Annotated in this window: 102 protein-coding genes and 2 tRNA genes (1 of these 104 running past the window's edge); 52 read left to right on the plus strand and 52 right to left on the minus strand. The window is 45.5% G+C overall.

Annotation, left to right across the window (positions count from 1 at the left end; translation table 11 throughout):
• Positions 1-157: 157 nt before the first annotated feature.
• From J0M30_02235 to J0M30_02255, 5 genes are all read left to right on the plus strand, one after another.
• On the plus strand, positions 158-511 hold the full coding sequence (locus J0M30_02235; GenBank protein ID MBN8666292.1) for a nuclear transport factor 2 family protein: 354 nt from the start codon (positions 158-160) through the stop codon (positions 509-511).
• Positions 512-577: 66 nt separating this feature from the next.
• Positions 578-1,039 (plus strand): MarR family transcriptional regulator, encoded by a 462-nt coding sequence (locus tag J0M30_02240; protein MBN8666293.1) that lies wholly within the window; start codon positions 578-580, stop codon positions 1,037-1,039.
• A 36-nt stretch (positions 1,040-1,075) separates the two neighbouring features.
• Positions 1,076-2,287, plus strand: coding sequence for a family 10 glycosylhydrolase (locus J0M30_02245; GenBank protein MBN8666294.1), 1,212 nt, complete (start codon positions 1,076-1,078; stop codon positions 2,285-2,287).
• A gap of 355 nt (positions 2,288-2,642) precedes the next feature.
• The gene (gene rpoN, locus J0M30_02250) at positions 2,643-4,127 is read left to right on the plus strand and encodes an RNA polymerase factor sigma-54 (GenBank protein ID MBN8666295.1); all 1,485 of its coding nucleotides are present in this window, start codon (positions 2,643-2,645) and stop codon (positions 4,125-4,127) included.
• Between the two features lies 1 nt (position 4,128).
• Entirely contained in the window at positions 4,129-4,809 is a 681-nt protein-coding gene (locus tag J0M30_02255; GenBank protein ID MBN8666296.1) for a phosphatase PAP2 family protein, read from the plus strand.
• Between the two features lie 66 nt (positions 4,810-4,875).
• Here J0M30_02255 and J0M30_02260 read toward each other — a convergent pair whose 3' ends face one another.
• The 7 genes from J0M30_02260 to J0M30_02290 form a co-directional block, all read right to left on the minus strand.
• A complete protein-coding gene (locus J0M30_02260) occupies positions 4,876-5,610 on the minus strand; it encodes a murein L,D-transpeptidase catalytic domain family protein (protein ID MBN8666297.1) in 735 nt (244 codons plus the stop codon).
• Between the two features lie 198 nt (positions 5,611-5,808).
• Positions 5,809-6,837 carry an AI-2E family transporter gene (locus J0M30_02265; protein ID MBN8666298.1) on the minus strand — a complete coding sequence of 343 codons (1,029 nt, stop codon included), beginning with the start codon at positions 6,835-6,837 and terminating at the stop codon, positions 5,809-5,811.
• A 26-nt stretch (positions 6,838-6,863) separates the two neighbouring features.
• Positions 6,864-8,288: an MATE family efflux transporter gene (locus J0M30_02270; protein MBN8666299.1), complete on the minus strand. Its 1,425-nt coding sequence runs from the start codon at positions 8,286-8,288 to the stop codon at positions 6,864-6,866.
• Between the two features lie 449 nt (positions 8,289-8,737).
• The gene (locus J0M30_02275) at positions 8,738-11,296 is read right to left on the minus strand and encodes a response regulator (protein MBN8666300.1); all 2,559 of its coding nucleotides are present in this window, start codon (positions 11,294-11,296) and stop codon (positions 8,738-8,740) included.
• 129 nt (positions 11,297-11,425) lie between these two features.
• Entirely contained in the window at positions 11,426-14,428 is a 3,003-nt protein-coding gene (locus J0M30_02280) for a PAS domain S-box protein (GenBank protein ID MBN8666301.1), read from the minus strand.
• On the minus strand, positions 14,415-15,557 hold the full coding sequence (locus tag J0M30_02285; GenBank protein MBN8666302.1) for an FIST C-terminal domain-containing protein: 1,143 nt from the start codon (positions 15,555-15,557) through the stop codon (positions 14,415-14,417). Before J0M30_02285 ends, J0M30_02280 begins: the two co-directional genes overlap by 14 nt.
• Positions 15,554-16,903 (minus strand): sigma-54-dependent Fis family transcriptional regulator, encoded by a 1,350-nt coding sequence (locus J0M30_02290; protein MBN8666303.1) that lies wholly within the window; start codon positions 16,901-16,903, stop codon positions 15,554-15,556. Before J0M30_02290 ends, J0M30_02285 begins: the two co-directional genes overlap by 4 nt.
• A 178-nt stretch (positions 16,904-17,081) precedes the next feature.
• On the opposite strand from J0M30_02290, the gene J0M30_02295 reads away from it, so the two are divergent.
• From J0M30_02295 to J0M30_02325, 7 genes are all read left to right on the plus strand, one after another.
• A complete protein-coding gene (locus J0M30_02295; GenBank protein ID MBN8666304.1) occupies positions 17,082-17,462 on the plus strand; it encodes a DoxX-like family protein in 381 nt (126 codons plus the stop codon).
• Entirely contained in the window at positions 17,459-18,193 is a 735-nt protein-coding gene (locus J0M30_02300) for a DUF2071 domain-containing protein (protein MBN8666305.1), read from the plus strand. Before J0M30_02295 ends, J0M30_02300 begins: the two co-directional genes overlap by 4 nt.
• Complete coding sequence (locus J0M30_02305; GenBank protein MBN8666306.1) at positions 18,184-18,939, plus strand: methyltransferase domain-containing protein; 756 nt, start codon at positions 18,184-18,186, stop codon at positions 18,937-18,939. Before J0M30_02300 ends, J0M30_02305 begins: the two co-directional genes overlap by 10 nt.
• Before the next feature lie 511 nt (positions 18,940-19,450).
• Positions 19,451-20,107, plus strand: coding sequence for a hypothetical protein (locus J0M30_02310; protein MBN8666307.1), 657 nt, complete (start codon positions 19,451-19,453; stop codon positions 20,105-20,107).
• Between the two features lie 106 nt (positions 20,108-20,213).
• Positions 20,214-20,444, plus strand: coding sequence for a hypothetical protein (locus J0M30_02315; GenBank protein MBN8666308.1), 231 nt, complete (start codon positions 20,214-20,216; stop codon positions 20,442-20,444).
• A gap of 27 nt (positions 20,445-20,471) precedes the next feature.
• Complete coding sequence (locus J0M30_02320) at positions 20,472-21,251, plus strand: carbon-nitrogen hydrolase family protein (protein ID MBN8666309.1); 780 nt, start codon at positions 20,472-20,474, stop codon at positions 21,249-21,251.
• Between the two features lie 27 nt (positions 21,252-21,278).
• Positions 21,279-22,931, plus strand: coding sequence for a Na/Pi cotransporter family protein (locus J0M30_02325; GenBank protein MBN8666310.1), 1,653 nt, complete (start codon positions 21,279-21,281; stop codon positions 22,929-22,931).
• A 187-nt stretch (positions 22,932-23,118) separates the two neighbouring features.
• Here the strand turns inward: J0M30_02325 and J0M30_02330 are convergent, their stop codons facing one another.
• The 3 genes from J0M30_02330 to J0M30_02340 all read right to left on the minus strand — a co-directional run bounded on the left by J0M30_02330 (position 23,119) and on the right by J0M30_02340 (position 24,421).
• Positions 23,119-23,322, minus strand: a complete 204-nt coding sequence (locus J0M30_02330; GenBank protein MBN8666311.1) for a DUF2892 domain-containing protein — start codon at positions 23,320-23,322, stop codon at positions 23,119-23,121.
• A 105-nt stretch (positions 23,323-23,427) separates the two neighbouring features.
• The gene (locus J0M30_02335; protein MBN8666312.1) at positions 23,428-24,081 is read right to left on the minus strand and encodes a Crp/Fnr family transcriptional regulator; all 654 of its coding nucleotides are present in this window, start codon (positions 24,079-24,081) and stop codon (positions 23,428-23,430) included.
• The gene (locus J0M30_02340) at positions 24,071-24,421 is read right to left on the minus strand and encodes a hypothetical protein (GenBank protein MBN8666313.1); all 351 of its coding nucleotides are present in this window, start codon (positions 24,419-24,421) and stop codon (positions 24,071-24,073) included. Before J0M30_02340 ends, J0M30_02335 begins: the two co-directional genes overlap by 11 nt.
• A 327-nt stretch (positions 24,422-24,748) precedes the next feature.
• On the opposite strand from J0M30_02340, the gene J0M30_02345 reads away from it, so the two are divergent.
• Positions 24,749-26,956 (plus strand): penicillin acylase family protein, encoded by a 2,208-nt coding sequence (locus J0M30_02345; GenBank protein ID MBN8666314.1) that lies wholly within the window; start codon positions 24,749-24,751, stop codon positions 26,954-26,956.
• 80 nt (positions 26,957-27,036) lie between these two features.
• Here the strand turns inward: J0M30_02345 and J0M30_02350 are convergent, their stop codons facing one another.
• From J0M30_02350 to J0M30_02370, 5 genes are all read right to left on the minus strand, one after another.
• Positions 27,037-29,022 carry a dehydrogenase E1 component subunit alpha/beta gene (locus J0M30_02350; protein ID MBN8666315.1) on the minus strand — a complete coding sequence of 662 codons (1,986 nt, stop codon included), beginning with the start codon at positions 29,020-29,022 and terminating at the stop codon, positions 27,037-27,039.
• A gap of 33 nt (positions 29,023-29,055) precedes the next feature.
• Complete coding sequence (locus J0M30_02355) at positions 29,056-29,409, minus strand: phage holin family protein (GenBank protein ID MBN8666316.1); 354 nt, start codon at positions 29,407-29,409, stop codon at positions 29,056-29,058.
• Between the two features lie 26 nt (positions 29,410-29,435).
• Positions 29,436-30,725: an insulinase family protein gene (locus tag J0M30_02360; protein MBN8666317.1), complete on the minus strand. Its 1,290-nt coding sequence runs from the start codon at positions 30,723-30,725 to the stop codon at positions 29,436-29,438.
• A 12-nt stretch (positions 30,726-30,737) separates the two neighbouring features.
• Complete coding sequence (locus tag J0M30_02365; protein ID MBN8666318.1) at positions 30,738-31,976, minus strand: insulinase family protein; 1,239 nt, start codon at positions 31,974-31,976, stop codon at positions 30,738-30,740.
• A gap of 103 nt (positions 31,977-32,079) precedes the next feature.
• Positions 32,080-33,270 (minus strand): aspartyl protease family protein, encoded by a 1,191-nt coding sequence (locus J0M30_02370; GenBank protein MBN8666319.1) that lies wholly within the window; start codon positions 33,268-33,270, stop codon positions 32,080-32,082.
• 113 nt (positions 33,271-33,383) lie between these two features.
• Here J0M30_02370 and mqnC point away from each other — a divergent pair, with 113 nt between their 5' ends.
• From mqnC to J0M30_02385, 3 genes are all read left to right on the plus strand, one after another.
• Positions 33,384-34,508: a dehypoxanthine futalosine cyclase gene (mqnC, locus tag J0M30_02375; GenBank protein ID MBN8666320.1), complete on the plus strand. Its 1,125-nt coding sequence runs from the start codon at positions 33,384-33,386 to the stop codon at positions 34,506-34,508.
• A 62-nt stretch (positions 34,509-34,570) separates the two neighbouring features.
• Entirely contained in the window at positions 34,571-34,867 is a 297-nt protein-coding gene (locus tag J0M30_02380) for a DUF3817 domain-containing protein (GenBank protein MBN8666321.1), read from the plus strand.
• 85 nt (positions 34,868-34,952) lie between these two features.
• Positions 34,953-35,234: a hypothetical protein gene (locus tag J0M30_02385; protein MBN8666322.1), complete on the plus strand. Its 282-nt coding sequence runs from the start codon at positions 34,953-34,955 to the stop codon at positions 35,232-35,234.
• A gap of 23 nt (positions 35,235-35,257) precedes the next feature.
• Here the strand turns inward: J0M30_02385 and J0M30_02390 are convergent, their stop codons facing one another.
• From J0M30_02390 to J0M30_02410, 5 genes are all read right to left on the minus strand, one after another.
• A complete protein-coding gene (locus J0M30_02390) occupies positions 35,258-35,659 on the minus strand; it encodes an arsenate reductase ArsC (protein ID MBN8666323.1) in 402 nt (133 codons plus the stop codon).
• Between the two features lie 209 nt (positions 35,660-35,868).
• A complete protein-coding gene (gene arsM / locus J0M30_02395; protein MBN8666324.1) occupies positions 35,869-36,708 on the minus strand; it encodes an arsenite methyltransferase in 840 nt (279 codons plus the stop codon).
• A gap of 22 nt (positions 36,709-36,730) precedes the next feature.
• Entirely contained in the window at positions 36,731-37,063 is a 333-nt protein-coding gene (locus tag J0M30_02400; GenBank protein MBN8666325.1) for a winged helix-turn-helix transcriptional regulator, read from the minus strand.
• 362 nt (positions 37,064-37,425) lie between these two features.
• A complete protein-coding gene (locus tag J0M30_02405) occupies positions 37,426-38,316 on the minus strand; it encodes a DMT family transporter (GenBank protein MBN8666326.1) in 891 nt (296 codons plus the stop codon).
• Positions 38,317-38,361: 45 nt separating this feature from the next.
• A complete protein-coding gene (locus tag J0M30_02410) occupies positions 38,362-39,507 on the minus strand; it encodes a methionine aminotransferase (protein MBN8666327.1) in 1,146 nt (381 codons plus the stop codon).
• A 72-nt stretch (positions 39,508-39,579) separates the two neighbouring features.
• Here J0M30_02410 and J0M30_02415 point away from each other — a divergent pair, with 72 nt between their 5' ends.
• On the plus strand, positions 39,580-40,182 hold the full coding sequence (locus J0M30_02415) for a hypothetical protein (GenBank protein ID MBN8666328.1): 603 nt from the start codon (positions 39,580-39,582) through the stop codon (positions 40,180-40,182).
• A gap of 70 nt (positions 40,183-40,252) precedes the next feature.
• Here the strand turns inward: J0M30_02415 and J0M30_02420 are convergent, their stop codons facing one another.
• Positions 40,253-40,942 carry a response regulator transcription factor gene (locus J0M30_02420; GenBank protein MBN8666329.1) on the minus strand — a complete coding sequence of 230 codons (690 nt, stop codon included), beginning with the start codon at positions 40,940-40,942 and terminating at the stop codon, positions 40,253-40,255.
• Complete coding sequence (locus J0M30_02425) at positions 40,935-42,491, minus strand: HAMP domain-containing histidine kinase (protein MBN8666330.1); 1,557 nt, start codon at positions 42,489-42,491, stop codon at positions 40,935-40,937. Before J0M30_02425 ends, J0M30_02420 begins: the two co-directional genes overlap by 8 nt.
• 126 nt (positions 42,492-42,617) lie before the next feature.
• On the opposite strand from J0M30_02425, the gene J0M30_02430 reads away from it, so the two are divergent.
• Complete coding sequence (locus J0M30_02430) at positions 42,618-43,409, plus strand: GLPGLI family protein (protein ID MBN8666331.1); 792 nt, start codon at positions 42,618-42,620, stop codon at positions 43,407-43,409.
• A 218-nt stretch (positions 43,410-43,627) separates the two neighbouring features.
• Positions 43,628-44,161: a hypothetical protein gene (locus J0M30_02435; protein ID MBN8666332.1), complete on the plus strand. Its 534-nt coding sequence runs from the start codon at positions 43,628-43,630 to the stop codon at positions 44,159-44,161.
• A 7-nt stretch (positions 44,162-44,168) separates the two neighbouring features.
• Here J0M30_02435 and J0M30_02440 read toward each other — a convergent pair whose 3' ends face one another.
• From J0M30_02440 to J0M30_02455, 4 genes are all read right to left on the minus strand, one after another.
• Positions 44,169-45,086, minus strand: coding sequence for a hypothetical protein (locus J0M30_02440; GenBank protein ID MBN8666333.1), 918 nt, complete (start codon positions 45,084-45,086; stop codon positions 44,169-44,171).
• A 2-nt stretch (positions 45,087-45,088) separates the two neighbouring features.
• Entirely contained in the window at positions 45,089-46,039 is a 951-nt protein-coding gene (locus tag J0M30_02445; GenBank protein ID MBN8666334.1) for a hypothetical protein, read from the minus strand.
• Positions 46,040-46,131: 92 nt separating this feature from the next.
• On the minus strand, positions 46,132-48,948 hold the full coding sequence (locus J0M30_02450) for an outer membrane beta-barrel protein (protein ID MBN8666335.1): 2,817 nt from the start codon (positions 48,946-48,948) through the stop codon (positions 46,132-46,134).
• A gap of 84 nt (positions 48,949-49,032) precedes the next feature.
• Positions 49,033-49,602, minus strand: coding sequence for a hypothetical protein (locus tag J0M30_02455; protein MBN8666336.1), 570 nt, complete (start codon positions 49,600-49,602; stop codon positions 49,033-49,035).
• 110 nt (positions 49,603-49,712) lie between these two features.
• Here J0M30_02455 and J0M30_02460 point away from each other — a divergent pair, with 110 nt between their 5' ends.
• Positions 49,713-49,877: a hypothetical protein gene (locus J0M30_02460; GenBank protein ID MBN8666337.1), complete on the plus strand. Its 165-nt coding sequence runs from the start codon at positions 49,713-49,715 to the stop codon at positions 49,875-49,877.
• Between the two features lie 89 nt (positions 49,878-49,966).
• On the opposite strand, the gene J0M30_02465 is transcribed toward J0M30_02460, so the two are convergent.
• The 8 genes from J0M30_02465 to J0M30_02500 all read right to left on the minus strand — a co-directional run bounded on the left by J0M30_02465 (position 49,967) and on the right by J0M30_02500 (position 60,539).
• Positions 49,967-50,302 (minus strand): DMT family protein, encoded by a 336-nt coding sequence (locus tag J0M30_02465; protein ID MBN8666338.1) that lies wholly within the window; start codon positions 50,300-50,302, stop codon positions 49,967-49,969.
• Between the two features lie 86 nt (positions 50,303-50,388).
• The gene (locus J0M30_02470) at positions 50,389-54,150 is read right to left on the minus strand and encodes a DEAD/DEAH box helicase family protein (protein ID MBN8666339.1); all 3,762 of its coding nucleotides are present in this window, start codon (positions 54,148-54,150) and stop codon (positions 50,389-50,391) included.
• A gap of 279 nt (positions 54,151-54,429) precedes the next feature.
• Positions 54,430-55,161: a 2-phosphosulfolactate phosphatase gene (locus tag J0M30_02475; GenBank protein MBN8666340.1), complete on the minus strand. Its 732-nt coding sequence runs from the start codon at positions 55,159-55,161 to the stop codon at positions 54,430-54,432.
• A 14-nt stretch (positions 55,162-55,175) separates the two neighbouring features.
• Positions 55,176-55,466 (minus strand): hypothetical protein, encoded by a 291-nt coding sequence (locus J0M30_02480; protein ID MBN8666341.1) that lies wholly within the window; start codon positions 55,464-55,466, stop codon positions 55,176-55,178.
• A 56-nt stretch (positions 55,467-55,522) separates the two neighbouring features.
• A complete protein-coding gene (gene gcvT / locus J0M30_02485) occupies positions 55,523-56,608 on the minus strand; it encodes a glycine cleavage system aminomethyltransferase GcvT (protein ID MBN8666342.1) in 1,086 nt (361 codons plus the stop codon).
• 126 nt (positions 56,609-56,734) lie between these two features.
• Positions 56,735-58,948: a PspC domain-containing protein gene (locus J0M30_02490; protein ID MBN8666343.1), complete on the minus strand. Its 2,214-nt coding sequence runs from the start codon at positions 58,946-58,948 to the stop codon at positions 56,735-56,737.
• Positions 58,932-59,312: a PadR family transcriptional regulator gene (locus J0M30_02495; protein ID MBN8666344.1), complete on the minus strand. Its 381-nt coding sequence runs from the start codon at positions 59,310-59,312 to the stop codon at positions 58,932-58,934. The genes J0M30_02490 and J0M30_02495 overlap by 17 nt, the downstream gene beginning before the upstream one ends.
• Positions 59,313-59,594: 282 nt before the next feature.
• Positions 59,595-60,539, minus strand: coding sequence for an isopenicillin N synthase family oxygenase (locus tag J0M30_02500; protein ID MBN8666345.1), 945 nt, complete (start codon positions 60,537-60,539; stop codon positions 59,595-59,597).
• Between the two features lie 144 nt (positions 60,540-60,683).
• Between J0M30_02500 and J0M30_02505 the strand changes: the two genes are divergently transcribed.
• The 3 genes from J0M30_02505 (at position 60,684) to J0M30_02515 (ending at position 63,841) form a co-directional block, all read left to right on the plus strand.
• Positions 60,684-62,309 carry a hypothetical protein gene (locus J0M30_02505; GenBank protein MBN8666346.1) on the plus strand — a complete coding sequence of 542 codons (1,626 nt, stop codon included), beginning with the start codon at positions 60,684-60,686 and terminating at the stop codon, positions 62,307-62,309.
• 180 nt (positions 62,310-62,489) lie between these two features.
• Positions 62,490-62,831, plus strand: coding sequence for a hypothetical protein (locus J0M30_02510; protein ID MBN8666347.1), 342 nt, complete (start codon positions 62,490-62,492; stop codon positions 62,829-62,831).
• 5 nt (positions 62,832-62,836) lie between these two features.
• On the plus strand, positions 62,837-63,841 hold the full coding sequence (locus tag J0M30_02515) for a DUF4065 domain-containing protein (GenBank protein ID MBN8666348.1): 1,005 nt from the start codon (positions 62,837-62,839) through the stop codon (positions 63,839-63,841).
• 126 nt (positions 63,842-63,967) lie between these two features.
• On the opposite strand, the gene J0M30_02520 is transcribed toward J0M30_02515, so the two are convergent.
• From J0M30_02520 to J0M30_02545, 6 genes are all read right to left on the minus strand, one after another.
• Positions 63,968-64,522, minus strand: coding sequence for a biopolymer transporter ExbD (locus tag J0M30_02520; GenBank protein MBN8666349.1), 555 nt, complete (start codon positions 64,520-64,522; stop codon positions 63,968-63,970).
• Positions 64,523-64,925: 403 nt separating this feature from the next.
• Complete coding sequence (locus J0M30_02525) at positions 64,926-66,524, minus strand: TlpA family protein disulfide reductase (protein ID MBN8666350.1); 1,599 nt, start codon at positions 66,522-66,524, stop codon at positions 64,926-64,928.
• A 151-nt stretch (positions 66,525-66,675) separates the two neighbouring features.
• Positions 66,676-68,046 carry a RagB/SusD family nutrient uptake outer membrane protein gene (locus J0M30_02530; GenBank protein ID MBN8666351.1) on the minus strand — a complete coding sequence of 457 codons (1,371 nt, stop codon included), beginning with the start codon at positions 68,044-68,046 and terminating at the stop codon, positions 66,676-66,678.
• A 43-nt stretch (positions 68,047-68,089) separates the two neighbouring features.
• A complete protein-coding gene (locus tag J0M30_02535; GenBank protein MBN8666352.1) occupies positions 68,090-71,614 on the minus strand; it encodes a SusC/RagA family TonB-linked outer membrane protein in 3,525 nt (1,174 codons plus the stop codon).
• Positions 71,615-71,662: 48 nt separating this feature from the next.
• A complete protein-coding gene (locus tag J0M30_02540; GenBank protein MBN8666353.1) occupies positions 71,663-72,910 on the minus strand; it encodes a DUF4974 domain-containing protein in 1,248 nt (415 codons plus the stop codon).
• Positions 72,911-73,030: 120 nt separating this feature from the next.
• Positions 73,031-73,636: an RNA polymerase sigma-70 factor gene (locus J0M30_02545; protein MBN8666354.1), complete on the minus strand. Its 606-nt coding sequence runs from the start codon at positions 73,634-73,636 to the stop codon at positions 73,031-73,033.
• Between the two features lie 283 nt (positions 73,637-73,919).
• Between J0M30_02545 and J0M30_02550 the strand changes: the two genes are divergently transcribed.
• The gene (locus J0M30_02550) at positions 73,920-74,747 is read left to right on the plus strand and encodes a universal stress protein (protein MBN8666355.1); all 828 of its coding nucleotides are present in this window, start codon (positions 73,920-73,922) and stop codon (positions 74,745-74,747) included.
• Between the two features lie 147 nt (positions 74,748-74,894).
• Here the strand turns inward: J0M30_02550 and asnS are convergent, their stop codons facing one another.
• Positions 74,895-76,337: an asparagine--tRNA ligase gene (asnS, locus tag J0M30_02555; protein ID MBN8666356.1), complete on the minus strand. Its 1,443-nt coding sequence runs from the start codon at positions 76,335-76,337 to the stop codon at positions 74,895-74,897.
• A gap of 242 nt (positions 76,338-76,579) precedes the next feature.
• Here asnS and rho point away from each other — a divergent pair, with 242 nt between their 5' ends.
• The 4 genes from rho (at position 76,580) to selD (ending at position 81,830) form a co-directional block, all read left to right on the plus strand.
• Entirely contained in the window at positions 76,580-78,238 is a 1,659-nt protein-coding gene (gene rho / locus J0M30_02560; GenBank protein ID MBN8666357.1) for a transcription termination factor Rho, read from the plus strand.
• Positions 78,239-78,309: 71 nt separating this feature from the next.
• Positions 78,310-79,377, plus strand: coding sequence for a tRNA 2-selenouridine(34) synthase MnmH (gene mnmH, locus J0M30_02565; GenBank protein ID MBN8666358.1), 1,068 nt, complete (start codon positions 78,310-78,312; stop codon positions 79,375-79,377).
• Positions 79,378-79,497: 120 nt separating this feature from the next.
• Positions 79,498-80,598: a hypothetical protein gene (locus J0M30_02570; GenBank protein ID MBN8666359.1), complete on the plus strand. Its 1,101-nt coding sequence runs from the start codon at positions 79,498-79,500 to the stop codon at positions 80,596-80,598.
• 176 nt (positions 80,599-80,774) lie between these two features.
• Positions 80,775-81,830, plus strand: a complete 1,056-nt coding sequence (selD, locus tag J0M30_02575; GenBank protein ID MBN8666360.1) for a selenide, water dikinase SelD — start codon at positions 80,775-80,777, stop codon at positions 81,828-81,830.
• A gap of 121 nt (positions 81,831-81,951) precedes the next feature.
• On the opposite strand, the gene J0M30_02580 is transcribed toward selD, so the two are convergent.
• The 4 genes from J0M30_02580 to J0M30_02595 all read right to left on the minus strand — a co-directional run bounded on the left by J0M30_02580 (position 81,952) and on the right by J0M30_02595 (position 85,204).
• Entirely contained in the window at positions 81,952-82,644 is a 693-nt protein-coding gene (locus J0M30_02580; protein ID MBN8666361.1) for a PorT family protein, read from the minus strand.
• Positions 82,645-82,757: 113 nt separating this feature from the next.
• Positions 82,758-82,994: a 4a-hydroxytetrahydrobiopterin dehydratase gene (locus tag J0M30_02585; GenBank protein ID MBN8666362.1), complete on the minus strand. Its 237-nt coding sequence runs from the start codon at positions 82,992-82,994 to the stop codon at positions 82,758-82,760.
• A gap of 119 nt (positions 82,995-83,113) precedes the next feature.
• On the minus strand, positions 83,114-83,548 hold the full coding sequence (locus tag J0M30_02590; protein MBN8666363.1) for an IPExxxVDY family protein: 435 nt from the start codon (positions 83,546-83,548) through the stop codon (positions 83,114-83,116).
• 9 nt (positions 83,549-83,557) lie between these two features.
• Complete coding sequence (locus tag J0M30_02595) at positions 83,558-85,204, minus strand: M20/M25/M40 family metallo-hydrolase (protein ID MBN8666364.1); 1,647 nt, start codon at positions 85,202-85,204, stop codon at positions 83,558-83,560.
• Positions 85,205-85,457: 253 nt separating this feature from the next.
• On the opposite strand from J0M30_02595, the gene feoB reads away from it, so the two are divergent.
• Positions 85,458-87,572, plus strand: coding sequence for a ferrous iron transport protein B (feoB, locus tag J0M30_02600; protein MBN8666365.1), 2,115 nt, complete (start codon positions 85,458-85,460; stop codon positions 87,570-87,572).
• Between the two features lie 120 nt (positions 87,573-87,692).
• On the opposite strand, the gene J0M30_02605 is transcribed toward feoB, so the two are convergent.
• The gene (locus tag J0M30_02605) at positions 87,693-89,519 is read right to left on the minus strand and encodes a beta-galactosidase (protein MBN8666366.1); all 1,827 of its coding nucleotides are present in this window, start codon (positions 89,517-89,519) and stop codon (positions 87,693-87,695) included.
• A gap of 181 nt (positions 89,520-89,700) precedes the next feature.
• Between J0M30_02605 and J0M30_02610 the strand changes: the two genes are divergently transcribed.
• The 13 genes from J0M30_02610 to J0M30_02670 all read left to right on the plus strand — a co-directional run bounded on the left by J0M30_02610 (position 89,701) and on the right by J0M30_02670 (position 101,552).
• Positions 89,701-90,081 (plus strand): nuclear transport factor 2 family protein, encoded by a 381-nt coding sequence (locus tag J0M30_02610; protein ID MBN8666367.1) that lies wholly within the window; start codon positions 89,701-89,703, stop codon positions 90,079-90,081.
• 317 nt (positions 90,082-90,398) lie between these two features.
• The gene (locus J0M30_02615; GenBank protein MBN8666368.1) at positions 90,399-91,214 is read left to right on the plus strand and encodes a trypsin-like peptidase domain-containing protein; all 816 of its coding nucleotides are present in this window, start codon (positions 90,399-90,401) and stop codon (positions 91,212-91,214) included.
• A gap of 449 nt (positions 91,215-91,663) precedes the next feature.
• Complete coding sequence (locus J0M30_02620) at positions 91,664-92,530, plus strand: nucleoside triphosphate pyrophosphohydrolase family protein (protein MBN8666369.1); 867 nt, start codon at positions 91,664-91,666, stop codon at positions 92,528-92,530.
• Positions 92,530-93,246, plus strand: a complete 717-nt coding sequence (locus J0M30_02625; GenBank protein MBN8666370.1) for a hypothetical protein — start codon at positions 92,530-92,532, stop codon at positions 93,244-93,246. The genes J0M30_02620 and J0M30_02625 overlap by 1 nt, the downstream gene beginning before the upstream one ends.
• Before the next feature lie 6 nt (positions 93,247-93,252).
• Positions 93,253-94,338 (plus strand): DUF4065 domain-containing protein, encoded by a 1,086-nt coding sequence (locus tag J0M30_02630; GenBank protein MBN8666371.1) that lies wholly within the window; start codon positions 93,253-93,255, stop codon positions 94,336-94,338.
• A 391-nt stretch (positions 94,339-94,729) separates the two neighbouring features.
• Positions 94,730-95,131, plus strand: a complete 402-nt coding sequence (locus J0M30_02635) for a hypothetical protein (GenBank protein MBN8666372.1) — start codon at positions 94,730-94,732, stop codon at positions 95,129-95,131.
• Between the two features lie 104 nt (positions 95,132-95,235).
• A complete protein-coding gene (locus J0M30_02640) occupies positions 95,236-95,742 on the plus strand; it encodes a DNA-deoxyinosine glycosylase (protein ID MBN8666373.1) in 507 nt (168 codons plus the stop codon).
• 102 nt (positions 95,743-95,844) lie between these two features.
• Positions 95,845-96,480: a hypothetical protein gene (locus J0M30_02645; GenBank protein MBN8666374.1), complete on the plus strand. Its 636-nt coding sequence runs from the start codon at positions 95,845-95,847 to the stop codon at positions 96,478-96,480.
• Positions 96,481-96,639: 159 nt separating this feature from the next.
• Positions 96,640-97,416 (plus strand): isocitrate lyase/phosphoenolpyruvate mutase family protein, encoded by a 777-nt coding sequence (locus tag J0M30_02650; protein MBN8666375.1) that lies wholly within the window; start codon positions 96,640-96,642, stop codon positions 97,414-97,416.
• Positions 97,413-98,456: a bifunctional transcriptional activator/DNA repair protein Ada gene (locus J0M30_02655; GenBank protein ID MBN8666376.1), complete on the plus strand. Its 1,044-nt coding sequence runs from the start codon at positions 97,413-97,415 to the stop codon at positions 98,454-98,456. The genes J0M30_02650 and J0M30_02655 overlap by 4 nt, the downstream gene beginning before the upstream one ends.
• 287 nt (positions 98,457-98,743) lie before the next feature.
• Positions 98,744-99,163, plus strand: a complete 420-nt coding sequence (locus tag J0M30_02660) for a clan AA aspartic protease (protein ID MBN8666377.1) — start codon at positions 98,744-98,746, stop codon at positions 99,161-99,163.
• A 113-nt stretch (positions 99,164-99,276) separates the two neighbouring features.
• Entirely contained in the window at positions 99,277-100,161 is an 885-nt protein-coding gene (locus tag J0M30_02665; GenBank protein ID MBN8666378.1) for a hypothetical protein, read from the plus strand.
• Positions 100,162-100,355: 194 nt separating this feature from the next.
• Positions 100,356-101,552 carry a beta-lactamase family protein gene (locus J0M30_02670; GenBank protein ID MBN8666379.1) on the plus strand — a complete coding sequence of 399 codons (1,197 nt, stop codon included), beginning with the start codon at positions 100,356-100,358 and terminating at the stop codon, positions 101,550-101,552.
• Between the two features lie 63 nt (positions 101,553-101,615).
• Here the strand turns inward: J0M30_02670 and J0M30_02675 are convergent, their stop codons facing one another.
• Entirely contained in the window at positions 101,616-102,587 is a 972-nt protein-coding gene (locus J0M30_02675) for a serine hydrolase (protein MBN8666380.1), read from the minus strand.
• A 45-nt stretch (positions 102,588-102,632) separates the two neighbouring features.
• Positions 102,633-103,922, minus strand: a complete 1,290-nt coding sequence (locus tag J0M30_02680; GenBank protein MBN8666381.1) for an amidohydrolase — start codon at positions 103,920-103,922, stop codon at positions 102,633-102,635.
• A gap of 95 nt (positions 103,923-104,017) precedes the next feature.
• Here J0M30_02680 and J0M30_02685 point away from each other — a divergent pair, with 95 nt between their 5' ends.
• Entirely contained in the window at positions 104,018-105,274 is a 1,257-nt protein-coding gene (locus J0M30_02685; GenBank protein MBN8666382.1) for a chromate transporter, read from the plus strand.
• Positions 105,275-105,380: 106 nt separating this feature from the next.
• On the opposite strand, the gene J0M30_02690 is transcribed toward J0M30_02685, so the two are convergent.
• Both J0M30_02690 and J0M30_02695 read right to left on the minus strand, forming a co-directional pair.
• Positions 105,381-105,953 (minus strand): nicotinate-nucleotide adenylyltransferase, encoded by a 573-nt coding sequence (locus J0M30_02690; GenBank protein MBN8666383.1) that lies wholly within the window; start codon positions 105,951-105,953, stop codon positions 105,381-105,383.
• Between the two features lie 11 nt (positions 105,954-105,964).
• The gene (locus tag J0M30_02695) at positions 105,965-106,189 is read right to left on the minus strand and encodes a ferrous iron transport protein A (GenBank protein MBN8666384.1); all 225 of its coding nucleotides are present in this window, start codon (positions 106,187-106,189) and stop codon (positions 105,965-105,967) included.
• Positions 106,190-106,372: 183 nt separating this feature from the next.
• Between J0M30_02695 and ybeY the strand changes: the two genes are divergently transcribed.
• The 6 genes from ybeY (at position 106,373) to J0M30_02725 (ending at position 109,616) form a co-directional block, all read left to right on the plus strand.
• Positions 106,373-106,798: an rRNA maturation RNase YbeY gene (gene ybeY / locus J0M30_02700; protein ID MBN8666385.1), complete on the plus strand. Its 426-nt coding sequence runs from the start codon at positions 106,373-106,375 to the stop codon at positions 106,796-106,798.
• 231 nt (positions 106,799-107,029) lie between these two features.
• Complete coding sequence (gene mnmG, locus J0M30_02705) at positions 107,030-108,892, plus strand: tRNA uridine-5-carboxymethylaminomethyl(34) synthesis enzyme MnmG (GenBank protein MBN8666386.1); 1,863 nt, start codon at positions 107,030-107,032, stop codon at positions 108,890-108,892.
• Between the two features lie 55 nt (positions 108,893-108,947).
• Positions 108,948-109,073 carry a DUF2256 domain-containing protein gene (locus tag J0M30_02710; GenBank protein MBN8666387.1) on the plus strand — a complete coding sequence of 42 codons (126 nt, stop codon included), beginning with the start codon at positions 108,948-108,950 and terminating at the stop codon, positions 109,071-109,073.
• A 100-nt stretch (positions 109,074-109,173) separates the two neighbouring features.
• Positions 109,174-109,246 (plus strand) — tRNA-Phe (locus J0M30_02715).
• Between the two features lie 38 nt (positions 109,247-109,284).
• Positions 109,285-109,578 carry a GIY-YIG nuclease family protein gene (locus J0M30_02720; protein ID MBN8666388.1) on the plus strand — a complete coding sequence of 98 codons (294 nt, stop codon included), beginning with the start codon at positions 109,285-109,287 and terminating at the stop codon, positions 109,576-109,578.
• Positions 109,545-109,616: transfer RNA gene (locus tag J0M30_02725), tRNA-Phe, on the plus strand. The genes J0M30_02720 and J0M30_02725 overlap by 34 nt, the downstream gene beginning before the upstream one ends.
• Positions 109,617-109,724: 108 nt before the next feature.
• Here J0M30_02725 and recQ read toward each other — a convergent pair.
• On the minus strand, positions 109,725-112,004 hold the full coding sequence (recQ, locus tag J0M30_02730) for a DNA helicase RecQ (protein ID MBN8666389.1): 2,280 nt from the start codon (positions 112,002-112,004) through the stop codon (positions 109,725-109,727).
• A 237-nt stretch (positions 112,005-112,241) separates the two neighbouring features.
• Between recQ and J0M30_02735 the strand changes: the two genes are divergently transcribed.
• Genes J0M30_02735 through J0M30_02745 form a run of 3 tightly spaced genes read left to right on the plus strand, consistent with a single transcriptional unit; the run spans position 112,242 to position 114,480 of the window.
• On the plus strand, positions 112,242-113,327 hold the full coding sequence (locus J0M30_02735; GenBank protein ID MBN8666390.1) for a mannose-1-phosphate guanylyltransferase: 1,086 nt from the start codon (positions 112,242-112,244) through the stop codon (positions 113,325-113,327).
• A gap of 53 nt (positions 113,328-113,380) precedes the next feature.
• The gene (locus tag J0M30_02740; GenBank protein ID MBN8666391.1) at positions 113,381-114,103 is read left to right on the plus strand and encodes a 3'-5' exonuclease; all 723 of its coding nucleotides are present in this window, start codon (positions 113,381-113,383) and stop codon (positions 114,101-114,103) included.
• Between the two features lie 29 nt (positions 114,104-114,132).
• A complete protein-coding gene (locus J0M30_02745; protein MBN8666392.1) occupies positions 114,133-114,480 on the plus strand; it encodes an MmcQ/YjbR family DNA-binding protein in 348 nt (115 codons plus the stop codon).
• A 26-nt stretch (positions 114,481-114,506) separates the two neighbouring features.
• Here J0M30_02745 and nadA read toward each other — a convergent pair whose 3' ends face one another.
• A protein-coding gene (gene nadA, locus J0M30_02750; protein ID MBN8666393.1) for a quinolinate synthase NadA crosses the window boundary here: on the minus strand, positions 114,507-115,343 show its 3' portion. The gene runs 174 nt beyond the window's last position; 837 of the gene's 1,011 nt are visible here — the last part of the coding sequence; the start codon falls outside the window, past its right edge — the gene reads right to left on this strand; the stop codon is at positions 114,507-114,509.

Raw genomic sequence — 115,343 nt, forward strand, 5'->3', positions numbered from 1 at the left:
CCTGTTATTTCCTAAAATTCATTCTTTCCCAGCGACTTAACAATACCCAACCCATGGTAATTTATCAACAAGTGTTAATTTCTTACCCTAAATTTTATAATTCAATGTTTAAACATTATTTTTGTGGTCTTGTTATACTCAATTAAATAAAAAACATATGACAGACCTCAGAACCCAAGTAGACCAATTGAACCAGATGATCCTCGAAGGAAAGATCCTGGACGCATTTGAGAAATTTTATGATGATAATGTTGTGATGCAGGACAACGATTACCCTGCCCGTGTAGGTAAGGATATCAACCGTCAGTATGAGGAGGCGTTTGTAAATGGCCTCACTGAATTCCGTGGTGCCAAGATCCTCAATACCCTGATCAGCGATGGCCTGGCGGTGGTAGAGTGGTGGTTTGATTATACCCATAAGGACTATGGCACCCGTACCTATGTACAGTTGGCCGTACAGCGCTGGAAGAACGGGAAGATCGTAGAAGAGAAATTTTATTACAACAGTTGATCTTAATCACTAAATGCAGGTTTCATGCGGGGTTTATTACCTTCGCATGAAACTTTTTCATTCTATATGGGCATTGAACAGGATGTACAGCAGGTGAATTTCCGCAATGAATACCAGAAGGCGGTCATCAACCTGATCTATACCTATAACTGGATGCGAGAGAAAACATCCAGTATTTTGGATGCGGAAGATATCACTTCGCAGCAGTTCAACATTCTCCGTATTCTGCGTGGAAGTTTTCCCAAACCTCTTTCCACTTTGCAGATTCGCGAGCGGATGTTGGATAAAATGAGTGATACCAGCCGGATCGTTGACCGTTTGCTTTCTAAAGAACTTGTTAAAAAAGTTACCTGTAAAGCCGATCGCCGACTGGTAGATATTACAATTACAGATAAAGGTTTGGCCCTGCTTGAACGCCTCGATCATAAGCAGGATGAGATGGATGGCGTATTAAAAAAACTCACCAAAAAAGAAGCCGTCACACTAAGCAATCTCCTCGATAAAGTACGCACGCTTGATCAGCCTTGAGTTGGTTGGGCTATCTTTGTGTTTCTAAGTTCAATCATGAGAAGAATACTACCTGGTCTGCTGACCCTGCTCGTTTGCATTTTATCTGGTTCAGAATCGATCGCACAAGCTAAACCCGAATTCAGGGGCGTATGGATCGCATCGGTGGATAATATAGATTGGCCGATACGGGGAGATTATAGTCCTGCTTCGCAAAAAGCCGAGTTCATCCGCCAACTGGATATGCACAAACGCAATGGCATGAATGCCGTGGTGGTACAGATTCGCCCTTCGGGTGATGCCTTTTACCCGTCTGAATTCGAACCCTGGAGCGAATGGCTTACCGGAAAACAAGGCAAAGCACCCGTCCCCTTTTATGATCCGCTCCAATTCATGATCGAAGAAACGCATAAGCGCAACATGGTCTTTCATGCCTGGCTCAATCCCTATCGGGCTGTTTTCAATATCAAAACTTCCTCGATCGCCAAGAACCATATCATTCGCAAACACCCGGAATGGTTCCTGACCTATGGCGATAAAAAATACTTTGACCCTTCGAATAAACAGGCGCAGGACTTTGTGGTGAAAGTGGTAAAGGATATCGTGAAAAGATATAAGATCGATGCCATCCACATGGATGATTATTTCTATCCCTACCGCATTGCCGGAAAAGAATTTCCCGATGCGGCCGCCTACCAGAAATCAGGAAGTAAATTATCAAAAGATGATTGGCGCCGGAGCAATGTGGACTCTATCATTCGCAAACTGAGTACGGTGATCAAACAGACCAATCCTCAGTGCCAGTTTGGGATCTCCCCATTTAGTGTATGGCGTAATCTGGACCAGGACCCACGGGGAAGTGACAGCAAAGCCTCACAAACCAACTACGACGATCTTTATGCCGATATCCTTCTTTGGATGGAGAAGGACTGGATTGATTACGTGGCACCTCAATTATACCTCGAGATCGGTCATGACAAGATCGATTATGCCAAATTGCTTGACTGGTGGAGCAAAAACAGTTATGGCAAACACATATATATAGGATTGGGTATCTACCGCGCCGGGTCCAATCCCGCCTGGAAAAATCCCAATGAGTTGCCCAACCAGATCAAACTCCTGCGTCAATACCCGCAGGTGCAGGGCAGTATATTCTTTAGCAGTAAAACGTTTAAGAACAATCCCAATGGCTGGAGCGACAGTCTCCGGAACAACTATTTCCGCGAACCGGTGAAAGTGCCTGAAATGGATTGGCTCAAAAAGAAGTAAGTCCCCTTTCCCTCCATCTTATCAGTATACTCTACCGAGCCCAATCTGAACCGGATCGGGATGGAGGTGAGTTTTTGCAATTGCCATTCCTTTTGGCAAATAATACCCTGATTTTTTGAGATAAAGTCGGGCCTGACCTGAAATACCGGTTTTAGGGAAAACGAAGGGTTCACCCGCACAAATTCAACCGTCTTTAGTTGGGCTTGCCCCGGTAAAAAAAACTTTAACAGGAACACAACAAGAAGAATTGATATTCGTTGCCCCATGGTTGTACCTTTTGTTTGTAAATTTACGGCCTGATTTTTGATGCAGCGGCGCTTTTTTTCTATAATCCAGGACATTAACTGAGCATGATATGGCTTTAAGTCAGGGTTTACACCAAAAGTTACTACAAAAACTTTCCCCACAGCAAATTCAATTAATGAAATTGCTGCAGGTCCCTACGGCCAACCTGGAAGAACGCATCAAAGAAGAGCTGGAGGAGAACCCCGCCCTGGAACTGGAAGAAGAAGGAGCCGAAAGCAGCGATGACCTGGTAGATGAATTTGCGGATAACAGTCCAGAGGAAGCAGAAGAAGCGGATGGAAGCGAAGAGGACTACGACAATATTGATATAAGTGAATATGTACAGGATGGCGATGATGATATCGCCGATTACCGCCTGCGGGATGATAATTATCCCGATGAGGAGACCCGGACCTCCCCGGTTAAGACGGAAACCAGTTTTTACGAGACCCTCCTGTTGCAACTGGGTATGCTGAACCTCGAAGAGCGTGAGCAGCGAATAGCCGAACACATTATTGGGAGTATTGATGAAGACGGCTACCTGCGCCGCGAAACCTCCGCCATTGTGGATGACCTCGCTTTTCGCCAAAACATCATGGCCAGTCCTCAGGAAGTGGAAAAGATCATTGATATGATCCAGCAGTTCGATCCTCCGGGTGTAGGCGCACGTGATCTGCAGGAATGTTTGCTGCTACAGCTTCATCGCCTGAAACTCGAGGGACATGATGTAGATACCGCCATGCAAGCCATAAGCCGGTATTTTGACGAATTCACCAAGAAGCACTACGAACGTATACAACGTGGGCTCGACCTGACCGAAGAGGAACTGAAAGATGTAATGAAGCAGGTAGTAAGGCTCAATCCCAAACCCGGTGGCAACCTGACCACTATGAACAAGGCAGAAAGCTATGTGGTGCCCGACTTCTTTATCTTCAATAACAATGGTAAACTGGAACTGACCCTCAACTCCCGCAATGCACCCGATCTCCGGATCAGTGGAGGCTACCGCGATATGCTCAAAGAATATGAGACCGGGTCAAAAAAAGATAAACGCCAGAAAGAGGCCGTTCTTTTTATCAAACAAAAAATTGATGCCGCTAAATGGTTCATTGACGCCATCAAACAAAGACAGCATACCCTGCTGAGCACAATGACCGCCATCATGAGCCATCAGGAAGATTTCTTTCTCACCGGAGATGAGACCAGCATGCGGCCCATGATCCTGAAAGACATAGCCGAAATTACCAATCTGGATATTTCCACAGTAAGCCGGGTAGCCAACAGCAAATTCGTACAAACCGAGTTTGGTACCTATCGGCTTAAATTCTTCTTCTCCGAATCACTCAGTACCGATAGCGGCGAAGAGGTTTCCACCCGTGAAGTAAAAAAGATACTGAGCGACTTCATCGAAAGCGAGAACAAACGCAAACCGCATAGCGACGAAAAATTGACCGATCTACTTCAGGAAAAAGGGTATAATATTGCACGTCGAACCGTAGCCAAATACAGGGAACAATTGAACATCCCCGTGGCCAGGCTCCGGAAAGAACTGTAATATGAGCACCATCCTTGCCATCGACGAACAGAACCAGATCACCGAAACATACGAAAAGCTCCCCCAGCCAAAATGGCTTCGCTGGGTCGCAACTTTTTTCTCTTATCTTTTTCACCCCCTTTTCATTCCGGTTTATGTCACGCTCTTTCTGGTGATCGAACATCCCTATTTATTTCCCGGGTTCAACCCCTGGCGAAAACTGACCACCGTATTACAGGTTTTTGTCAACTGTACTTTTCTTCCGTTGGTAAGTATCCTGCTATTGCTTGCCTTAAAATTCATCAAGTCCATACACCTGCGCACCCGCCAGGACCGGATCATTCCCTATGCCATCAGCATGATCTTTTATTTCTGGAACTGGTATGCTTTCAAGAATAATTTTGCCCCGGAGCCGCTGGTCGCATTTATGCTGGCCACCTTTATCACCTCTATCGCGGGTTTTATTGCCAATATTTATATCAAGATCAGTATGCATACCATGGCAGCAGGTGCTCTTGTGGCCTTTATTGCGGGTATGGCCCTCACCGAATCGGTCAATTATACAGTATTTCTCTCCATCGCCCTACTCATAGCGGGTATTGTAGGCACAGCCCGGCTCATCGTACATGGTCATAGCCCCACCGAGATCTATGCAGGTTTTCTGGTAGGTGTATTGGCCCAGGTGGTCGCATTTTTTATTTAAAAAAACAAAAGCCCAATCTTACGATCAGGCTGTTTGTTTCATCCATCCTTATGTACTATGTCCAATCTAGCCGTTTAATATTTTTGATGTCTTCAGATAAGTATTGCTGGGATGATAAATAAAAAGGCAGGAGCCATCCTTAATGGTTTCAATGATATCCTTTGTTTCTTCAGCAGGTATCGCAGGGCAGCCAAAACTCCGGCCCAGGAAAGGACTGCGGTCAAGAAATTTATCGCCGACATAATTGGACCCATGGATCACAATATGCCGCAACATGGCCTTATCATTGATTCCTTTTTCTACCCCTTGTAAACGAAGCGAAAGACCATGTCCTCCTTTATAGGTAGAGCTGGTGATATAAAAACCAAGACTGCTTTTATGCGAACGGGGACTATTGGAGAAGCTTTTGGCAAACTCACCACCTGAATTACGGCCATGGGCCACATAGGTGTTCTTTAATACCTGGAAATTCTCCATATCCACGAGGTAAAGCCTCTTATTGCGGGAAGACTGACTAAAATCGCAAATGGTCAACAGGCCATTCTTACGTATCAAGCCTTTTTCTACTAATTCTGTGTACCCTTTATAGGCATATTGAAATGCTTCTTCGCTCAGGCCTAATTGATCGAGGTCAAGACTATCAAACAGAAACTGGGCTTTCTCGGCCAGGGTAGTAGTCCTGGCAATCGGGGCTTCAACAGAATAACTGTGAAGGGGGCGGCTTCCTGCCCTCAGTTGAGGTACCACAGTTGTGATAGCGGACAAGCCGGTGAGAATAAAGAGGTGGATCAGTTTACTCATTGGATACGGACGGTTTTTCAATTCTACCAAACGAAAGCGAAAGTGAAAATATTATTGAGAATCAGTAAATACAAACAAAACAGCTTTCTTTTTTTATTGCGCGAATTATTACCCGGAATATCCGGTAAATCGTTTAGAAATAATACACTACCTGACTATAGTAGTTTCCCATTTTCTACGTGTAAACAATTAGCGCTTTTAATGAATCGTACGTTGCTTTGTAATGAACTCATTAGAGTATATCCTCAGCAGCAGTATAAACATTGAGATGAGGAGTGGACCAAAAATCAGACCAATAAACCCAAAAAGGTTCAATCCGACAATAACTCCAAAAACAGTGATGAGGGGATGTATATTTCCTATCCTGCTTTGCAGGGTAAACCGAAAGAGATTATCCACTGTTCCTATTAAACCAAAACCCCATATGAGCATGAATATACCTTGCCAGTTTTGCCCATTGGCAAAAAGTATAATGGATAACGGGACATAAGCCAATGCAGCCCCCACAATGGGGATCATGGCCGTGATACAGGTAACCACAAACCAGAACCAGGGTTCATTTACACCTACTATGAAATACCCGATCAGGGCAACAATGCCTTGCAGAATGGCGATCACCGGGATTCCAATGGCGTTGGACACTACCATATTATTGATCTCTGATCCGATACGGGCTACATTCTCGTCCTTCAGGGGCACATGCTCATACAAGGCATCTTCCATTTTACGGCCATTCACCAGCATGAAATAGAGCATAAAGTACATGAAGAAGATCGTGGTCAGTGTATTAAACGTGGCATTTAACACTTTTGGCACCAGGTCGGTAATGGCTTTTTGTAATTGCTTGATATTATCCGCACTTAACAACTTGATGTCAAACCGCTGGTCAATATCACTCACGATTTTTTGCAGCGCAGCGCTTAATTCAGAAGAATGATCGACCACATAGGTCACCTTGGATGAAAGCATGTTTACCAGCAGTCCGATGGGTACCAGGATCACAATCAAAGAAAGGAACATGATAAAGAATGCCGCCAATCCCGGTTTCCATTTACGCTTCTCTACCAACCGGAAATACCTTTTATGCAACAATACATAGAGCGTCACTGCTCCAAGCAAGGCCGGAAGGAAGGTATATAACTCCAAAAAAAGCAATAGCCCGAGCAATACTATAATGACCAGAAAGAATATCTGGCGAATGCGGTTCTGGTCAATGGCAGTACTCATGTAGTTAAAATTAAGATTTCCTTATGCTAGACCTTTGTTTCTTTCCATTTTCCCCGTTTAAATAATACAAAGGCGGCTATCGCGATGGCTGTTTCCGCCACGGGTACGGCAATAAACGCGCCAGTAGGCCCAAGGTTGAACCCATTGGCCAATGTATAGGCCAGGGGTATCTGGAACATCCAGAACCCGATGAAGTTGATCCAGGTGGGCGCCTTGGTGTCTCCTGCCCCGTTCAGCGCCTGTATCATTACCATTCCTATACCATAAAAGATATACCCCGAGCCTATGATCTGCAGGGCAAGGGCCCCATATCTATGTACCTCGGGCTCCTGGGTGAATATGCTGATGATAGGCGATGCGAAAAACACAAACAGGATCATTACACCTGACATGAAAATTGCATTGTACTTCATGGTGAGCAGGGCGCTCTTCTCCGCCCGGTCGGGATGACCGGCCCCAAGGTTTTGTCCCACCAGTGTTGCAGCCGCATTGCTCAATCCCCAGGCGGGCAGGATAAAGAAGACAATATTCCGGATGGCGACCTGATATCCGGCTACGGCATCCGTGCTTCCCGATACGGCTACCAGACGACCCAAAACGATCCAGCTACCCGACTGAATGATGAACTGCAGGGTGGCGGGCCAACCTACCTCTACCAGGGTCTTGATCACAGGCAGGTCCCACCTGAAATGAGGACGCTTGAACTTGATAACCCCTCTTTTGGAGAAGAAAAGGTGGTAACACTGATACAACACCCCCGTTCCTCGACCAATTGTAGTAGCAATGGCAGCGCCTTTCAAACCCAGTTCAGGGAAAGGCCCATACCCATAGATCAGCATGGGACAAAGGATGATGTTCAGTAAACTCGCGAGTGCCAGGCTCCACATGGCCTTGGAAGCATCGCCTGCGCCACGAAATATCCCATTGATCAGAAAGAGAAGGATGATGACCATACTACCCCCAAACATGATCCGGGTGAAAATGGCCCCTTCTTTAATCACCTCATCCTCGGCACCCATGATACGCAGGATATCTTCAGCAAAAAAGATTCCCAGTACACCAAAAACCACCGCCGCGATCATGGCGATATAGATCGACATGACCCCGGCATGCGCGGCCGCATCCGGGTTTTTCTCCCCTACCCGACGGGCTACCACCGCTGTGGCAGCCGTACTCAATCCAATAGCGAGAGAGTAAACTATGGTAATGGAAAACTCAGTCAACCCCACCGTAGCAATGGCATACTTGCTATTGGGTAAATGGCTGACGAAATAAATATCTACAACCGCAAACACACTTTCCAATCCCAACTCAAGGATCATAGGAATGGCCAATAAGAATATGGCCTTGCGCATACTTCCCTGTGTATAATCCCTTTCAACCCCCTTGATGGCTTCAAGGGATAGATTGAGGGCATAACTTATTCTTTCGAAAAATTGCTTTATTGACATGGATGATAAAAAATTGAAAATAATAGAAGCCCGATCCCGAAGGGACAGGTAATTTGATCATGGAGGAGGTCCGATCGGACCAATTAAAGCTTCATATGCTGAAATTGAAGAAGGGCAAAACTATGGTTATTTTTTACAAAAAACCCACCACCCCCACCAAAAATGGATGAGCAGCTCTTTTTTAATATGGCCGGAAAAGATTTTTGAAGGAAATGCAACCCGAAAAGGTCAACCACGGTCTAACAATCGGTTTTTCATAGGAAATTGGATAGAAAACGGGGCTGGATGTCTATCTGGCCCTTCTTTTTTTACAGCAGGCAGGAATAAAGGCTGTTAGCTATTAAAAAAATAGCAATAAGTTTTTATAAATCAATTACTTATTTCAATATTGACAGAGCTGACCAAAAGCTAAAAGCCAATAGCTAATAGCTTTTCTCAAATAGCTTCTCTCAAGCCAGATTCTTCTGTATCACTCCCACCAACTCTTCCTCATTAAATGGCTTGGTTACATAATCATTCATCCCTACCTGGAAGCACCGTTCATTATCCCGGCGCATAGCACTGGCGGTAAGCGCGATCACGGGAATGGTGAGTTTGAGCTCATTTCTGATCTGGAATGTAGCGTTTAACCCGTCCATAACCGGCATTTGCAGGTCCATCAGCACCAGGTCAAACGGTTGTTCCCGAAGTAATCTGATGGCATCGGCGCCGTTTTCGGCTTCTGTAATATTCACTCCATAATCCGATAATACCGCGGAGGCGACCATACGGTTCATCTCCACATCATCAACCAACAGGATCCGGCAATTACGCAATTTGCTGCTGTCATATGCCATAGGGGTAGCATTTGTTTCCGGTTTTTGTTCGGCGCGACGGAATGGTAACTGTAATACGATCGTGGTTCCCTCGTTCTTCAGGCTATGAACTTCAATATAGCCGCCCATTAATTCCACCAGGTGTTTGGTGATCGACATGCCCAGACCGGTTCCTCCGTAGCGACGGGTAACGGATTTATCCTCCTGCGAGAATTTATCAAACAAATTAGCCATGAATTCTTTCTCCATCCCCACGCCGGTATCGGTTACTTTTAATTTGATCTCCTGATGGGCGGGTGTATCACTGTGTAAACTGGCTTCGATACCGATCCATCCCTTTTCGGTAAACTTGATCGCATTTCCCAACATGTTAAGCAGGATCTGTTTCAACCGGTGCGGGTCACCTTTCAAATAGGATTGTATTTCCGGATCGATCTTCACTTTGAGTGGCAATCCTTTCTCCTCTGCTCGCTGCGACATCACCGCGGCAGTTTCACTGATCACGGCATGGAAATCAAAATCAATTTCTTCAATGGTCATCTTGCCTTGCTCTATTTTAGAAATATCCAGGATATCATTGATCAGCACCAACAGGTGTTGCGAAGCGGAATTAATATTTTGCACAAAACCCTTGTGTTTCTCGGGCAGGTCGGTCTTCATCAATTGACTGCCAAATCCAATGATCGCATTCAACGGCGTGCGTATCTCATGGCTCATATTTGCCAGGAAGTTCTCTTTAAGTTTCTCGGCATGTTCCGCCTTCTTCAGGGCTTCAATAAGTCGTTTCTGGTTGTTTACATTCTCAGTAATATCTGTTCCAATACCGGAAATACCCAGCACTTTTCCAGCCGGATCAAATAATGGAAAGAGTACGAAAGAGTATTTTCTGGCAAATCCTTTTTCCATGATATCCTGTCTTACCTCCACCGATTTCTGTGACTCCAGTATCCTTCGTTCAAATTTCAGGAACTTCTGTGCGATCTCTTCTCCAAAAATTTCCTGATCCAATTTCCCGATGATGTTTGGCGTCTGCAAGTCGAGTACCTGGGCAAATTGGCGGTTGACCTGGATATAGCGGCCTTCATTGTCTTTGATAAAGATGATCTGCGGACAGTTATCCAGAATGGATTGCAACAATAAATGTGATTCCCTTCTTTCCTGGTTACGCTTGGCTCTTTCCTCATCCAGCAGGTACATCTCGGTCACATCCTTGGTGATACACTGAAAACCATAAGGCAGGTCACTGGCATAGAGCAAAACCGCTTGTTGTTCCATCCATTTCTGTTCCCCTTCCCGGGTGATGATAGGAAATTTAATGGTTGATTCTGTCAGGTGATTGTTCAGCATGTGCTGGTAAAAATTGATCACCGTTTCCTGCCAGTCAGGGTCCACCAGTTTTAAAAAACTGTTTCCAACCAATTCACTCACCTCAAAACCGGTAACTCGGGTGGCATAGGAACTGACAAAGGTGAATGTCCCTTTAAGGTCTGTGGTAAAAAGGACAACGCCTGACTGATCGATCAATTCCCGGTATTTCTTCTCATTCACATGCGCATTGAATTCCGCCTTTTTTCTTCTTTTGATCTGGTCACTGATGCGTATCAGCATGAAATAAACAACCAGGAATGTCGCGAGACTGATGATCAGTGTGGTGATATAATAATTCTTGGAGGCTTTGTCAAACCTTGCCATGTTTCCGTCAAACACACCTTCATTGAAACGCCTGACTTTTGATACTTGTTGATTGATCTTATTATTGATCCTCTTTTTCTCGGTAAAAAACTGGAGATAGGAACCGGAGAGGGTATCATGCCTGGCCTGGATCTGATGTGCAGATAGCTGAACTTTCTGGTCCATCAATTCTTTTAATTGCTGCATATTGGCCACCTGTTCAGGATAGGCTTCATAGGATTCGATCATCCGGGTAGCGATCGTTGTAACCGTTCCGGTATCATCCCTGAACTTATCCAGATAGTAAGGGTCGCCCGAAAGCGAATAGCTGACGGAAGAAGCGTCCGCTGAAGCAAGCGCCTCATTCAGATCGTTCAGGTTCTGTAATTGGCTGTTCAGTTCCTGAAAAGCCTGATTGCCCACCGCATTGTTGGAAATATTCCTTTTTGTCTGCCAGAGAAAGAAGGCCAGTACAAAAAAGGAAAACACAATGACAAAGAGGACGTTTTGATAGGTTTTCATCTATTGGATGGTATGATTTTTATTTTACTTGTGAAATGCTGATCGTCAGTCGTGAGTCGTGAATCGTGAATCGTGAGTTTTCACCACTGACGTTTCACGTCTCACGTCTCACATCTCACGTCTCACGCCTCACCCCTCACGCAACTTCCCCACAACCTCCACCAGCACCGTCTCCAATTGCTCGATCAATCCGGGCAGCTCCTGTTCCTGATCACCTGATAGGGCCAGGGTCTCGATCTGTCTGATCTCTTTGGTGAGCGAGTGGATACCCATATTGTCAATGGAAGGTTTAAGCCGGTGTGCCACGGCCTTTACCTTTTCCAGGTCCTTTTGCCCGTAGGCTTCTTTGATCTCCTGAACACTGAGCGGCGCCTGCTCGGAGAAGAGCCTGATCATTTTGTCAATAAAGGCCTGATTGCCTTTGCCGATCTCCCTGAGTTTTCCCAGGTCGAACAATGCTTGATTGGATTCCATGCTACTTGTATTGGATATTAAACCGGTTTCTCCTCCCAGCCATTTTGCCATCAGGGCAACAAGGTCTTCTTCCTTGAATGGTTTGGTGAGATAATCATTCATACCGGCTGCAAAGCATATTTCATTTTCGCCTTTGATGGCGTTTGCGGTTAAAGCAATGATCGGAATATAATGCTGAAGATCTTGGCGGATACGACGCGTGGCTTCGAGTCCATCCATGATAGGCATCTGCACATCCATTAATATCAGGTCATAATCCCCCGTACGGATGGCCTCTACGGCTTCTTGTCCGTTGATCACTTCCTCAATGATCGTCCCATAAGGTTGTAATACGGTGGTGGCAACCAAACGGTTCATCTCATTATCTTCAGCCAGGAGTATCTTCTTCCCGTTTAGTATCCGGTTATCCGTGGGAGCCTGCACCTTGGGGGCGATTTCCATTTCTGATCCCTTGCGGAAGGGCAACCAGAAATATACTTTTGTACCTTCTCCTTTTTCACTCTCCACCTTAATGTCTCCATTCATCAGGGTAACCAGTTGCTTACTAATGGCCATGCCAAGTCCGGTACCACCAAAGCGGCGTGCGACAGACCTGTCTTCCTGCGAGAAATTCTCAAAAATCCGTTGGGTAAATTCCTTATCCATACCTATACCCGTATCCTTGACGGTAAAGCTGATTCGTTGCCCACTGTTAGAATCTTCCTCCACTTTACAGATCACTTCCACCGTCCCCTTCTCCGTAAACTTGATACCGTTGCTGATCAGGTTAAGTAATACCTGGTTCAACCGGTAAGGGTCACCGATAAGGACAGGATGTACCCGGGCATCGGTGGTGCAAACCAGCGAAATGCCTTTTTCTTCTGCCCGATGACTCATTACCTGCATCACACGGTCGCCAATTTCACGTAACCTGAAACCAATATTCTCAATATGTAGTTTACCCGCCTGTATCTTGGAAATATCCAGGATATCATTGATCACCACCAGGAGCTGTTCTCCCGCAGAGTTCACTGCTTCGAGATAGGATTTTTGTTGCTGGTTCAGCGAGGTCTTTTGCAATTCACGGCTCATCCCCATGATGGCATTGAGCGGGGTGCGGATCTCATGGCTCATATTCGCGAGGAACATTTCCTGCGAACGCGCCGATTGTTCAGCCTGTTCCCGGGCTTCGATCAGTTCATACTCCAGGTTTTTCTGCTGGGTAATATCCAGATGGATCCCGATCGAACCGATCAGTTGCCCTTTATCATCAAAGCGGGGTGCCCCGCTGATCAACCACCATTTCAGTTCGCCGCGTTTATTCTTGACGGCGATCTCATAGGCATCCGACATGCCCTTTTTGCGCAGATCATTTTTGCTTTCCATGATCTCCGCGTTCTCACTGCGAACAAATAGCTCAGAAGCCTTCCTGCCTATCAACTCATCGGCCATATAGCCGCTCATCTCACAAAAACTATTATTGATGAACTGGATCCGTTCATCGGTATCAACCTCCAGCAGACCCAGGTTCATATTCGTAATGATGCTCCGGTATTTTTCCTCATTTGCCCGCAACCCTTGTTCAGTCAATTTGCGCTCTGTAATGTCTCTGATAAAAGAACAGAAGAAGAGCGAATCACCATTTGCAATGGGAACGATAGATAACTCAATGGGCAGCTCCTCTCCCTTCCGGTTGATGGCAGTAAGTTCCAATTGTTTATTCAACACTGTACTCTCTCCGGTAGCCAGGAAATGATGCATTCCATGCTTATGCGCTTCCCGGAAAGAAGGGGGAATAATGGTATCAGAGAGCATTCGCCCAAGAACCTCTTCCTCCTTCCAACCAAAGATGGTTTCTGCCCGCGGGTTCCAAAAGGTAATATGACCATAAACATCAATCGTAATGATCGCATCCAGGGCAGAATTCATGATCAACCGGTTCTTTAATTCGCTTTGCCCGATCTCGTGTTGCGCCTTCCGGATATCGGTGATGTCGGTGTAATTCCAAAGATGGCCCCTGTATTCATTGTCCAGAAAAATGGGAATATAATCCCGGAGATATACCTTTCCGTCTTCCAGATTTAATACTTCCCCTTTTACGACTTTCCTGTTTATGAGTATTTCCTGTATCCGTTTGACAAAGACTTCCGGTTCCTGAAAAAGATACTTGGATTCCTCTGCACTGTTGCTGCAATCCATTCCGGTTAATTGTTCGCAGAGAACCGGAATTTGAAACATATCGCAAAACAACTGGTTGGCATATACAATATGCCGTGTTTCATCCTCCAGGAGAATGCCGTTTTGCATATTCGTGATCAGCGTGGTAAAAATATTCTCCGCATTCTTCTTTTCCCGTACCTGTTGATGAAGATAGCGAGCGATCAGGAGGAGGTCATCCGACCCGTTCTGGGTATCATCACCGGAGATCACACCCAGGGTATCTTTTAATTTCAGTACAGAACGCCGTTTTACTTCGATCTCCTCTTTCAACTGATCATTGATCTCAGAATATTCTTCCTCGGTGATCCTGAAGGCCCTTTCAGCCAGTTCCTTATCCCGGTCAAAGGCGGCATAAGAACTGTTCACTGCATCAAGCAGGTCCTGTATGGCAGGATCAAGCTGCAAGTGCTCCGGAAGAAACTTCTGGACCTGTTTATGTAATAGTTTATGGTAACTCATGAAAGGTCGTAATGGTCATTGTTTGATTGTGCAATTGACAGGAGCCTCCTTCATTGAATGGAGAGATCTCACCATAGGAATAAAATCCTGCCAATAAGGTATCGGGACCCAGGGCTTCCCGAACAGCTTCCACTTCTTCTTCTATACGCGGACCAAGGATCAGTTTACGTCCCACGCAACTGATCAGCAAGGCAAAATCAGGTGATTGTATATACCCGCCCAGGGTTTGCTGGGCCGCGATATTGGCAGCGGCAGTGATCTTGTCAAAATTGGCCTTCATGAACCGCACCTTAGATCCTTCGGGCAGATCGCCGGCAAAAGTCATGGTCTGTTCTTCTTCATCTATAGACAGGATGGTTCGAACTACAGGTGTCTGACTGTCCGGCGCTATGATCGAAAGAGGAAACAACAGCGCACTACCGGGTAATTGAGCAGCCTCGGAACCCAAATACTTTTTATATAAAGCCAGTGCATTCTTCCCATCAATTTCATATAACACATTATGGGTGGAACGGGTCACCCTTCGCTCGGGGCCAAAAATATCCCATCCACCTTGTGACCCATGATTGACAACGATCTTGTCTCCATAAAAACCAATGGCGGATATAATGCCTTCGGCTGGGTTTGCATTCAATCCCGTAAGGGTGGATACAAAATTGGCCCCATCACCTGCCAGGCCGCCGGTCACCAATACACCGGGACTCGTAGCGTCCTTCAGGCCACGCACCAATTCACTACCATTGACCAGGCTTCCATCGGAAATGACCAGGATGTATTTTAAACCATCAGAGGATAGTTGTTTTACCAATGCACGCGCCGCATCATAGCAACTCGAAAAATCGCGGCGGTTCACAGAACCTGAATGAATGCGGGTCTGTTCAAATTCAATGGCCACCAGAAATACCGCATCATCCAATACCTGTTCACCCATGATCTCCCCTGCAGTACTGCCAAACAGAACCTGTGCCCGGGGGAATAGCCTGTGTACTCCTTCATAGAGGCCCGTCTTTCGCAACTCTTCTTTAGCACCAAAACAAATAACCAGTTGCACTTTCGCCACATCAACTTCCTGTCGGGTGATTTGTGCCTGCCAGTTGCCTTCCACTAAGGTGTAAAGTGCTGTTTTCATACCAGTATTTCTTTTTGCTGGATCATTTTGTAGATCGTGCTCTTACCGATATCCAGGCGTTCGGCCACTTTCAGCACATCGTTGTCATATTTTTTCAGAAAATAAGTAATGATATCACAGTTATATTGGCGCAGGGACTTTTCCTCTACCATAAAATTCTCCCCGCCTTTGGTATGTGTATAATTGATATCCGAAGCCGTGATCTCTCCCCCATTGCTCATGACGGCGGCCAATTCGATCATGGCTTTTAATTCGCGCACATTACCCGGATAACTATAGCGCATCAATTTCTCCCGCGCATCCTCGGTAAGCGTGAGGGTATCCAGTTTATTTTCCCGGACAAACTCATCAATAAAGAATTTTGCGAGGATCAACACATCATTACCCCGTTCACGAAGTGGCGGGAGTTCAATGGGTAATCCAATGACACGGTAATAGAGATCTTCCCGGAAATTCCCGGCACTTACTTCCTCTGCGAGGTTCTTATGGGTGGCGACGATCAGCCGTACATCCAGTTTTACTTTTTCATTTCCTCCCACACGGATCACTTCTCTTTCCTGCAATACCCGCAACAGTTTACTCTGCAGGCTCAGGTCCAGTTCCGCGATCTCATCCAGGAAGATCGTACCGCCATTGGCTTCTTCAAATTTTCCTGCCTTGCGGGCCACCGCACCTGTGAAAGCACCCTTTTCATGACCAAAGAGTTCACTCTCGATCAGTTCCTTGGGGATAGCGGCCATGTTCACCGCCACAAAATTTTTCTTCTTTCGTTCACTGTTATAGTGAATAGCTTTTGCCACAACCTCTTTACCCGTACCGGTTTCGCCGGTAACAGATACATTGATATTTGTCTTGGTCGCTTTCTCCATTAAGGCAAAAACCTTTTTGAGCGAAGCGCTTTGTCCAATGATGGTCTTTTCAAAGGCAAATTTTTGCCCCAACTCTTCTTTCAGTTTCTCCACTTCCTTTTTCAGCGTACCCGTTTCGCGTACCTTGATCACGGCATTCCAAAGAAGGTCTTTGGTGTTATCATCCTTGACCAGGTAATCGCGTACCCCCTTTTTCAGGAGGTCTACGGCAACGGTGATCTCTTCCTGTCCGCTGATCACTATGACGGGGAGCTGGTTGTCCGCCGCATGGATCTTTTCAAACAGTTTATCACCGGTTATATCCGGCAGGGAAAAATCGATCGTGACCAGATCGGGTTTACGATGGAGGTTATCCAGGCAGTCTTTGCCTGATGTAAAGCGGGTAATGGTGTAATCGGGGTTGAGCGAAAGATGGTATTCGAGAATTTCTCCATACCATGGATCGTCTTCCACGATAAAAATAGAGTATGGTTCCACTGGATATTGGATATTGATTTACAGAACGTGAGGAATAGTTCCAAATTGTGGAAATGTCCAAAAATAATACAGTGAATAGGGGTTTTCCATTAGTTGGAATAGGGGTTTAAAATATGACGCTTCAGGATGCACCATTCTAAAGGATATAAATCCATGGTTATACAGACTAAATTTGTTCATGACCCAAGAAAAATTGCTTACCCTTTTTTTTGCAATAGTTTGGTTTACTAACGGGTTTGTGTGTAAAGTATTAAATCTTGTACCCAGGCATGAAGCCATTGTTGCAAGGATACTCGGTCCAACAAATTCAGAAACTTTTACGTTGTTGATCGGCCTGGCTGAAATCGGAATTGCGATCTGGATCTTAACTGGCTTCAAATCAAGGATTAATGCGATTCTTCAAATGGCCGTCGTAACAATAATGAACACCTTGGAATTTCTTCTTGCTCCCGACCTATTGCTTTGGGGAAAATTCAATGCTGTCTTTGCCTTTCTATTTATCCTCCTGATCTATTATCATGAGTTTATAATGAACCGACCTCAAAAAAATTCTCTATGAGCTTTTTCCAAAACCATCCATTTGCAGTGGAGGCCTATTTTAAAAGTTCAGTGGTGCTCACCTTTGCCGTACCTAAAGAACAGCTTCAAAGCATGTTGCCTGAACGACTTGAGCTCGATCTTTTTCAGGATAAATGGGGATTTTTAGCCGTAGCCATGGTTGATACTTGCGGATTAAGACCCAAGGGATTCCCCACTATCCTGGGAAACAATTTTTTTCTGATCGGTTATCGCCTCTTTGTCAGATATACGAATAAAGCGGGAAAAAGATTGAGAGGTTTGTATATTCTCCGGTCGGAAACGAATAAAAAGAAAATGGAATTTCTGGGAAACATTTTTACCCAATATAAATATACCACAACGGATATCGAACAATTCGGTGATAAAACCAGTCGAATCATACAATCAAAAAACTCAAATTTCCGTGTGGAGCTAAGGGAAAGCAATGAAACAATACCCCTCCCTGCTGGTTCACCTTTTTCCAATTGGAAGGAGGCGAGAATGTTTGCAGGGCCGCTCCCCTTTACTTTTTCCTGTTCAAAGAAAAATGATTCCGTTTTGATCATTGAAGGTGTGCGAGAAAATTGGACCCCAATACCCCTTCAGGTGAAAGATTACTATTTTAATTTTTTGGAAACGCTGCCCATTCAGGATCCAATTTTAGCAAATGCATTTGAAATAAAGAATATTCCTTATTTCTGGAAAAAAGGAAAGATCGAAAAATGGACTTAAAACGCGGCCCCTTTCAGGGAGTGGTGAATATCATTCGTTTCAACTGGCACTTTTATCTGCTGGCGGTACTTGTAATCCTGGTCCTGATTGTCGTTTGCCCGCTTTTGCCCGACCAGCTCAAATCTATTTGTACATTAACCTATATCCTTTCCCTCATCGCAATTCTCATCTCTCTTTTTGTTTCCTATTTCGTATATGACAGGTCAAATCTTTACCACCTTGATTGGCTACCCGATTTAAACGACCAACAAGTGTTATCTGTCAATGCAGGATTTGATGAAGTTAGCGAGATACTAAAACTACAGTCTCCTGCCATACATCTATCCGTTTGTGATTTCTACAACCCACAGAAGCACACAGAAATATCGATCCGGCGGGCAAGAAAAGCCTATCCTCCACATCCCGGCACCTTTTCGGTATCAACAGAAAGCCTCCCGTTTTCCAATCACAGTTTTAAGTATATACTCGCCATACTATCCGTTCACGAAATTAGAGACCCGAAAGAACGAGTCCTGTTTTTTAAGGAGCTTGAACGTGTGCTTCATCCCGGTGGGGCTATTTATATAACTGAACACCTTCGCGACCTACCAAATTTTATTGCCTATACAATCGGGGCTTTTCATTTTCATAGCAGATCCAACTGGATGCATACTTTTGCAAAAACGGGATTCATCCTCGAAAGGGAAATAAAAACTACTCCATTCATTCGAACTTTTATCCTTATAAAAAATGGAAATACACTTTAAGATTGTCGGCCTGCTACTAATATTATTGGCCATGATCCACGTAATATTCCCAAAATATTTTAACTGGAAGGCCGAGCTTACCCATTTGAGTTTAATAAACAGGCAAATGATGACAACGCATACATTCTTTATCGCGTTGACCGTATTTCTTATGGGCGTTTTATGTTTTACTTCAAGCACTGAATTAGTGGCCACCGATCTTGGGAAAAAGATCAGCTTAGGTTTAGGCATGTTTTGGGGAATCCGGCTTTTCTTCCAACTATTTATTTATTCGTCCAGGTTATGGAGGGGAAGAAAGTTTGAGACAGTAGTGCATATTATTTTTACCGGGTTATGGTCCTATTTAACCATTGTCTTCATTCTGGTCTGGGCGCAGTGAGTTCTTTCAGTTGCGCTCCTATGCCGCGCAATGCATGTACCATTTCAATTCACATCCTTCGCTGCACCCTGTAAGGGTGCTACTTAATTGACCCTATTATCAACTGAATTTGTAATTTGCAAAAAAAACAAGATGTCCGAATCCATAGAGATCCCTGACTTTTCTGGTGACGATTTTGCAAATGATAAGCAAATTAAGAAAATGCGAGCTGATGCAGACGCTTTTAATTCAATGATGATAGAATCTATTCGAATTATAAAGGAATCGTTCGCAATTAAGAATGTCTCACATAAAAACCTAAAAGGATTCGGGATGTTTAAGGCTCTTCAACCCACCATTAAAGAAACACTGGGCTCCTCTGAAATATATCCAAACTTGACAATAATTTTAGCTACTTACCTTAGTGCATATCCTATTCCAAGAAACTCAAACTCGGGTGTTGATTACTATCTTTTTGGACACATACAGTTAACAAAAACTTTTCCTGATACGTATATCTGCAAAGAAACAATAAGAGAAAAAATTGCAAATCTTGTTCTCAAAACTGATCTGGACTTTAAACACGCGCGGAAATTTTCCTCGCGATTTCACGTGATCACGGAAGATAAAAATCAATTATCAGACCGTTTACAAACAAAAGATCTTGATTGCCTTTCAGAATATCCTGATTTAGAAATTGAAATTTATAAGCAGGCATGCCTGTTCCGTAGTTCAAAAAAATCAGTTTCACCACCAGAAGCTGATAGTTTTTGCAACCTGACTAAAAGTATGATAAAAATATTTGATTGATATTGTATCAGAATTACATATTTCTTCCTTCCTTATGTAACATTTTGAAGTACGCATAACTTCAATCACAAACTGCGTACTTTTGCCACCATACTAAGAATAAATTATGGAAGGTTTTGGTCTATTAGTCTGGTTTTTCTATCTGGTACTATTCCTGATCGTTGGAGGAATAACCTTCTCTCTTGTCTATCTGGGAATGATGTTCTTTGTGCTGGGCAGGCAGAAAAAAGCAGATACCAGCAGACAGGCAAAAGCAGCTATTCTACTAAAAGTTTTGTTGATTTCGCTGCCAATAACTGCATTGATATTGTTCCTCATATTTAAATTGAGCGCCTAACCGTTCCTCAATACACAAACACTTAAAATGAAAATAGCCCTCGCATCCCCACCCATTCCTTCCTCGCTGAAAGAAGGCCTTGCTTCGTTGGAAAAATATACACGCGAAGCGGCAGAACATGGCGCGAGGATCCTTTGCTTCCCCGAATCATTTCTGCCGGGTTATCCGGGTATGGGTTATTTGGCCCATGACCAGCATCCGGATCGATTGCAGGAAGCCCGGGACCTTGCCTGCCGGATCGCCAAAGAAAATAATATCAACCTGATCGTTCCGATGGATTGGCACGAAGACGGAAAATTCCTGAACCTGGCCTTTGTGATCTCCTCCACGGGCGAGATCCTGGGTGCGCAAACCAAGAACCAACTCGATCCCTCGGAAGACAATATCTGGTCACCCGGCACCAACCGGCATGTTTTTGAGGTAGAGGGCCTGCGCTTTGGCATCGTCATCTGTCATGAAGGTTTCCGGTATCCTGAATTGGTGCGCTGGGCCGCCCGACAAGGCGCACAATTGGTCTTTCACCCCCATTTTGCCGGCAGCGACACCGAAGGACGCGAAATTAAAACCTGGGGCGATCCTGCAAGTCCCTATTACGAAAAGGCCATGATGATGCGGGCGCTGGAAAACACGATCTATTTTGCCAGTGCCAATTTCGCGTCGCGGTTTACCGAGTCAGCCAGCTCGATTATCGCCCCCGATGGGCGATGTATAGTACATGGTGAGTATGGTAAAGCCGGGATCACCATGGCAGAAATCGATCTTTCGTTGGCAACGGGTTTGCTGGCTAAGCGGTGGAAGGGCGTGTAGGAGGAATTCACCCCCTACCTTTGTCCCATGTTCCTCCTGCTTGCCGGTATCGCCATTTTTCTCCTGGGCATGCGAATGCTCGAGGAATCCCTGCACCAGCTTACTGGCCGGTCATTCAAACTCTTTTTACGAAAACATACCGCCTCTCCGCTTAAAGCCATTGGAAGCGGAGCCTTGGTCACCACGGTGATGCAAAGCAGCAGTATCGTCAACATGCTGGTGCTTGCCTTTGTTGGGGCCGGTGTACTTCAACTCTCCAACGCCCTGGCCATTTCCATTGGGGCTAACCTGGGATCCACGGCTGCCAACTGGGTGATCGTCACCATTGGTTTTAAAATGAACCTTGAAACCATCGCCTATCCCCTGGCTGGTGTGGCAGGTATCCTGTATGCGCTGGCCCCTGCCGAATCAAAAACAGCTCGCTGGAGCCGGATGGTCTTTGGTTTTGGTTTCCTTTTTATTGGATTGGGAATGATCCGTTCGGGAATGGAAAACTCCATGCAAAAGATCGACTGGGCCCTTTTTGATCAATATCCCTCGATCGTGTACTTACTGGTTGGTTTTCTCATCACCGTCATTCTGCAATCCAGTTCAGCCACGATGGCCATCGTGCTGAGCGCTCTGGCTGCGGGAGCTTTTGGGTTTGAAATTGCCATGGCAGTGGTGTTAGGTGGTGAGATCGGAACAACCATCAAACTCCTGATCGCTTCGATCGGTGGCAGTGCGGTGAAAAAACGACTGGCCCTCGGAAATTTCCTGTACAATACCTCTCTTTCTTTCCTCTTTCTCCTGGTGCTCACTCCTTCTGCCCATTTGATCACAGATACGCTCGGGGTAAAAGACTCGTTGATCGGACTCGTTATCTTTCAAACAGGTGTCAATTTCTTTGGGATCATTCTCTTTTTACCCTTGCTCTCCGCTTTTGGCCGTTTTCTGGAAAAAAGGTTTACGCATACCAAAGAAGAAACCCTGTTCATTCAAAAATCCGGACTTTCCGATCCCGATATTGCCATCGAGGCGCTGACAAAAGAACTTCATCATTTCCTACTCGAGGCAATTGCCTTCACCCGTTCCATGGCCGAATTGCCCCGCGATCCCCGGATCGATCAATGGTTTCCCCCAGGCCATGACCGCAAGGCTGCCGTACAACACTATGATGAATTGAAACACCTGCATGGAGAAATTCAGTCCTTTCAGGTACAATTGCAAAAAGTAGTTACTGTAAAAAATGGAAATGCCGAAAAGCTGGAGCGGTACATCATTGTCAACCGCAATACCATGTATGCCACTAAAAGCATTAAGGATGCGGCCTTGGATATGGAACAATTACGTAATTCCTCCAATGATATCAAATTTGAATTCTACCAGCGCACCATTGGCCAGGCCGATGCCTATTGCCGGGAAATGACCGACCTGCTATTGGGTGAGAAAAAAGAACCTGCCTTTGATTCCCTGGTCGCCCTGTATAAGAGTATCACCAAGGGTTACTCGGTCATTCTTCAAAGTTTGTACAAGGATCATTTGTTTGAGCACCTCAATGAGATCGAGATCTCTACCCTGATCAATTTTCACCGGGAAATGTACACGGGGTATAAGTCCTTTATCTATGCATTGAAAGACCTGTTACTGGAAGAAAAAGAATCCCGGTACTTTGAGGAGTTACCGGGGTTTATTCGGTGAAGGTGGGCGGAGGACAGATGACAGATGACAGATGACGGAGGACAGATGTTGGATGTTGGATGATGGATGTTGGATGACAGATGGCGGAGGTTTGTTGTGCGAGACCAGAGGTCTCGCACGATTATCTTGTCGCCTCTGCCTTCCAACATCCAACATCCAACATCCAACATCATCTCTCCCCCCAAACCTATTTCTTCGGACAAGTATTCAATCCCACCAAAGTATATAAAGGGCAGAAACTAACGAGGCTGGTCAATACAAAAACACCACCCAGGATCACGAGAACCAGTCCCAGTGTACCTGTAACAATCCCACCAAAATAGAGATATGCAAATACAGCAGCAATGATGATACGTAATATGCGGTCGATATTACCCATGTTCTTTTTCATAATAATTTGATTTAGCCGTTGAGATAATTTGATTTACAGGGTAAAAGTAGTTCGGGTGAGACCCTTAAACAGGTGACCGCCGTCACCCGCATCAAAAACAGCGGCTTATAATCCGGAAATTCGTTGATTCTCAGGCCAAAGTATCTCGATTCCGCCTTCTACTTGTTTGACCTTGCCTTCCTGTTCCAGCCTTTTGATCACCCGTGTTACGACCTCCCGGGCGGTTCCCAGTTCAGCAGCAATCTGTTTGTGCTTCAAGGCCAGGACCTTTTCCCCGCGTAACCGGGACTTTTCTACTAAATAATTGAAAAGGCGGGTATCCAACCGTCCAAAGAGGAGGTGATTGATGGTATCCAGCAATTCGGCATAACGGAGATTGTATTGCTGGTAAAATAATTGATTGATCCCCGGAAATTGCTTGACCCATTGGCCCACCTTATCCACCGGAAGCAACAACACAACACTGTCTTCCTCTGTAATGGCCACGATCCTGCTCGGCTCATTCTTTAAAGAAGCTGAAAAGGACATGATACAGCTCTCACCAGGTTGTATATAATAAAGCAAGAGCTCCTTCTCCTCAAAACTCACAAACACTTTGATCAGCCCCTTCAACACAATGGGAATAACCTTTACATACTGCCCATCTCGCAATAAAACAGTATTTGCCGGAACTTCCCGGATATCGGCATGCTCTTCCAGTGCTGATAGAAGGTCAGCACCCAGGAATTTTATCTTTTCGTGGAAGTCATTAATTTGCATTTCTCAAATTCTTAATTCCATATCCTCCACTAAATCCAGCAATAAAGGCAAGCAAAATTCGTACGATTTCAAGAAAAGTATCTGCAGAGGATTTTGCCAAAAATAGAGTTAAAAAGACAAATAATCCAATACCTAGAAATATGTTCAAGACAAGAATAAGACGCCCTTGTACCCATTTCTTGTACTTAAAGTGATCAATCCGATTTGCTCTTTCCAAAATCATCTCAACATGCTTTTCGGTTAGATTTCCTGGAAAAGCAAGAGACGCTTCCTCTAAGAGATTAGCTACAAAGCTTAGATCGCCATCTCCAAGACTCCTATCTTCGCTTTCCTTACGCATTTCTCATTGTTTTGATTGCATCATACATAAATGAAAGCATTATTTCCTGAAACTGGCCCTTTACCCATATAGCTAAACACGCTTTCGACAATTTCTTATACTCAGATTCGGTGATTCGGTTTTCATTTCGAAGCTGGGATAGCCTTTTCATGCTGTGAAAAATCTTTTGCTCAGTCATCGAGCTTGAGCTTAATGAATTTGTTATGCTGTTCTTCATGGCACAAACATAGATTCAACAATAAAAACAAACAACCCTGTTTCCACGGTAAAAATGGAAATTTTACACGAAATTCATTTATTGAAATAACCACTCCTCAACCATTTCATATGAAACTGCTTGTTTTTCTGCTCCTTCCTTTTTCCCTGATCGCACAATCCCATTTCACCGATCCCGAAATCGGCCGTTGGGAGAAACAAGCCCAAAAGGTAACCATCTTTCGCGATCATTTTGGCATTCCCCATATCTATGGGCAAACCGATGCCGACGCGGTCTTTGGTTTGCTATATGCCCAGTGTGAAGATGACTTTGCCCGGGTGGAAATGAACTATATTGAAAAACTGGGGCGTATGGCCGAAGTAACCGGAGAAAATGACCTGTATAATGACCTCCTGATCCGGATGATCATTGATTCGGCAGAGGCCGTCCGTGATTTTCAAAAAGCGCCCACCTGGATGAAAAAACTCTGCCAGTCCTTTGCCGATGGCATTAATTTCTATCTCTATACACACCCACAGGTAAAACCCGCCCTGCTATATCGCTTTGAACCCTGGTTCCCTTTCCTGTGGACCGATGGAAGTATCGGCGCCATCAATACCGCGGATATTAACGTCAACGAACTCAAATCTCTTTACGGTGGTGGCCCCATGGCCATTGCCCCTCCCGAACCAACAGAAGAAATATTGTCGGGCTCCAACGGATTTGCCTTCGCCCCTTCTGTTACAGCCTCGGGAAATTCCATCCTGTATATCAACCCCCATGTCACCTTCTATTTTCGTCCGGAGGTACATATGGTCTCCCAGGAAGGACTGAACGCCTATGGCGCCGTTACCTGGGGCCAGTTCTTTATCTACCAGGGTTTCAATGAACATTGTGGTTGGATGCATACAAGCAGTTATGTGGATGCGGCAGATACCTATATTGAAAAGATCTCCAGCGAAGGCATTGGTTTTTCCTATTCCTATAATGGTAAAAACCGGCCCGTTTCCCAAAAACTAATCCGGCTTAACTACAAAAGCGCCTCCGGTATTCAGACAAAAAAGATCAATGCCCTGTACACCCACCATGGCCCGATAATGGCAAAACGCAAGGATCAATTCCTTAGCCTGCGCGCTGATAACCGGATCACCAATGGGTTGATCCAATGCTGGCAACGGACCAAAGCCACGGGATTGGAAAGCTTTAAACGTACCCTCGACCTGAAAGGAAATATCTCCAACAATACGGTGTATGCCGATGCTGCAGGAAATATCGCTTACTGGCATGGTAACCGGATACCAAAACGCAACCCCAATCTGGATTGGACCCAACCTGTAGATGGATCTACCTCCGAAACAGAATGGATCGGGCTGCATCCGATCAATGAAACAGTGCATTCGATCAATCCCCCCAATGGGTGGTTACAGAACTGTAACTCCACCCCTTTTACCGTAGCTGGCGCGAATAGTCCAAAAAAAGAAAACTTCCCGGCCTATATGGCCCCGGATGGAGAGAATTTCAGAGGCATCAATGCCGTAAGAGTGCTGGGAGAAAAATCAGGCTACACACTCGAAGATGTCATCAAAGCCGGATACGATACCCGCCTCGCCGCTTTTGAAGTGCTCGTACCCGCCCTGATCAAAGCATTTGAAAAAAACATTAATCCAAACGATACGCTATTTGCTCATTTAGCCGGACCGATACAAGTGCTCAAACATTGGGACTTTCGCAGTGGAGAAAATTCCATTGCCACTACCCTGGCCGTGGAATGGGGACAACGGTTATTGCCAGCTATTTTCCGTACCAATTTGATTGCCGATGATGAGGAGAACCAGGTGACACGGTTTCGTCGATTCGCGGAAACCGCATCCGCAGACGCGCTTCTGCGGCCCTTGCTTGAAACCCTGCGTGACCTGGAAAAAAGGTTTGGCCAATGGCAAATGCCCTGGGGCTCGATCAACCGTTTTCAACGCATTTCGCCAAATATCAATAGTGTATTTGATGATAAACAACCCAGCATACCCGTCGGTTTTGCCTCGTCAACCTGGGGGCAACTACCTTCCTATTCGAGTCGTACCTATCCGGGGACAGAAAAAAGGTATGGCGTACATGGAAACAGTTTCATTTGCGCGGTAGAGTTTATCCGAAATGCCGCACCAGGAGAAAAAAAGATCCGGGCTAAATCATTGCTGGCGGGTGGAGAAAGCGGAGATCCTAACTCTCCTCACTTCTTTGATCAGGCAGGCATGTATGCAAAGGGGACGTTTAAAGAAGTATTGTTTTATAAGGAGGATGTGGAGAAAGCGGCGAAGCGGAAGTATCATCCGGGGGAAAATTGAATTGTTTGCTTTACCGCCAAAGCGCGGAGGAGCGCGATGAGTTTCACCGTTGAGAACATGAGGACGCGGAGGTAAAACCCCTAATACCCCATCAATCGCTCCACCACCTCCTCCAACCGATTCTTCGCTAAAAATTGCTTTTCCAATTCAATATTAAAAGGCACCGGCGTATCCAATGAAGCACAACGCATCACGGGTGCATCTAATTTGTCAAAACAATGCTCCCCTATCCAGGCCGCGATCTCGCCCCCGATTCCACCGGTAAGGGTGTCCTCATGAAGGATCAATACACGCCCGGTCCTGTTCACGGCTTCACGAATAGCGAGGTAATCCAGAGGCTGCAAGCTCCGCAGGTCAAGGATATCAATGGAAATTTCAGGATGCTCCGCTGCAAAATCCTCAGCCCAGTGTACCCCGGCTCCATACGTAATGATGGATAACTCATCGCCGGAACGAACATGACGGGCCTTACCAATTTCAACTTCATAATACTCGGGTGATACCTCTCCGCTCACACTTCGATATAATGCCTTGTGCTCAAAAAATAATATCGGATTGGGATCGTTGATCGCTGCGATCAATAATCCCTTTGCATCCGCAGGTGTAGCGGGATATACGACTTTCAATCCGGGTACATGGGTGAACCAGGCCTCATTGCTTTGTGAATGGAAGGGACCTGCCCCTACACCCGCACCTGTCGGCATGCGTATCACCACATCCGCTTGTTGCCCCCAACGATAGTGGATCTTGGCGAGGTTATTCACGATCTGGTTAAACCCTACACTCACAAAGTCCGCAAACTGCATTTCCACCATGCTCTTAAACCCTTCAAGGCTTAAGCCAAGTGCGGTCCCAATGATCGCGCTTTCGCAAAGGGGTGTATTTCTTACCCTGTCTTTTCCGAATTCCTTAACGAATCCTTCGGTGATCTTAAACGCTCCACCGTATTCGGCAATGTCCTGACCCATCAGGATCAGGTTGGGATGCTCCTGCATCGAAAGCCTTAACCCTTCAGAAATCGCATCGATCATCCGTATTTCGGTTTCGGTTCGGGATGACCGCACAGGACTCAATGTTTCCATCTCCACCGGTGCAAATACATCACCGATCTCTTCTTCTTCGTCGGGTCGTATCGCCGGACTTTCAAATCCAATGGCCAATTCACTCTCAATTTTCTCTTTATACTCCTGGCGGATCGAATCGAAAAGCTCCGGACTTCCGACTCCGGACATTTCCAGATATCTCTCAAAATTCTCAATCGGGTCCTTAAGTTTCCAGATCTCAAATAATTCCGGCGGCACATATTTCGTTCCACTTGCTTCCTCATGTCCCCGCATACGAAAGGTCTGACACTCGATGAGATAGGGTTTTTGATGTTTGATGCAATACTCTCTTACGCCTTTGATGGTATCGTATACGGACAATACATTATTGCCATCAATGGAAACACCTTCCATACCATAACCCTTGGCCTTATCCACCAAACTGATACACCGGTATTGTTCCTCTACAGGTGTACTCAATCCATAGCCATTATTTTCTATGATAAAAATAACCGGCAGGTCCCATACCGCTGCAACATTCAGGGCTTCGTGAAAATCGCCTTCGCTGGTTCCTCCATCTCCGGTAAAGGCGAGGGAGACCTTTTGCTCGGCACGCAGCTTATACGCGAGAGCTACCCCATCGGCAATCGCTAATTGCGGACCGAGATGGGAGATCATGCCGCAAATATGATGTTCGGAATTGCCAAAATGAAAACTACGCTCTCTTGCTTTGCTGTATCCATCTGTCTGTCCCTGCCATTGTTTGAAGAGTTTGTGCAAGGGCATATCACGTGTAGTGAAAACACCCAGGTTTCGGTGCAGGGGCATGATCCACTCATCGGGTTCAAGGGCAAGGGTGGCACCAACCGAGATCGCTTCCTGTCCGATACCACTAAACCATTTGGAGATCTTGCCTTGTCTTAACAGGACCAGCATTTTTTCTTCAATAAGGCGGGGCCAGAGCAAGCGGCGATAGATCGCCAAGAGTTGATCGTCTGTAAGGTTCTTCCTGTCAAATTGCATGGAACAAAAGTACCATGATTCGCCTGAATTTGGCTAATCCCGCTCCCGCTGGCGGTCTTCTTCCCGAAAAAGTAACGATGTGGTTAAACTGAGGAGGAAACTGAACAATACCCCCCACCAAAATCCGTCGATCGTAAACCCGGGAACCAGGTTACTGGCGATAAGTACGGTGATGGTATTGATAAAAAAGAGAAAAATACCCAGGGTTAGAATGGTAATGGGAATGGTGACAATAACCAGAATGGGTTTGAGAAACACATTCAATAAACCCAGAACCGCAGCAAACCAGATAGCGGTCAGGTAATTGTTTACTTGTACGCCAGGTAACCATTGGGCCAGCAGAAAAGCAATGGCGGCTACCACGAGTATACGCAGGATCAGTTTCATACAATTAAGTTAGGCAAATATTGGACTTAATACACGATCAATTCATACCAATCTTTCTCACTATAATATTTATTGGCCAGTTCCATCAGCTCTGTGGCTCCCACAGTTTTGATGGTTTTGATCGATTCATAAAAATAAGACTCGTCCAACCCGTTTAAAATGATATTCTTCCACCGGGCGAGAATATGAAATGGTCCGTCGAGGTCGGACAGAATGGTCCCGATCATATAATTCCGTACGAGGGAAAGCTCATCATCCTCTACGGGTTCTTCCCGTAGTGTTTTCATCTCATGATAGATCTCTTTTACCGCTGCTTCGCATACGTCTTTCCCCGCTTCAGTACTTACGATCAGGGCGCATGACTGAATATGGTTCTGGAGATAACTATAGATCCCGTATGTATATCCCTTATCCTCGCGGATATTGCTCATTAACCTGGAACCAAAAAACCCGCCAAAAAGGTTATTCAACACCTGCATCTTCATAAAATCCGGGTGATGCCGGTTAGGGAATAGCCGTCCCATCCGGATCGCGCCCTGCACGCCTTCGTTGTCATTGATGATCCGGAGTGGTTTCCCAAATTCCGGGGAGGGTTCCATATTGTGAAAAGGCACCTGGCGGGGTTCGGGCCGGGTGATCGGCAGGTGGCCAAACTGCTCATTCAGCAATCGGGGCAAGTCAGCGGGCAACTTTCCGGCAGTAAAGATGATACAGCGGCCCTGGGTATAATATTTTTTATAAAAAGCCAGTAACTCTTCGCGTTGAAGCGCATCCAGGTCCTCGTGACGGCTATACGAACCATAGGGATGGTCTTCCCCGTAGATATAAGCATCGATCAACCGGTTGGCGACAAACTCTGATTTCTTCAGGTTCACGGTCAACCGTTGCTTCATATTGGTTTTAAAGATGTCCAGTTCTTCCTGGGGAAAAGTGGCATCGGTCACGAGTTCCTTTACCACAGGTAATAATTCGCCGATATGTTTGTCGAGGCAATGTAGCGTAAGCGTACTTGTTTCATTGTAACAGGCCCGGCTGAAATGGGATCCATAGTATTCAAAATGCTCATTGATCTGAAAGGCCGATTTAGTCGAAGTGCCATTTTTAAGGAGGTTATTGGTCGCTGAAGCGATCATATTCCTTTCCTCATAGCTGTTCCCGGCATAAAACACCCATTCAACCATCATCACTTCCTGTGTACCCGCATTCACGGAATACACTTCGATCCCGTTGTCCAGGGTGTATTTTTCGTAAGGCTTCAGGGTCAATTTAAAATCGGTGGCATCCACAATGGGAGGCGCTATAGTGCGATTGATCATGTAAAATGGTTCTCAGTTGTTGGAATAGTAATAAAGCGTGTTGCAATTCTCCGGCCGGAAGATGCGTCGGCATTCTTCCTGTATATCCTGGATGGTGACCTCCTGGTACCGGTCCAGTTCGGTATTCATCAGGGAGGCATCCCCGAGTAGTTCATAATAAGCCAGGCTACCCGCTCTGTTCATCACACTCATATCTTCAAACGCGATCATGCTTTCGGTCTTATTCTTTACCTTCTGCAATTCGTTGTCCAGTATGGGTTCGTCCTGCATTTGTTTCAATACCGACTCGATCTCCGCTTCAGCGGCCTTCATATCAGTGCCCTTTACCAGTTTCCCTTCGATCACCAACAAACCGGCATCGGTACTACCAGTGTGGTGACATTCAATCTGGCTAAACATTCTTTTTTCCTTGACCAACCGCTGGTATAGCCGCGAAGAGGCGCCTCCCCCTAATACCTCGGTGATGAGATCGGTGGCATAGTATCGTTTATCCAAACGGGGATAGATATGCCAGCATTTATACAGCGCATCAAGCGGTACATTGGCCTTTACTTCCAACTTGCGCTCCGATTGCTGCACCGGTTCCTGAGGCAGGTTGCGATTGTATTTCTCCCCGGAAGGGATATCCCCAAACCATTTTTCCGCCAATTTCAACACCTGATCGGTCTGTACATTCCCCGCTACAACAAGGATCGCGTTGCTGGGGCAATAATGTTTGAAAAAAAACCGCTTCACATCCTCCAGCTTTGCCTGCTCCACATGCGCAAGTTCTTTCCCGATCGTCATCCAGCGATAGGGATGGACCGTATAGGCCAGCTCCCGCATTTTATGCCATACATCGCCATAGGGCTTATTAATATAATGCTCTTTGAACTCCTCGATCACCACTTTACGTTGTACCTCCAGGCTTTTTTCGCTAAATGCCAGGGATAGCATCCGATCGCTTTCCAACCAGAAAGCGGTCTCCAGGTTTTCTGCAGGCAACTGGATATAATAGTTTGTTACATCATTGGTGGTATAGGCATTGTTCTCCCCACCGGCCATTTGCAGCGGTTCATCATACTCGGCAATATTGACCGAGCCGCCAAACATGAGGTGTTCAAATAAATGGGCAAACCCTGTTTGGGCCGGATCTTCATCTCTCGCCCCTACATCATACATCACATTCACCACGGCCATGGGCGTGGCATTATCAGGATGCACCAGGATACGAAGGCCATTAGGTAATACGAATCGGTCGAAATGTATCATAAATGCAAAAATAACCAGGATTTAAGGATTTTCAGGATTATAAGGATTGACTAATCAATCCAAAAAATTAATCTTTATAATCCTGAAAATCCTTCAATCCTGGTCAGCGGATGGATTTGATCTTAAACTCAAACTGCAGCAATTGCCCCTCCCGGGAAATGACCATTTTGATCTTCTGGCCGGCATGCTGAAGTTCCTGTTTGAATTGCTGGAGGTTTTGGCTGAAATTGTTATTGATGGCGATCACAATGTCTCCTTCGCGCAGACCGGCCTGTTCAGCCGGAGAGCCTTTGGCCACATCGCCGAGAACGACCCCTTCTTTTTCAAAATATAATTCCACCCCGGTATAGGAGTAATCAAAAAAATCGTTGTAGTGTTTATTGGGGGTGATGTAGAATTCGCGTCGGCTATAATTGAGTATGATATTGAACCGGCGCATGAGGTCATTGCCAATGATCCCGGCCAGAAAGGGATAAGAAGTCAGGTTGTTCACATCATCAAAGACAAAAGTGGGTACATTCCGGAATTTATAGGGCCCGATCTTGATCTCCTTCGTAACCGTCAGGTGCATATCGACACTCCCACCCAGTCCTTCAGCCTCTTTTACATACAAAACCCGTTTACGGTGCAGGAAGCTGCTGTCTTCCACAAATTCGCGGGAGAGTAATAAACATAATCCCGCACCAATATCAAACAGGAACCGGGAATGGGCAGCGATATTATCCTTGATCCGGGCATTTTGCACCGGGAGTGTGCGCAGAGAAGGCTCGAGTAAGCTTCCCCCTTTGGGATAACGAAAACGTCCATTGGAGAAAACATCGATCACGAGGCTGTCATAGTTAATGGAGACAATGTATTTACTCAAAAACGAATACCCTACGATCCCGTCGATCTTTTCGCCATACACACTGGTGAGGATATCATAGTCATTCACATGAAAATTGAGGGAGTCAACTACCAGGCCCGGCAGTCGGAATTTTCGGTTATATAAAAACCCTACTTTCTTGATACCCCCAATACCCAAAACGGTACGGTCAGAAGGTTCGGGAACCAGATTGAATTTTCGAACGGTGCTTGAATCAAGCGAGATCCCACCGCTACCCGTATCCAATATGAACTGGAGGGTGTCATTGTATTCATCAAATTGCGCCCTGAAAAGGATAACGCCCCCGGTCAACAGGCGAAAGGGGAAACTGGTGAGTCGCACACTGGGCGGGTCAACAAACTGTTCCTGGGCCTTGGTTGTCGGTGTAAATAGAATAGCAATCAGTAGTATGGCAAGCAATCGGGCCATGTGGTTGGTTAGACGAATGGATGAACTTAAATGCTGCTTTGTTTGTAAAGTTATGTCGTGGAGCTTTACCACCCTTCAAACCCCCTGAATTCACTAATTTTGCCCCCTACTATATGAATTTCCAAGACCTCTATACTAAAGCCCTTGATTTCGAGCACCTCAGTGCCGAAGAAGGCCAGTTTCTCTTTGAGCAGGCACCCCTGAATGAACTCTCCTGGGTGGCCAATGAATTAAGGAAGAAACAGGTTCCCCATGGCAAGGTCAGTTGGCAGATCGACCGGAATGTGAACACGACCAATGTCTGTGTCGCCAATTGTAAATTCTGCAATTTCTACCGGATCCCCGGACATGCCGAGGCCTATATTACCGATATGCCTACCTACCGGGAAAAGATCCGGGAAACGATCAAATACGGTGGTGACCAACTCCTGCTGCAAGGAGGCCATCACCCGGAACTGGGATTACAGTTTTATGTAGACACTTTTAAACAGATCAAGGAAGAATTTCCCGATATCCGTCTTCATGCCCTCGGGCCTCCCGAAGTGGCGCATATCACCAAACTGGAGAAAAGCACCCATCGCGAAGTACTGACCGCTTTGAAGGAAGCCGGTTTGGACTCGCTTCCCGGAGCGGGAGCGGAGATCCTGGTGGACCGTGTCCGCCGCCTCATCAGCAAAGGCAAATGCGGAGCTCAGGAATGGCTCGATATCATGCACGAGGCGCACAAACTCGATATCACCACCTCCGCCACGATGATGTTTGGACATGTGGAGACCGTTGAGGAAAGATTCGAACACCTCATCAAGATCCGGGAAGTACAAAGCCGGAAGCCGGAACATGCCAAAGGGTTTCTTGCCTTTATCCCCTGGACCTTCCAGGATGTAGATACATTGTTGACGCGGATACGCGGCGTACAAAACCTTACAACTCCCGAAGAATACCTGCGCATGATCGCCATCAGCCGGATCATGCTCCCCAATGTGAAGAATATCCAGGCCAGCTGGCTTACCGTAGGTAAACAGGTCGCCCAACTCTGTCTCCATGGTGGCGCCAATGATTTTGGCAGTATCATGATCGAAGAGAATGTGGTAAGTGCCGCCGGCGCGCCCCACCGCTTTACCTACCGCTCCATGCAGGATGCCATTCGCGAAGCAGGATTTGAACCCCAGCTTAGAAATCAACAATACGAATGGCGCGAATTACCTGCTGAAATTGAAGAACAGGTTATCAACTACTAACAGCTAACAGCTAATAGCTATTAGCTGTTAGTAGTTAGCTATTAGGTAAAATAAATTCGAGGATGAAAAATGTCTTTGCTACGTTTCGTAAGATCGCTTTGATGGAAGGAATTTCCTTTCTGGTGCTTTTGTTTGTTGCCATGCCGTTGAAATACCTGGCCAACTTACCCCTGGCCGTCACCATTGTGGGCGGACTGCATGGCGTTCTCTTTATTGCTTTTCTCTATTTGGCCTGGGAGGTGAGATCGGATTATAAAAAAGACTTCATCTGGCTGGTAAAAGCCTTTCTGGCTTCCATTCTTCCCTTTGGTACAATCCTGATGGATAAGCAATGGAAACAGGAGATGGCACAGGCTTAACCAAAGCTTAACGGGCTCCACCCTCCCCTTGCAACCATTTAGGTACGGTATTGGTCATATGTACCGTACAAAATCAAATACTGAATTGAAGAAACAACCCTCTCTTCTTTTTTGTGTGCTGATGGATGTGGTCGGGTATGCCACCTATGCCCTGCCTTTCCTCGGCGAGTTCGGCGACCTGCTCTGGGCGCCTTTATCGGCCATGGTCTTTTACCGGACCTTTGGAGGCTGGAAAGGAGCCCTGGGCGGACTTTTCAACTTTGCTGAAGAGATCCTGCCGTTCACTGATTTCATTCCCACTTTTACCCTTGCCTGGTTATGGCAAAACGTAAAAGAAGGGAAAAAGCCCGTTTTTAATCTGTCGTAATAGAAAGAAAAATAGCCCCCGGGCTATTGTGCCAGTAACAGCTCCTCAACCAGGGCATTTACCTTTTCCCCTATGAGATCGCGTACCTTATTGAATTCCGCCGGCTCCAGGTGTTTGGGATCGGGGATCTGCCAGTCGATGAACCGTTTGGCGGGCATCCACGGGCAGGCATCTCCGCAACCCATCGTCACCACCGCATCAAAGGGAGCATAGGCTTCCACTTCCTGGAGTGATTTACTGTCATGGGTACTAAGGTCATATCCCAACTCCCGCATGGCCGCGATAGCCTTGGGGTTTACAATGCCTGAAGGTTTGCTACCCGCACTATACGCTTCTACCTTACCCTGGCCATGTAATGTTGCAAAGGCCTGGCTCATCTGGCTGCGGTTGCTATTCTCAATACAGACAAAAAGAAGTCGGAGCATTCGGTCTAATTTAAGTATTTAGGAATTTGAGAATGGAGAAGATTTTTCATTTTCGCTTCATCTCATTCCCCGATAAATGAATTAAAAAAAGGGGGGCTTGCCCACCCCCCATTGATTTTAGCAGCAACCAAGGCCGCCGCAGCAGCCTCCATCGGCCTCGCTGATTTTCGTTTTGTTCATGGCTATACTATTTAGAGTGAAAAAATACGTTAGCAACAACCGCTGCCGGGTTCACAGGCAGGCTTGGTAGCGGATACGGTGATACTTTCTATGCGTACGTTTCCATCGAGGTAGGCTTTTACTTCTTCCACACTGAGGTATTTGAGCAAAATTTCCTCAGGAATGGCAATGGCTTTTTCCTTCTGCAATTTCACATTGCGGAAACCATTCTCTTCGATCAGTTGCAGGTATTGCCATTTTTGAATGGCGCCGGATACACAACCTGCATATAATTCGGCGATCTCTTTCCATTTCTCAGGCATCTCTCCATTCAGTACGATATCAGAGATACAAAAATGACCGCCCGGTTTCAGTACACGGTATATTTCACTAAAGACCTGCTTTTTATTGGGCACCAGGTTGAGTACACAGTTACTGACGATCACATCGGCCACATTTGCCGTAACGGGCATACGCTCAATATCCCCCATGCGAAACTCCACATTATTATATCCCAGCTTTTCTGCATTGTTCCTTGCGCGATCGATCATGGCATCGGTAAAATCAATACCGATCACTTTTCCTTTTTCCCCCACAATGCGTCGGGCGATAAAAGCATCATTGCCCGCTCCGCTTCCCAGGTCGATCACCACCTGTCCTTCATGAATATCGGCGTGTTCGGTAGGAAGGCCACAGCCCAGACCAAGGTCCGCATCGGCTACATAGCCATCCAATTTGGTATAATCATCGGCCATGATGGTATACACTTCATCGCCACCACAACATCCGGTGGCGCCACAACAGGAAGCCAGGTTATATTCCTTTTCCTGCCCGGCAATGGCACTGTATTTTTCTTTGACCAGTTGCTTGAGTTCTGCTTCTTTGTTCATATTGGTTGATTTTAGGTTGATGTCAACAGCATTTGGCATTTACTTCCCGTAACTGCTGGAACAGGGAGTTAAAATCCAAATTGAATTTTTCAAAGGCCTCCCAGTTGATGCAATAACAACTGCGCGGACCATCGGTCTCCCCATTGATCAGGCCCGCATTTTTCAACTCTTTCAGGTGCTGACTCACGGTACTCTGCGAGAGGGGCATTACCTCAACGATCTCTCCGCAAATACACTGGTTGCGTTGCGCCAATACCCCCAGTATCGCGATCCGCGCGGGGTGACTGATGGCTTTTGCAAAAGCGGCCAGCGCCTGCTCAGTGGTAGAAAACTCTTCTTTTTTGTGGATTGCCATGTGTTTAATTGCTTATCGCAAATATACGATGAAAGAATTGAGATGGCAAAATTTTTTTTTGGGGGGGGGGATTTTAGAACGGATGACGGATGACAGTTGACCGATGACAGATGGCGGATGACAGATGGCGGAGGCTTGCTGTGCGAGACCTCTGGTCTCGCACCTATCTCCCGTCGCCTCCGGCGACAAAATATGTGCAGCCTATTAGAATGATATAGGTTGTTATTCGAGTCGCCAGAGGCGACAAGATAATCGTGCGAGACCAGAGGTCTCGCACAGCCGCCCTCCGCCATCTGTCATCCGCCATCTGTCATCCGTCATCCGTCATCCAACATCTAACATCTAACATCCAACACCCCCCGCTACCCCCTCTTCACCCACGAAATAATAACCCCACTCGTAATAATACAAAATATCCCGGCCCAGGAGATCAGGTCGGGGAAGGGGTCGTTGAGCATCATACCTATAAATACGCTGAAGATGATATTGGCATACCCTACCGCGGAAACAATACCCGCTTTATCCGAACCGTAGGCGCGGGTAACAAAGTATTGACCAAAAAGCGCGGCCAGTCCGAGTAAGAGAAGCAATCCCCATTCAATTCCCTGGGGCCATTTCCAGGCTATAAAAAAAACCTCATCCACTGGAAGGGCGAAAACCGCGCGGGCCACCATAAACAATAGCGGGACCAACACACCCGTACCGATAAATGCAAGTACAATGATGCGGGGATCATAATATTTATTCAACCGTCCCACAGTGATATAAGCAAGTGCAGAGGTAATACCGGATATCAAGCCGGCCAAATGATAATACCAGGGAAAATGCATCACTGGTTTATAAATAAGCAACATGCCCAGGAAACCAAGTAATACCGCCAATAAAACCCTTTTGCCATTATACTCCCTGAACAACAAAAAGCTAAACACTGCTATAAACAAGGCCGAGGTGAGGTTATAACTCATGGCCGTTCCCAACGGAATATGCAGGATACAATAAAGAAGGGTATAAAGTGCCGTAGTGCCCATCAAACCCCGAAACAGCAATAAATGAAATTTGCCACCCTGACTGGCCGGTGGCCGGGTGATCAGACTGGCTGCGAGAAAAATAAGTCCAATGAGGTTGCGGTAAAATACAAGCTGCCCGGCATTGAAGTCTCCTTTTAATGCCTTGGCGGCTCCGCCCATGATGGAAAACCCCATCGCGGCAAGCAACATGTAGAATACCCCTTTATATTTCTCCTGAATATTCATTCATCACACTTGGTTCAAAGGACTAAAAGCTAATAGTTTTCTGTCTTATTGAATTGATTGTAATCTGGAAACCGCTTCCTCCAGGGTTTCTTCCTTCTTGGAAAAACAAAACCGTACAACCTTATTATCCTCACCCGACTGATAAAAAGCCGAAACGGGAATGGTAGCCACCCCGTATTCCTTTGTCACGCGAATGGCAAAGTCCTTATCTGCCTCATCACTGATCCGGTTGTATTTGGCACAGATAAAATAACTCCCGTGGCTATCCAACAGGTCAAAGCGGGTGTTTTTCATCAGGGAAATGAAATGATCTCTTTTCTTTTGCATAAGGCCGGACAGGGATATATAGGCCTCTTTATTTTTCAAATACTCCGCCAGTGCTACCTGGGTTGGGGTAAAACAACTAAAGGAGTTGAACTGGTGCACCTTGGTAAACTCCTTCATCAGAGGTGCCGGGGCGATACAATAGCCAAGTTTCCAACCCGTGCAGTTGTAAACCTTTCCAAAAGAAAAGCAGACAAAGCTCCTTTCAAGCAGGTCGCTGTAGCGAAGAATACTCCGATGGGGAAGTTCATCATAGATCAGGTGTTCATACACCTCGTCACTCACAATAAAAATATTCGTGCCCTTCGTGATCGCTCGTAATTGCTGAATATCGTCTTCACTCAGCACGGCGCCCGTTGGATTATGGGGAGAATTGATAAGTATGGCTTTTGTACGGGGTGTAATGGCCGCGCGCACCTGGTCCCAGTCAATATGATAATCTGGATACACCAGTGAAATCCGTACCGCCCTGGCCCCATTCACCTCCACATTGGGTATATAACTGTCGTAGGCCGGTTCAAATACAATGACCTCATCACCCGGTTGAAGTATGGCGGTAAGTGCGGAATAAATGGCATAGGTCCCTCCGGGTGTGATCACCACTTCGGTATCAGGATTGATCGACGTACCATAGAGGTACTTCACTTTGTCGGCAATCGCTTCCCGCAGGGGAAGCCAACCGGGCATCGGCGCATATTGGTTATACCCATCCCGCATGGCCCTGGACACCAGCTCCACCAGATCCGCATTCATTGGAAAATCCGGAAACCCCTGACCGAGGTTTATGGCCTTGTGCGCTGTGGCCAGGCCGCTCATTACGGCGAAAATCGTAGTTCCTACCCTGGGAAGCTTTGAATCGATCGTCATATCCATACTATAAAATATATAATACGAATTTAACCCCTTCCAAACATTTATTAACTTAGAAAAAAGAATACCATGCGAACCTGTCTTATACTCATTCTAACCACCTTCTTTATTCTTAGTTGTACTGAAACCCGGGAAAAAGAAACTACTCCAAAAAGCGTTGCCGTAGTTGAAGGAGAAGAAAGCGGCCTTTTCTCCTATAAAAGGTCAGGATCGAATGATCTGGTTGATAAATTATTCAATGAAGCATTGAAGAACGATAAAAGATTACAATCCCTTTATGAAGAATATAAAAAACTGACCAGCCAAAAATTATTGGACTCCACCAAAGTTTTTCGTGAATATTACAACAACAGTTTAGAATACTATTCCAGTTCAAAAGAATCATATACGCCCTTAATTAAGGATTCGTTGTTGCGACAAATAACAGAAGATGGCATTTCAAAAAGCCAAAACAGGTTTCTTTTGAACACCAAACAACTTTCTGACCTGGATAGTCAGCTACGAAAAAAAGTAGTGGAGATTGAGGACAGGATAATTGTGTTGAAACTGAAAGTAACGCTCAAAATGCTGGAAGAGTACCAAAAAGACGGAATGCCCAATCCCTCACCCATGGAAGCATTGTCAAGTGAAATGGATAAGATGAAAAGAAGATTAGATAGCGCTGTGCAATAAATTTCTGTGCGCTCTGAAACATAATTTTTCCCACGGTCCCGATGTTTCGGGGCACCAAATACACATAAACCTAGGATATGACAAAGCGGTAGCCTATACCCTTAATGGTGATGATCTCCAGTGCAGGATCATCTTTCAAATAGCCACGAAGTTTTGTAATATATACATCCAGGTTGCGGGAATTGAAGAAAGAGTCATTTCCCCAGAGTAAATTGAGAATATCTTTTCGGTCAATGATCTTTTCACGGTTCTCATACAGGATCTTCAGCAGCTCCGTTTCGCGATAAGAGAGTTTTCGCTCTTCCTTCCCGTTTACAAGTACCTGCCGGTGGAGGTGAAATTGAAGTTTACCAATGGCCACCGAATCGGTCATGGGCTTGGCGCCTGTATCCATCCTTGTCTTAAGCGCATGTTGTATCCGAATGATCAACTCCTCCATACTAAATGGTTTACGGATATAATCATTTCCGCCCAGGGAAAAACCTTTTACCACATCTTCGGTCTGCGTCTTCGCTGTAAGGAAAATAATGGGAACTGTTTCATCTACCGCCCGGATCTCATCAGCAATGGTAAACCCATCCTTATTGGGAAGCATTACATCCAGCACACAGATATCAGGCTTTATTTTTTGAAAAAGGGGAAAGGCCTTGGCACCGTCTCCTTCCATCGCTACGGTAAAGCCACGGCTCTCGAGGCTTTCTTTGACGATTTTTCCCAGAAAGAGTTCATCCTCGATGTACAATACTTTGGTTTCAGCCATGTTGTTTGGGCAAATTGATGATAAAGGTAGTGCCTTTGCCGGTTTCACTGTTCACCTCCACGGTGCCACCATGTTTGGCCACTACCTCGGCCGCATAGCTAAGCCCCAATCCATACCCTTTCACATTATGGGTATCGCCGGCAGGCACACGGAAGAATTTCTCAAAAACCTTTTGGCGGTATTCGGGAGGAATTCCCACACCCTTATCAGACACAGCAATTTGTACCATAGCGCCTTTATCAGCCAATAATACTTTTATTTCCGGCGCCTCGGGAGAATATTTGAGTGCATTGTCCACCAGATTATACAGCAAACTGGTGATATGCATTCTATCGGCGAGCAAAGTAAAATCACTCCCTTCCGTAAGGATCTCCGCGCTGGCATGAAATTTCTCGAATTGCAAACGGAAACTCGATACCACCTCTTCGGTCACCTGCTTAAGGTCAAAGGATTCTTTGCGCAGGTCCATCTCTTTGTTTTCAAACATCGATAGCTTGAGCACTTTATCCACCAACAGGGAAAGACGGTTTAATTCATTCTGGGAAATATCCAGGTATTCCTTTGTCCGCGCCGGATCATTGATGGCGTTAAAGTTCTTTAATGCTTCAATGGCCACACCAACGGTTGCGATAGGGGTTTTTAATTCATGGGTCACATTGCTGATAAAATCATTCTTCATAGCGGTCAGTCTTCGCTGACGCATCAGGTTGCGGTAAAGAAACACCAGCGAAACAATGGTAACACCGATCAGAAAAAGGGAAAACAGGATCGGGAGCAGGAGCCGGTTGAGCAAATAGGGGAGGGTATTTCCCAGTACCAATTCATAGGTCATGGGGTGGGTGAAACCCAGCACCACTTTATTGTTATCGGGAATTTCGCGCATTCTTTGTGCCATACCTGGTTCAAAGGGAGGAAAAGGCCCACCCCGCATCCGGTCTTTTTTGTCTTTGGCACCTGCGGTGCGAACAATGGTAAACGGTACGTTTATCTTTTCCTTTTTCAGGGTGGCCGCAAAGGCTGAATCAATGGCCTGGCTGCTCAGGGTATCTTGCAGTGAATCGATCCGGTAAAGAAAACTAAGCAAGCCATTTCCTTTACCCGTGGCTTCAATGCTGCGGGTACTATCCCGGCTGATGAGGATATTGTTTTTCTCATCACTAAAAACAATGGTGGAACGAATGGAATGTTTTTTGGATAAGGAATCTCCCACTCTTTTACCAAGGGCATTGACAAGACCTGCCACATCCTGTCCCCGGTTCACTTTGATCTGCAACTGTTCGCCTGCTTTATCAGTAAAATCAATATCCAATCGGGTAGCGCTGTCGCCTTCCAATTCCTGAAATTTAAAAGCGGCTGCCTGTAGCCCCATCAGTGTTTCGCGAAAATGGATATTGGTACGTTGGGCCAGTGCCTTTTTCTCCCGGTCGTAGCTGTTCTTGAGCCAATAACCCTGAAAACCGGCAATGACGAGCATGGTCAACCCGATCAGCAGGATCTCCCGGTCACGGTGCCGGACAGTATTATTGGCGGAGGGAATCGGCTTCTTCATTCAAACAAAAATAGACCTTTCCCAAACCCCCTTTACCCCCTGTTAACCTTAATTAACCTTTTTGAAAGGTGCATTAACGGACTCCCATTCCAGGGGGAATTAGCTTTGGCACAAATAATAAATCTCATGAAGCGTATTGCACTTTTGCTTGTTCTGACCCTCACGGGTTCCCTGCTTTGGGCCCAGCAAACCCAGGGACGTATTGTTTATGAACGCACCTCCAAGTTGAGGATCCAGATCGGGGGCGATAACCCGGCTTTCTCCAATGCCATACCCCAGGAAAGAAAAGACCGGTTTGAATTGCTTTTTGCCAATAACCAAACCCTGTGGCGGGCCATGCCGGATATGGGGGAAGATGAAATGAGTTTTGGTGGCGAAGGCGCCCAGATACGATTGGTAATGCCCGGCTCGCAGGATATCAGTTTCAGCGATCTGCCAGAAATGAGAAAAGTTGACTACCGTGAGCTGTTTGGAAAAAATTTCCTTGTAGCTGATACCATCAACCGTCTCAATTGGAAGTTGAGTGATGAAACAAAAGAGATACTCGGTCATAAATGCCGCAAAGCCACCAGCAGCCGTACACAGGCAAGTATGCGGATGAATAATGACAATGGGGTGATCACTCGGCAGGAAGTCACGGACACCCTGGAGATCATAGCCTGGTTTGCCACGGATATGCCGGTATTTGCCGGACCGTTGATCTATCAGGGGCAATTGCCCGGGGCTGTACTTGAGGTGACCGAAGGTGACCGTGTCAGCATTGTAGCGGTAGAGATCTCCGATAAGGTAGATACCAAAGAGATAAAAGAACCCAAAGGCGGGAAAAAGATCACCCAGGCAGAATTTGTAAAAGAAAGAGAGAAAATGATGAAGGAAATGCAGGAGAATGGAGGGATGCAATTCCGGATGCGTAACTAGACCAGGATCCTTTGATTATATGGATTACGCGGATTTCGCGAATTACACGAATTTTATGGTATGTTTCTCGCAGCGCTCGCAAGGAAGAAACGGGCGCAGCGGCTGTATTTACATCGAAATTAGTACGGCCGTTGCGTTCTTCTTATTCTTTGCGAGCGCTGCGTAAAACAAAAAAATGGTGCAATTCGCGAAATCCGGGTAATCAAAATCAAAGGACAATGTTCAATCTCTTTAATAAAAAGCAGCCACCAAAATTCCAGGACATCGTCTGGATACACGGGCCGGCAAAGAAATCAGGATTACTTACTTTACTAAAAGATAAACCCGGCGCTGTATTGATCGCCTGGTTCGAAGAAACCCGGGAAGAGTTTTCGCAATTCCTTCAGGCACGTGGCATCGATACTCCCGTTTATCTCTACCGGGAGCTGCACACCTCACAGGCCTCCGGCAAACCGATCTTTCTCCTCGAGCATTATCCCTTAGCGGAAAAGGAAAGAGAATTGTTTCAAAACTTCACCGGACAGGAGATACTAATCCTTAGCGCCCTCGACGAGCCACTTTTCAAACGCTTTGGCGGTGATAAGATCGTCGACATGATGAAAAAGCTGGGTATGGATGAAGCTGAATCCATCTCACATAACCTGATCAGTTCGGCTATTACCAACGCACAGGAAAAGATCGCCAAAAAGATCAGCATCGAACAGTCTGCCCGGTCGGCAGGGGAGTGGCTGGAACGCAATTATCCAGTTTAATGTCCCACTACAATTTTGGATATATTTTTTGTATGTTCTCAATATCCGTTCGAGATAACTTCGAAGCGCCATTAGTTGCGTACCTTCTGTCCTTTACCATACTAGGCAATATTTCATAAATCATGATAGATTCATTATCATAGGCAGAAGCCACACAATTGGTGTAGTGCGGTTTATTGAGAATATTCTTTCGAACCATATCTTTACTCCAGCCGTTGGGGGGTTTCCCATAATAAGAAAACAAAAATTCCTCGTTCCAAGGTATGTCAACATTTGGCGTTTGCTGCTCATGAAATAAACCAATTGCATGCCCAAATTCATGGAGGACATACTTATTATAAAGTTCCTGAGGTGAATTTCTTCTTAATCCCGTTAATTTTAATGAGGGTGTTGCCCATTTTGAGGTATTACCAACACAAGACTCATTAACACCATACATCAAAGAGACAGTAATATCAGGCGTTAACCTATTCTCAAAGTCAAAAACAATTGAACAATATTGTTCCCAGGTTTTTGCTGTTTCTTTTATTCTACTAATTACTACAGGATCAGGATTAGGGTCAATAAATTTGACGGCCAAAGTGTCCTTCTCCCACCAAAATTGCTTGCATGTATACAAATTCTGGGAAATAGCTTCTTCTGGTGTATATACCTGATAGGAATTCGAAGTATCATATTTGCCATCAGGCAATTTCACATACTGTATTCTCTCTACCACATATGGGGGAAGGGATAAAACTTCCGTACATATGACCTGTCCAAGAATAGGGTCAAGGCCGGGAAGTGAGTCGCTTGAGATATAATCTTCAACTACAGAATCGGCCTCGCGCACATAAACAGTATCAGCCAGCTCATCAGATATTTCGGCAGCATCATTACATGAAAATAACACTAAGGAAAGTGTGATAAATATCAAATATTTCATAGCTATTCAGGTTTTACAATAAGGCCACATAGAAAAACACCCTCCACCTTTGGTGCCATAGTAGTACTTACAAAAAAGCCAATCATTTCATTTATTGGCAATATGGCGCCTATCTCAAGAGAGAACATTGTTCCTTTTCTATTATTAAATATCTTTTCATATCTACCGGGGTCAAATGCGTAAAAACTGCCTTCAACTGAAATATTTAGGCTCCCCTTTTTAGTAAAATTCAAGCCTTCAAACTGATAGCCAAAGGATGATTTAAACTGACTTAAGTTGACCGTAATGCTGTCTACGCCAATATTTTGATAGGTATTTAGCCTATAGTTAGCAGTATAATATACACTTGAGCTAGTTCGGACCTTAGCGTCTTTCTCATCTTTCCTTGTTATGAAGTGTTGTCCATAAATACCAACGCTCAATCCAGACACTGACAATGTCAGCTTTTGGAGACTGGTTTCTTTTTCTTCTTTTGAAGAATTGGATATAAAATCCGAAACATTTCCAATTACACCGAAATCAAAATTTTCGAATTTCGTTTCTGCCATATTCAGTCTTACCTTAGCTGCTCCTATAAAATCATTCTCGTCGTCGCTAAAACCATCAAAATTATATCCAATTTTTGCACCTATCCAAGTACTATTAGGAGCTAACGGAGCGTTTTTTGCATCGGATATTGGATCCAAGGCCTCAGCAAAAATGCTTGCTACATTCTGTGCAGATAAAATGATTTCTTTGGGATGGAAGGCTGGGTGAAAAATGATGATCTTGTCGTTCTCGCTAGCATCAATTAAAAAATCTCCGTTCGCGTCAGACTTTACACACTTGTTTTGGGTCACATTGCAAATATCCGCGCCGGAAACGGCGACTTTATTTTGGGAACTTTGAATTTTCCCTCTCATTTGAGCATTGGTTACCCCCGATAAGAGGATAAATAGAATAAGGAGTCTCATTGGTCTCAGTTTTAGCTAATATAAATCAATACTAACTAATACCAATACACTAAAACAAAAAAATCAGGGTTACCGCATCTAAGTGTTTTTACTTACCTCCTGATCACCCGCATATTCATCCCCGGGCCGCCGGGAGGGTTCGCCCCCATCTTGTTCAGGCTGTAGGTAAAACTCAGCATAAAGAACCGGCGGAGTATCGTATTGCTGACATCCTCAATATAGTTGGCATTGGTATTCCGCTGGATGCCCTGGTTCTTGTTCAACAGGTCATGAACACTCAGCTTGAGCTCGCCACGGTTAAACTTGAGGAACTGCTTGCTGATGGCCGCATTCCACATGGGGACCTTGATATTGAAACCCTCCGCCCGCTGGGTATTGACCCGGTATTCAAAATCAGTGGATAAATAGAAATTCTTGGGCAACTCCCAGCCAATATTACCACCCCATTCGCGGGTGACATAGTTATTGTTCAAATTGGACTGTAGAGAATAAGTAGCCCGGCTCAGGGTGATCCCGGCAAATACCGAGAGGTCCACTTTATTCTTGATCACTTTGGTGATCTCCACGCGGGGATCGATACTGGTATTCCGGATCTCATTCTTCGCTCCATTGCTGTACTGAAATCCACGGCTGTATTGTACCCCGGCATCCAGGTTCAGATTGGCCTTCATGAACTTCAGGGGTAAACCGACATGAAAATTACTGTTGAGGTTATATACCCCGTCCACATTCACATAGGTGGTGGTATCCACCCCGAGGGAATCACGCTGGTTTACATTTACGATCTTATTGGCCGTGGTGGTAAAGTTGACAAAGGCAAAAAGGTTTTTATTCTTGAACGGGTTCACACCGGTATAAGATAGCTGTATGCTATGGGCAAACTCCTGCTCCAGATTGGGGTTACCCAATTTAATGCTCAACTGATTGCTTACATCAGGCACGGGTTGTAACTGGGAAGCCGTAGGCTGGGTGGTGAATGTGCGGTAGTTGAGTGACAGGTTTTTAAAACGGCTAAACTGATACTTGAACTGGGCATTGGGCAACCAGTTGTGAAAATCCTGACGGATCACCGAATCCTTGGTCCCGCTGATGATGGTACCCTCCAGCGCGGCCTTCTGCCAGCTCAATCCATAGGCATAGCTGAATTTCCTTTTCTGGGTCCGTACCCGGAATCCAGCTACCGTAGTATTGTAAATGTTCTCGTAATTATTGGTCAACAGATCATTGAGCTGATCATACTTGTCCGTGCCCTTATTGTAATCATAGGTCACTTTGTCGGATACAGAACGGGTATGACTATTAGAGGCACTCAACTCCAGCAGTGAGCTCTTCCCTAATGGCTCGGTGTACACGGCCTTGGCAGTATATCCCTTCTGGTCATTGGTCAGGTCGCTACGCTGGCGCACACTATCCGTACGGAAGAGATTGGATGTTTTATAAAAATTATTGACCGACTCAAGATCACTCTCGCCTGTGTTCTCATTGAGTTTTGAATTCAAACTCAGGGAAAGCGTACGACCGCGTTTTGAAAAGCGGTGACGGTAAATGATGTCATTGGTAAAATTATACCCCCTTGCCGAAGCAATATAATCGGTCCAGCTGTCATTGGTCCGGGCGAGTTGCTCCGTTAATGTTTCAGACTGTCCCTGGGACCGCGTGGAGGATTTCTGATAGCTGAAATTCGGGGTGATCTTGATGGAGTTGTTGGAATCGATAAAATAGTCCACCACAAAATTCACACGGTGGTTCTCGTTCAAAACATCCGATTTTCCAAAGGAATTATAGTAGTTGGTAGAATCGGGTAAAATGTATTGCCGGGCGGTCCGCGATTCGGTCAACGGGTTGAAGCGGTTGTAGAAATAATTCCCATTCAGTTTGGTCTTCTTCCCTATGATATTATTGTAATTCACCCCGCCTGCGTTGGTCGTATTGATGCTATTATCTCCTCCAAGACCAAACAGGTTGGCCGATGGGTCGCTGGAACTGATATTGATGTTAATATTCCCGCCACTGCTGGATACATTCCCAAGTCCACCGGAAAAATTCAGGATATCCATAAAAGAGAACCCTTCGGCATTGTCATTGTTCGACATGCCGATAACGGATAATTGGCGCGCGCCTTTAAAAGCATTTACATTGAACCTTCCTTCGTACCGGCCTTCGGTACCTCCACCAACCATGGCCTTACCAAAAGCGCCCTTTTTCTTGTCCTCTTTTAATTTCAGGTTGATGGTCTTTTCATAGTTGCCGTCATCAAAACCCGTTAACTCGGCCGCGTCACTTTTTTTGTCATATACCTGTACTTTATCCACTGCATCGGCGGGCAGGTTCTTGGTCGCGATCTTTGGGTCATTGCCAAAAAACTCTTTGCCATCCACCAGTATTTTCTTCACCTCTTCCCCTTGCGCCTTTACCGTTCCATCGCTCTCCACCTGTACCCCGGGTAATTTCTTGAGCAGGTCCTCGACCACCGCATTGGGTTTGGTTTTAAAGGATCCGGCATTGTACTGGATCGTATCCCCCACGATCGTCACTGGCGGGGCCTCGGCCATAATGACCACTTCCTCCAACACCTTCGTTTTATCATTCAATACCACATTCCCCATGTCTACCAGGTTCACGGAATCGGACAGGATGAAATACTTATTCCCGTTATGATATCCCACATGGGTGATAAGGAGCCGGTAATCTCCCTTCTCGATCCCGGAAAGGGAAAAAGCCCCATTGTTTCCGGTCATGGTAAATGTAACCAGGGAGGAGTCGATCCGCTTCATCACAGTAATGGTAGCACCAGCCACCGGCTTCTGGGTCAGGGTATCAAATACCACCCCCTTGACCGTTCCGGTTTTTTGGGCTGCCACAAACAAGATGGAAAATACAAATACAGAGAGGAGTAAAGCTTTTTTCATAACCGGGTTTTGATTCCGGCTACGAAAATATTCTTACCCCACCGAATGGGAGGTTAACCCGGGTTGCATTAATGTTAATGAAGGTTAATTCTCGATCACCGGCCCTCTTTCATCGTCCAATCGCTCCTTGTCATACAGAATGACGCGGATACCCCATTCCAGCATATCGGCTTCAAGAAGGATCTCGAGTTTGAGGTTCTTGAGTGCCCTGTCCTTGCTATCGGGGGTGAGAATGATGCTGTGAAAACGCAGCGACTCGGTAGGCTCTTTGTAGGTGCCCACCAGATGAAAGGTTTTATCTCCCAGTGTGACCACGGTTTGCTGGGCTTGTTGAAAAAGTTCTTTATAGGTTTTTACCGCACTTGAAAAATCCTCGGATACCGGCATGCGTGCCTGCCAGGAATAAACCGTCTTGCTCTTGGCACTGTACTTTGTAATGGTACACTGCTCGGCGCCGGCAATACATATTTTAGAACCAAACTCCTCCGATTGAGGGTTGGAGGTCAGCGGTTCGCCCAGGTATTTGGGAAACTGATTGGAATAATCGACAATGACCTTGGAAAGACTGGCCGAGACGGCTTCGGGCTGAGAATAGGCTACGGAAAGGGATAAAATCCCGAAAACAAAGAGAGAAATTGCTTTAGTTTTTGTCATAAGGTTGAAATTTAACGGGTTACGCGTTAGCTAATATCCTATTTTTTAACGTTATCCACATAATTTTTTTTTGTTCCCGGCGTTTTATTCTTCTATAAATCCAATTTATTATGAAAAACAGGATGATCCATCATGCTCATGAAGAAGCGCGTATATACAAACGCAACTATCAACCTTCACTTAATGTTTTCCGGGTTATTAAAGTGGTTTTGGGAATCTTCCTGTCAGGACAATCTCCTGCAGCCCATGCTTATGATTACCGGAAGAAGAAATAGTAGCTTACTAACTCCCCGATAACTAAAGGCCGTTCCGTGGTGGAGCGGCTTTTTTATTTCACCAAAGAGCTATAAAATGGTGACAGCTTTTATTTTTTAAAAGCAAAATACACCGCCAATAATAAAAACGCGAAGCTAAAAAGATAATTCATTTTGAAGGGCTCTTTCAATACCCATACCGCGAACCCGGTAAACACAATGAGCGTGATCACTTCCTGAATGATCTTGAGATGAAATGCAGAAAGTCCGGCATTATTATATCCCAGCCGGTTGGCCGGAACCATCAGCATGTATTCAAACAAAGCAATGAACCAACTGAGTAAAATGGCTTTCCAAAGTGGCCACCCCTTTTCTTTAAGGTGGTAGTACCAGGCAAAGGTCATGAAGATGTTGGAAAGAAGAAGGAGAAAAATGGTTCTAAGCATCGAAATTGATTTTACCTCACGGGCGCAAAGTTGCCATGTTTCGTCATTTCTTTGCGCCATCGCGCCATGGCGGTATAATACAAAGTTTAACTAAACAAATACTCCACATCTTCCCTCGACAAGGACTTGACAAACGACGAATCATCCGCGATCAATTCCTTCGCCAGGGCCCTTTTCTTCTCCTGAAGCTGAATGATCTTGTCCTCGATCGTATCCTTACAGATCATGCGGTACGCAAAGATGTTTTTGGTCTGCCCGATACGATGCGTCCGGTCAATGGCCTGTTGCTCCACAGCAGGGTTCCACCAGGGATCAACAATGTACACATAGTCAGCAGCCGTCAGGTTCAAACCCACACCCCCGGCTTTGAGGGAGATCAGGAAGACCCTGACCTTATCATCATTCTGGAAGCTTTGAATGGCTTTCTCCCGGTCGGGGGCCGATGTGCTTCCATCAAAATATTCGTACGTAATACCCAGGTGCTTCAACCGGTCCTTGATCAGCGCGAGCATACCCAGGAACTGGGAGAACACGAGCGCCTTGTGGTTTCCGATATTCTCGGTGATCTCACGCGCGAGTTCATCGAGCTTGATAGAATGGTTCTCAAACTTATCCTCTTCATTGAGGATAGCGGGAGAATCACAGATCTGCCGGAGTTTCATCAACCCTTGCAGGATGGTCAACTGTGACTTCTGAATACCCTGTGTCTCGATCGTGCCCAGGATCTGGTTGCGGTAATCATTGCGATAGGCATCATAGATCCGTCTCTGCTCGTCCTCCATCTCACAATACAGGATCATTTCCTGTTTCTCAGGCAGGTCACGCGCCACCTGCTCCTTGGTGCGACGCAGGATAAAAGGATACAATATCTTCCGCAAATGATCCTTCCGGTCCTCTTCCCCAAATTTGTCAATGGGAATGGCAAATTCCTGACGGAAGAACTCCATTGTACCGAGCATACCTGGGTTGAGGAAGTTCATTTGCGCATATATATCAAAAGTGTTGTTCTGTAAAGGCGTACCACTCATGCAGAGCCTGTTCTTGGCTTTGAGCAGCGAAGCGGCCCTGGTTACTTTACTCGCGGGGTTCTTGATGGCCTGTGACTCATCGAGTACGAGGTAATCAAAATCAATGGTCACCAGTAATTTGATATCACTCCGTAACGTACCATAGGTCGTAATGATCACATCATAATTCTCAATGGCTTCTTTCTCTCTGGATCTGGCTCCGCCATGATGGATATGATAGGTCAGATCAGAGGTGAATTTCCTGATCTCATTCTCCCAGTTATAGATCAATGTAGTGGGACATACCACCAGCGCCCTCAGTTTACCTTTGCTGTCTTTAAAATGCTGGATAAAGGAAAGCGCCTGTACCGTTTTACCCAAACCCATGTCATCGGCCAGGATACCACCCCAGTTTACTTCACTGAGATAATTGAGCCATTGATAGCCAGCTACCTGGTAAGGGCGAAGGATGCTCTTTAATCTTTCCGGAGGTTCTATCTCCTTAATGGTATGGCCTTCTTTGAGGTTCTCGTATTTCTCTTCGAGTTGAAGTACCAGCTCGCCTTCATCGCGACTGTCATACAATTCATCCACCACACTCATGTGGTACTTGGATAATTTAAGCTGGTCGGTTTTACCTTCTCCAATTCGGAAGAGCAGGGAATATTTTTTCAACCACTCCTCGGGCAGAATACCCAGGGTGCCGTCGTTCAGTTGTACAAATTGCTGTTTATTGGCCAGGGCACGTTTAACCTCGGATACACTTACCTTCTGGTCACCAAAGAGAATGTCCACTTTGGCATCAAACCAATCGGTATGACTGCTGATAAAGATCTTGGTCGATGGGCGTGCGGTGTTAAACCGGAAATTCTTCAATGCATCAAACCCAAATACCTCGATCTTCATGTCCTTCATGGCATCCACAAAAAGAAAGAACCAGTTGTTCTTTAATACATCGGTGCCTTTTAGCGCCAGCGACCCGGCATCGGATTGGTAAATAAAATTGCTGTGCAGGTTCTGTAACTGTTGAATGAACTTATGCTCCGCGTCACGGTTACGCCGCACGATCATCACTTTATCATTCACCGGTACCACCACTTCATTTCTATCCCGGGCCTTGGTCTCATACCCTTTATAGGTAAATGTGGGTTGAAATACGAGGTAATCCCCTTTTTCTACAAGGAATAAACGTGTTTCGGGTTCGCCTTCCTTGACCTCGGTAACAAGCGTGGATTTGAATTCCACCTTATAATCCCGCGTCAGTGGCAGGATAAACCCGTGGAGTTGTTTTTCCCATTCGGCATTGGGAATATTGTACTGCCCATTGGGAAGAAAGCGCTCGGCCATTTCCATCGCCTCGGTATTCTTCCAAAGACTGATCTGATTATTGTATAAAAAGAAGAATGGGACCTTGGTTTCGTTATCCCCCAATTTATAAAACAAACCACCGGCGCGTAACACACAATCCACTTGATAGGATTTTCCATTTTTGTTTACCTCAAAGGCTGGTGACAATGGATCATTGGAGGCTTGCACGGGCTCCAGGTTGGCTGTCTTAAAGGCTTTTCCTTTGGGAAGCATAAAGAACAAAGGTTGCCCTTCATGCTCTACCATTAGTTTCTTTAGTTTGGGATGCAGGTATTCACGGATCAGCGCCTTGGTCTCATCGGCCAGGTCCTCATCCTCCTGTTGAATGATATTTTCCCAGATTCCGGAGAAAGGTGAGTTCCGGCTTATGTATTTATTGATCTCGGTATCCTGCAATTTGCGCAGCATGGCAAATAATTGCTGGTCATACTCCGACAGGTCATTTACCTCGACATATTTGGTAAGATCGAGTTTTTCTACTTTATCGGTCAGGGAAATGGATTCATCATCCGCTTCGCCCCGAATCACATCCACCGAAAAATAGGGGTAGTTCTTTTTATTTAAATTAAAAACAACACCCAAGCGTTTGGAGGGGCCTTGTACCACCACAGGTTTCTCCGGTTCGGGGGCGGTTTCTTCCTGTACAGGTACGGGACGTGGCGCCGGTGCCGCAGGAACGGCATTTACCCGCTTGATCGTGGGGTCAAGTAAACGCAGAAAGGGTTTGCCTTCTTTATAGGTGAACTCAAATTTTCCTTCCAGGTCATCCTCAAGAGAATAACCATAAAGTTCAAGCAGTTTGTTCTTTTCCTTATCCCAGTTACGGATGCTGTCAAAATAATGCGCGCCATGACCGGATAACAATTGCAAAAAGACGATCACTTTGGGTAAACAAAGCGGATGATCTTCATCCACATATTCACAACTGGTATCAAAATTCTTTTCCTCGTTCTTTCTGATCACCACTTTATAATCCTTGCCTTCCAGGGTGACAGTGGCTTTTACCATCTCATCCTTGGCATAATCGATCGTGGCCTTATTCGTGCGTAAATAGGTTTCGGCGGTGTTCAGTGTTTCCTGTGAGCAGAGCAACCGGATGGTTTTCATCTCAATCGTCTTCATCTTTACCACGGTATGCCGTTGATCGTATACCGAGCCCCCTGTTTTCAGGAGGTTCTTGTCGATCATCTCCTGTAAAGAAAAAAGCGAAGCCGCCTCGTGGCGGCAGATATCCCCCAGGTTATAAGGGCAGGCGCAACGCAGCGATACATGCTGCGCATCGTTTATCTTTTGAATATATACTTTGTAGTAAGTAGCATAGGTATCATCTTTCACCCGGAACACGGCCGAGCCAAAGAGATCGTCATACTCTACTAATTCCACAAAACCTACCGCATGGATCTTCTTGCCGCGACGTATCACTTCATCAGTTCCATGGGTGTACACATACTTAATCAGATGGGGTAAGGCCATAGGGATAAATTCCTAATATCAATGCACAGTTTCAAAAATGGACAATCTGCAAAAGTAAAGGAATAGAATCCGGATTTCCTCTCTTAAATGAAAGAAAATATTTATTCGTGAGAATTAAAAAATAGCGGGGAAAATGGTGTACCTTTGCGGATTTTTTTTGCGCCCCCTTTGTGTTTCCTTCGTGTTCTTTGTGCTCCCTTCGTGTCCTTCGTGACCTCCTACGCCAGTCTTGCGTAAGAGGTCACAAAGGACACAAAGAAGGCACGAAGGACACGAAGTTTAGGAGTGTACTACGAGCTTTCCATCTTTATACACCGGTAATACATCCGCTCCACCCGGTGTCAGACAATACTTAATATCTTTCTCCAGCCCGAAGTTCATTAACCGATGATAATGCGATGCATCATTCTTCTTCATAAACCCAAACAAGTCCTTCTTCGCACGTGCATAGGTAGATTGCGCCAGGTGCGATGAATCACAATTGATGCTAAAATTCTTTCCGATCGCTTCGATCACTGCGCCGGCAAATAACATATCCTCCATATTCACCCGGTCCTTCCAGGCCGCGCAACCAAGAATCACATTCTGTTTACGTTCACCGAGGTAATTACAAACAGATTGCAGATTGGGAAAAGAACCCGTGATGATCTCCTGAGCGCCTTTTTCCAGGGCCATGTGAAGTAAGCGTGTCCCATTGGTGGTGGTTAATACAAGCGTCCTTCCTCCAATGAAATCACGGGGATATTCAAACGGTGAATTGCCATATTCCAATCCCTCGGCAATTTGTCCATCCCGTTCACCGGCAGTGATCCCTTCGATCTGTCTACCGATCTCGATACAACGACTTACCGAATCCACAGGGATCACGGATTTAGCGCCATTGTATAAGGCCGTAGCGATGGTAGAGGTAGCACGCAGCACATCAATGATCACCACAATGCTGTTGGTAACATCGTATAAATGGAGCAGGGCAGGGGATAGAGCAGTATATAAGGTGGGTTTTTTCTCCATGGTAGTTCGGTGGTTCAGTCCCTGGTTTCCGCCTGTCTCCGGATCTTTTGATTCCTTTCTTCGAGTTGGCGGGTCAGGTGCTTGTAAAGATAAATCCTGTCCCAGATCTTTCCGAGTACCCCATAGGGTGCCTCGTAGTCGAAATAATCGATCAGGATGGTCCCGTTATCACAGGGTTTCAGAAAGCGTTCATGTTTCATCTGGTATTTGGCGGTCCATTCCCGGGGCACATCGATCCCTTTGCTAATGGTATAAACCCTTTGCTCGGGGGCAGCGATAAATGTGGTTAAATGAATCCGGGGCATATTCTGTGGTTAGAACCGGTTTGGCTTGTCAAAAATCATTCCCAATTACCCAAATATCAGGCAAAGGGTAGTTTCACCACCCGGGCGCTTAAAAGTTTGTCCCTTACCGCTACAAATACCTCCGATCCGGGGGCAGCATGTGCACTTGCCACATAACCCAGGCCAATGGCCTTTTGCAGGGAGGGAGATTGGGTACCCGAGGTCACATGCCCGATCTCCTGGCCATTCGCGTCCTTGATCAGGTATCCATGACGGGGAATGCCTTTGTCGATCATTTCAAAACCAACCAGCTTTCGGGACACACCCTCCTGTTTCTGTTTTTCAAAAGCGGGACGGGAAGTAAAATCCTTGGTGAATTTGGTGATCCAACCCAGACCAGCTTCGAGGGGACTGGTAGTATCATCAATATCGTTTCCATATAAACAATACCCCATTTCAAGACGCAGGGTATCGCGGGCACCGAGGCCAATGGGTTTAATGCCGGATGCCTTACCGGCTTCAAAGATGGCCTCCCAGATAATATTGGCGGCATTGTCCTTGTCTTCAAAATAGATCTCTACTCCACCTGCACCGGTATATCCTGTTGCGCTCACCAGTACATTTTCCACCCCGGCAAACTTCCCTTTTACAAACGTGTAGTACTTCAGGTTCATGATGTCCATCTCCGTCAGCGGTTGCAGGATACGTGTGGCATTGGGACCTTGTATCGCAAGCAGACAGGTCTTATCAGAGATATTATGCATCTCCACCCCTTCAGTATTAAAACGGCTGATCCAGTTCCAGTCTTTTTCAATATTGCTGGCATTCACCACCAGCATGTACACTTTATTTTCTTCCACACAATACACGATCAGGTCATCCACGATCCCGCCTTCTTCATTGGGAAGGCAACTGTATTGCGCTTTACCGGCCGTAAGTTTGGACGCATCATTGGTGGTCACCCGCTGAATGAGGTCAAGTGCTTTTGGGCCTTTCAAAATAAACTCCCCCATATGGCTAACATCAAACACCCCGGCATTTTTGCGCACGGCGGCATGCTCGTCATTGATGCCGGAATAACTGATGGGCATATTGTATCCGGCAAAGGGGGCCATCTTCGCGCCAAGGGCTATGTGTTTGTCCGTAAAGGGAGTATTTTTCATCCGGCAAAATTAAGTGATTATCTGTGTCCTCACGTTCTCCGCTGTGAACAAAAAAAGCTCTCCCGAAAACGGGAAAGCTTTGAGATTGCCATCTACTCACGCAGATGGTTCCAACTTCAACCGAGTTTAATCGATAAACCTGGCCAGGGAAAATACCGGAGAGAGAGAACTGCCACCCAATCCCACGTCATTGTTGTTGTCCATTCTTTCGGGCTTTGTTGTCTTCGATTGATTCAGGCTGTCCTTTTTACGTTGCTCCTCAATTTGACGGAGTTCCTCTTCCAGTTTTTTCTTCTCCTGTGCTTTTTCCTCTTCCAACACTCTCATTTCTTCTTTTATTCTTTTTTCTCTGTCTGCTGCATCATCTCCATCCCAGCGATAACCATCGCGGGATTTGACTTCTTCCTTGGGCATATTGGGGTTAAATAAGATCCCGTCCTCACCCATGGTATAGTCTGTATTTGTTCTCCAGCGGAAATCGGTATCGCGTACATATACACCCCGGCGGTTCCAGTTGCGGCGACGACCGTAGTTATCATGAAATTCGATCTCCACGCTGTTCAATTTTTCGGTAATGGTTTCATCAAAGCGTATCTTCTTGCCCACGGGTACCTGTATCTCCACCACTACGTGCTGTCCACGGTACTTGCTTTCTTTGCCTACGGAGAAACCATTGCCCAGGTCAAGGAAATTATCGGTATAGGTCATTTCATAACCGATACGGCTGGCGCGGCTGCGGGCATCCTGGTTATCGCTGCCAAAGGCATTCTTCCACAATATCACATGATAGGCACTGTCCTTGCTGCGGCTTACTTCAATGTTTACCCAGCTCAGGGTCAAACTGTCTTCGGAGATATCCCAACCGGTGCGGTCATCATTCATCCATCCATATCCACCCTGAAAATTCAGTTCAGGTGCAGTTACCCCTACGGTCAGTTTACCAGTAGTAGGTTGTGCAATGGCCATGTCTTTGCTGCCTTCTTCAAAGTAGCGGAAATCACGGGTTATCGAAGCGGCCAGCCAGATCACACATACCCAACCCAAGGTCCACAAGGCACCAAAGGTCCAGCCCATATAACCACTACCCGAGCGGATCTTCATGATGCGACGTACCAGCCAGGTGATAAAACCTACCAGGGGAACGATCAGGAAGAAGATCACCGTACCCCAGGCCAGCATCTTCTGCCAATCACTGGTGAACAGGAAATTATTAAAAGGCCACCAGGCAACACCACTAAATAAGAGGGCGAGCAGGGCTACAAACAATCCAAAGGCAATGGAACCGGCGATGAAGAAGAAGAAAGCTTTAAAGATCACACCGATCACATGGCCAAAACCTATACCGGCATTACCGGCTGCCTGGCCAAACTCTCGGGCAAATTGTTTGCCTCTTTCCTTACTGTATCCACCTACCTTGCTGCTGAATTCATTCGCGGCGGTCTTTAACTCTTCGCCAAATTCACGCGCTTTGTCCTGAACATTTTGTTTGATCCGGTTCACGTCAATTCGTTCACCACGCATTTCCATTTTCTGGTATTCGGTATTTGCTTCAGGCAATACGATCCAGAGAATGATATAGGCCAGTACAAAGGTTCCGGTCAGGGAGCCAAAGGCGATATCGGGGAAGAAGGAACCATTGTTCCAGAAGGGGATGCTGATAATGGTCAGCACCACCTTCAGAATGATCGGTGCGGCAAAGATCAAACGGATGATCTTGACGTCTTTATTAAAATAAGCGCCCAATCCACCGGCTACACCACCCAGTATACGGTCATCCGGGTTACGGTACAATCTTTTACCACCATATTGACCCAGGCCTTGCTCGGGCAATACGATCCAGAGGATGATATAGGCGAGGATACCAAAACCGAATCCGCCAAAAGTGACGATGGCAAATAAAAGCCGTACGATGGAAGGATCCACATCCAAATAGTTGGCGATACCCGAGCATACCCCACCGATCACCCGGTCATTGGTATTGCGGTACAGGCGGCGTTTTGCATGGATCCGGTCAAACACCGAAGCGGTGCTGGCTTGTTCTTTGCCGGCATTTTTTTGTTTTTCGTCCTCATCCAGGTCGGCGTCAAAATCTTCGGGACGGCCCATGGAAGCAGCGATCTCATCAATATCCGCATCGGTAATGGCATGAGCACCCTTGCGGATCTTCTCATTCATCAGCTCGGCAATACGGCTTTCAATATCATTGATGATCTCATCCTTTCCTTCCTCCTTGGAAAAATACCGGCGGAGGCTTTCAATATAAGCCTGCAACTTTTCATAAGCTGAATCCTCGATCGGGATCACCCGGCCGCTCAGGTTTATATTAATTATCTTTTTCATCTTGCTGCGTTTTTTGGTTGAAGTCTTGTTGTTGGTTGGTTGGACTGGTCAGGGCATTTACTCCATTGGATAGCTCCATCCAGGTTTGTTCGAGTTCCTTGTAGAAAGCCTCACCTTTCTCCGTTAAGGAAAAGTATTTGCGGGGAGGACCCGAATTACTTTCCACCCAGCGGTAGGTCAGCATATCGGCATTCTTTAGGCGGGTAAGCAAGGGGTAGAGCGTTCCTTCCAGGATACTCATATTGGCCGCCCGCATCTCCTCCACGATATCACTGGGGTAGGCCTCCCCACGGCGTATCACGGAGAGAATGCAGAATTCCAATATCCCTTTCCGCATCTGGCTCTGTGTGTTCTCAATATTCATGGCGCTTCATTTATCTTTTATCGTCTTTATTTCGCATTGACAAGTCAAAGATAGGGTGATATTTGGTACTATGCAAAACAAAGTACCAAGTTTTTTTTAGTATTGTAGAAAATATTTATACTTAATTATTGATTATTAAGTATTTACGATTTACGTAAAATGATAAGTGGTGTGAAATAAGGATAAAATGCCAATGGCTTGTTTCTCGCGGCGCTCGCCAAGGGTATGCGGGCGCAGCGGCTCTCCTTACTTTGCGTACGCTGCGGGAAACCACAAAATGCATTACTTCTTCAGCCCTATCTCCCGCAGACGCTCATCCAGGTATTCCCCTGCCGTGGCATCCGGATAGGCCTTGGGGTGAGTGGCATCAATACAACTCTCGAGGCAGGCCAGGCTCATTTGGCTCTTGGGGTGTAAAAAGAAAGGAATTGAATAACGTGAGGTACCCCATAGTTCACGGGGTGGGTTCACCACGCGGTGGGTGGTGGAGCGGAGTTTATTATTGGTAAGACGTTGCAGCATATCCCCCACATTCACCACGATCTGTTCGGGGAGAGAGGTTACGCCCACCCATTCATTCTGTTTGGTGAGGATCTGCAATCCATCGGCGGATGCACCTACCAGTAAGGTAATAAGGTTGATGTCTTCATGTTGTTCCGCGCGGATTGACGATTTAGGTTCATTCAAAATCGGAGGATAGTGAATAGCGCGGAGAATGGAATTGCCATTGTGAATGGGATCATCAAAATAATGTTCATCCAATCCCAGGTAAAGGGCAATGGCCTGCAGCAGCGAGCGACCTGATTTTTCAAAAGCACGATAGGCATTATTAAACGTAGGTGTAAATGGTGCCACTTCATGGATCACCACATTATCCGGGTATTCGCTTTTAATGGGATCGCCATCATCCACCATTTGTCCATGCTGATAGAATTCTTTCAGGTCCGGGGCCGTACTGCCCTTGGCATGTTCACGCCCAAAGGAGGTATAGCCACGCTGACCGGCCAGCTCGGGAATTTCGTAGCGTTTCTTTGTTTCCAGTGGTTGGGCAAAGAAAGCCTGTACATATTTATACATATCCGCGATCAGGTCGTCGGAGATGCCGTGATTCTTAACGGCCACAAAACCTACTTCTTCATAGGCCTTGCCCAGTTCGTTGACGAATTTTAGTTTGCGGGCGGGATCACCACTGAGGAATTCGGCGAGGTCAACTACGGGAATGGTCATATGGCAGTTTTTGGTGAAAAGATTTATAAATGTAAGAAAGACCCGGAAAATATCAGACTTTTGGTTCGCCCTCTGTGCCTCTGTGTCTCTGTGGTTAAAATTTAAAACCACAGAGACACAGAGGCACAGAGAAAATGAATGTGATTGAAAAAAGTAATTTCTATACTGGAAAACAAATGGGTTAGCGCTTTTTGTCTGATTGCTGCCATTGCTAACCGGACGATCAATATCCTCTTTGTCTCCTACGCCGGGCGCGACAAAATGATCGGCGTAATGCAAAGCAAGAGTTTCCTGGAAGGCAAGAGTTTTGTCATTCCCCAATACTTCTTCACCGCGCCAGATCAGGTGGTGTATGATGCCACGCCCTACTGGCCTCCCGGTTATCCCCTGTTTCTTTCGCCGTTTTTGAAATTGTTTTCCTTTGATATCTATCAGGCCACCACAGCATTTGACTGGGTCTTTGCGATTATCCTGATCTTTTTGATCCGGAAACTGCTGCGCGTACTTGATTTTAATAACGCCGCCATCACTATCGGCACTTTGATCGCCGGTTGTTTTGAATATACCTTTATCAGTGAATCATTACCCACCGATCTGCCCGCGCTGGTGTTCCTGGTAGCGGCGTTTATTTTAGTGATACGATCATTAAAGAATACCGCGTCACGCCCCGGGTATTGGGTGCTGGCCGGATTGTTTCTTTTCCTGCCCAATCTCTTTCGCTATGCCTATCCCGCTATCACCATTGGTGTACCCGCCGGTATCCTGTTATTGGGATTTATGAACAAGGACAAGGCCGTGCGTATAAGAGGCTGGGTCATGCTATCCACCGCGCTCGCCTGTATGGCCCTGTTCTTTTTGTACATGAAATACTCCACGGGTATGAGCAATTATGCCCTGCCCACCGAGCGGGGGATATTTCCGGGTAATCTTTTGCATTGGCATCCATCTGCACCCGCGTCCTTTATCAATATTGCTTTTCTCAGCAGTCAGGTCATTCTGCGTTTGGGTATTTCCCTCTCCATATTACTGAGTGTGTTAGAATGGGTCAATATACTGGTCTGGGCCCTGCTGGCCGGCTGGCTGGCCTGGTTATTCTTTTTACAAAACTATTTCCGGACCATGGATCCCTGGAAATGGTTTGTCTGGCTTGGCGCCATCAGTGTGGGCGGTATCCTTTTCTCGCTGGGCTATCTTTCCCTTACTTATAAAATGCAGCAGGGTTTTGTGGGTGGGTGGAATTATATCTACGAATCACGCTATTACGCGTTTGTTTTCCTTTTTCTCCAGTTCCTTTTTCTTAAAGGTTTATTGCAGGGTAAAGGCTGGCAACGTTGGCCGGTTATAGCGGCCGGATTACTCCTCTTTATCGAGATCGGGCATAATATCTATTTCCATACCAAGGTAGCCCTGCGTTTCAATGAGTACAAGCAAGCCGTGTACCGTGAGCAGGATTACAATCTGTTTGGAAAATTGCTCGATGAATTGAAACGTTCCGACACCGGCGCCGATATCATCGTTACCTCCTACAAGGATAACTATTACCCCTACACGGCCATCTATCACGGGCACAAGGGGTTTATGGATGCGAGGTCCCTGCTGCAATCTATGCCTGTGGTGAAGAAGAAAACGATATTGGTGTTGGTGTTGTATTCAGAAGATGTCCCTGCTTTTCAGACTGTCTTAGCGAGAAAGAATGTGAGGGAGTGGGGGAGGTTTGAGTACACGCGTTTCTATATTGTTGATTTGGGTGGTGGGGATGACACGAATTGAACGAATTATATTCTTACACGGATTGCGCTGATTTCCACCCCGGCTTGTGTTTTCCGGTAATTTTCAACTTTTTCGTGTATTTTTTAACATAAATTGCCCCTTTTTCAACTTTTTCGTGCTATTTTTGCTTTGCTAAACCACCCAAAACCATGAGTACCAGATATTCAAAATCCTATTTAAATGGATGCCAGACTCACTGCTTTTTTAGAGGCCTTCAAGGTCAAACTTGGTATATGGGGTATAGTCTATCGCGATGACCGTGGTAAAAATGCACAAACACTCCTTGATCTGGATATAAGTACGAAAGAACGCAGAAAGATCCTTGAAAACCTACTGGTCGAAGATTTTATCGAAGGGCCGCTCACGGATAAGTTGAACAATGGAGCGGATATGTGGGTTTTTGGCAAAAATATCAAAGGGAAAGAGGTGTATATTAAAATAACCCTTGGGTCGGCAAATTCTACTGTAATCTGTATATCCTTTCATATAGCCGAAAGACCACTGAATTTTCCTAAAAAATAAACTGTATGAAAAGTCCCTTCACAGGTGGTGAGGTTGTACTGGTCCGCGAGTCACGCGAACTGGAGTATCGTAAAGAACGATTCCAGGTGCAATATCATTTTTATAAATGTGTTGACACAGGAGATTCATTTACAACCGATGAATTAGACAATATCAATATTATTCAGGTACATAATAGATACCGGGAAAAATACCGGATTCCCTTTGTGGATGAAGTGAGGCATATCCGCGAACAATATGATCTTACGGCGGTAAAGATGAGTGAGGTATTGGGGCTGGGCATAAATATGTATCGCAATTATGAATCCGGAGAGATGCCAACGCTTGCCCACGGCCATTTGCTTTCCATTGCAGCAGATCCTGTTCAGTTTGAGCAACTATTCGAAAAAAGGCGATCCGGTTTTACTGATTCAGAATATGAGCGTGTTAAAAAAAAATTAGCTCGGGTAAAAACCAATCCTGCATTTATCAACGACCTACAGGTTCAACATGTATTCAAAATAGTGCCCCCTTGTATTTTTAATGGTTACAGGTCGCTTGTCTGGGAGAAATTAGGAAATATGGTTCGGTATTTTGCTGGTGAGAATACACCATTTATCACCGGCATGAATAAATACTTGTTCTTTGCTGATTTTCTTCATTATAAACTTCATGGAACAGGTATTAGCGGATTATGTTACAGAGCCTTGCAAAGAGGTCCTGTACCAGAAAACTATGGCATGATCTACAACTACCTTGTGAATGGTCAGTATGTTGCTGTGGAAGAGGTAGATTTCGGCAACTATGCAGGTGAAAGGCTTATACCTGTCGAATCAGCTATGCATGACTCCATCCAAAAGCACTTTACATTGAGCGAATGGAGCGTTTTACAACAAGTTGCCGCCCGGCTTAAGCACCTCTCTACTAAAAAGATCGTAGATATCAGTCATAACGAAAAAGCCTGGCTGGAAAACTACAAGGAACTCAAGCAGATTAGTTTCGATTATGGTTTTGAGTTGTGCTCATTTTAATATCCAAAAGAATAAAACTGAATTGTCCTGGTTTTACCTTAGCCAGGTGGACTTTATTTTTTATTAGAGTCTAACCCTACAAGGTTACGGCCAGCCCGTGGGAGAATAATTGGCAGAAGGGAATACCTAATTACTCAAAAATGACAATTCCTCTCCCGAAGGTTTCACCACGGCGTATTTAGAAACGCCATTGATCAGCATTTCATCCAGCATATCCACCATGTTTTTATAGCTCGCGTGGGGGCCGGCTTTAATAATTACCACCATTCCCTTTCTCCCCTCCGGGTATTTGCCCGACTCGTCAATGGCCTTTTGTTTATCACGAATCACCTGACCGATCCCTTTTTGAGGGTGATAGTTGCTCGAGAAGACCTCCCCATTTGCCAGTGCTGTTTCCGGCATACCGTGGTAATAATGAATCACATTCTTTCCATCCAGCAAAATGGTCAGGGTCAGTCCTTCCCCGGTTGTGTTGGGGGTAATGGTTTTGTCCTGGTCATTCGGCAAAAACAGTTTCAGTGCCTGGGGCTCCCCCAACCGTGTAGTAAAAATGAAAAAGGTGATCAGCAAAAACCCCAGGTCAACCATGGGGGTCATATCAATCCGAAGATGGGTTTTCTTTTGATGCGAAAACCCGGGCCGGCGTGTGGAGGAGGGGGTGGTTTCGGGGATAGCAGCCATAAGGGTTTATAAATAAGATACAATTGGGGCTGTTTTCCATAGATCAATCACAATTACCGGGTGGATCCACAAATCATTATACGATGTATTTCAATTGAACCATTTTGTCATTTCCCTTGCTCCGCAGGAGCACCATACTTGTACCCCGGGATAAGAGGAAATTTCTGCGCTCTGTAAGAGCGCTACAGCATACCTCCGCGCCTCTGTGTCTCTGTGGTTTCTTTACACCCCCGTAACCCTATCCTCAGTTCCTACACTGAGCTTTGAAAAGTTCCGACTTTCTAGAAACTGGTTTGACCGTAGCCTAGTGGACTATACTTGTAAGAGTCTGATAGTACAAGGCTACGGCCAGCAAGGAACATTCTAAGGACAGCAGGGGGATCCTTCGGAAGACCTGCGACAGTCATTTACGAACACCCGCGCCAGATGGCTCTATCGTTTCTTTTATCAATTTAATTAATGCTTCTCCACTATCTTTCCTAGGATCAGGAGCTCTTGCAGTTACTAATTTCCCTTCTTTATCAAGTAGAACCAAGGTTGGGTATGCACGAACATCATAGTGTTTGATAACTGGATGATAAATCCCCAAATCATCTGTATACAAAAATATTGATTCAGGAATTGAAGAAGATAAACTTCCTTTTAACCTCCATAGGAATCTTTTGTCTATCGAAATTGATACAAAAACTATTGAAGTATCACCTTCAAATTGTTTCTCAACTTTTGTTAATTCTGGAACTAACTCGATACATCCAAAACAATTTGTAAACATGAAATCGATAAGGACTGCTTTCCCTTTAAACTGACTCATACTAACAAGATTACCTAAGGTGTCTGGTAATAAAAATTGAAACCCATTCATTCCTTTAGTAAGGTTCTGCTTATATAAATTAATTTCTCTTTTTAGCCCATGAGTAAAAGTATTCGATGTGTCCGATTTTGAAATATAATCTTGTATAGCTAACTCCACTTCATAAGATAGACCTTCGTAGTCAACTAACGCATGCCAAAGATATCGAGCTAAAATTCTTTGCTTTACTACTGAATTTGGTAAATATTTCACCAAGGCATCATAATGCACTTTTTTGAAACTTTGAGTTTCCGGATATTCAAAATCATTATCCATTGCATATTGAAGAAACGCCTGCCTTTTTAACATATTTGTATACGAAACATAAACATATGATAAGGTCGGATCACCTGGATTAATAAGTCTGTTTAATTGTGCAATTCTATCTCTATATAGCTTTTTTACTTTTGATTTACTGATATCCATTCCCGACTTAGTTAACAAACCTGGCAAAATAGTCTCAGAAATATCAGGTACTAATATGGGTATATATTCTGCCTTTATTAAGGTTATAGACGTTTTAGTAAGCTTTTGTCTATAAATTTCAATAGTTTTGAGAACCATATTAATAACAGAATCAGACAATTGTAAAGCTCGCTCTATTCTATCGCTATCAGAGATATTTAAAAATTCAATGGATTGAAACATTCTAGTGTTCTTGATAATATCTTGAACACACCAAATCTTTTCAACGCCTTTTCCGGAAAAAAACACCTCATTAATAAAGTTAGAAGAAAATTTAAGCCCAGAAGCTGTTCTCGTAAAATCAATAAATATGCTATCTCCGGGTTCAATTAATATTTGTCCAGAGGCATATCTGGTAGAGAAAGAATTAAAGGCGACAAAATTGGCGACTGGTTTTCGATTTATCTCAATATAAATAGGATGATCAACTTGTAGCTCAAATTTAAAGTACCCATTTTCAGCGCTGGCAATTAATTCAGGTAAATTCCATAATTGACGTTCATCATAAAAAATACTAAAGTCCCTTCTACCGAGAGAAACCTTTTTAATGGTATCATTGACAAATCCGCAAATTATTGTTCTACTAGAAACTCGCTGAATAACTCTATTTTTGGTATTAAACTTTCGTGCTTGCACACTAAAATTCATCACTACAACTAAGTAAAAAAGTACACTACTAAATTTCATACAGTCCTAATAATGACCGGACAAACTACAGGTATCAGCATATAGCGAACCGGTTATTTTAAAAAATTGTTTTTGTGAGAACTGCGCACACACTCGGCGACTAACCCGGGCAAAATAACAAATTACAATTATAAACATAATAGCAAAGCATTTACCACCCAGGATTCTGTTGCATACCAGTCATCTGTATAATGTCATCCGGAATCGGGAAAGTATATTTATAGCTATTAGGATCTAATGTGAATGTGTCGCCTTGAACAGTACGTGTTATGGTTATTTGAAATCTAGGGTCTCTGTTCAACCTCCGCAAATCTGACCAACGGAGGCCTCTCAACATCAATTCCTTCTTCCTTTCAGCTAAAATTTTTCTTAGAGCATCATCAGCATTAACAGCGGAAAATGTCGGAAAAGGAACTGTATTTCTCCACCTTTTCACCATTAGCGCATTCAAATCATTCATTGCTTCAGTAACCTTATCATTACGTGCATAACATTCAGCCCTTATAAGAAATAACTCATCTACGGCTAGCCCTCCAAAAGCCAGGATTTCACCTTCGTAAGTTCCTTTAAAACTTACAGTATTATCTGAGTTTTTTTGAAAATATATTACACGCCTTAAATCATCCATATCATATAAGCCATACCAAGAAGTGTCAATTAGCATATCCAATGTCCACACACTTGCTGCATTAATTAATGAGCTATGAAATAATACTTCTGAATTAAACCTACTAATAGGATTTCCCGAATTGCTATCTAAAGAATTAAAATCAATTAAAGTGTTATACAAATTTAATGCTTCATTGGCATATTGGCCGGCTTTTACATAATCCTCCATACTCAAAAAAACTCTTGCTAACATGGCATGTACTGAAGGTCTATTAGCTCTAGTTTTAAATGCAGAATTAACAGGCAATAAATCTTTAGCTTCTATTAAGTCATTAATTATTTGCTCATAAGTTTCTTTTACAGAAGTGCGAAAAGAGGGAACATTGATATCCGATGTTAATCTTATAGAAATTCCTAAATCTTCCTGAGCTGTTAGTTCAATATATGCAGGAGCAAACACTTGGGAAAGTTCAAAGAAGGTCTTACCCCTAAGAAACAACGCTTGACCTTTAACATTATTCCATATTTGCTGTTCGCTCGTTGAACTTATAGCTATTTTTTCTAACTGTTCGAGGACTATATTACAATAAAATATTTTTTTATAGGAAAAATTCCAGTCCCCCACGGAGTTGTAAGGATAAATATTTGACCATGTGTAAGCATTTTTTTCTACTCCTCCTAAACTACCGGAATAAACTACATCAGGTAAATAATGACCATCGGAAGCAGATTCATGCATAAATGGACAAAAATTATTCATTACATCAGTAGAATTATCAAGGAGTGCCTGAAGATCAGCCAAAGTATATGGTAAAGCCAACGACTGATTTAGTTTTTCATCTAACCATTCTTTTTTTCCACAACTGTAAAAACCCAGTATAATTATCAATATTCTTAAAAACAGGCGTATCATACTAAATAGTTTTATTTAATTAAATAAACTCCATAATACATTTCTACAAACTTAATTTTAATCCCACCGCTATACTTCTCGGATTTGGCATTGCCTGATCGCCATAATCCGGGTCAATCGAATACTTATTTGCTCTCCATAAAATTCCAAGATTATTTGTGTAGCAGTAAATTTGTAGATTTTGAAATGGAAATTTCTTCAAACTGCTTTTAACAAAGTCATAGCTTATCCTAACATCCTGCAATCGAATATGATCGCCTTTCTGAACCAAAACATCTGATGCCAAGTACATGAAATCTCTATTCGCATTAGACGATGTCGGCAAACTTGGAACATTTGTAAATACCTCATCGCCCGGTTTCGTCCATCTCAATGCATAATCTGAATGTCCGCTCCATGAACTAAATAATGATGAGTACTCTATAGAATTTCGTCTGAAAAAGTAATTAAACTTATAAACTATATTTACTGATAAAGAGATATTATTAAATTGAATTGTATTCATTAATGACCCAAATACTCTTGGGGTCTGAGGACCATGATATTTTAAATCAGAAATCTTGGCTTTACTTAAAACAGTATTATAAGATGCTATTGTATCTGAAACAAATCCTCTGGGATCACCGTTTACTGGATTCAATCCACCCCATTTATAGCTAAATATCGAATATAAAGGTTTGCCTTTTACAATTACAAGTCCGCCGCGATTAGCATAGGCAGAAGTTGTTTTTGCAACTCCATCGTACGATACCACTTTATCAGTATTATAATTGAAAAGTAAATTGGTAGATATTTCAATTTTGCCAAAAATATTTCTTGTACTTAATAAAACATCAACCCCTCTACCCTTTATACTTGCTCTATTTCCCGTAAAACTATTTACTCCAGTAGTAGGATCAGTTATAATGGGCCCAATCAAATCAACACCTTTCTTAATATAATACTCAATACTTCCGCGAATTCTCTCATTCCATATATGAAAATCCATACCTAAATTAATCATCTTCACTTTTTCCCATCTTAAATTGATATTAGGAGGGCTTTGTATTGTAGCATAAGGGGCAGTAGTCAGGCTAAAAGGATCAGAGCTGGAATATCTTATTGTTGTATAGGCTCCTACCCCGTTATATAAGTTACCGTTGATCCCATAAGTCGCTCTAAATTTAAGCAAAGAAACTACGTCGGAATGAAAAAATCCTGATTTAGTAATATCCCATAAAAATCCCGCAGACCAAAGTGGCACTATCCTTTGATTTGCTTTAATCCCAAAAAAGTTTGATCCATCAAACCTTAAGCTGCCGGAAAATGAATATGTATTTCTGTAAGTATATGCAGCGTTTGTAAAGTAATTGAGGAATCGTTGTAATGTAGCAGGAGCATATGAGGTATTTACAGGAATTTTCATTCTTGAAACCAAAGAAGGTCTTATTCTAAAGCTAGAATCATAATTTATTGAAGTGGCATAGGTCCCTGTTAAAATATCATATCCGTATAACCTTGAACCACCTCCAGCGGAAGTAATTTGTCTTGCTTCTATACCAGCTAGCCCAATAAAATTATGCTTATCCCAACTTTTTGAATAATTTATTTGCCCTCTAGCATTCCAAGCCTTTAAATCATTGTTATCCCGATCCAGAATAGCTCCCTTGGGAAACGGATAAAACAGCTCGCCGTCTACAGGGTTTATAGACATATATTTATTTATCAAATCTCTGGCAACATAAGATTGTATACTATAATAATTTTCAGAATTATTCAGAATTTTTTGATATTGATATCTAAGTTCAATATTAAGTCCACTATGTATATTACATTTCAAACTACCTCCAAAACGAGTATCATAACCTTTAAAAGAAAAATTATTATTATTAAGCTCATCCAAGGGACGATAATGCCAGTCCAGTAAAGCAGGAGAAACCGCAGTGTCAACATAGGACAATCTATGATTTATAGCAACAGGCAGATTATTATAATTTTCATCCTTTAGACGAGTATACCTGAAACTACCGATTGAAATTGATGAATTATTTCTTGAGCCAATCTGCACATAGTTTACAAACCCACTCAATTCAATATTTCTTAACAGCTTGTAGGTATTCTCAATTCGTATCGTTAAGCGATTGCTTTGATCACCTATATTACCACTCCTATTTTTATCATACCCAATTGACCCATAAAATGAACTTTTGTCAGTTCCTCCTGAGATATTTAAAGAATACTGTTGGTTAATTAATTTTTGAAAAAGGTATTTTTTGATATCGTCACGAGTGTCATATTTTTTTAAACTTTCTATTTGAGTATTAGCCTCTGTATCAGATATCTGGCCATTTCTTTTATTAATTAGTATTTCAACAACAGGGGAAAGAGCAGGATAATTATTGTTGTTTATTTGGTTATTGTAAAAGTTTCTGGAGAAAAGTATCTTTTCCAATTCAATTTCATCTGACGGAGAAATTAAAGGAATATAAAAGGGATTGGGCTTTTCGCCTATTGTAAGGTTACTGTTAAGCTGTATGATTGTTTTTCGGTTGTATTTCCCTTTTTTGGTCGTTATAACAATAACCCCATTTCCGGCTCTGGCTCCCCAAATTGAGGCCGCCGCCGCATCTTTTAATATTGTAATATCCTCAATATCATTAGGATTTAAACTATTAATAAGATTAAGATTATCTTTTGATTCGTCATATGGGAATCCATCAACTACTATTAAAGGACGAACGTTGGCATTAATAGTACTGATACCGCGGATTGTATAACTGCTTTTATTTGGACTATTGATGTTTCTAGGTTCGAAATTCAATCCACTAGTAACTCCTTCCAAGCGATTTAAAATATTAGAACCCACTCTTCTATTCAACAACTCATTATCAATCTTCACAAAACTTCCCGTCGCTCTCTCCTTCGGTATATCCTGATACCCCGTACTAACCACCACCTCTTCCCCAATCACTTCCTTTGCCTTTGCTATAAGTGCCAGCTCTTTCTTCCCCCCCACCTTCCACTCCACCGTCTCAATATTCGTCCCACTTATCACCAACACTGCATTCTCGTCCACTCCCTTCAACTCAAACTCCCCATTGGCATTGGTACTGGTTCCCTTATCAGTTCCCTTTACCCGGATACTCGCCCCTTCCACCGGTTCGCCGCGGTCGTTGGTGAGACGACCTTTGATATCAATAGGGAGGGTGACAACTTGCAGGCTCTTATCACCTGATTCAATATCATTATCCAATGCCTTGGGTCGCACCACGATCGTTTTGCCCACGATAGAATAGCTCAGGGGTTGGTCCTGAAAAGAGAGGCGCAGTGCTTCTTCCAACGTTACATTGGAAACCTTGAGGTTAACCTTTTTGGTATTGGCCAAGATCTTATTCTCATAAAAGAAAAGATAACCAGTCTGCTTTTTGATCTCCTGAAATACTTTTTCCAATGATTCATTCTTTACCTCCAGCGTTATACCCTGGGTATAGGCCCGGGCACTAAGGGTGATCACCACGGTGAATAGAAATAGCACCGTGAGTTTTTCCACGGGTAAGTGGAGGGACTTGAAAAAATTTTTAAAAGTCATACAATGGCAGTGTTTGGGTTGAGAAATAATGATGGAAATCTGATTTGATTATTTGGTTACCACAACTCTTTTCCCCTCAATCCGGAAATGGATCTCGCTTAACTCCAATATTTTGAATACCTCGGATAACTTGGCATCACGGCTGACCTCGCCGGTGAAAATGCGTGTCGGAATATTATCTTCATAAACTATTTCTACATCATACCAGCGGGATAACTGACGCATGATGGTTTGAATATCGGCGTTACGGAAGGCGGTTATGCCGTTTTTCCAGGCGAGGGCCTGCGCTATATCGGGAGAGGCGATTAACGTGAGACGTGAATCGTGAGACGTGAGGAGGGCTTGCTGGCCGGGAGCTAATACAATTTCTCGCGGCGTACGCGGCGATTCTTTTGAGGCCGCAGCGTCCTTTGCCTCGTTGCGAGCGCTGCGAGAAACTTTAACCCGGCCTTCGAGCAAGGTCACCCTGATATCCGCCTCATCATCATACGCATTCACATTAAAGTGTGTACCCAACACCATCACCTCCATATCTCCCTTACTTACATAAAATGGTTTTGTTTTATCATGGGCTACTTCGAAATAAGCTTCGCCTGTTATCTCTACCTTTCTATCCAACGGCGAAGCCGCAAATGACGCGGGGTAGCGCAAAGAAGAACCGGCATTCAGCCAGACGCGCGTACCGTCGGAAAGGGTGATGTCGATGACTTTCGAGCCGCGGGGGTTAGTTAGAGTGTTAAAGAGGGGTCCGGGGTCCGGGGACGAGGGTCCGGTGTATTGATAGACTATTTTTCCGTCTGCTTGTTTTATTAGTTCTACTCCGCTTTGATTCGCTAAAAGACCATTTTGTAAGCTGTCTAAAGAAACTATTCTCCCATCACTCAATGTGACCCTGGCCTTACTTACTTCAGGTGCGGAAACATCCGCCACTACTTCCGTCTCCGGACCCCCGACCCCGGACTTATCCCCCGGCCCCCGAACCAAAAAGAACCAACCCCCAACAGCCAACAACAAAACAACCGCCGCTACAGCCCACCAATGTTTAATGCGAAACCTGGGCTCCATGGAAACAACAGGCGCTTCACCGTGTAGTATCAACACCAACAACTCCTTTGTCTTTTCTTCAGGCAATACGACCTCGCCCTTTACCTCGATCCAATACCGCTCAAGAAGTTGTTGGAGTTCGGTTTCGTTTTGCAGGGAAAGTGCCAGGGCCGACAGCTCCCGCTTTTCAGCGGCATCGCATTGGCCTTGCACATAACGCGCAAAGAGATATGTCAATCGTTGATTCGACATGGTAATGTGTAGTTAGGACAGGCTTTAATGAATTAACCTAAAATTGACCCTTTGATAATGTGACAAATGGGAAGAAGGGTAGTACCAGAAAAAGAGAAAGTTTTTTCCGTGCTGTGGAGCTTAGATACCGGTCAACTGATAAAGGGCATAGATTATAATAGCATTGGAGCCATACTGGCGTCCCATCTCCTCGCGGAGAAAACGAAGGGCCTCATGAAGATGGTTCTTCACCGTTCTTTCGGCAATACCGAGTTCGCGGGCTATTTCCGCAATACGGAGTCCCTGCTGCCGGCTCAAGATAAATACCTGTCGCTGCTGGGGGGTGAGCTGGTCAACCGCCGCCCGGATAGAGGCAAGCACCTCGCTGTGGGTGATGCGGTCCTCACCCTCAAAGCCGGTGCCGAGGCCCTGGTCACGACCTATCTCGGACAGGATCAGGGTCTCCTTGGCCATGCGCCGGAATATATTGATGGATTGATTACGCGCTATACCATATAAATACGCGTTGAGGTTGTCGATCTGGGGAATTTCGGCTCTTTTGGTCCATAATTTCAAAAAAACCTCGTGGACCGTGTCCTCAGCCGTCTCGGGAGAACCGGAAAGCTTTAAAACATACGTATATAACTTATCCTTATATGCGAGAAAAAGCGCGCGGAAGGCTTGCTCGCTTCCCTCGGCCAATTGCCGCAGCAATTCGGGTTCATTATAGACGGGCTCGTTGGTCAATGACTTTAAGTAAAAACGCTCAGGCTAAAGTAAGGAAAAGCTAACACTTGTTCAGACGCCCATATATCTCTAAATGCTGCATACGGTATCACAAAGTACCCACCCACCGTCTATAAAATCCAGCCGTTCAACTAAATACACCCCGCCTTTAATTCTCACTTAAAAAACCTCTGTGTCTCTGCGCCTCTGTGGTTAAAAATCCTCGTCTCATAATTAAAAATGACGCTAATCATACCCTTTCCCCCCCACACTGTCCTACCTTTAAAGTGCTAAAACAAAGAAAATGAAAACCATAATCGTTCCTACCGACTTTTCGCCCGTTGCCACCAACGCCATGAACTACGCGGCGGATATGGCTCAGGCGATCAATGCCAGTATTACCCTGTTGCATGTGTACCAGGTACCCGTTTCGATGACGGAAGTCCCGGTGGTCATGGTCTCGGTAGATGAACTGAAAAAAGGCAGTGAGGAAAAACTGAAGGAATTAAAAACCGGCCTGGAACATATCAGCTCGGGTAGACTGAAAGTATATACTGAATCGCGTATGGGGAACACGGTTGATGAGTTGGAAGACCTTTGCCAGCACCTGGAACCCTTTGCCGTGATCATGGGAACCAAGGGATCGACCGGTGTGGAAAGGATCCTCTTTGGCAGCACCACCCTCACCGCCATCAAACACCTGAAATGGCCCGTGATCGTTGTACCGCCGGGAAAAGAATATGGAAAGGGGATCAAGAAAGTGGGATTCGCCTGCGATTTTCAACAAGTGGTGGAAACCACACCCACCGACTATATCAAATCAGTGGTAAATGAAATGCACGCGGAATTTCATGTGCTGAATGTAGACTATGAAGGAAAACATTTTGAACCCGATACTCCGGAACAGTCTTTATTGCTGCATACCTTGCTGGAAGACATGAACCCGAACTATCATTTCATTAACCATGAAGATATCGAAGACGGGATCAATGACTTTGCAGAAAAAAATAATCTTGACCTGCTGATCACCATTCCGAAAAAACACAAACTACTCGACGGGATATTTAAACCAAGCAGCACGAAGCAGTTGCTGGTGCAGTCGAAGGTGCCAGTAATGTGTGTGCACGAATAATATATTGTTATCAGGGATAGTTTCACGCGGCGTACGCGGAGAATTTGGCGTACGCGGCGGCTCTCCGTTTTTCGACCTTTGTACAGCCGCAGCGCCCGTTGCCTCTTTGCGTACGCCGCGAGAAACCATACATGAAATCCAAAAAAATCAAAAGGAAGCACTTCCCGGAGTTCGTGGGAAAGCAATCACATCCCGAATATTTGTCATACCCGTAACAAACTGTACCATTCTTTCAAACCCAAGTCCAAAGCCTGCGTGAGGCACGGTGCCAAAGCGACGGGTATCAAGGTACCAGTTTAATTCATCCACGGGAACATGCATTTCCTGCATCCGGTTTTCCAATACGATGAGTCTTTCCTCGCGCTGGCTGCCCCCCACGATCTCACCAATACCAGGTGCGAGGATATCCATGGCCGCAACGGTTTTGCCATCCTCGTTGACCCGCATGTAAAAGGCCTTGATGTCTTTGGGGTAATTATATAATATAACCGGGCGTTTGAATTCTTTTTCTACCAGATAGCGTTCATGCTCGCTCTGGAGATCCATGCCCCAACCGGTAACGGGGTATTGAAATTTCTTTTTCTTATTGTGGTTGCTGTTTTGCAATACTTCGATGGCTTCGGTATACCTGAGACGTTTGAATTCATTGTTGAGAACAAACTCGAGTTTCTCCACCAATCCCATTTCGCTCCGCTTATCCTGGGGCAATTGTTTTTCTTCATCAGCCAAACGTTGCGACAGGAATTCAATATCCTCACGGTTATTGTCAAGCGCATAGCGGATGATGTATTTGATAAATGATTCCGCCAGGTTCATATTGTCTTCCAGGTCATAGAAGGCCATTTCCGGTTCGATCATCCAGAACTCGGCAAGGTGACGTGCGGTGTTCGAGTTTTCGGCGCGGAAGGTGGGACCAAAGGTGTAGATCTCCCCAAAAGCGGTGGCAGCGAGTTCCCCTTCCAATTGTCCGCTTACAGTAAGGTTGGTTGATTTTTCAAAGAAGTCCTCTTTAAAATTGATCGAACCATCCTCGTTACGCGGAGGGTTATCAAGCGGCAGGGTAGTCACGCGAAACATTTCACCGGCACCTTCCGCATCACTCGCGGTGATGATGGGTGTATGCATGTACACAAAACCACGCTCGTTAAAGAATTTGTGTATCGCGAACGCTAATGAATGGCGTACACGAAACACAGAACCAAATGTATTGGTACGAAAACGCAGGTGGGCAATTTCGCGGAGGTATTCGAGTGTGGGCCTGTTCTTTAATTGCAGGGGATATTTTTCCGCATCACTATCGCCCAATATGCTGATTTCTTCGGCTACAAGGTCCATTTTCTGGCCCTTACCCAGGGAGGGCACCAGTTTACCCGAAACCTTAAGCGAAGCAGAGGTCGTGACCCTTTTTAACAGTTCCTCATCAAACTTGCCCAATTCAGCCACAACCTGCAGATTGGTGTTGGTGGATCCGTCATTAAGGGCAATAAACTGATTATTACGAAAACTCCGCACCCATCCCATGACGGTAACTGCCTGACCTGTGGGCTCTGTTTGGAGCAAGTCCTTAATTTTCACCCGAATGTTGAACATATCTTAAAAAATTGAAAGGGCAAATATAGACCAGGATTTTAGGATTTGTTGATTTTGGGGATTGGGTCAAAACTTTGAATTTTAATAATAATGCCTTAATATTGTGCCTGAAAGCTGATAAGTAACATCCCCAATAAGAAGCTCATCAGTCCTACCGATCTCATTTTCACATAAAAATCAACCCATTTCTGGAATCATTTTACCCGGTGAATTGGCACCGTTGAAAACTTCAAGATTCATTTATGTACGACATCTTACAATTGAACGACATGCTCGTTCCAGAGCTGTTGGATATTGCCGAGCAGCTTAAGATCCCCAATGCGAAGAAGATGGAAAAACAGGAGCTTATCTACAAGATCCTCGACAGCCAGGCCATCACCGGTTCCAAAGCCGCCCCCGATGACAGCGACAAACCCAAGCAGCGCAAGCGTATCATCAAAACCAGCACGGCGCTGACCACTGAAGAAGCCGAGGTAGATGAACCCCAGCCCGAAGCCAAACCCGCTCCCCGCAAAGCCGCTCCGCGCAAAGAAGAAAAACCCATTCTGAAAAAAGCAACCAAGAAAAAACCTGAACAGGAAATCGTTTCAGAAGAACAACCCGAAACTTCCGATGATTCCAATAATACGGATGCAGAGATACCAGTGATCAGCGATCAGATTTCCGCTGACCTGGCCGAAGCAGAAGCCATCATCAAATCAGAAATGGAAGGCGGTTTCCCCGAAGAGCCCAAAGGCCCGGTGAAATCCTATCCCCAACGCCGCGAACAACAATTCAATATTGAATTTGATGGCGTGATCCTCGCCGAAGGCGTATTGGAAATGATGCCCGATGGCTATGGTTTCCTCCGCTCCTCCGACTACAACTATCTTTCCTCCCCCGATGATATTTATGTATCCCCTTCTCAGATCAAATTATTTGGTCTGAAAACAGGTGATACCGTTACCGGTGCGGTACGTCCCCCAAAAGAAGGCGAGAAATATTTCGCCCTGTTGAAAGTGGACACCATCAATGGCCGCAAACCGGAAGAGGTGCGCGACCGTGTACCCTTTGACTACCTGACCCCGCTTTTCCCCTTTGAAAAGTTGAACCTCTTTGATTCGCCCACGAATTATTCCACGCGGATCATGGACCTGTTCACCCCCATTGGTAAAGGGCAGCGTGGATTGATCGTGGCCCAACCCAAAACGGGTAAGACCATGCTCTTAAAAGCCGTGGCCAATGCCATTGCCGAAAACCATCCCGAGTGCTACCTGATGGTGGTATTGGTGGATGAGCGCCCGGAAGAGGTGACCGATATGGAACGCAGCGTACGCGCTGAAGTGATCGCGTCCACCTTTGATGAACCCGCCGAAAAACACGTTAAAGTTTCCACGATAGCCCTGCAAAAAGCCAAGCGGTTGGTAGAGTGCGGACATGATGTAGTGATCCTGCTGGATTCAATTACACGTCTCGCCCGTGCCCACAATACCGTAGCCCCCGCCAGTGGTAAAGTATTATCCGGTGGTGTGGAAGCGAATGCGATGCAGAAACCCAAACAATTCTTTGGGGCCGCGCGTAAGATCGAACATGGTGGTTCACTCACCATCATCGCCACCGCCCTGGTTGACACCGGTTCGAAAATGGACGAGGTGATCTTTGAAGAATTCAAGGGTACGGGTAACATGGAATTACAACTCGACCGTCGTCTCGCAAACAGACGTATCTATCCGGCTATTGACCTCACCGCCTCTTCTACGCGTCGTGATGATTTGTTGTTGGAGCGCGATGTGCTGCAGCGTATGAATTTACTGCGCGTGTATCTCACCGACATGAATACGGAAGAGTCAATGAATGAATTGCTGAAACGCATGCGTGGTACGAAGAGCAATGAGGAGTTTTTGGCGAGTATGAATGGATAGTCTCTCACGGAATACACGGAATTTTTTCAGTGCTTTCTGCGTATTCTGTGAGAACCAAAAATGCCAAACCTATGGCTATCTCCCGCCTGTCCATCCACGAATTTTTAAAAGCATCTGCCGGTCACCCGGTACTGGATGTGCGGTCCCCGGGCGAATACACCCATGCTCGTTTTCCGGGTGCGATTTCCTTTCCCTTATTCACAGATGAAGAACGCAAGGTGGTGGGCACCCTCTACAAACAAAAAAGCCGCGAGGAGGCCATCAAGGCTGGTCTCGATTTTTTTGGTCCTAAAATGCGGACCATGGTCGAAAAGGCCGAAGAGATCGTACAAGCCCAACAACCCGCTTCCAAAAATATATTTGTCTACTGCTGGCGGGGCGGCATGCGCTCCGCCGGCGTAGCCTGGCTGCTTGACCTTTATGGGTTCAAGGTGCATACGCTTGTGGGTGGCTATAAAAGTTTCCGTCGTTTTGTACTCGATAGTTTTTTGTTGCCCTTTCAACTCCGCATCCTGGGGGGTTATACCGGATCTGGTAAGACCGAACTCCTGAAGAATCTCCAGGAAAAAGGCGCGGCCATCATTGACCTGGAAGCCCTGGCCAATCACAAAGGATCGGCCTTTGGGAATATTGGTTTGCCCGAACAACCCAGTCAGGAAATGTTTGACAACCTGTTGGGACTTGAACTCTACCGCCTCACAGGCAGTGGGGCCATAACTGATACACGCCGCACCATGGACCGGCCGATCTGGTTGGAAGATGAGAGCCAGCGGATCGGGAAAGTGAATATCCATCCTGAATTCTGGAAACAGATGCGCAGCTCACCCATCTGGTTTTTGGATATTCCCTTTGAAGAACGATTGGACCACCTGGTTGCCGAATACGGGGCTCTTGACCGGGAAAAAATGATCGAGGCCATTGGGCGGATCAGCAGCCGCTTGGGAGGGTTGGAGACAAAAAACGCGACCCGGTTTCTGCAGGAGGGTAATACGAAGGAAAGTTTCCGGATCTTATTGAAGTATTACGACAAGTGGTATCATAAGGGTTTGCACAACAGAGCGGGGCTGGAAACGTTATTACATACGGTTTTGTGTGAAAAAGTTTGTGCGGATAACACATTAAAAATCATTGATCTTTAGTTTCACGCGGAGTACGCAACGAGGCAAAGAGCGCAACGGCAGTCCTATAGTAGAAAAAAGGAGGGCCGCCGCGCCCGCCTAATTCTTTGCGTCCGCTGCGAGAAACCCCAAAATCCAATCATGAGAAAATTAATACTCATACTCCTCCTCCTTCCCATTGGCGCCTTGGCCCAAAAAACCCTCTCCGGTGTATGGACCGGCGCCCTTACCAACGACTCTACCCAGGCCCGGAATGACCAGACCTTTGAACTGGCCCTCACTGAATACCGCGGAAAAGTGTACGGGTATAGCTATGCGACATTCCTTGAAAATGATCATCTCTATTATATCGTCAAGCGCGTGGAAGGCACCATTGTGGATGGCGTGTGTGAAGTAACGGATGATGAATTGGTGAGTACAAATTTGTTTACAAAATTAGACAAGCGCGTAAAGAGGACGATCACGTTTCGGATGAATCCCGTGGATAGTATCTGGCGGTTGGATGGTACCTGGAAGACGAATAAAACAAGAGAATTTTATGCCATCACCGGAAAGATAGCCTTGAAGGAAGAAAAGGACCTGAATAAATCAAGAGTGTATGAACATTTGGGTGACCTGGGTTTACAGAAGTCATTGGCCTGGGATAAAAAAGAAGAGCCAAAGCAAATGGTGATCATAAAAGTGGAGGATGTGGCGACTGCAAAAAAGGAAAAGGTGAAGGAGGAGAAAGTGAAGAAGCCTAAAGAGGAAGAGGTGGCCAAAGTAAAAGAGGAGAAGGTGAAGAAAGTGAAAGAAGAAGATGTAAAGAAAGAGGCGGCTGTAGCAAAAGAAACAAAGAAGGAAGAAATAAAGAAACCCGAGCCCGTTAAGGTGGTGCCGGCGGCCCAGTTGGCCTCAAGAAAAATTGAGAAGACGGAGGAGATCGGGTTTGCGGCAGATAGTTTGGTGATCGCTTTGTATGATAATGGAGAAGTGGATGGAGACACCGTAAGTGTGTTATTGAATGGCGAGATCTTCTGGGCCAACCAGGGGTTGAAATCACAGGCGATCAAGAAGACGGTTTATATTCCTGCGGGCACCGATAGTTTGGAGTTGGTATTGTATGCGGAAAACCTCGGGGCCTATCCGCCAAATACAGGATTGCTGATCATATATGATGGCAATGAAAGGTATATGGTGAGGTTTAGCGCGGATTTCAATCGGAATGCGCGGGTGGTGTTGCGGAGAAAGAAAGGGGTTTGATGACACGAATTTATTTCTCGCAGCGCTCGCAAAGAATTTGGCGGGCGCGGCGGCTTTCCTTTTTCGATCTATGTACGGCCGCAGCGGTCGTTGCCTCTTAGCGTACGCTGCGAGAAATTAATCTTTGTAATCTATGTAATCCATAAGATCATTAAATCCTGGTCTATCTTTGCCCCATGGAAACCCCCATCCGCCTCACACAATACTCCCACGGCGCAGGATGTGGCTGCAAGATAGCCCCCGCCGTTCTCGAAGAAATTCTCAAAGGAAATATCTCCCTCCCCGATGACCCCGCCCTGCTGGTAGGCAACAGCTCGAAAGACGATGCCGCCGTGTACGACCTGGGCAATGGCACGGCAATTATTTCCACCACCGATTTCTTTATGCCGATTGTAGATGACCCGGTTGAATTTGGCCGCATCGCCGCCGCCAATTCCATCAGCGATATCTACGCCATGGGTGGAAAACCTTTGATGGCGATCGCAGTGCTGGGCTGGCCGATCAATAAACTTCCGGCTGAAGTGGCCAGACAGGTCATTGATGGCGGACGCAGCATCTGCAAAGAAGCGGGTATCCCTCTGGCCGGTGGACATAGCATTGATTCACCCGAACCGATATTTGGTCTGGCGGTGACCGGCCTCCTCCCCATCGAAAACCTGAAACGCAACGATACCGCCAAAGAAGGCGACCTGCTCTTTTTAACCAAAGCACTGGGCGTGGGGATCATGACCACCGCGCAAAAAAGAGGACAACTGAACGAAGATGACCGGCCCGCGCTTATTCAACAACTCACCACGCTGAACCGTGTGGGCGAAAAACTCGGGACGATCAAAGGGGTGAGTGCCATGACGGATGTGACCGGCTTTGGATTGTTGGGCCACCTGATTGAAATGGCCGAAGGCAGCGGATTGAGTGCGCAGATCTCCTATCAGGCTTTGCCTAAACTGAATAATATCGGACACTATATTTCACAAAAAATATTCCCCGATGCGGTCACCCGCAACTGGAGCAGCTATGGAAGCAAGGTGCAGTTTGAAAAAGGGGTGAATGTAATGGAGGCCTTTACACTCTTACCCGATCCGCAGACCAATGGCGGGTTATTGATCGCCGTGCAGCCCGAAAGTGTCAATGAAGTGATGGCGGTGTTTAGTGAGTTTGGGTTGGAAGGGTTTGGCGAACCGATTGGGAAGTTGGTAGGGAAGGGGGAGAAGGTTGTGGTGGTGGGTGTTTGAGTTTCTCGCAGCGTACGCTAAGAGGCAACGAGCGCTGCGGCCGTACATTGATCGGCAATAGGAAAGCCGTCGCGTCCGCCCAATTCTTTGCGTACGCTGCGAGAAACAAAACTCACAGTGATCACAACCTAAACCCTACCACAAAACTCAACACCCTATGCTTATTATTATTGTCATCCCCATTCGTGGTGCCCGACTGGATCTTGGCTAATCCATGCCCATAATTCACAGCAATAAAGGCTCGGTCGGCCTGAAAGCCCACCAATCCATTCAGCCCATAATCCCAACGCTTTAAAATTCCGAAACCGGCGCCTTCTTCACCTGAAGTAGTGGGATCATCATCCGAAAATTCAATATTGTCTTCTCTGCTAAAATCAATACCCACTACAGAGCCTTCGGCTTTACGTTTACCCGCAAATCCCATCGCTACATAGGGACCTGCGCCAAAAAAGAAGGAGGAATTCGGTCCTTCTAAGGGTACACGAAAGACCAGATTGGCCGGTATTTCGAGATAAATGGGATTGCTGCTGGCCCGGTAATAATTGGCATCGCCCACATTACCGCTTTGTGTCTTGGAGCCTTTACCCGTAACCAACAGACCGGGTTGTAAAGAAATGTATTTACTTAACTGAATATCTCCCACAAATCCCACCTGGAAGGAGCCCAGTGTGTTGGCATCATCAATACCTCCGTCATCCGTGATGGATACATTCGCGAGATTCAAACCGCCTTTTATATAAATATCTGACTGAGCGGTGACAATTAGTGTACTCATTACCGTGAGCAGTACTAATAAGGTGCATTTTTTCTTCATGGCTGTTTTTTCTTTGTTTAAGACAAAGACTTTGCCACAGTTCCCTGGTTTAACAAGTTTATAAATTAAAAAAACGAACCCTATGTAAAACGCATAAAATGAATAAATAAAATTTATTTCTTGAAAAGTAAATCTATCCGCTTTGCCAGCTCCTGATCCTTTTCGGTAACAATATCCCCGGCATCATGTGTACTGAGCCATATTTCCACAGTATTCCACACATTCTTCCATTCGGGGTGATGTTCCATTTTTTCCGCTTCAATCGCCACGCGTGTCATAAAGGCAAAGGCTTCGCTAAAGTCAGCGAACTGGAAGCGGCGGTAGAGTTTGTTGTTTTCGTTTTTCCACATGGGGAGAAGCTTTTGGCTTTTAGCTGTTAGCTATTAGCTTGTTTATAATAATACGAAGTTACAATAGGTCTGATTCGAAAAAATGAAAAGGCTAAAAGCCAATAGCCAAAAGCTAATAGCTAGAACACCATGTGCTCCTTATTCCGAATTTTCTCCTGCGTCAGTTCCGTCACCAGTTGAACCCCGCTGATCGAGCGGATATCGTTGACGACCTGTGCGAGGTAGGGATCGCTGACCACATCGCCCTTCATCAGCCACAGAAAGTCGAGGTTACGAAATTCGGGTAAGAGGTATTCCCCGTCAAATTGATTGTTGTAGATATAATGCTCGAGTGAACCCGTTGGTTCGCGGAATTCGTAAACAGAGAAGAAATAGTTTCTTTTTTTCTTAGTGAGTTGTATCTCAATATCGGTATTGATGCGGAAGTCCAGCCCCAGCAGGCCATTGAGTTGCCAGGCAAATTGATAATCCTTCATGGGGCACATGATGCCGAGAAGGCGTGTGCCATCGAAGAATTCTTCGGAGAGGTCTTTGTTATCGAGTGTGAACTTCATTGTGTTTTACTAAAACTGCACCTCAACTTCACCGCTCGTATCCCCACGCTTATACTTCACTGTCGTCTTATCACCTTTTTTAAACTTGCCCAACGCCTGCATATACCCTTCCACAGAAGACACACTATGTGGCCCGATGGCAGTAATGATATCGCCCGCCTTTAACCCTGCTTTTTGCGCAGCCTTGCCATCGCTGATCCCATCCAGGCGCATACCCGCACCGGTATAGGTATAATCAGGCATAACACCCAGCGATACGGAGAAGCGTGCCGAGGTAGTGGTTTGTGTTTCGCGGGTTTTAGTAAAGGCCAGTTTGGATTTCTCGGCATTTACTCCATTGATGATGCTTTGGATATACTGAATGATCCGCATTTCACCGATATAGTTCACTTTGTCGGCATCATCCGAAGGACGGTGATAATCGGTATGCAATCCGGTGAAGAAGAACAGCACCGGAATATCCTTACGGTAAAAAGAGGTATGGTCACTCGGACCGGTACCACTTGAGTCTGTTTTTATAACAAAATATGATTTGGTACCCGGGTTCACCAGCTTGCCCCATACCGGTGAAGTACCATACCCACCCACAGTCAGCGCCTTGGTGCTATCGTTCAGCCGGCCCACCATGTCCATATTGATCATGTAGTTCACCGATTTGAGATCGATGGTTGGGTTTTCGGTATAATATTTTGAACCATTCAATCCCAGCTCTTCGGCCGAGAAAGCGATAAAGAGGTAATTGCTTGTTTTGGATTTGGTGGCTTTTAATAAACGCGCCAGTTCCAGCATGGCTGCTGTACCGCTCGCATTGTCATCCGCGCCATTGTGGATCAGTTTCTCGCTGGTGCGGAGCATCGAGTTGCCATCTTCGCCATAACCCAGGTGATCAAAGTGGGCACCAAGTACCACGGTATTCGCCGCGCCATTGTCAATATAACCCACTACATTATGTCCTGTGCGGTATTTCTTCCCGATCTCCACTTTCATTTTCAGGTCGATCGAGGCCGAGGCATCCTTCAGGTATTGAGTGGCTGTGGCCTTGGTTATGTAAACAATGGGAATGGGTGCTAATTCACTCCGGTCTTTCGCGTTAAACACCAGGTTATCCTCTTTACCCGCTATATTATATAAGATCATAGCGGTAGCGCCCATCTTTTTATAATCCACGGCCATATCCCGCAAAAAGGTAACCAGGTCAAAATGCGGATTCTCTTCATTGTCTTCCAGGATATCGGCCACATTGACAAACCAGGGGGTGTTTTCTTCCTTCAGACTGATGGCCGGAAAGGCTTCCACGCTGCCGTTGGCGGAAAAAGCCAAGGGGTAAAAGTCTTTGCCTGCTTTCAGGTCATGGCCATTTAAGATCAGGTGTGTGGCGGGATCGATGGTTTTACCATCATATATTTCAAAAGGCTGAAAATAACCTTCGGTTCCTTTGGGTTGGATACCTATTTTTTGAAACTGGCCGGAGATATAGTCCATGGCCTTTTTTTCTCCTTCGGTACCTGCGCGTCGGCCTTCGAGTTTATCATCGGCGAGAAAACCAATATGGGATTGCAGGTTGGCAACGATCTGTTTTTCGGCTTTTTTGAGCTTTTGGGAAAAGGAAAAAAGAGAAATAGCCACAAAACCGAGGGTCAGAAGGAGTTGTTTCATGAAAAGTGGGGATTTTATTTTGCGAAGGTAGAGGTTTTGGGGTTAAGGGGATTACTGGGTGGTTTCACGCGGCGCACGCAAAGAGGCAATGGGCGCTGCGGCTGTACAAAGGTCGAAATAAGGAGGGCCGCCGCGTCCGCCAAATTCTCTGCGAGCGCCGCGAGAAACAAAAAAATCTCCACAATTCGGGATAACTGAAATTCCTTAATCCGTAACCCTCTCTCCCTCCATAATTCTATTTTTGCAGGTTAATATGGCAGGCTCCCATATACATATCGGCCTGGTCGGCAACCCCAACAGCGGAAAATCCTCGCTGTTCAACTGCCTCACGGGCCTCAACCAGAAGGTCGGCAATTTTCCCGGGGTCACCGTTGAGATGAAGATCGGTGTAGGCTCCCTTTCAGGTCAAATGCAAGCTGAATTCCTCGACCTTCCCGGTTCCTATAGCCTTTACCCCAAACGCGGCGATGAATGGGTCACCTATAATGTCCTGTTAAATGACGACCATCCCGAGCGACCAGATATCCTCGTGGTGATCGTAGATGCCTCGAGTCTCAAACGTAACCTCCTTTTTGCCTCGCAGATCATTGACCTCAAAACCCCTGTGGTGATCGCACTTACCATGATGGACCTGGCGCGGAAAAAAGGGATCATTGTGGATGTGCCGGGATTGGAACGTGAACTGGGTGTGCCGGTTATTCCCATCAACCCGAGAAAGAACAAAGGAATACCCGAACTAAAGAAAGTACTGGAGCAAACGGCCAATGAAATGTACAAAGCACCGGCCCGTGATTTTGTACCCGGCGCCAAATGGGGAGGCGGTACGGTAGAGGCCATCCGCGAAAAAATGCCCGAGCTGAGTGAGTACAAGGCCCTTCACCTGGCCATCAACCAGGGGGAGATCGATATAGTTGATTCAAAAAAACAACTTGTAGAAGAATCGATTCGTTCGATCCCTTTTAATAAAACCAAGGCACAGGCCGATGAGATCATGGACCGGTATGCCCGGATCAAGACCATCATGCAGAATACCGTGGTAGAACCCGATCCGCTGCAGAAAAACCTGTTTACCGATAAACTGGATAACCTGCTGCTTCACCGCCGCTGGGGATATATCATTCTCCTCGCAGTATTGTTCCTGTTGTTTCAAAGTGTGTTTTGGTTGGCCGCCTGGCCCATGGACTGGATCGAAGCGGGTTTTGCCGCAGTGGGCTCGGGATTAGGCAATGTATTGCCTGAAACCTGGTGGAGTGATCTGTTGATCAATGGCGTGGTCGCAGGATTAAGTGGGATACTTGTCTTTGTACCCCAGATCATGATCCTGTTTGGATTGATCACCCTTCTGGAAGACTCCGGCTATATGGCCCGTATCAGTTTTCTTACCGATCGTCTCATGCGGAGTGTGGGGTTGAATGGGAAAAGCGTAATGCCCATGATCTCGGGTTTTGCATGTGCGGTACCCGCCATCATGAGCGCCCGGAGTATTGAGAATAAAAAAGAACGCTTACTTACGATATTGGTCACCCCCCTGATGAGTTGCTCCGCACGATTGCCGGTGTACACCATTCTCATTGGGTTGGTCATTCCCTCCAAACTGGTATTGGGATTTATGAGTCTGCATGGATTGGTCATGATGGGGTTATACTTGTTAGGGCTCTTCCTCGCCCTCATCGTATCCTGGGTGGCCAAGTGGTTTATTCATATCAATGAAAAAAGCTTTTTCATTCTTGAGTTGCCCACCTATCGTTCTCCCCGGTGGAAGAATGTCGTGCAGACGATGATCAACAAGGCCAAAGTATTTGTGTTTGATGCCGGAAAGATCATCATGATCATCAGCCTGATCTTGTGGTTTTTGAGTTCCTATGGTCCCAGCAAGGGGATGAACCAGGTAGAAGAAAATTATGCGGCGCGTCTCGCCCAGCCCGGGGCTGACTCTTCCGTACTGGAACGTGAATACAATTCGGATAAGCTGGCGCATTCCTACGCCGGTATCCTGGGCAAAGGCATTGAGCCCGTCATCAAGCCATTGGGATATGATTGGAAAATTGGTATCGCGTTGATCACCTCCTTTGCCGCCCGCGAAGTATTTGTGGGGACCATGGCCACGTTGTATAGTGTGGAAGATGACAGCGACCGCACCTTGCGCGAAAAGATGAAAGCGGCCAGACGTCCCGATGGCACGGAGGTCTATTCCCTCGCAACCGGTATATCCCTAATGATCTTTTATGTCTTTGCCATGCAGTGTATGAGTACACTCGCGGTGGTGAAGCGCGAGACAAAAAGTTGGAAATGGCCGGTGATACAGTTGGTGTATATGACGGCGCTGGCCTATGTAATGGCGTGGGTGGGGTATCTTATTTTCTCCTGATTTTTGGGGTTTCTCGCGGCGGACGCTAAGATTAAGGCGAGCGCAGCGGCATACCTTTTATCGAATTAAGTACAGCCGTAGCGCCCGTTAAATTCTTAGCGTCCGCCGCGAGAAACCAAACTAATCAAATAACTTACTATTCATTTCCTTAATCTTCTCCACCCCCATCTTCACCACCTTTCTATCATACGTCATCAACCCATTGATCTCTACCTCCACATCTGTAGTCTGGGTATAAATAGCCGCCGATAAACCCAGCGGGATAAGCGTCGATATCTCATCGATCATTTGTCCATACCGCTTTGTCAGCTCCTCCGCATTTTTAAAGCTCTGATAGCCCCAGTTATCTTTTTCCTGCCAGGTATGTCCCTCCAGCGGCAGGCCCAGTCCTCCGTATTCACCCAGCACCAGTACCTGTGTGCTTCCAAAGATTTCCGCATCCGGCATTACCGGGTCGGGGTAATTGTGCAGGTCAAGAATATGTCCCGCGCCATTGAAATAGTTACCCCCGCTGGCTGCATTCACGAGTCGGGTAGGATCCAATTCGGCGGTCCAGTCAGCAATCGCTTTGGTATCAAACTGTCCCCAGGCTTCATTAAAAGGCACCCATACCACGATACAGGGAAAGTTTTGGAGTGAATGGATGATGTTTTCCCATTCCTTCTTATAAATAGCGGTGGAGGCTTCGCTTCGTTTTTTATCCAGTGGTTGCGCGGTTACGGTGGCCGGACGTGTCATCCAGATATTTCCACCCATATCTCCGCTGGGCATATCCTGCCATACCAGCATTCCCAGTTTATCCGCGTGGTAGTACCAGCGGGCCGGTTCTACCTTTACATGTTTGCGGATCATGTTAAAGCCCATCGCTTTTGTCTGTTCGATATCGTAAGCCAGCGCCTTATCCGTGGGCGCGGTGTATAAACCATCCGGCCACCAACCCTGATCCAAGGGACCAAATTGAAAAAGGATCTTATTGTTCAGCGCCATGCGTTGCACGCCGTTAGCGTCTTTTATCATGGAGATCTTGCGCATCGCGAAGTAGGAACCTACTTCATCCACCGGTTTGCCTTTTCTAAACAATTGCACTTTCAGGTCATACAGGAAAGGGTTTTCCGGTGACCAGGCTTTTGCATCCGGGACCAGGATCGTAAACTCATCGCCCGATTTATTTCCCGAACCAATGATCTTTTGCTCGTACCAGGCAGATACCAGCACTTCATCACCCGGTTGCAGATCTTGCACATTTACTTTTACTTTCAATTCTTCCTTATCCAGGTTGGGCGTAATATCCAGCGAGGCGATATAGGAGGTGGGTACATTTTCCAGCCATACCGTTTGCCAGATACCCGTGACCGGGGTGTACCAGATGCTGTGTGGTCTTTTTACCTGTTTGCCCCGTGGTTGCGGGCCGTCGTCTGAGGGGTCCCATACTTTTACGGCGATTTCCTGACGCGTGCCTTTCACCAGAGCTCCCGAGATATCAAAACTAAATGGATCATAGCCCCCTTCGTGGCTACCCAGTTTTTGCCCGTTTACATAGACCTCTGCACGCCAGTCAACCGCCCCAAAATGCAGCAGCCATTTGCCTTTTCGTTTGGCCGGCACTTCGATCCAGGTTTTATACCAGAGTACATTGTCCTGGCCCACCAATTCGCCCACGCCGCTCAGCGACGATTCGATCGCAAAGGGCACCAGGATCTTACCGTCCATTTGGGTTGGTATCCCATCTGGTGCGGAGGCGGGAACGATCGCAAAGTCCCAGAGTCCGTTCAGGTTTGTCCAGTTATCCCGCTTCATCTGCGGGCGCGGGTATTCGTTCAGGGGTTTTTGCGGGTTAAGATCGGCCACCCATTCCGTGAGCAGGCGCTGCGAGGCTGGTTTCCAGTCAGATTGTGCGGCGGCTATCATGCTGGCTAAAAGACCAAGCGTGGTAAATATTTTTCTCATATGTAAAGCATTCGGGCAAAGGTTAAAAAGGAATCCTCAATCTGCAAAAATGTATTCCTTCGTGCCCTTCGTGGCTCCTTTGTGTCCTTCGTGTCCTCCTACGCCGGACTTGCGTAGGAGGACACGAAGGACACAAAGGGGGCACGAAGGACACAAAGCACAAAACCCTTAACTTCATAAAATGCGATTTTTATTTCTACTCTTAATATCTGGAACCCTCTACGCCCAGGACCCAGTAGCCCCCGTTCAGGCACAACTCGATGCCTATAACAAACGCGATATTGAAGCCTTTCTCAAACCCTATTCCGATTCTGTGGCCGTGTATTTCTTTCCCAACCGTTTACTCTACAAAGGCAAGGAGACCATGCGCAAAGAGTACGCCGACATGTTCACCAACACCCCCGATCTCCACTGCACTCTCAAAAGCCGCATGATCCTCGGCAACACCATCATCGACGAAGAATCCGTCATCTTCAACAAAAACAGTCCGCCCCTGCATGCCGCTGCTATCTACAAAGTCGAAAAGGGCCTGATCGTGGCTGTGTACTTTGTTGGCGAATAAGTGTTTTTACTTAGCCGAGCTAAAATCATACTTGATTTTTTTTGTGGAATAAGAAAGATGAATATCTTTCTGGGGAACCTTATCCATTGTCCTGCCTAACCGAGAGATCCCGCCTTATTGTTGTTGGCTAAAGAGTGTAGCGCTTTTTCCTTTTTGAAATAATCGTGTACTTAAGTATTTGTGCGTGCGAGAGGGTGTGTAATAAATTACATTAATCTATATAGCAAATCATTGAGTATAAATCAAATATGTTAAGGTAAAATGGGTATTGCGTCACTGCACGCGTTATAGGCGATTAAACTGACACACTCTACGAAATGAAAATACATGAAGACAATTTCTCGTATTCTGTCCTTCTTTCCATTGATCAAGGAAAATCCAAGGGTTCAGGTTTCCGGCTAAAATACAAAGGCTTCAATTTCTTGGTTTCCGCAAAGCATGTATTCTACGACGAGAATGATAAACTTTATGGTGACACATTAATTTTGACATGTCAATCGTCACCCTTAGGAAACGGGACACTTACGCTTGAAGTTGACTTAACAAAAGCTAAAATATTTAAATCTTTAACTTCAGATGTTTGTATAATCTTGTTGGGTAAAAACCAACATCTTTCTACCCCAACGGGACACTTGAAGCATGAGACAGGTGACCATAAGCGTCCAGCAAAACTTGATTTAAATGAAGCAGTACGTTTAATCGAGCAATCGGCTAAACATGTAACATCATTAGATATTGAAGCAACTAGGAAACTCAATGAGATTAGAATTGCCAATGAAGTTTATTTGATGGGATATCCAACATCTCTGGGATTGACCCACAGTAAATATTTTGACGTTACAAAGCCTTTGATAAGAAAAGGAATCATTTCTGGTGTAAATCTAAAAGAAGAAACTTTCATTATTGATTGTCCTTCTTATCAAGGCAATTCCGGTGGACCAGTTATAGAGCAAGGTGAGGACGATTACTTTAGAGTTGTGGGACTAGTATCGCAGTATATTCCCTATGAAACAACATGGTATAACAATCGAGAAAGGATTAAAAATGTAGAAGTTGCAAACTCTGGTTTTTCTGTTTGTGTTCCTATTGACAAAATAGTTGAACTAATTGACCAACATATTAACAGCCTATAACATTGGTATTGCCAATTTTGGGGCTTGACATTGAAGTAATGAGCAGCAATAATTCTGCGGTGCTGTAGTGCGGGGCACGACGAATAAAGCCCAGCTTTAGTTCTTAAAATTTAACTTTATAAAAAAGCCAGGCAGCGGTTCCGTGCGGACGAATATAAAATTCCCCACCATCGGCAATTCCTGCCCGTTGTATGTCACCCTAAACAACATCCTACTTAAATTCAAACTAACATGACTTTGCCACTCAACCCCACGCAATTTTTAGCACATTGCAAGGCACACAAAGCCAGAATACGGAAGCCAACCTTGCAAAGAGCTAAAAATTCCAACACATGGCCCATCCACCCCGGCTGACGGAATTCTTATTAGCATCTAATCAACACATCGGCAAATAACATTAGTGAACAGACAAATTTGTATTTTACAAAATGTCATTTAAACTTTAAAATATGGAATTCAACGAATATCAAGAGTTAGCCAAAGGCACAGACCAAAGGAAAAATAATAGCGACGAATTAAACCGATTGATACCCCTATTGGGAATGATTGGCGAAATGGGTTCGGTTGCAAGTGAACATAAAAAACGTCTACGTGATGGGCAGTCCTACACAACCTTCAATGAGAAATTTAAAAAAGAATTAGGTGATGTACTTTGGTACATTTCTACTCTTGCGGGAGACATGGGAATAAATTTAGATGATGTTGCGAGGGCAAATCTTTCATGGACAGAGGAGCGTTGGGATCACTTAAATAATTTTCTTCCAGACAAGCTTTACGACGAAGATTTTCCAGAAAATGAGAAACTACCAAGAGAATTCACAGTTGAATTTAAAGAAGGAACAACCGGAAAAATAGGAATGTTTATTGACGGAAAACCGTTGGGTAATGAGTTAGATGATAATGCTCATGAGGCAGACGGGTACAGATTTCATGATGTATTTCATTTCTCTTACATGGCTACATTTGGTTGGTCTCCCGTTATTAGAAAGCTCTTAGGAAAGAAAAGAAAATCAAAACCCGAAATTGATAATGTGGAAGACGGTGCAAGAGCACAGATTATTGAAGAAGCAGTTTCTGCAATGGTGTATGAACATGCAAAAGACCACAATTTCTATAAAGACATTACAGTAATTGATTTTGATATTCTCAATACAATTAAAGGAATGGTTCGAAATTTTGAAACAAAGAATATTTCCAGCTCACTTTGGGAAAAGGCAATAATTGATGGTTATGCGGTTTATAGAGAATTAAAAGCAAAGAATGGCGGAAAAATTTATTTAAACCTTAAAACCAGAACTATAAAATTTCTCTCTTAATGGCACATCTTATACAATCAAATAATTGTTTAACTGCATGGAGGGATGTCTGCCAGCACATTCTTCAAAATGGAGATGGATTTAACCTACTTGTAGAAATTCAGAATCCACTTGCTTTTACCAATGTTCAATTGACTGAAATTACAAATTCAGGTGTAATTACATCTTCGCAATTAAACGATGTAATTAATACCATTTTTCCTTATAAGTTCTATTTACGGTCTGCAAATTTGAGTAACACTCAATTTTATGATAAACATGAACAAATCTATCTACGAGGAAAAGGTTTACACAGAAAGAACCGTAGCAGATGGGGAAACTATTTTTTAAGGTTTACAAAGTTTGGCGTAAATCAATTAAATCAATTACAGCCAATCATTGACGGAATAAATACAAGAACAAATGACCAAAAGGCTTGCTACATCATGCATGTGTCGTCTATTGATGCAGATAATAACACAAGAGTAATCGGAAACCCTTGTTTGCAGTATGTACAGTTCGGATTTTACAATAATGCCCTTCATTTATCAGCTGTGTATCGTAATCATGACTTTCTCACTAAAGCATTAGGCAATTACATTGGTCTGGCGAGACTTCTTGAGTTTGTTTGTAATAAAACCAATAAGGCAATGGGAAGTATCACTGTTCAATCCTTGCATTATGAGTTAAAAAGGCGACCTTTGGTGGCAGGTTTTTTAAATAATCTGACTTGGTAATAATATATGGAAATATCTCTTTTTAATGTAAATGAATTTGACCTTTTATGTGAAAGGGTTCAAAAGTGTGTGAAATGCTCTCGGATGTGTGACAGTTTACGTGTTTTGAATAGGTCTGCTGGCTCACTTAATGCAGATATTATGTTTATCGGTGAAGCCCCCGGTAGGTTAGGTGCAGATAATAGCGGAATTCCTTTTCACGGCGATAAATCAGGACATAACTTTGAAGAGCTTCTAGAATTTGCAAGACTTGACCGTTCACGAATTTTTGTCACAAATGCTGTCTTATGTAATCCCAAAGACGAACAAGGCAATAATTCTACTCCTACAAAAATTGAAATTCAAAATTGTGCTGACCATCTTGCAGAGCAAATTAAAATTATTAATCCTAAAGTTGTAGTTACATTAGGTGCAACTGCTCTGGAAAGTACACGATTTACTTCGCCACACAATTTAATTTTGAAGGACGCTGTTAGAACTGCTAATGATTGGTACAACAGAATTTTAATACCTCTTTATCACCCTGGACAAAGAGCAATGATGCACAGAAGCTTTGCCAACCAAAGAAGCGATTATCAATTTGTGGCAGAACAATTGAAGCGTTTAAATAAGAAGCCTACCTCAACAAAAACGCAAAAGGCAAACTCGGATATCATGCCAATTGTAAAAGAGATATTAATGAATGTGAGCAGCATAGACTATTTCAAACTTCATAAACTCTATTACCTTGTTGAATATAATTATTTCAAAGAGTATAATGAGAGATTAACTAATGCTTATATTGTAAGACAGAAAGATGGGCCTTATTGCACTGACTTGCATATACAGAAACTAAAAAAGGGAATGCCCGAGTTAGAAATTAGACAACGAAACGGGAATTTATATGTTGGCTTTTCAAAAAACTTGTTCAGCAGTTATCAGCATTTAAATGGAACGACAGGCGAAGTAATTAAAAGTGTGATAACAAAATACGGCAACCTTTCAAATGAGGAGATAAAAACTAAAGTGTATTTAACTACTCCTATGCGTAACTTCTTACGTTTAGAAAAACAGGAACACATGAACTTATACAATGTTCCAATATCATTTTAATTGGTAAAGACCAACGCCCCAGGTCAGGCACATTTGCAAGGCACACAATGCCAATACACAAAAGCCAACCTTGCAAAAGAGCCTGCCTTGTTCCAAAGCTTCCGGGACATACCCTGCCACGGTGGACACAGACTTTCAATTCAAATCACCAAGACGAAGGGCGAACATACAACAGGGAGTTTGCTGCTATGCCGGCAGACAAATATACTCTCTGCTTCATATCGATAACAGCCTATATCCGGCTGACGGAATTCTATCAGCTTTTGTTGTTATCTTCATCATCAGTTTTTCAATCAGCATCTGCTTCGGGCTGGACATTATATATTACCAGCACAGCAGCAAGCTCTGACCGTATGCCATTTGTGAGACATTTAACTATCAAGAACTCATTATGAATAGAAGACCTCCATTTTATCTGCTTGTTTCACTCAGTTCCCTTTTTTTGACATTTCCTTTTATAGGGTGTCTCGATTTAGCTGGTTCCTGCGAAACGGAAGTCTGGCGGCGTATCCCTAATCCTGACAATAATGTTCAAGCTATAAATACAATTACAGATTGTGGTGCAACAACATCACCCTCATATGCCGTTAGAATAATTGAAACCTCAGATACAATAGCTAAAGGAGATCGGGAAAATACAATATTTGTCAGTAATAAAAGGATTGACATTAAATGGGTATCAAAGGACACCTTATTGATTACAGGGGCAGATACTACTAATGGCTTCACTATGAAACATTCTCTTAAGCTTAAAAAGTCAAACACGGAAATTAAGATTCTTTATAACAAATAACAGCTTTCAACATTGGGTTTGCCGCTAACGTTTAACCAACCTTGCCACGATTTAACAATTTAAACAGCTTTTTTCCTGTAGCCTTTTTTTCCTATATTTTATAGATGTTGACAAATTCTAAAAATAACCCCATTAAAAAAACCTCCTTCCCCCCAATTTCAAACGAAAACACACGCATCCTGATTTTAGGATCCTTGCCAGGTGACAAATCCCTCGAACTCGGCGAATATTACGGCCATCCCAGAAACCGGTTTTGGAAGATCCTGTCAACTATTACAAACAAGGAGATGCCGGTTACCTATGCGGAGAAAAAGGAGTTTCTGCTTAAGTCCGGGATCGGCGTTTGGGACGTCGCGCACAAAGCCACCCGAAACGGGAGTATGGACAGTGCTATGAAAGATGAAGAACCCAATGACCTGGAGGCGTTTATCGCCAATCATAAAAACCTAACCGCCATCGGCTTTAATGGGAAGAAGGCTGAATTACTTTTCAATAAATTCTTCAAGAGACAAAGTGGTTTGAGGTACATTTCGCTTCCAAGTTCCAGTCCGGCAAATGCGGGTATTAATTTTGAGGATATTTGCGCTGCTTGGAAATTGATGCTAGTCTAATAGCCACCAGAAAACCTAAAATATTTTCCTTACTTTACACCTATTCCGCCCCTAACCCGCACCCTCAGCCTAAATTCCTGCCCGTTCCCACAACCCTTGTCCATGGCTAAAAATATTCCTCGCACGCTTGGTATCAACCTACTTTACCCTGCTTTCCTGGGCACTTTTCTCTATTCGGTAATTGCCGGATTTTTTCAGCCTGCCTTTTATAAACCATTGCTAAGCTCATTTGAAACCGCTCCGCTGTTGGCCTTTCTGAAGATCATTCTCCTGCTGGTAACACTAACATTTTATCTCTGTGATTTTATTAACTCCTCCTTGTTTCCAGAGGATAAGTATGGCCCGCGAAGCCTGGCGCTGGATATCATTTCCATCCTTAGTCTGGTCATGGCCTTTCAAGCCCTTCACCTGGAAAGGGGGGTCGATAGTCCGGATGGCGCTTATATCTCTATTCCCCTTTTTTGCGGATCCATGTTCGTTTTCATGATAAGTTATATTGTCAGGTATTGGGTAAAGAAGGGAAAAATGTTGGCTGACGAAAAGACCTGGTATAAAAAGCTGGCAGAGGTTGAAGGGCTTTATGCCGGCGGATACCTTATTATTGGTGTATTCTCCTACTTCAGTGGAGAGACGAGGTGGTTCTATACCGCAATTCTTTCTTTGGCAATTGCCAATATAATTTTAGTGGGTTATTATATATGGGTCATAAAAGAAAATCATTTGGTTAAGGCCGGTTAAAACACCCCATTGTCTTCCGCCTTTCGAATTTAGTACCGCCGCCGCGTCCGTCATTTCCTCCGCGCCCGCCGCGAGAAATACCCCCCAAAAAATACTTGTCCATTTTTCGGTTGTTTGCCCCCGCCCCCAAAAACTATATTTGCTTTCAAAGGATAATCAATGAACGCCTACCAGCATTTTAAAGCCCTGCACGCGGGTCCAACGCCGCTGCTGATCGGAAATGTATGGAATGTGCAGAGCGCCCGGGTTTTTGAGCGACTGGACTTCAAAGCCCTCGCCACCTCGAGCGCGGCCATGGCCCATGCCCTGGGTTTTGAGGACGGGGAACAAATGCCCTTTGACAGCCTGCTGTACGGCGTGGAACAAATTCGAAAACACATAAGACTCCCCCTGTCGGTTGACCTGGAACGGGGCTATGGACAAACCGCCGGGGAAATTGCCGGGAACATGATCGCCCTGGCAAAACTGGGCGTGGTAGGCATCAATATTGAGGACAGCCTGCTGGTGAATGGGAAACGAACGCTCAAAGAACCCGGGCTGTTTGCTGAACTAATACAAGAACTAAAAGCGATCCTGGCAAGCCAGGGCGTGGACTTGTTCTTCAATGTTCGTTGCGATGCCTTTCTGGTAAATGGGCCGGATGCCCTTCAGCAAGGATTGGAACGGATAAAGATCTATGAATCCGCGGGCGCTGATGGCCTGTTTTTCCCGGGCCTGGTTGACGAAAAAGGGATCGGCGCGATTGTATTGGAAGCAACCCTGCCGGTAAATGTGATGTGCCGGCCGGGACTGCCAAATTTTGGTACGCTGGAAAAACTGGGGGTGAAAAGAATCAGTATGGGGGATTTCCTGAATGAATATGTATACGCCTCCATGGAGCATATGACAAAAAGTATTTTAACCGAACAATCATTTAGCAGCTTATTTTCCGCATGAAACTCACTGAAGAAATAATGTACCGGGCCATCATGGAAAAGGACAGCTCCTTTGAAGGCCTGTTCTATACAGCCGTGAAAACAACGGGCATCTTTTGCCGACCCTCCTGTACAGCCCGCAAACCGAAGCTGGAGAATGTGGAATTTCTAAAGACAACAAAAGAATGTATGCTCAAGGGCTACCGGGCCTGTAAGGTATGTAACCCCTTGCAGTCATTAAACCATACACCCGCCGGATACCGGGAGATCATGGATGCGCTCGCGGCAAACCCGGGTATAAAATTCAAGGACCAAGACCTGAAACAAAAAGGAATTGAGCCGAGCCAGATACGAAGATGGTTCTTGAAAAACCATGGCATCACCTTTCAGGCCTATCAACGCATGCTGCGCATAAACTCGGCCTTCAAGAAGATCCAAACAGGCGAAAAGATCACGCATACCGCCTTTGATGCAGGGTTTGAGTCACTGAGCGGCTTTGGCGAATCATTCAAGAACATATTTGGCGTTTCGCCCAAACAGGGGAAACAACAAAACATCATTGACCTGAAACGGATCGAAACACCCCTGGGTACCATGCTTGCCTGTGCCACCGGCGAGGGTGTTTGCCTGCTCGAGTTTACCGACAGAAAAATGCTGGAAACACAATTAAAGTCGGTTGCCAGGCGGTTAAACGCAACAATCATACAGGGCAACAATCCGCATTTTGATTTACTGGAAACGCAGTTATCGGAATACTTTTCAGGCAGCCGAAAAACGTTTTCTGTCCCGCTACACACGCCTGGCTCTGACTTTCAAAACAGGGTTTGGGCCGCCTTGCAATTGATCCCCTATGGCCAGACAAGATCCTATAAGGAACAGGCGATTTCCATCGGAAGTCCGGAAAGCGTAAGGGCCGTGGCCAACGCGAATGGCATGAACCGGATTTCTATTATAATTCCCTGCCATCGGGTCATTGGCTCCGATGGGCAACTGACGGGATATGGTGGGGGGCTTTGGAGGAAGAGGTATTTACTGGATCTGGAGGTGAAATCGAATAGTTAGTGGTTTCTCGCGGCGCACGCAGAGAAGATGGCGGACGCTGCGGCTGAACTAACGTCGAATATCAGAGAGCCGCTGCGATCGCTGCTTACTTGGCGTGCGCTGCGAGAAACACAATTCCCGAGTTTGAAACCTCGTCATTTCATCATTAGTGATAGTATCAAATGATATTATCAGGTTGCTCTTTAGATTCGGCTTTTCTACGCCGCAATAAACCCCACAATCCATCGCATAAACCGGGTTTCTCAACCCAACCCATTCGATTAGTTTTACGCCACAATAACCAACGAATGGGACTCGTATACGCCGAAATAGAACTGATCAATGGTGATGACCTCGCCCTGGAAAGAAGAAGACTTATAGACCGGGATGCCATAAAGCGGATCACCGTTCCGGCCCTGGTGGACACGGGGGCCATCATGCTTTGCATCAATGAAAACATCCAGGAGCAATTGCAATTACCTATCGTGGAAACACGAAAGGCGCAAATGGCAAATGGCCATATTGTTGAATTTAATGTGGTGGCGAATGTTGAGCTGCGTTTCAAAAACCGGGAAACAACCTGCCGGGCCTTGGTACTTCCGGGAGATGCAGAGCCGTTGCTGGGCAGTATACCTCTGGAGGATATGGACGTGCTGATCCATCCACAGCGACAGGAATTGGTGGTCAACCCCGACCATCCTTATTTTGCTCAAATGAAACTGAAGTGAAGATGGTTCTGTAGATTCAAAGCAAACAGTAAGGGAAATACAATCTCACAGAATAAAATGAGCCCAAGCTTATGTAAAAAACCAACACGGATCATCCTGGCTAAAAACCGGACATGCTAAAGCCTCCACTAGCCTCCATTCTGATAATCCTTCTAACGCTTTGTGCATTAAAGCCCCTTGCCAGTCCGCAGGTTCCAGACTACATCATCTACAAGGGCGACACGATGGCTACCTATACTTTAATGCTTGAGCAATACTTCCAACTGCAGGAAAAACCGGATCATGGAAGCTTGTTTGGTCTTAGTTTCCGGGAAGGATCTTCGTTTAGTTGCTGGCGAGGATACCAGGCCATATATAAAATTGAGAATGACAGCCTTTTTCTGGTTGATATTATTGGGTGTGGTGCACGTAGTAGCGGTAAGATTAACAAGCTTGCCTCCGTTGAAAAACTGAAAACCCTCTTTAAGGATAAATTCCTGAATGAGCGCGTCTTCATGTATTGGGTTTCAAATGATATCAAATTTCCGTTGACCAACAAAGTACTGCGTTGGGATGGTGTGTTTTATGTGATTTATGAGCGTGAAAAGGTCATTAGCATTTCTAATGGAATCATTCTAAAAACAGAGGATGTTCAAAACTATATTAACGACCCAAACAGAATTAACCGCCGGGACAAAAGCAAAATATCAGACCTGCTTTTCAAAAAACTAAAAAAAGCGAAATGGAAAAACGGTTATGATTATGATTGTTCTGAAAAATACATGATAACAATTGACGAAAATGGCAGTGTTTCAAAAGTGAGAATGCTACTCTCGGCGGAGGAAATCAAAGAATCCTATGATAAGAACGAATATGAATATTGCATCAACAATATATTAAATGCACTTAAGTCGGTGAAATTTGATATCATCAAAGACATGGGAAAGCCGATCGCAGAGGAAATTTACATTGAAATTTGGGTTGAGGATAATGGCAAACTTGAAAACTGGACGCATTGATTTTAACTTCTCGCCGCACGAAATCCTTTATAGCGTAAATCCCCAATCCGCTGATTTCCATAGAAAATCTACTGAAATGCCGCAAGCACGCCGCTAAAATGCCCGTAAATAGGCGGCGCCATAACCATACATTTGTACAAGCATGGAAATACAGTATTCTGCCCTTTAATCATTCCATTCCTTAAACCCAAGACATGAAAAAAGCATTTTCGTTTTTGCCCATTCTATTATTCGCTTATACCGGCCTGTTCGCCCAAAATAAGCCGGTAATAACCCTGGATGGCCGGAAGATCACCGAAGAACAAATCGACAAAACAGTTACTCGTTTAATGGAAGCGGCGAATGTTCAAGGGCTGGGCCTGGCCGTTCTCAACAATAAAGAGACGGTTTTTATAAAATCCTACGGATATAAAAACAAACCTAAAAATGAATGGCTGGATACGGCCTCCATTATGTACGGCGCTTCTTTTAGCAAGGCTGTTTTTGGCTATTTGACCCTGAAACTAGTGCAGGAAAAAATCCTGGACCTGGACAAACCGCTCTATCAATACTTAAGCAAGCCCATCGGAGAATACGAGTACTTTTCTGACTTAAAAACCGATGATCGCTGGAAATTAATCACGGCCCGAATGTGTTTAAGCCATACAACCGGGTTGCCCAACATTCGCTGGTTTCATCCAACAACCGGCGTGGAAGATTCGCTTGGGATTATGAGAATATACTTCGAACCAGGTTCGAAATACGCCTATTCAGGTGAAGGGTTCAAGTTATTGCAATTGGTGGAAGAAGAAATCACCAAAAAGCCCATTGATGAACTGGCAGTCGAATACATTTTTAAGCCCTTTAACATGACCCGGACCGGTTATGTATGGCACCCTTCTTTTGGTGATGAAAATGTGGCGGTTGGTCATATGACGAACGGCGCTATAGATATAAAAAGGAAACGTACAGAAGCAGTAGCCGGAGGCTCGCTGGTAACAACCATTGCTGATTATGCCAGATTCGTAGAGCATATCATGAAAGGGAAAGGCTTGACAAAAAAATTGTTCAAGGAAATGATTAGCCCTCAGATAAAGATCCATTCCCTCACTCAATTTCCCCCTTTAACAACCGAAACCACGACCGAGAATGACGCTATTCATCTTTCTTATGGCCTGGGTTGGGGACTATTAGACTGCCCAAATGGAAAAGCCTTTTTTAAGGAAGGCAATGGCGGTGCCTGGAGAAATTACAATATTAATTTTATTGACAAAGGCGTTTCCATTATTCTCTTAATCAATAGCGAAAATGGGGAATCCATTTTTCAGGAACTCGTGGAAACCCTGGTTGGTCAAACATGCATCCCGTGGAAGTGGCATGGCTATATTCCATATAATAGTTCTGAAAAGTAGGTGTCTGCGCCTTTGTTCGTGTGTGCTGTGCGCTGAAGTCCCGGGACAAAGGGTGTAAAGAAATCATTTTGAAAAATACGCCCACAACAACTTCGAGATCTCCTTTGTCAGCTTCCAGGCCTCGTTATCCTGGTTCCAGCTCTGGTCCTTGTTGTTCTTGGTAAAAATGGCTACGAGATAGGGATTGCGGGGGGCGTTGACCAAAAACACTTCGCTGCGACTGGCATTCACGGCCCCATTCTTACTAAAGACCTCCACAGTGGGCGGTATCTGCGACAAAGCCTCAGCATCCCAATAATTCCGGCCAAGGAGTCGCAAGGCACGCTCACAAAAACCCTTGCTGACAATGTTCATCCTGTAAATCCTCTCAATCATGGTGGCGATTTCACGAGGGGTGGTCTGCCCCCAGCCATACTGGTTTCTGTTTTCCTCGCGACCCGGTGTGCGGGAATTGACACGGGTATGTTGAAAGCCGAGACTGTCCATGATCTCATTGATGCGGGTACCCGTACCGGCAATCGCCTGTAGCCATAAACTCGCGGTATTGTCGCTGGTGGTGAGCATCAACATCAACAGCTTACTGAGTTCGATCTTTTCACCCGACTTGAATGACCCGAGGATATCCACCCCGGCATATAACATGGAATCATGGTAAATGAACTCCTGGTGATAGTCGAGTTCCTTTTTCTCCATTTTGTCGAGTATCCCGATCATGATGGGGATCTTGACGATGGACGCGGTGGGAAAAATGGTGTCTGCCTGGTAGGAAACGGTCTTGCCCGTGCGGAGGTTTTTAATATATATACCAATGTCTCCCTGGTAGCCTTGGAGCAAGGGCAGTATTTTTTGCTCTAAGCGATGATCCTTCTTTTGGGAGAAGAGGTTCACCGCAGAGAACAGGAGGACGCAGAGTAACGCAGAGGCTTTTACCAGCAGAGCGCGAAGGCGCAAAGTGGCGCTAAGTTCTGGCGCTCCTTGGCGTCCTTGTGCCTTAGCGGTAAAAAATCCCCTGAACCCAATTAATCTTCTATCCATCTATAATAATTCGTGAAATCCGTGTAATTCGTTTAATCCGTGAAATCAATCCTTCTTGTAATCGAATACCAAATAACAAAACCCCTTCACCCCCACATCCAACATACTATCGTCAATATAAAAATCGGGTGTATGATGCGGTGGGGCGTTTTTAGGATCGGTGCCCTTGGGCATTCCCCCAAAGTAAATAAAGAAGGCCGGGGCCTTTTCACCAAAGTAAGAAAAATCCTCCGCGCCTGTCACCCACTCTCTCGGTTTTACATTTCCCTTGCCGGCGGCTTTCTCCAGCGAGGGAATCATCTTCTGTACCAGGGCGGGGGCATTATAGGTCACCAATGTTTTGGTATCGATCATCACTTCGATCTCGGCCCCCATGGCCTCACCAATGGCGGTTGCCAGGGTGCGGATACGCTCGTGGGTCTTTTTTTGCATGTCCTTATCCAGCGTGCGTATGGTGCCTTCGAGTAAGGCATCTTCGGGAATGATATTGGGACGTACCCCGCTGTGAAACTTTCCTACCGTGATCACCACCGGTGCTTTGGTAAGATCGGATTCGCGGCTGACGATTGTCTGCAACGCGTTGATGATCTCGGTACCCACTACAATGGGGTCCACCCCGAGCCAGGGTTGTGAGCCATGTGATTGTTTGCCTTTTATTTTTATCGTAAACCAATCGGATGAGGCCATAAAAGCGCCGGGTTTATATTCAAATGTACCCTGCTCAACGGCGGATTCAATATGCATTCCAAAAATGGCGTCCACCTTGGGGTTTTCCATCACGCCTTCTTTGACCATCAGGGCCGCGCCGCCTTCCTCATCACCCGGGGGACCTTCCTCGGCGGGCTGGAAGATAAATTTCACTGTTCCTTTCAAGTCCTTTTTCATCGAAGCAAGCACTTCGGCCGTGCCCATCAATACGGCCACATGCGCGTCGTGTCCGCAGGCATGCATCACCGGTACGGTTTGTCCGAGGTAGTCGGCCTCCACGACTGATTTAAAAGGGAGATCCACCCTTTCTTTTACAGGCAATCCATCCATATCCGCACGAAGCGCTATCACCGGGCCGGGTTTATCGCCTTTAAGGATCCCGACCACGCCGGTCTTGGCCACACCGGTTTGTACTTCGATCCCCAGTTTTTTTAAATGCGCGGCAATAAAGGCCGAGGTCTTGAACTCGCGGTTACCCAGCTCGGGGCTGGCGTGAATGGTGCGCCGCCATTGGATGACCTTGTCTTTTATTTCCTGTGATTTTTTGTCGATCGCTTTTTGAATGGGGTCCTGGGCATGGAGGAGGCTGGCCAGAAGGAGCAGTGTGGTTAGTATGGAAATTCGCATACGTGAATTTATGGATTTCACCGCAGAGTATATGATACTCTGCGGTGAATCATGTTCTCTTCGATGAACTGGAATTATCAGTATATTTAACAACCATGCTTTTGCGCCATATGCATTTTTTACGGGCGGTATTCCTGCATAGCCTGACGGCCTTTGGCGGTCCGCAGGCGCATATCGGCATGATGTTAAAAACCTTTGTCCACAAAACGCCCTATGTCACCGAATCGGAGTTGATGGAATACAACGCCTTTTGTCAACTCCTCCCCGGCGCTTCTTCCACACAAACCCTCACGCTCATTGGCTATAAACGAGGCGGTGTTCCATTGGCGGTGGTCACACTGATCGTTTGGATCCTTCCAGCGAGTATCATGATGGGGGCCCTCTCCTTTCTGCTGCATTATATTGACAAGCGCGCGCTGCATGTAGATATTTTCAAATTCATTCCCCCCATGGCCGTAGGCTTTCTCGTCTATGCGGCGGTAATGGCCTTTCATATTTCCATTAAGAATACGATCACCTGGGTGATCATGATCGTGGGGTCCATATTGACCTATATCTTTTTCAATCAACCCTGGATCTTCCCGGTGTTGATCGTGGCCGGTGGTATTGCCACGAACCTAAGCCGGAAAAGGATCCCACAGGTTCACCAAAAGCCAAAGAAGATCAAATGGTGGAATATCTGGCTCTTCGCGATCATCTTTATTCTCGCGGGGATCGCGAGTGAAACCGCGAAGAAGCGTGACCTGCCCAACCGGAAAGTGATCAACCTTTTTGAGAACGTGTACCGGATGGGGAGTTATGTATTTGGTGGCGGACAGGTACTGATGCCGCTGATGTATGAGCAATTCTGTATCCGTCCCGAGGCGGTCAAGGAAAAAGACAAGAATGTGGTGCAGATCGATAAAGATGATATGTACACGGGGATGGGGATCGTGCGGGCCATGCCGGGACCGGTTTTCAGCATCGCGTCATTTACCGGAGGTATGGCTTTAAAGGACCTGGGGAATACCCCGGAGCAGCGAACGAGTATGCAGTTGTTGGGTTGTTTGATCGGGACGATCGCGATATTCCTGCCCAGCGCCCTGCTGGTGCTTTTCTTTTTCCCGATATGGCATAATCTTAAAAAGTATGCGGCGGTCTACCGCTCCCTCGAGGGGATCAATGCCGTGGTGGTGGGGATCATGATCGCGGCCACGCTGGTGTTGATGAAGGATATTTCTTTGCTGGCCATGAGCGGGGGCAGCCTGATCAATGCGCTGGTAATCTCCGGAACGTTTTTATTGATGCAGTATACGCGCGTGCCGGCACCGGTTATCGTGGCGGGGTGTTTGTTGTTGGGGGTGGTTTTTTAATTTCTCGCGGTGGGCGCAAAGATAAATACGAGCGCAACGGGCGGCCCATGATCGAATATAGTAAGGCCTTAGCGTCCGCAGATACCTTTGCGCCCGCTGCGAGAAACTACCCTTTATAATATCCCCCCGCCTCTATCTCCTCCCGCACTTTATCCGGCACCATATATCGAATTGACTTCCCCTTTTGGATCATCTCACGTAAACGTGTAGCCGAAATTTCCAGCAAGGGCGCCTGGAGGATAAGCGTGTCGGCATTTTCGGGGGCTTGTACGACAAACCCGGGTCGCTGATAGATCAGGATCTTGTAATCGCGGAGCAATAGCTCATAATTCTTCCACTTCCTGATATTGCTAAAACTATCGCTCCCCATCACGATCCGGAATTCGTGCTCGGGGTATTTTTCTTTTAAATAAGTGAGTGTATCGATGGTGTACGATGGGCGGGGTAAATGAAACTCGATATCCGATGCTTTCATCCGGAGATCATCGCCAATGGCGGTCTGCACCAGGTGTAGCCGGTGGTATTCATTGAGCAGCCCGTTTTCCTGTTTGAGGGGATTATGGGGTGAAACAACAAACCACAAACGTTCCACGTCGGTTTCATTCAGCACATGGTTGGCAATGATGAGGTGTCCTACATGGACAGGATTGAAGGAACCAAAGTAGAGGGCAATCTTCATCTAATTGATAATCAATTAATTATATCAACCATGATATTATCGGCCTCGCTGATACGGAGACTGAGTTGATAGCCGGAGATGCTGACGGAGATCGGGTCGCCGAGCGGGGCTACCTGTTCTACCAGGATCCTTTCGCCGGGTACACAGCCCATTTCCATCAGTTTGAGGAAGATCTCATTGTTCTCAAAGTGTGTGATCACTGCTTCCTGCCCGGGCTTAAGGTCTGATAATTTCATGTTTCGTCTTGAATGGTACAAAACTAACCTTGTTGGCTGGGATTTGTTTACGAATTTTGGAGGGTTTCTCGCGGCGAACGCAAAGAATTAAGCGAGCGCCACGGCTGGCCTAATACCGAAAATAGCAAGACCGCTGCGCCCGCATCTATCTTTGCGTTCGCCGCGAGAAACTAAAAACCCAAAATGCCTAACATTTACTTCTTCAGCCAGAACACCACCCTCCCTCTCCGTGATCGCACGCGCCTGAAGGCCTTCCTTGGCCGACTGGCAAAGAAGGAAGGGAAAAGCCTGGGTTCACTTAATTATATCTTCTGCACAGATAAGGCCCTGCTGGATATCAACCGCCAGTATCTCAAGCACGATTTCTACACCGATATCATCACATTTGATCTTTCTGAATCCCCTTCCACCCTTAGTGGGGAGATATATATCAGCATTGACCGGGTGCGGGACAATGCGAAAACCCTGGGCGTTTCGGTAAAAGAGGAGCTTCACCGGGTTATTTTTCATGGATTACTGCATTTATGTGGGTTTAAAGACAAAAAACCGGGGGAGATAAAGGAAATGCGGGCTAAGGAGGGTTATTATCTACAGCAATATCTGAAATAGTTCCACGTGGAACTGGGGGGCTGTTTTCACCGCAGAGAACAAGAGGACGCGGAGGTACGCAGAGATTTTACAGTTAGGTCGCTTAGGCCGAAGCCCTGATCGCAAAAGGTTCGCTAAGAGCTAATGGCTAACAACTCTCCCTGCGTACCTCCGCGTCCTCTTGTTCTCTGCGGTGAATCACGTTCCACGTGAAACCTCCCCATCCCTCCCAATTTCCTACCTTTGCACGCTATGTTTCCCAATTATGATGTCATTGTGGTAGGCGCCGGTCATGCCGGCTGTGAAGCGGCAGCCGCGGCAGCCAATCTAGGCTCCAAGGTGCTGCTGGTGACCATGAATATGCAGACCATTGGCCAAATGAGCTGTAACCCCGCCATGGGTGGCATTGCCAAGGGCCAGATAGTGCGTGAAGTGGATGCCCTCGGGGGATATTCGGGGATTGTAACGGATGAATCCATGATCCAGTTCCGGATGCTGAATAAATCCAAGGGTCCGGCCATGTGGAGCCCCCGCGCGCAAAGCGACCGCATGCTTTTTTCCCAGAAATGGCGGGAAATGCTGGAGGGGACCAAAAACCTCGACTTTTACCAGGATATGGTGCGTGGATTGGTGATCAAAGACGGAAAATGCCAGGGAGTGATCACCGGCATGGGACATGAGATCATGGCAAAAGCGGTGGTATTGACCAACGGGACCTTCCTCAACGGGGTTATACATGTGGGAGAAAAGAACTTTGGCGGAGGACGCATGGCGGAAAAAGCCGCTACTGGGATTACCGAGCAATTGGTATCCATCGGATTTGAAAGCGACCGGCTCAAAACCGGGACCCCACCACGGGTAGATGGAAGAAGTCTGGACTATTCAAAAATGGAGGAACAGCCCGGGGACGAGGATATCAAAGGCTTTTCATTCAAGAAAACAAATAAACCGACCCAACAACGGTCCTGCTGGATCACCTATACAGATCCTGGTGTACACGAAATCCTCCGAAAAGGATTTGACCGGAGTCCCATGTTTGCCGGACGTATTGATGGAGTAGGGCCCAGGTATTGCCCAAGCATAGAAGATAAGATCAACCGCTTCGCGGAAAGGGACCGCCACCAACTCTTTGTGGAACCCGAAGGATGGAATACGGTTGAGATCTATGTAAACGGATTCTCTACCTCACTCCCAGAAGATATTCAATACGAAGCCCTTCGTACTGTGCCGGGGTTTGAGAATGCGCGGATGTTTCGTCCGGGTTATGCGATCGAGTATGATTATTTCCCACCCACACAGTTGCGCCATAGTCTGGAGACCAGGCTAGTTGAAAACCTCTTCTTCGCCGGGCAGATAAACGGAACCACGGGTTATGAAGAAGCGGCTTGTCAGGGATTGATGGCCGGAATAAATGCACATCAAAAGATCAATGAAAAAGAACCATTGATCTTAAAAAGAAGCGAGGCCTATATTGGTGTGTTGATCGATGACCTCATCACGAAGGGGACGCAGGAACCTTATCGGATGTTTACCAGTCGCGCGGAGTTTCGCACGCTTCTGCGTCAGGACAATGCCGATCTGCGTTTGACAGAAATGAGCCATGCCATTGGGCTGGCCGATGAAGAACGCTATCAACGCGTGTTGGCCAAAAAAGAAGGCGTGGAGAAGATCAAAGCATTTTTACAAAATACACCCGTCGAACCCGCTGTCATCAATGGATATCTAACATCGATCGGTTCGGCAATAATTACGGAAAAACAAAGACTGGCCAAGATCCTCTTGCGCCCCGATATAGATATTGATTCATTGGCCGCGGCTGTGCCATTTCTCAGGAAGGAATTAAGCGCTTATGACCCTGAGATCATTGAACAGGCCGGTATCCAGGTAAAATACGAGACCTATATAGAAAAGGAGCGCGAATTGGTGACCCGGATGTCGGAGCTGGAAAACCTCCTTATTCCCGAGGCATTCAATTATGATAACTTGAAAGCCCTATCGGCCGAGGCCATGCAAAAGTTCAAGAAGATCAAGCCGCGCACGCTTGGCCAGGCGAGTCGAATCAGCGGGGTAAACCCGAGTGATGTGCAGATCTTGATGGTATACATGGGCAGATAAACACGAATTAAATGGATTTTGCGGGTTGGGTATGAAAATGAAAAAGAAGTCGGATTTGCCACAAAAGATCTGTTTAACCTGTGGAAGACCCTTTTTTTGGCGTAAAAAGTGGGAAAAGGTCTGGGAGGAAGTAAAGTACTGCAGCGATCGTTGTCGGGGAAACCGTAAAACAAAGACCTAATTTTTTCTGGATTTCCTGTGAATAACCTATTTTTGCTGCCCCTTACGGGAAAAAATGGTGCGGTATCCGCCACTGGCGGAAAAGGAAGATAAAAATACTTGGTGCGGTAGCTCAGTTGGTAGAGCAAAGGACTGAAAATCCTTGTGTCGGCGGTTCGATCCCGCCCCACACCACATAAAACCTCTGCAATTGCAGGGGTTTTTTTGTCCCTATGTTTTTCGTGTATATTCTACATTCCGCATCCTCAGGTAAAACCTACACCGGTTTCACCATTAACGTAGAGCGAAGACTTGAAGAACATAATATTGCTGAATCCTCCGGATTTACACTTCGCTACAGGCCGTGGACTTTGATTCACACCGAACCTTTTGAAAAGAAGGCTGAGGCAATGAAGAGGGAAAAATATCTAAAGACTGGAAAAGGTCGAGAAGAAATAAAAAGAATCATTCAAAATTATCTAGATAATTTATCGGTGCGGTATCCGCCGCAGGCGGAAAAGGACTGAAAATCCTTGTGTCGGCGGTTCGATCCCGCCCCACACCACGAAGCAGGCTTAAAGGCCTGCTTTTTTATTTTACCTTCAATACAACCGGGGCACAACGGCTAATAACTAAATGCTAATGGCTAATAGCTTATTCCTCCGTAACGCTACTACATCCCATACTGACTCAAGAACTTTATTCGCATGATCTTCAACTGCTCCCAGGTAAAATCATGCTCCGAAAGTTCTTCGAGTGCCACCTGAAGGCTGGATGTTTCACAACCTTTAAAATATTCGAGGATATCTTCCTGCTCGTATTCATCGAGCATATCATTTATAGCGTAGTCCAAATTGAGCTTGGTGCCGCTCGCGGCAATGGTCTCCATTTCTTCCAGCATCTCCTCCAACTTCATCCCCTTGCTCCGCGCAATAGACTCCAGCGGAATCTTTTTGTCTACATTCTGAATGATAAAGACCTTGTTCCCACTCTTATTCACCACACTCTTCATCACAAAATCGTCGGGTCTTTCAATATTGTTCTCCTCTACATACCGTGCGATCATTTCCACAAACGGCTTCCCATACCGTACCGCCTTGCCCTTGCTCACGCCCTGGCATTTATCCAGGTCATCCACCTTAATGGGGTAAAGCGTGGCCATGTCCTGCAAGGATGATTCCAGGAAGATGACAAATGGTGGCAGGCCCTTCTTCTTGGCTTCTTTTTGCCTCAACTCTTTAAGCATTTCAAAAAGCCTGTCGTCTGCCGCGGCGCCGGCGGCTGTCTCGGCCCCTTCGTCATCATCGGCATTGGCCTCTTCAAACAGGTTGTTGAGCACAATGGGGAAGGACTTGGGTTTTTTATAAAAATCATTCCCCTTCTTCGTGATCTTGAGCACCCCATATTCCTCAATATCCTTTTCCAGCAACCCCTCGAGGAGCATCTGCCGGACAAGTGAATTCCAGAAATGAGGTTCTTTATCATTACCCCCGGCAAATACATCGATGCCGTCGTGACGGAACATCTTGATCTGCGGGGTTAATTTTCCAATGATGATATTGACGGTGTAGTCCGTGGCAAAACGCTCGTCGAGCGCCTTGATGGTCTTTAACACGGTCATCGTTTCTTCCTTGGCTTCTACGCGTTCTTTCGGGTGGAGACAGTTATCACAGCTTCCGCAATTCTCTGTTTCATATTCTTCACCAAAATAACTCATCAGCACCTTGCGCCGGCAGACACCACTTTCCGCAAAGGCCACTGTTTCGTTGATCAGCTGGGCGCCGACCTCTCTTTCGCTAAGCGGTTTGTCGCGCATCAGGTGCTCCAGTTTGGATACATCCTTGTGCGAATAATAGAGCACACATTTTCCTTCGAGGCCATCCCTTCCGGCGCGACCGGTCTCCTGGTAATAATTCTCAATAGACTTCGGGATATTATAATGCATCACAAACCGGATATCCGGTTTATCAATACCCATTCCAAAGGCGATGGTGGCCACGATGACCTGTACATCTTCATTTAAGAACTGGTCCTGGCGTTTTGACCGCAGTTTGCTATCCAGGCCGGCATGATAAGCCACGGCCTTGATGCCATTCGCGGCCAGCATATCGGCCAGCTCTTCCGTTGTTTTCCGGTTGGTGGTATAAATGATCCCGCTCTTGCCCTTGTTCTGCACAATGAACTTCGCCATGTGCTTCAGGGTAAGGTCCTTTTTTATCTTGGGCTGGATCTCGTAATACAGGTTGGGGCGGTTAAACGAAGAGATATAGATCTTCGGTTCCCGCAGGTCCAGGTTCTTCACAATATCACTCTGCACCTTGGGTGTGGCCGTGGCCGTCAGAGCGATCACGGGTACATCCGGGTTGATCTGGACCATCATTTCACGGAGGCGGCGGTACTCGGGACGAAAATCGTGTCCCCATTCCGAGATACAGTGTGCTTCGTCAACCGCAAAGAATGAAACCTTCAAATCGCTGAAAAACTCCAGGTTTTCCTGCTTGGTGAGGGTTTCCGGTGCTACATAGAGCATTTTTGTATGTCCGTTCAACAGGTCATCGTGCACCTCTTTGATCTCTTTTTTATTCAGGGTAGAATTCAGAAAGTGGGCCACGTTGTCGTTGCTGCTGTATCCCCGGATAAGATCCACCTGGTTCTTCATCAGGGCGATCAGGGGAGAAACAATGATGGCCACTCCGTCGCTTACCAGCGCCGGAAGCTGGTAACAGAGACTTTTTCCGCCTCCGGTAGGTTTGATAACAAAGGTATCCTTGCCAGCCAAAACCGACTCGATGATCCTTTCCTGGTTGCCTTTGAACGAATCGAAGCCGAAGTAGGTTTTCAGGGCTTCATGAAGGTCGAGCCGCTTTTTGGTCGATTTTTCTTTGGTAGTAGTGGTCTTTCCGTTCGAAGCAGCCTTCTTTCGGGGTGCCTTTTTTTCAGATGTTGTTGCCATTTCACGCTTGATTTCCTCTTCTCCTCAAGGAGATTTATATAAGATACTCCTTTTTTTCGAAGCAGACGAAGGTACGAAAATTTAAGGGGGCTCCCTCGGGTAAAAAACGCCAAAAAATGGTTTTTTCCTGAAATGAAATTTCACTGAGGCAAATAGGCTAATTTTACCGCGTCAGAAAAAACATTCGCCGAAGGCAAACCACCCAGAGCACGCTAATGGGTTGATAAGCATATTCTAATGAGCAAGAACCACAATTATGTAGCCATTATGGCCGGAGGCATTGGGAGTCGTTTTTGGCCCATGAGCCGGACCAATTACCCCAAGCAATTCCTGGATATCCTGCAGACAGGGAAAACCCTTATTCAGCAAACATTTGACCGATATCGTAAAATGGTACCGGCTGAAAACATCTTTGTCATCACCAGCCAGGAATATATTCCGCTGGTGAAAGAGCAATTACCCAAACTACCGGTAGAGAATATCCTGGGTGAGCCTTCGCGCAAGAACACCGCGCCTTGCATTGCCTATATTTCCTTTAAACTGATTCAAAAGGACCCCGAAGCCCGCATGATCGTGGCCCCGGCCGATAACCTGATCCTGGATACGGATGAGTTTGTGAAAACCGCCAACAGGGCCCTTGATTTTGTCAGCCATATCAACGCGCTGTTGACGATCGGAATAAAACCCACCTATCCGAATACAGGATATGGTTATATCCAGCACGAGACCATGCCGGCCGCGCCGGAGGTATATAAGGTGAAGACCTTTACCGAAAAACCCAATCTTGACCTGGCCAAGACCTTTATCGCCAGCGGTGATTTTCTGTGGAATGCCGGGATCTTTATCTGGAAGATCAAGAATGTGATCAACGCCTTTGAACGTTTCCTGCCTGAAATGCATGAAGTATTTGCCGCAGAAAAGGATAAGTTCAATACCGACAAGGAACTCGAAGCCATCGAATCCATTTACCCGCAATGCACCAATATCAGTATTGATTTTGGGATCATGGAAAAAGCGGATAATGTTTATGTGATTCCCGCCTCCTTCTCCTGGAGCGACCTGGGTACCTGGAACAGCGCCTGGGAAAATATGGAAAAGGACTACCTGGAAAATGCCGTGGCCGGGGAAAATGTCATGGTGATGGATGCGACAAAATGTGTGGTGAAAGCGCCAGATAAGAAATTGGTGGTATTACAAGGCCTGGATGATTTTATTGTGGTGGACACAAACGATGTGTTGCTTATTTGTAAAAAAGATAAGGAACAGGAGATAAAAGAATTTGTGGCAGAGGTGAAGCGGAATAAGGGTGATCGGTTTCTCTAATTTGAAAAAAGCGAATAGCTATTGGCTAATTCGCTTTTAGTAATCATATCTAAATGACTTTCCCCTACCATAACACCCTCTTCCTCGATATAGAAACGGTACCCCAATACCCTGACTATACCGATATGCCCGGGGATTGGAAGAAACTCTGGGACCACAAAGCATCCATCCTCATTAAGGATAAAGAAAAAGACAACGCGGCTTCCATCTATAACCGCGCAGGCATCTATGCCGAATTTGGTAAGATCGTCTGCATCAGCTGTGGCGTATTACAAGGAAACGGATCTGAGCGAAAGATGGTCCTCAAATCTTTTTACGGAGAAGATGAAAAGGTATTGTTATACGCCTTTGGGGAAATGCTGGCCAAATGGTCTTCGGGTGAACCAAAGTTTCTCTGTGCCCACAACGGGAAGGAATTTGATTTCCCCTATCTCTGTCGCCGCATGGTGATCAATGGAATTCCCATTCCGGGTATCCTGCAGCTTACGGGAAAGAAACCCTGGGAGATCACGCACTTGGATACGCTTGAACTTTGGAAATTTGGTGATTTTAAAAGTTATACTTCACTCAATCTATTGGCACTATCGCTGGGTATTCCCACACCAAAAGATGATATTGACGGGAGTATGGTATGGGAAGTATATTGGAAAGAAAAGAACCTGACCCGCATAGTGGAATACTGTCAAAAAGATGTGGTAACGGTGGCACAGATCCTTTTGCGCATGGGCGGAGAACCTCCGATCGCCGCGCAACATATTGAAATCAAAAAGGCCTGAAATTTATCCAACCTCTATATTTAACAACCATGAATATAGAATCCCTCCGCGATTATTGTCTGTCAAAGCCCGGTGCCGAAGAGGCGCTTCCTTTTGGTCCGGATACGCTGGTATTTAAAGTAAATGGCAAGGCCTTTCTATTGGTGGGATTAGATAATGAAGACCTTCGTTTTAATGTAAAATGTGATCCGGAGCTGGCGCTTGAATTAAGGGAACAGTATCCTTGTGTACTCCCGGGATATCATATGAACAAGAAACATTGGAATACGGTAGTAGTAGACGGGTCCATTCCGGTTTCTACCTTAAAGAAATTTATCGATCATTCTTATACCCTGGTGGCAGAACCAAAAAAGAAAACTACCCGAAAATCAAAATAGATTTTTCCCTATTTTATTTCTATCGATCATAGCCCCGCCTGCTTGCTGATCTCCAGCATTCGATCAATCGGCTTTTTTGCCGCAAGTCTTAATGCTTCATCCATTTCAATATCCGGTGTTTCATACTCCATGCAGAGATAGAGCTTCTCCAGGCTATTCAGCTTCATGTGAGGGCAGTCATTGCAGGCACAGTTATTCTCCGGCGGTGCGGGTATAAAGGTCTTCTGTGGGCTCGCCTTCATCATCTGGTGCAGGATTCCGGTTTCTGTGGCCACAATATATTCCATCGTATCATCCTGCTGCGTGTATTTCAGCAGGCCAGTGGTGGATCCGATATAATCCGCAATACGTAAAACAGGTTCCTCACATTCAGGGTGGGCGATTAGTTTAGCGTTGGGGTGACGTACTTTAAGTTTCGTGATCTTTTCCAAACTAAATATCTCGTGCACCATACAGGCTCCATTCCACAACAACATATCGCGGCCGGTGACCTTGTTGATGTACGCCCCCAGGTTTTTATCCGGCGCAAAAATGATCTTTTGGTCTTTGGGGAAACTTTCCACTATGACGCGTGCATTACTGCTCGTTACGATCACATCACTCAATGCTTTGATTCCCGCGCTGCAGTTGATGTAACTCACCACGACATGGTCGGGATGTTTTTCTTTGAATTTTTTGAAGAGCGGCGGGGGACAGCTATCGCTTAGGGAACAACCTGCATTCAAGTCCGGGATCACCACTTTTTTTGTCGGGTTCAGGATCTTGGCTGTCTCCGCCATGAAGTGTACGCCGGCAAAAACGATCATATCCGCATTTGTCTTCTCCGCCTGCTGCGCCAGACCCAGACTATCCCCAATGTAATC

The sequence above is a fragment of the Chitinophagales bacterium genome, assembly GCA_017303415.1.
GTDB lineage: Bacteria > Bacteroidota > Bacteroidia > Chitinophagales > Chitinophagaceae > SpSt-398.

What these genes read in the sequence shown, in the direction of transcription:
- J0M30_02235 (MBN8666292.1), top strand. Translation starts at nt 158, where the DNA reads ATGACAGACCTCAGAACCCAAGTAGACCAATTGAACCAGATGATCCTC.
- J0M30_02240 (MBN8666293.1), top strand. Translation starts at nt 578, where the DNA reads ATGGGCATTGAACAGGATGTACAGCAGGTGAATTTCCGCAATGAATAC.
- J0M30_02245 (MBN8666294.1), top strand. Translation starts at nt 1,076, where the DNA reads ATGAGAAGAATACTACCTGGTCTGCTGACCCTGCTCGTTTGCATTTTA.
- rpoN (MBN8666295.1), top strand. Translation starts at nt 2,643, where the DNA reads ATGGCTTTAAGTCAGGGTTTACACCAAAAGTTACTACAAAAACTTTCC.
- J0M30_02255 (MBN8666296.1), top strand. Translation starts at nt 4,129, where the DNA reads ATGAGCACCATCCTTGCCATCGACGAACAGAACCAGATCACCGAAACA.
- J0M30_02260 (MBN8666297.1), bottom strand. Translation starts at nt 5,610, where the DNA reads ATGAGTAAACTGATCCACCTCTTTATTCTCACCGGCTTGTCCGCTATC.
- J0M30_02265 (MBN8666298.1), bottom strand. Translation starts at nt 6,837, where the DNA reads ATGAGTACTGCCATTGACCAGAACCGCATTCGCCAGATATTCTTTCTG.
- J0M30_02270 (MBN8666299.1), bottom strand. Translation starts at nt 8,288, where the DNA reads ATGTCAATAAAGCAATTTTTCGAAAGAATAAGTTATGCCCTCAATCTA.
- J0M30_02275 (MBN8666300.1), bottom strand. Translation starts at nt 11,296, where the DNA reads ATGAAAACCTATCAAAACGTCCTCTTTGTCATTGTGTTTTCCTTTTTT.
- J0M30_02280 (MBN8666301.1), bottom strand. Translation starts at nt 14,428, where the DNA reads ATGAGTTACCATAAACTATTACATAAACAGGTCCAGAAGTTTCTTCCG.
- J0M30_02285 (MBN8666302.1), bottom strand. Translation starts at nt 15,557, where the DNA reads ATGAAAACAGCACTTTACACCTTAGTGGAAGGCAACTGGCAGGCACAA.
- J0M30_02295 (MBN8666304.1), top strand. Translation starts at nt 17,082, where the DNA reads ATGACCCAAGAAAAATTGCTTACCCTTTTTTTTGCAATAGTTTGGTTT.
- J0M30_02300 (MBN8666305.1), top strand. Translation starts at nt 17,459, where the DNA reads ATGAGCTTTTTCCAAAACCATCCATTTGCAGTGGAGGCCTATTTTAAA.
- J0M30_02305 (MBN8666306.1), top strand. Translation starts at nt 18,184, where the DNA reads ATGGACTTAAAACGCGGCCCCTTTCAGGGAGTGGTGAATATCATTCGT.
- J0M30_02310 (MBN8666307.1), top strand. Translation starts at nt 19,451, where the DNA reads ATGTCCGAATCCATAGAGATCCCTGACTTTTCTGGTGACGATTTTGCA.
- J0M30_02315 (MBN8666308.1), top strand. Translation starts at nt 20,214, where the DNA reads ATGGAAGGTTTTGGTCTATTAGTCTGGTTTTTCTATCTGGTACTATTC.
- J0M30_02320 (MBN8666309.1), top strand. Translation starts at nt 20,472, where the DNA reads ATGAAAATAGCCCTCGCATCCCCACCCATTCCTTCCTCGCTGAAAGAA.
- J0M30_02325 (MBN8666310.1), top strand. Translation starts at nt 21,279, where the DNA reads ATGTTCCTCCTGCTTGCCGGTATCGCCATTTTTCTCCTGGGCATGCGA.
- J0M30_02330 (MBN8666311.1), bottom strand. Translation starts at nt 23,322, where the DNA reads ATGAAAAAGAACATGGGTAATATCGACCGCATATTACGTATCATCATT.
- J0M30_02335 (MBN8666312.1), bottom strand. Translation starts at nt 24,081, where the DNA reads ATGCAAATTAATGACTTCCACGAAAAGATAAAATTCCTGGGTGCTGAC.
- J0M30_02340 (MBN8666313.1), bottom strand. Translation starts at nt 24,421, where the DNA reads ATGCGTAAGGAAAGCGAAGATAGGAGTCTTGGAGATGGCGATCTAAGC.
- J0M30_02345 (MBN8666314.1), top strand. Translation starts at nt 24,749, where the DNA reads ATGAAACTGCTTGTTTTTCTGCTCCTTCCTTTTTCCCTGATCGCACAA.
- J0M30_02350 (MBN8666315.1), bottom strand. Translation starts at nt 29,022, where the DNA reads ATGCAATTTGACAGGAAGAACCTTACAGACGATCAACTCTTGGCGATC.
- J0M30_02355 (MBN8666316.1), bottom strand. Translation starts at nt 29,409, where the DNA reads ATGAAACTGATCCTGCGTATACTCGTGGTAGCCGCCATTGCTTTTCTG.
- J0M30_02360 (MBN8666317.1), bottom strand. Translation starts at nt 30,725, where the DNA reads ATGATCAATCGCACTATAGCGCCTCCCATTGTGGATGCCACCGATTTT.
- J0M30_02365 (MBN8666318.1), bottom strand. Translation starts at nt 31,976, where the DNA reads ATGATACATTTCGACCGATTCGTATTACCTAATGGCCTTCGTATCCTG.
- J0M30_02370 (MBN8666319.1), bottom strand. Translation starts at nt 33,270, where the DNA reads ATGGCCCGATTGCTTGCCATACTACTGATTGCTATTCTATTTACACCG.
- mqnC (MBN8666320.1), top strand. Translation starts at nt 33,384, where the DNA reads ATGAATTTCCAAGACCTCTATACTAAAGCCCTTGATTTCGAGCACCTC.
- J0M30_02380 (MBN8666321.1), top strand. Translation starts at nt 34,571, where the DNA reads ATGAAAAATGTCTTTGCTACGTTTCGTAAGATCGCTTTGATGGAAGGA.
- J0M30_02390 (MBN8666323.1), bottom strand. Translation starts at nt 35,659, where the DNA reads ATGCTCCGACTTCTTTTTGTCTGTATTGAGAATAGCAACCGCAGCCAG.
- arsM (MBN8666324.1), bottom strand. Translation starts at nt 36,708, where the DNA reads ATGAACAAAGAAGCAGAACTCAAGCAACTGGTCAAAGAAAAATACAGT.
- J0M30_02400 (MBN8666325.1), bottom strand. Translation starts at nt 37,063, where the DNA reads ATGGCAATCCACAAAAAAGAAGAGTTTTCTACCACTGAGCAGGCGCTG.
- J0M30_02405 (MBN8666326.1), bottom strand. Translation starts at nt 38,316, where the DNA reads ATGAATATTCAGGAGAAATATAAAGGGGTATTCTACATGTTGCTTGCC.
- J0M30_02410 (MBN8666327.1), bottom strand. Translation starts at nt 39,507, where the DNA reads ATGACGATCGATTCAAAGCTTCCCAGGGTAGGAACTACGATTTTCGCC.
- J0M30_02415 (MBN8666328.1), top strand. Translation starts at nt 39,580, where the DNA reads ATGCGAACCTGTCTTATACTCATTCTAACCACCTTCTTTATTCTTAGT.
- J0M30_02420 (MBN8666329.1), bottom strand. Translation starts at nt 40,942, where the DNA reads ATGGCTGAAACCAAAGTATTGTACATCGAGGATGAACTCTTTCTGGGA.
- J0M30_02425 (MBN8666330.1), bottom strand. Translation starts at nt 42,491, where the DNA reads ATGAAGAAGCCGATTCCCTCCGCCAATAATACTGTCCGGCACCGTGAC.
- J0M30_02430 (MBN8666331.1), top strand. Translation starts at nt 42,618, where the DNA reads ATGAAGCGTATTGCACTTTTGCTTGTTCTGACCCTCACGGGTTCCCTG.
- J0M30_02435 (MBN8666332.1), top strand. Translation starts at nt 43,628, where the DNA reads ATGTTCAATCTCTTTAATAAAAAGCAGCCACCAAAATTCCAGGACATC.
- J0M30_02440 (MBN8666333.1), bottom strand. Translation starts at nt 45,086, where the DNA reads ATGAAATATTTGATATTTATCACACTTTCCTTAGTGTTATTTTCATGT.
- J0M30_02445 (MBN8666334.1), bottom strand. Translation starts at nt 46,039, where the DNA reads ATGAGACTCCTTATTCTATTTATCCTCTTATCGGGGGTAACCAATGCT.
- J0M30_02450 (MBN8666335.1), bottom strand. Translation starts at nt 48,948, where the DNA reads ATGAAAAAAGCTTTACTCCTCTCTGTATTTGTATTTTCCATCTTGTTT.
- J0M30_02455 (MBN8666336.1), bottom strand. Translation starts at nt 49,602, where the DNA reads ATGACAAAAACTAAAGCAATTTCTCTCTTTGTTTTCGGGATTTTATCC.
- J0M30_02460 (MBN8666337.1), top strand. Translation starts at nt 49,713, where the DNA reads ATGAAAAACAGGATGATCCATCATGCTCATGAAGAAGCGCGTATATAC.
- J0M30_02465 (MBN8666338.1), bottom strand. Translation starts at nt 50,302, where the DNA reads ATGCTTAGAACCATTTTTCTCCTTCTTCTTTCCAACATCTTCATGACC.
- J0M30_02470 (MBN8666339.1), bottom strand. Translation starts at nt 54,150, where the DNA reads ATGGCCTTACCCCATCTGATTAAGTATGTGTACACCCATGGAACTGAT.
- J0M30_02475 (MBN8666340.1), bottom strand. Translation starts at nt 55,161, where the DNA reads ATGGAGAAAAAACCCACCTTATATACTGCTCTATCCCCTGCCCTGCTC.
- J0M30_02480 (MBN8666341.1), bottom strand. Translation starts at nt 55,466, where the DNA reads ATGCCCCGGATTCATTTAACCACATTTATCGCTGCCCCCGAGCAAAGG.
- gcvT (MBN8666342.1), bottom strand. Translation starts at nt 56,608, where the DNA reads ATGAAAAATACTCCCTTTACGGACAAACACATAGCCCTTGGCGCGAAG.
- J0M30_02490 (MBN8666343.1), bottom strand. Translation starts at nt 58,948, where the DNA reads ATGAAAAAGATAATTAATATAAACCTGAGCGGCCGGGTGATCCCGATC.
- J0M30_02495 (MBN8666344.1), bottom strand. Translation starts at nt 59,312, where the DNA reads ATGAATATTGAGAACACACAGAGCCAGATGCGGAAAGGGATATTGGAA.
- J0M30_02500 (MBN8666345.1), bottom strand. Translation starts at nt 60,539, where the DNA reads ATGACCATTCCCGTAGTTGACCTCGCCGAATTCCTCAGTGGTGATCCC.
- J0M30_02510 (MBN8666347.1), top strand. Translation starts at nt 62,490, where the DNA reads ATGGATGCCAGACTCACTGCTTTTTTAGAGGCCTTCAAGGTCAAACTT.
- J0M30_02515 (MBN8666348.1), top strand. Translation starts at nt 62,837, where the DNA reads ATGAAAAGTCCCTTCACAGGTGGTGAGGTTGTACTGGTCCGCGAGTCA.
- J0M30_02520 (MBN8666349.1), bottom strand. Translation starts at nt 64,522, where the DNA reads ATGGCTGCTATCCCCGAAACCACCCCCTCCTCCACACGCCGGCCCGGG.
- J0M30_02525 (MBN8666350.1), bottom strand. Translation starts at nt 66,524, where the DNA reads ATGAAATTTAGTAGTGTACTTTTTTACTTAGTTGTAGTGATGAATTTT.
- J0M30_02530 (MBN8666351.1), bottom strand. Translation starts at nt 68,046, where the DNA reads ATGATACGCCTGTTTTTAAGAATATTGATAATTATACTGGGTTTTTAC.
- J0M30_02535 (MBN8666352.1), bottom strand. Translation starts at nt 71,614, where the DNA reads ATGACTTTTAAAAATTTTTTCAAGTCCCTCCACTTACCCGTGGAAAAA.
- J0M30_02540 (MBN8666353.1), bottom strand. Translation starts at nt 72,910, where the DNA reads ATGTCGAATCAACGATTGACATATCTCTTTGCGCGTTATGTGCAAGGC.
- J0M30_02550 (MBN8666355.1), top strand. Translation starts at nt 73,920, where the DNA reads ATGAAAACCATAATCGTTCCTACCGACTTTTCGCCCGTTGCCACCAAC.
- asnS (MBN8666356.1), bottom strand. Translation starts at nt 76,337, where the DNA reads ATGTTCAACATTCGGGTGAAAATTAAGGACTTGCTCCAAACAGAGCCC.
- rho (MBN8666357.1), top strand. Translation starts at nt 76,580, where the DNA reads ATGTACGACATCTTACAATTGAACGACATGCTCGTTCCAGAGCTGTTG.
- mnmH (MBN8666358.1), top strand. Translation starts at nt 78,310, where the DNA reads ATGGCTATCTCCCGCCTGTCCATCCACGAATTTTTAAAAGCATCTGCC.
- J0M30_02570 (MBN8666359.1), top strand. Translation starts at nt 79,498, where the DNA reads ATGAGAAAATTAATACTCATACTCCTCCTCCTTCCCATTGGCGCCTTG.
- selD (MBN8666360.1), top strand. Translation starts at nt 80,775, where the DNA reads ATGGAAACCCCCATCCGCCTCACACAATACTCCCACGGCGCAGGATGT.
- J0M30_02580 (MBN8666361.1), bottom strand. Translation starts at nt 82,644, where the DNA reads ATGAAGAAAAAATGCACCTTATTAGTACTGCTCACGGTAATGAGTACA.
- J0M30_02585 (MBN8666362.1), bottom strand. Translation starts at nt 82,994, where the DNA reads ATGTGGAAAAACGAAAACAACAAACTCTACCGCCGCTTCCAGTTCGCT.
- J0M30_02590 (MBN8666363.1), bottom strand. Translation starts at nt 83,548, where the DNA reads ATGAAGTTCACACTCGATAACAAAGACCTCTCCGAAGAATTCTTCGAT.
- J0M30_02595 (MBN8666364.1), bottom strand. Translation starts at nt 85,204, where the DNA reads ATGAAACAACTCCTTCTGACCCTCGGTTTTGTGGCTATTTCTCTTTTT.
- feoB (MBN8666365.1), top strand. Translation starts at nt 85,458, where the DNA reads ATGGCAGGCTCCCATATACATATCGGCCTGGTCGGCAACCCCAACAGC.
- J0M30_02605 (MBN8666366.1), bottom strand. Translation starts at nt 89,519, where the DNA reads ATGAGAAAAATATTTACCACGCTTGGTCTTTTAGCCAGCATGATAGCC.
- J0M30_02610 (MBN8666367.1), top strand. Translation starts at nt 89,701, where the DNA reads ATGCGATTTTTATTTCTACTCTTAATATCTGGAACCCTCTACGCCCAG.
- J0M30_02615 (MBN8666368.1), top strand. Translation starts at nt 90,399, where the DNA reads ATGAAAATACATGAAGACAATTTCTCGTATTCTGTCCTTCTTTCCATT.
- J0M30_02620 (MBN8666369.1), top strand. Translation starts at nt 91,664, where the DNA reads ATGGAATTCAACGAATATCAAGAGTTAGCCAAAGGCACAGACCAAAGG.
- J0M30_02625 (MBN8666370.1), top strand. Translation starts at nt 92,530, where the DNA reads ATGGCACATCTTATACAATCAAATAATTGTTTAACTGCATGGAGGGAT.
- J0M30_02630 (MBN8666371.1), top strand. Translation starts at nt 93,253, where the DNA reads ATGGAAATATCTCTTTTTAATGTAAATGAATTTGACCTTTTATGTGAA.
- J0M30_02635 (MBN8666372.1), top strand. Translation starts at nt 94,730, where the DNA reads ATGAATAGAAGACCTCCATTTTATCTGCTTGTTTCACTCAGTTCCCTT.
- J0M30_02640 (MBN8666373.1), top strand. Translation starts at nt 95,236, where the DNA reads ATGTTGACAAATTCTAAAAATAACCCCATTAAAAAAACCTCCTTCCCC.
- J0M30_02645 (MBN8666374.1), top strand. Translation starts at nt 95,845, where the DNA reads ATGGCTAAAAATATTCCTCGCACGCTTGGTATCAACCTACTTTACCCT.
- J0M30_02650 (MBN8666375.1), top strand. Translation starts at nt 96,640, where the DNA reads ATGAACGCCTACCAGCATTTTAAAGCCCTGCACGCGGGTCCAACGCCG.
- J0M30_02655 (MBN8666376.1), top strand. Translation starts at nt 97,413, where the DNA reads ATGAAACTCACTGAAGAAATAATGTACCGGGCCATCATGGAAAAGGAC.
- J0M30_02660 (MBN8666377.1), top strand. Translation starts at nt 98,744, where the DNA reads ATGGGACTCGTATACGCCGAAATAGAACTGATCAATGGTGATGACCTC.
- J0M30_02665 (MBN8666378.1), top strand. Translation starts at nt 99,277, where the DNA reads ATGCTAAAGCCTCCACTAGCCTCCATTCTGATAATCCTTCTAACGCTT.
- J0M30_02670 (MBN8666379.1), top strand. Translation starts at nt 100,356, where the DNA reads ATGAAAAAAGCATTTTCGTTTTTGCCCATTCTATTATTCGCTTATACC.
- J0M30_02675 (MBN8666380.1), bottom strand. Translation starts at nt 102,587, where the DNA reads ATGGATAGAAGATTAATTGGGTTCAGGGGATTTTTTACCGCTAAGGCA.
- J0M30_02680 (MBN8666381.1), bottom strand. Translation starts at nt 103,922, where the DNA reads ATGCGAATTTCCATACTAACCACACTGCTCCTTCTGGCCAGCCTCCTC.
- J0M30_02685 (MBN8666382.1), top strand. Translation starts at nt 104,018, where the DNA reads ATGCTTTTGCGCCATATGCATTTTTTACGGGCGGTATTCCTGCATAGC.
- J0M30_02690 (MBN8666383.1), bottom strand. Translation starts at nt 105,953, where the DNA reads ATGAAGATTGCCCTCTACTTTGGTTCCTTCAATCCTGTCCATGTAGGA.
- J0M30_02695 (MBN8666384.1), bottom strand. Translation starts at nt 106,189, where the DNA reads ATGAAATTATCAGACCTTAAGCCCGGGCAGGAAGCAGTGATCACACAC.
- ybeY (MBN8666385.1), top strand. Translation starts at nt 106,373, where the DNA reads ATGCCTAACATTTACTTCTTCAGCCAGAACACCACCCTCCCTCTCCGT.
- mnmG (MBN8666386.1), top strand. Translation starts at nt 107,030, where the DNA reads ATGTTTCCCAATTATGATGTCATTGTGGTAGGCGCCGGTCATGCCGGC.
- J0M30_02720 (MBN8666388.1), top strand. Translation starts at nt 109,285, where the DNA reads ATGTTTTTCGTGTATATTCTACATTCCGCATCCTCAGGTAAAACCTAC.
- recQ (MBN8666389.1), bottom strand. Translation starts at nt 112,004, where the DNA reads ATGGCAACAACATCTGAAAAAAAGGCACCCCGAAAGAAGGCTGCTTCG.
- J0M30_02735 (MBN8666390.1), top strand. Translation starts at nt 112,242, where the DNA reads ATGAGCAAGAACCACAATTATGTAGCCATTATGGCCGGAGGCATTGGG.
- J0M30_02740 (MBN8666391.1), top strand. Translation starts at nt 113,381, where the DNA reads ATGACTTTCCCCTACCATAACACCCTCTTCCTCGATATAGAAACGGTA.
- J0M30_02745 (MBN8666392.1), top strand. Translation starts at nt 114,133, where the DNA reads ATGAATATAGAATCCCTCCGCGATTATTGTCTGTCAAAGCCCGGTGCC.